Source organism: Acidovorax sp. SUPP1855, assembly GCF_030158955.1.
Classification (GTDB): domain Bacteria; phylum Pseudomonadota; class Gammaproteobacteria; order Burkholderiales; family Burkholderiaceae_C; genus Paracidovorax.
This window is the reverse complement of the sequence record NZ_BQXI01000005.1, coordinates 1-114,070: the sequence shown is the minus strand read 5'-3', so window position 1 is coordinate 114,070 and position 114,070 is coordinate 1. Positions and strand designations below refer to the sequence as shown.

Genomic DNA, 114,070 nt, shown 5'->3' with positions numbered 1-114,070 from the left:
AGCTACGCCGAGATGAAGACCTTCGCCGACGACGTGCGCCAGCAGCTGCTGCGCGTGCCCGACGTGGCCAAGGTCGAGCAGTTCGGCGTGCAGGACGAAAAGCTCTACATCGAAATCTCGCAAAAGCGCCTGGCGCAGCTGGGCCTGGACATGAACCAGGTGCTGTCGCAACTGGGCCAGCAGAACGCGGTGGAAAGCGGCGGCATCATCCAGACGCCGCAGGACCAGGTCCAGGTGCGCGTGGCCGGGCAGTTCGGTGCGGTCGAAGACCTGCGCGCCATGCCGATCCGCGGCGCCTCGGGCGCGCAGCTGCGCCTGGGCGACATCGCCGACATCCACCGCGGCTACGTGGAGCCGCCGGCCGTGAAGGTGCGCCACCAGGGCCAGGAAGTGATCGCGCTCGGCGTGTCGATGGCCAAGGGCGGCGACATCATCCGCCTGGGCGAAGCCCTGAAGACCGCCACGCAGAAGATCGAAAAAACCCTGCCGGCGGGCGTGCGGTTCGTGAACGTGCAGGACCAGCCCAAGTCGGTGTCCTCGTCGGTCAACGAGTTCGTGAAGGTGCTGATCGAAGCCGTGGTGATCGTGCTGGCCGTGAGCTTCCTGGCGCTGGGTCTGCACAAGCGCCCGGGCCGCCATCCGCTGTGGAAGCGCTGGACGCTGGACGTCCGCCCTGGCCTGGTGGTGGGCATCACCATTCCGCTGGTGTTGGCCGTCACGTTCCTGGCCATGTGGTACTGGAACATCGGGCTGCACAAGATCTCTCTGGGCTCGCTCATCATCGCGCTGGGCCTGCTCGTGGACGACGCCATCATTGCCGTCGAAATGATGGTGCGCAAGATGGAGGAGGGCTACGACAAGGTGCGTGCGGCCACCTTCGCCTACGAGATCACCGCCATGCCGATGCTGACCGGCACGCTGATCACGGCGGCGGGCTTCCTGCCGATCGGCATCGCCAAGTCGGTGACGGGGGAATACACCTTCGCGATCTTCGCCGTCACGGTGATCGCGCTGGTTCTGTCGTGGCTGGTCTCGGTGTACTTCGTGCCGTACCTGGGCACGCTGCTGCTCAAGAAGCCGCCGCACGTGCACACCGGCCCGGACGGCCAGCCGCACGAGGCGTTCGACAGCGGGTTCTACAACGTCTTTCGCCGCTGCGTGGACTGGTGCGTGCGCTACCGCTGGATCACCATCGGGCTCACGGTGGCCACCTTCGCGCTCGGCATCGTCGGCATGGGCCGCGTGCAGCAGCAGTTCTTCCCGGATTCGAGCCGGCCTGAAATCCTGATGGACATCTGGTTCCCGGAAGGCACCTCGTTCGAGGCCAACGAAGAGGTCACGCGCCGCGTCGAGCAGCGCCTGCGGGCCGAGGCGGGCGTGTCCACCGTCAGCGTGTGGGTGGGCTCGGGCGTGCCGCGCTTTTATCTGCCGCTGGACCAGGTCTTTCCGCAGACCAACGTGTCGCAGTTCATCGTGATCCCGCAGGACCTGCACGTGCGCGAGTCGCTGCGCGTCGGGTTGCCCGAGATCATGGCGCGCGAGTTTCCCGAGGTGCGGGCGCGCGTGAAGCTGCTGCCCAACGGGCCGCCCGTGCCTTACCCGGTGCAGTTCCGCGTGGTGGGCACCGATCCCGCCGTGCTGCGCGCCCGGGCCGACGAGGTCAAGGCCATCCTGCGCGACCACCCGCAGATGCGCGGCGTGAACGACAACTGGAACGAGTCCGTCAAGGTCATGCGCCTGGAAGTGGACCAGGACAAGGCCCGCGCCCTGGGCGTGACCAGCCAGTCCATCGCCCAGGCCGCGCGCACCGTGTTCACCGGCACCACCGTGGGCCAGTACCGCGAAGGCGACAAGCTGATCGACATCGTGTTCCGCCAGCCACCGGACGAGCGCAAGGCCATCACCGACGTGGCCAATGCCTACCTGCCCACGGCCTCGGGCAAGTCGATTCCGCTCACGCAGATCGCGCGGCCGGTCTTCACCTGGGAGCCGGGCGTGATGTGGCGCGAGAACCGCGACTACGCCATCACGGTGCAGGGCGATGTCATCGAAGGCCTGCAGGGCGCGACCGTCACCGAGGCGCTGGTGCCCGGCCTGAGGCAGCTGGAGGCGAAGTGGCATGCGGCCGGCCAAGGCGGCTACCGCATCGAGGTGGCGGGCGCCGTGGAGGAAAGCTCCAAGGGCTCGGCCTCCATCGCCGCGGGCGTGCCGATCATGCTGTTCATCACGTTCACCCTGCTCATGCTCCAGCTGCACAGCTTCAGCCGCGCAGTGCTGGTGTTCCTCACCGGACCGCTGGGCATCGCCGGGGTGGCGGGGGCGTTGCTGTTGCTGGGACGGCCGTTCGGGTTCGTGGCGCTGCTGGGGGTGATCGCGCTCATGGGCATGATCCAGCGCAACTCCGTCATCCTGATCGACCAGATCGAGCAGGACCGCGCGCGGGGCGTGCCCGCGTGGGACGCCATCGTGGAGTCGGCCGTGCGCCGGTTGCGCCCCATCGTGCTCACGGCCGCCGCCGCGGTGCTGGCCATGATCCCGCTGTCGCGCAGCGTGTTCTGGGGCCCGATGGCCGTGGCCATCATGGGCGGCCTGATCGTGGCGACGGTGCTCACGCTGCTGGCGCTGCCGGCCATGTACGCGGCCTGGTTCCGCGTGAAAGAGCCCGATCCGCACGCGCCGAAACCGGCGTGATCGGAGACGGTCCGCCGACAAGGTAAAATCGAAGGTTGACCAATTTCACACAGGTGGCCGGCCCTGCCGGTCGCCTGTTTTGTCTGTAAGTTTGCGCGGGTGGCGAAATTGGTAGACGCACCAGGTTTAGGTCCTGACGCCAGCAATGGTGTGGGGGTTCGAGTCCCCCCCCGCGCACCACGGTGCGGCTGCAAAAGCAGCCGTCACGGTCCCCATATTCATAGAGGAAGAGCCATGGCCGTTACTGTTGAAACCCTTGAAAAGCTCGAGCGCAAGATCACGCTGAGCTTGCCCCTCACCGCGATCCAGTCCGAGGTCGACTCGCGCCTCAAGCGCCTGGCCCGCACCGTGAAGATGGACGGCTTCCGTCCCGGCAAGGTGCCGATGAACGTTGTGGCCCAGCGCTATGGCTACTCGGTCCAGTACGAAGTGCTGAACGACAAGGTCGGCGAGGCGTTCGCCCAGGCCGCCAACGAAGCCAACCTGCGCGTGGCTGGCCAGCCCCGCATCACCGAAAAAGACGGCGCGCCGGAAGGCCAGGTCACCTTCGACGCCATTTTCGAAGTGTTCCCTGAGGTCAAGATCGCCGATCTGGCCGGCGCCGAAGTCGAAAAGCTGTCCGCCGAAGTGACCGACGCCGCCATCGACAAGACCATCGACATCCTGCGCAAGCAGCGCCGCAGCTTCGCCCAGCGCGCGCAAGCCGCTGCCGCTGAAGACGGCGACCGCGTGACGGTCGACTTCGAAGGCAAGATCGACGGCGAAACCTTCTCTGGCGGCAAGGCCGAAGACTTCCAGTTCCTGGTCGGCGAAGGCCAGATGCTCAAGGAATTCGAAGACGCCGTGCGTGGCATGAAGTCCGGCGAAAGCAAGACCTTCCCGTTGGCCTTCCCCGAGGACTACCACGGCAAGGACGTGGCCGGCAAGACGGCTGACTTCATGGTCACCGTGAAGAAGATCGAAGCCGCCCACCTGCCCGAAGTGAACGAGCAGCTCGCCAAGTCCCTCGGCATCGCCGACGGCACGGTCGACGGCCTGCGCGCCGACATCAAGAAAAACCTGGAGCGCGAAGTCAAGTTCCGCCTGCTGGCCCGCAACAAGCAGGCCGTGATGGACGCCTTGGTGTCCAAGGCCGAGCTGGACCTGCCCAACGCCAGCGTGCAGGCCGAAATCGCCCGCCTGCTGGAAGGCGCCCGTGCCGACCTGAAGCAACGCGGCATCAAGGACGCCGACAAGGCCGAAATCCCGGAAGACGTGTTCCGTCCCCAGGCCGAGCGCCGCGTGCGCCTGGGCCTCGTGGTGGCCGAACTGGTGCGTGCCAATGAACTGCACGCCAAGCCCGAGCAACTGAAGGCCCACGTGGACGAACTGGCCGCCAGCTACGAAAAGCCGGAAGACGTCGTGCGCTGGTACTTCGGCGACCGTCAGCGTCTGGCCGAAGTCGAGGCCGTCGTCATCGAAAACAACGTGACCGACTTCGTGATGGGCAAGGCCAAGGTGACGGACAAGTCCGTTTCCTTCGACGAACTGATGGGCCAGGGCTGATGCGCTGCTGCCGCCGGACCGCCCGATTGCGGTTTCTGGCGGCTGGATGACATCGGGGGCTTGTGCTTGCGTGCACAAGCCCCAATTCATTTCTGGGTACAGTATCCGCATGACAGGAGAAAACATGAGTGCACTGGAAACACAAGCCTTGGGCATGGTCCCCATGGTCATCGAGCAGTCGGGGCGCGGCGAACGCTCCTACGACATCTATTCGCGGCTGCTGAAAGAGCGCATTATTTTTTTGGTGGGCGAGGTCAATGACCAGACCGCCAACCTCGTGGTGGCCCAGTTGCTGTTCCTCGAAAGCGAGAACCCCGACAAGGACATCTCGTTCTATATCAACTCCCCGGGCGGCAGCGTCACGGCCGGCATGGCGATCTACGACACCATGCAGTTCATCAAGCCCGATGTGTCGACCATGTGCGTGGGCTTTGCCGCCAGCATGGGCGCCTTCCTGCTGGCCGCCGGAGCCAAGGGCAAGCGGTTTTCCCTGCCGAACTCCAAGATCATGATCCACCAGGTGCTGGGCGGGGCCCGTGGCCAGGCGACGGACATCGAAATCCACGCACGCGACATTCTGCGTACCAAGGACCAGATGAACCGCATCCTGGCGGAACGCACCGGACAGCCCCTGGACAAGGTCAAGAACGACACCGAGCGCGACTACTTCCTCACGGCCGATGAAGCCAAGGAATACGGTCTGGTCGATCAGGTGATCGCCAAGCGCCCCTGATCGCTCCGCAAGGGAATACGCGGCGTTTTCCCCAGGGAAGACGCCGTTTTTTATTTCGTTATCATCCCGACAACGTTCCGCAACACGAGGCATTGCCCCCATGGCCGAGAAAAAAGGCTCTTCCAGCGAAAAAACCCTTTACTGCTCCTTCTGCGGCAAAAGCCAGCACGAGGTAAAGAAGCTGATCGCCGGTCCGTCGGTTTTTATCTGCGACGAGTGCATCGACCTGTGCAATGAAATCATTCGGGACGAGCTTCCAGCAGCCGACGGCACGCGCGAATCGCGCGGCGACCTTCCCACCCCCGCGGAGATCAAGGCGAATCTGGACAGCTACGTCATCGGACAGGACTTCGCCAAGCGCACGCTGGCCGTGGCCGTATACAACCACTACAAGCGTTTGCGCCACAAGGACAAGGCCGGCAAGGACGAAGTGGAACTGTCCAAGAGCAACATCCTGCTGATCGGGCCCACCGGTTCGGGCAAGACGCTGCTGGCCCAGACGCTGGCCCGCATGCTGGACGTGCCTTTCGTGATGGCGGACGCCACCACCCTGACCGAGGCCGGCTACGTGGGTGAAGACGTCGAGAACATCGTGCAAAAGCTCCTGCAAAGCTGCAACTACGAGGTGGAGCGGGCCCAGCGCGGCATCGTCTACATCGACGAGATCGACAAAATTTCCCGCAAGTCGGATAACCCGTCCATCACGCGGGACGTGTCGGGTGAAGGGGTTCAGCAGGCGCTGCTCAAGCTCATCGAAGGCACCATGGCCAGCGTGCCCCCGCAGGGTGGCCGCAAGCATCCCAACCAGGACTTCCTGCAGATCGACACGACGAACATCCTGTTCATCTGCGGCGGCGCGTTCGCGGGCCTGGAGAAGGTGATCGAGAACCGCACGGAGGCCTCGGGCATCGGTTTTGGTGCGTCGGTCAAGAGCAAGAAGCAACGGTCCCTGACCGAGGTGTTCACCGAGATCGAGCCGGAAGATCTGATCAAGTTCGGTCTCATTCCCGAACTGGTGGGCCGCATGCCCGTCGTGACGGCCCTGGCCGAGCTCAGCGAGGATGCGCTGGTCCAGATCCTGACCGAGCCCAAGAACGCACTGGTCAAGCAGTACAACAAGCTGCTGTCCATGGAGGGCGTGGACCTGGAGATCCGCCCTGCGGCGCTCAAGGCCATTGCCCGCAAGGCGCTCGCCCGCAAGACCGGCGCGCGCGGCCTGCGGTCGATTCTGGAGCAATCGCTGATCAGCACCATGTTCGACCTGCCCAATGCCACCAATGTGGAAAAAGTGGTGGTGGACGAGTCCACCATCGAGGAAAACAAGGCGCCCCTGCTCGTTTACCGAGAGGCCGCCAAGAAAGCCTGAGGCGCGGCCCGCCGGTAACGCAGCAGCCGCCTGCAGTCCTCTTCGCCTGCAACCCATCGCCTTCGCTTCATCGGCGATCGTGGTGGGTTGAAAAATCTCGCTGTTGGACCATATTCCAAGCAGCTTCATGAGGATTTCCATGTCCGGACACACCCCACTGCCTGCCACCCCCATCGACCTGCCGTTGCTGCCGTTGCGCGACGTCGTTGTCTTCCCCCACATGGTGATCCCGCTGTTCGTGGGACGCCCCAAGAGCATCAAGGCGCTGGAACTGGCCATGGATGCCGACCGGCGGATCATGCTGGTCGCCCAGAAAACCGCCGCCAAGGACGAGCCCCTCGTCTCGGACATGTTCGACGTGGGTTGCGTTTCCACGATCCTGCAGATGCTGAAATTGCCCGATGGCACCGTCAAGGTGCTGGTCGAGGGGCAGCAGCGCGCGCTCGTTTCCGCCATCCAGGATAACGAAACCCATTTCACCGCGACTGTGGCTCCCGTCGAAGCGCAGGAGGACGAGAGCAAGCCCAGCGAGATCGAGGCCTTGCGCCGGGCCGTGATGCAGCAGTTCGATCAGTACGTCAAGCTGAACAAGAAGATCCCGCCGGAAATCCTCACCTCGATCTCTGCCATCGATGATCCAGGGCGTCTGGCGGACACCATTGCCGCCCACCTGCCGCTCAAGCTGGAAAACAAGCAGGTCGTGCTCGACCTGTCGGATGTGAAGCTGCGCCTCGAAAACCTTTTCGAGCAGTTGGATCGCGAAGTGGATATCCTCAATGTCGACAAGAAGATCCGTGGCCGCGTGAAGCGCCAGATGGAGAAGAACCAGCGCGATTTCTATCTGAACGAGCAGGTCAAGGCCATTCAGAAGGAACTGGGCGAGGGCGAGGAAGGCGCGGACATCGAGGAGATCGAAAAGAAGATCAAGCTCGCAAAGATGCCCGCTGACGCGCGCAAGAAGGCGGACAGCGAGCTCAAGAAGCTCAAGCTCATGTCGCCCATGTCGGCCGAAGCCACGGTGGTGCGCAACTACATCGAAGTGCTCACCGGGTTGCCGTGGAGCAAAAAGACCAAGATCAAGCACGACCTTGCCAATGCCGAGGGCGTGCTCAATGAAGACCACTACGGCCTCGACAAGGTCAAGGACCGCATCCTGGAATACCTCGCGGTGCAGCAGCGCGTGGACAAGGTCAAGGCCCCCATTCTGTGCCTGGTGGGGCCACCCGGTGTTGGCAAGACCTCGCTCGGGCAGTCGATTGCCAAGGCGACCGGGCGTAAATACGTGCGCATGGCGTTGGGCGGTATGCGTGACGAAGCGGAGATCCGCGGTCACCGCCGGACCTATATCGGCGCCATGCCCGGCAAGGTGCTGCAGAGCCTGAATAAGGTCGGTACGCGCAATCCGCTGTTCCTGCTGGACGAAATCGACAAGCTGGGTACGGATTTCCGGGGTGACCCTTCGAGCGCCCTGCTGGAAGTGCTCGATCCCGAGCAGAACCACAAGTTCGGCGACCACTACGTCGAAGTCGATTTCGATTTGAGCGACGTGATGTTTGTCGCCACCTCCAATTCGATGAACATCCCGCCGGCGCTGCTGGACCGGATGGAAGTGATCCGCCTGTCGGGTTACACCGAAGACGAGAAAACCAACATCGCCATGAAGTACCTGCTGCCCAAGCAGATGGGCAACAACGGCGTCAAAGACGAGGAACTGCAAGTCACCGAGTCGGCGGTGCGGGACGTGGTTCGCTACTACACGCGCGAAGCAGGGGTGCGTTCGCTGGAGCGTGAGTTGTCCAAGATCTGCCGCAAGGTCGTCAAGGGACTGCAGCTCAAGCAACTGACGCCGCAAGTCGTGGTGACCGCGGACAACCTCCCCGATTATCTTGGCGTGCGCAAGTACACCTATGGCCGTGCGGAGCAGCAGAACCAGGTGGGGCAGGTGGTGGGCTTGGCATGGACCGAAGTGGGGGGCGATCTGCTCACCATCGAAGCGGCCACCATGCCCGGCAAGGGCGTGATCACGCGCACCGGCTCGCTGGGCGATGTCATGAAGGAATCGGTGGAAGCGGCACGAACCGTGGTGCGCAGTCGCTCCCGCATGCTCGGCATTAAGGACGAGGCCTTCGAAAAGCGCGACATCCACATCCACGTGCCCGACGGTGCGACGCCCAAGGACGGGCCCAGCGCCGGCGCGGCCATGACGACCGCTTTCGTTTCGGCGCTGACCGGCATCCCCGTGCGAGGCGATGTGGCGATGACCGGAGAAATCACCTTGCGAGGCGAGGTAACGGCCATCGGTGGGCTGAAGGAAAAATTGCTGGCTGCATTGCGCGGTGGCATCAAGACCGTCTTGATCCCTGAAGAGAACGTCAAGGACCTGCAGGAGATTCCCGAGAACGTGAAGAGCGGGCTGGAAATCGTGCCGGTGAAGTGGATCGACAAGGTGCTGGAAGTGGCGCTTGAGCGCAAACCGATCGCGCTCACCGATGAGGAAATCGCTGCGGCAGTGCCTGCGCCTGAAGAAAAAACTTCCACTACTGCAGGCTCTGTGAAGCATTGATGGAAATTTGTCGAAAGCCTCCAAAAATTGCGCTACAATTCATCCCATCGATGCAAACGTTGTACAATGTGAGGCTTCGGTAAATGCGGGAATAGCTCAGTTGGTAGAGCGCAACCTTGCCAAGGTTGAGGTCGAGAGTTCGAGACTCTTTTCCCGCTCCAATTTCCAAAAAAAGGGGAAGCACAGCTTCCCCTTTTTGCCAAGGGAAGCAGGTTTGGCGCGGTAGCAAAGCGGTTATGCACCGGATTGCAAATCCGTGTAGGTCGGTTCGACTCCGGCCCGCGCCTCCAGCACTGATCGCGAAAGCGGATTTGATGCACGGAACAAGAACATTCGGTTGTTCTGGTTGAGTGGTTAAAAGTGGTGCTATAATTTGAGTCTTGCTAGGTTGGTGAAAATCAATCCGGCGACATGCGGGAATAGCTCAGTTGGTAGAGCGCAACCTTGCCAAGGTTGAGGTCGAGAGTTCGAGACTCTTTTCCCGCTCCAATTTATGATCTACAGACTTCCACTAACGTCTGTAAGTCGTTGAAAACAGGGGCTTTTGCCCCTTTTTTCATTCCAGTGACGTCCATTGAATTCCGCCTGCATCCAGGACTTTTAAGTCCATTTTTAAGTCCATCAATACGGACGCGGCGCAGACCGGATTGTTGCTGGAGGAGCGAGGCCAAAGAGACAAGCATGTAGCCCTGACGCGAAGCTCAGGAGATAGCATGGCACTCTCGGATATGGCCGTCCGCAACGCAAAGCCGAACGGCAAACCCTACACACTCAGCGATATCGACGGGCTTTGCCTCGCAGTCTCTCCGACCGGGGGCAAGGCATGGCACTACCGTTACTACTGGGTCGGCAAGCAAAAACGCATGTCGCTCGGAACCTACCCGGAAGTGGGGCTGCGAGAAGCCCGTGCATTGCGCGACGCAGCCCGTGCCCTGCTGGCCAAGGGGATCAATCCCCGCTCGGATCGAAAGCAAAAGCGCCAAGCCGTGCGCCTGGCGGACGAGAACACCTTCAAAGCTGTCTTCGACAAGTGGGTCATCCATCGTTCTTTGAGCCTCAAGGAAGGCCGTCAAACGACGCTCTCGCAGATCAAACGGGTTTTCGACAACGATGTTCTGCCCACCCTCGGAAAAACGCCCATCTACGAAATCCAGCGGCCTGACCTGTTGGAGGTCGTTGCCAAGATCGAGCGGCGCAAGGCCCTGAGCGTTGCCGAGAAAGTGCGCACATGGCTGCGCCAGTTGTTTCGCTACGCCCTGATCGTCGTGCCCGGACTGCAACAGAACCCGGCGTTCGATCTGGATGTCGTGGCCATGCCGCAGCCTCCGGTTCGCCATAACCCGTTCCTGCGCATGGCCGAGTTGCCCGCGATGCTGCAGCGTCTGCGCAAATACCACGGCAGACTGCAAACCCAGCTCGGACTGCGATTGCTGATGCTGACCGGGGTGCGGACGGGGGAATTGCGCTTGGCGACCCCGGACCAGTTCCACCTCGATCAGGGTCTGTGGATCATCCCGCCCGAGGTCGTGAAGCAATTGCAGTTGGAGATGCGCAAGGAGGGCAAGCGTCCCGCCGACATTCCCCCTTACATCGTGCCGTTGTCCGTGCAGGCCATGGAGATCGTCCGACACATGCTGGCGAAATTCAAGCCCGCGCAAAAGTACCTGTTCTGCCACTACAGCGACCTGAAAAAACGCATCAGCGAAAACACGCTGAATGCCGCACTCAAGCGCATGGGCTACACCGACCAACTGACCGGCCACGGTATCCGGGGAACCATTTCCACGGCCCTGCACGAAATCGGTTACCCGAAGGTTTGGATCGATGCCCAGCTTTCCCACACCGACCCCGATCAGGTGAGTGCCGCCTACAACCATGCGGAATATGTGGAGCAACGTCGGCACATGATGCAGGACTGGGCGGACCGGCTCGATCTGTTCGAGCAGCATCAGGTCGAAGCGGGCAGCATGCGCCTGACCCTGCATCTGGAGGGCGTCCCGGAAGTTGTGCATGAACGCTCGCACCACGATGCGCGCGGGGCGATCGCACCAACGCCGGTACGGCTGGTGAGCAGTACGCCTCAGACTGCGCCAACCGTGCCGGACACGGTGCGCCGCTTGTCGGCCATCGCGGGCCCGCGGGAGCAGTCCGTGTTGTCCGACGCCCAGCGCCAGCGCAACGAGATGGTGGACATCTTCAATGCGCCGCATGTCCTGTCCGCTGCGGAGTTCGCCAAAATGGCGGGCAAGTCCCGCCGCTGGATCAGCTACGAAATCAGCAACAAGAAGATCCTCGCGTTGAGCATGGGCAACCTGGGCCAGCGGGTTCCCGATTGGCATTTCGACCCGCTCAAACACAGGCTCATCCAGGCGGTTCTCAAGCATGCCGGTGATGCCGACCCCTGGGAGATTTACCGGGTGCTTTCACAGCCGCACGACCTGTTGGATGGGCTGGCCCCCGTTCAGGCCGTGACACCGCAAAACTTCCATGAAGCCGTCATGGCCGTGTGCTTCACTTTGAAGGAGAAAGCGCCCAACGCGCAATGGTCGGCTTAGGTGACGGACTTTCCCGCCAATTCCTTGCGGGCGCTGCCATCCGGTGGCGCTTCGCTCACGGGATTGGACAGATAGGGGTTGTCGGGCGGCACGTCCTCGAACAACCGCTTCGGCTCCGTCAGCATGTAGCCATGCAAGCGCCGGGACTTGCGTGGCCCCGTGACCTCGCAAGTCCAGATGTTCAGGCCGCTGTCCTGCTTGCGATGGAGCTGCAGTTTCTCGAAGCGTTTTTGCACCCACAGCCAATCGGCCACCTGGTCCTGCTTGGCCAGGACTGCGACGTGCGGGTGCTCCTGCGCATAGCGCTGGAAAACGCCCGGGCTGACAAGGTAAGCGGTGCCAGCGACCGTGTGCACCAAGGCCCTGGCATCATTGATGATGAGCGTGCGTCGCTCGATGTGCCGACGCAGCCAGTCCATGAAGTCCTCGCCCGATGGTGCCTGTACGGCTGTTCCTGGGGTGCGTGACGGCTCGGGGCTGCTGTCCGTGGGCGGGTTCCTTGGGGTCGGTTGCGACAGTGCTTTCGCTGCTTCGGTTGCAACGGGTTCGACTGCCGGGGTTTCCATCAAGGCCAGGAGCGCATCCACGCCGTCGCCTGGGGGCAGCACAGGCGAGTTTTTCGTCAGGGATGACGCTGCAGCAATTGATGGCGATGGACCGGAGACGGGAACGGCGTGCGAGTTTTCCGGTTCTGCGGTTGGCGTTTCCTGGCACGATGCCGGTTCGTCCAGCACCACCTCTACCGAGCCCGCGAACGGCTCGGGTCGTTCGTGACCCTCCCAGATCAGCGCCGGCGCAAGCCGCAGGAGCGTGAAGGCATGAGACCACCCCGCGTCGCTGGTCACCGTCGCTTTCCAGATGGCTTTGCCATCCGCGGTGGGCTGCAGCATGCCGTGGTCCTGGAGGACGTTGAAGACGGCGGTGTTGTTGGCCGGAATGCCATCGATGCCCTGTGACAGCAAGTGCGCGCGCAGCTTGTCCGACACGGTTTTGCTGACGAGCCATAACGCCTCCTGCGTCAGCCACCCGTCCGAAGCCTGGGGCTGGTTCAGCCGGAGTTCTTCCTTGAGCAGGTAACGCAGGCCGTCCAGGAGCTTGCGCTGCAGGGCGTGTTTGGGTGCGGCCATCGCCTTGCCGGGATCGCCGCCCAGTTCCTGGGCGACCGAAGCGCGATCGGCCTGCGTCACGATTTCCCCCAGCACGCCGGCATGCTCGTACTGGCCCGCCAGCACATACAGCAGCGCGGCCCACAGGGTCGGATATCCGCTGAGCCAGTCAAGGATTTCGCGGTCCAGCAACTGGCGATAGAGCAGGCCCGCCGCGGCGGTGTGCAGTCGGTATTCCCGGTCCTTGCGATACCGGAAGCGGTAGGGCTTGCGCAAAGGACCATGCCAGGGATGCCAGGCGCTGCCGTCCGCATGCTCGACGTCCAGATCGACGGCGATCTTGCCGATGTCATGCAGCAGGGCCGCGTAGGCGGTGGCGGCCGTCCAGGCTTCGGCCTGTGCTGCCTGGTCCTCGGGTGTCGCACCCGCTGGCATCAGGTGCGACTGCCGCAGCTTGAGCGCGTAGGCGACGATCTCCAGGCCATGATCGAGCATGCCGCCGGGGTACGCGTGGTGATGGCTTTCCGACGCGGGGAACTGCTGGACCAGCTCGGCATAGCGCTCCAGGGGGCCCTGGTACAGCGTGGTGAACTGCTTTCGTGAGAGTGAGGTGCGCTGCCAGATGTGTTCCAGCAGCTTTTGCCGGCGCGGGGTGGCGAGCAGCGACGCGGCGGGCTCGGGGCGGGTCAGCCCTTTTCCTTTTGGCGCAGCGTCCTGGTGCAGGGCCTGCGCGGGTGGCGGAGGGCGTTTTCGTTGGAACAGCGCGAACATGCGATCCCTGGAGTTGGGGGTGGCGGATGGGCCTTTTCCTTTTGCAGGTAGGGCCATTCCCCTTCGGCCCCATTCCCTTGCCTTTTGCCCTCATCCTTTTGGTATATCGCGTCGTCCCGTGCAAATCTTTGAAGAAAGCGGCGTGCAGTCAACCCACGAACTGGTCTCGAACACGTCAGCCGGTTGCGTTCATTTCAATCAACGACTAAATTGCAGTCATTGACTAACGAGGTGATGCAATGATGACAACGATGACCATTCGGAACATTGATGAGCAGCTCAAGGGACGGCTCCGTATCCAGGCCGCCATCCATGGCCGCTCCATGGAGGAAGAAGCCCGGGACATCCTGCGTGCCGCTCTGTCCAAAGAGCCGGAACGCGCGCCTTCGCTGGTGCAAGCCATCAGGGCACGTGTGGAGGGTCTCGGAGGTGTGGAAATAGAATTGCCAGCACGTGAAGCCATCCGCGTGCCGCCAGAGTTCGGCGCATGATCGTTCTCGATACCAACGTCCTGTCGGAGACTCTGCGGGCGGCTCCGGAAGATGTGCCTATGGCCTGGCTCGACCGGCAGCGCCGCTCTGCACTCTTCACGACCACCATATCGCGTGCAGAACTACTCTATGGTGTGCATGTATTGCCGGATGGGCAACGAAAGACGGCTTTGTTGGAGGCCGTCAAAGGAATTTTCGTCACGGACATGGCTGGGCAGATCCTCGGCTTCGACGACGATGCCGCTGATGCCTATGCGGAAATCTCTGCATCACGCAAGGCGGCAGGAAAGCCTATCAGCCAGTTTGACGCCATGATCGCGGCAATCACAAAATCGCGGGGAGCCAGTTTGGCGACACGCAACGTCAAGGACTTCCTGGACTGTGGCATCCAGGTGATCAATCCGTGGGGAAGCTGACGGTTCGGACGGCGAAGGAGGATGACCATGACCACGCAGTCACACACTTTTGGATGGACCTACCGGCTGGGCAGAGGTGCGTCTCATGCCTGGCGCAGCTATGCCCGCAAAGAGCATGGGGCAGCAATATGGTTGGTTGAACATGGCATGCCGGCCGGTGGCACCAGGGCGGTGGTTTGGATGCTGAGGTTACTGACGGTTGGCGGCATCGCCTACCTATCCTTCTGGCTCGCTTTGCTGCTTGGATGTATCGTTGCGTTCGCTTGGACCGCAAGTGTGGGTGGTTTCGATAGTGATGAAAGAACCGAGTGGCGCACGGGCGTTGACGGTTTCGGTTTGTACAGGGGAGACATTCGCATCGACATCGGCGATCCCTATGAAGAGAATTAATCGCCTCTACGGTTACTTCAAAGAGATAGCTCCTGCCGCTTTCGCTCCCGCGCCTTTGGCTCCATCGGTCGCCATCGTCATCATCTGAACAAAGTTTCCAGCCCTGACGCCAGCCCAACCTAATGCTGCTACCCAAACCCCCGGCAGCACGACGAACATCGTCGCCATCACGAAGTTCAGCAGCATGTCGCCGAACGCATTGTCCAGCCCCATCGCGAGATTGAAGTTCTTCATCGGGCGGTTCCACCCCCAGCCCCAGCCATAGAGCGCATCCAGGATCGTGCTGTCGATCCACCGGGCCAGCTGGAACCAGAAATCCACGAAGTACAGCGCGAAGAACACGCAACTGCTCGTCATCAGCACCTTGAGGTCGTAGGTGCCGATCACCAGCACCATCGGCATGCAGATCACCAGCGCCATCTTGAGCAGCGACAGCACCATGGGCAGGGCCTGGCGCAGCACATCCATCGCCGGGAAGAAGCCCGGCGCACCCAGGGCGAGCCCCACGTTGCCCGCCCCGCGCGCCAGATCGTTGAAGAACGTCTTGTCGATCTGCCCGCCATAGTCCGTGTACACCTCCCCCTGGTTCAGCTTCTGCTGGCGGGGTGCCGCAATCGCCCGGATCACCGAATCGTCCAGCTCGCTGCGGGGCACGAACCCCGCATAGTTGGCCAGCCGCGTGAGCAGGCTCGGGCTCACCTGGGCCAGGAGCCGCGCCCGCAGACCCCTCTCACTATCCGACCACCACTGGCGGCACGTCGGGTAGCCCCCGCCGCTGGCGACTTCGGCCAGGCCCGCATCCCGCTCGGCCTCGTAGGGCCATCCCTCGCGCGGCGTGCGCGACCGATAGCGGTCGTAATACCCCGCCGTGTCCACGAAGAACCGCGAACCGATCCAGGTCACCTCGTTGCCCTGCGCCGCGTCCAGATCGGGCCGCTGCATGAACAACCGCGCCCGCGCCGGCCCGTAGCAATCCTTCGAGAAATCCGCCACCTCCTGGGCCAGCACCGGATCGTCGATGCGCGTGGCATCCACTTCCATCCGCATCTGCCGCAAATCCGTGCCGCAGGGAATCGCCGCCACCGCCGCGCCCGTCACCGCCTTGCTCATCGAATGCAGGAAGAACCACCACACCGGCACCTTCGCCGACTGCTCGTTCAGCGTCGTGAACGACTGGCTCCAGCCCGTCTGTGCAGGCGTGGGCACCGTCGTCTGGCACTGGGTCGAGCGCGACGCGTCGAAGCGGATCGTGGACAGATCCACATCGATGAACGGGATGCCCCCGAACAGCACCACCACGATCGCCACGAACACCCGGTTCTCGATCCGCAGGGCGCTCAACACCCCCTTGTTGCCCTCGTCGGCCCCTTCGGAGCGTGCTTTGAGCCACTCCTGGATCACGATGGTCAGGAACGGGATCGCGAACACGCCGCTGGCGACCAGCACGTTCCAGATACCGTTGTGGACCAGCCAGCCCACCAGCGTCAGGTAATACTCCAGATAGTCCGTCGTGTAGAGCGTCATGGGCCGATCCCTCCGGTGTCAGCGTGCCTGCAGCAGCAGGCTGCATTCCAGTGCCACCAGCGCCATGGCCGCGGCGATTTCGGCACGCAGGAACCGCTGGTGCGCGTTGCCGTCCGGCTCGCGGGCGCACAGACGCCTGCGCATCCACACCCATCCCCAGCCGGTCACCGCATACAGCGCCAGCCGCCATGCGAAAAACCACACCGCCTGCTCCTGGAGCCAGCGGTCCCACTGGTTGATGCTGCCGAGCATCCGGATGCCCACCAGATTGGCGACGACGGCGACCGCGATCACTGCCGCCGCCCACAGCAGCGCCACTGCGGCCCGCCGACCCGGCAGCCAGCGCAGTCGCAGCCAGGCGGGCATCATGGCGTGCCCCCACGCGGGGGTGGCTGTTGCAGTTGATCGAGCCGGTTGCGCGTCGGGTCGCCCTGATAGATGCCGCGCGATCCCGCCGCACGCGTGCCGTGGCGCTGGATGATGGCCATGGGCGCGTTGTTCGCGAGCTCGCGGCGCAACTCCAGTTCCGTCTTGAGATTGCGGATCTCGCGGTCCAAAAGGTCGCTGTCCTGGCCTACCGCCTGCTGGGCCAGTTCGTTGGCGGCCACGTTGGGCTCCATCCGCCCGGTCAGCAACGTGCGCTGGAGCAGCAACGCCTTCTCCAGCACGCTCGCCAAGGCCACTTCGGAGGCCAGTCGCCGGGCCAGAACGTCCTGGTCCGGTTCGTCGCGCAGCGCCTCGATCACCCCCCGCGTCACGGGCAGCGAGCCGCTGCTCGCGGCTTGCAGGTTCTCGAAGCTCGTCGGCTGGCGACCGGCAATCAATTCCTGCAGCACCTGCAGCTTGGTGTCGTATTCCTCCTGAATGAGGGGCGTCAGGCCGACGCCGGGCACGGTCTGGGTCTTGGTGCAGCTGTCGCAAGTGCGCTGTTCCTGCTCGCCCAGCACCCGGGTGGCCCATTCGACCGCCGCTTGCGGAGACGACCAGGTCTCGCAGGCCAGCCGGTTGCCACAGCCAGCGGCATCGATGGGCGAGGTGTCCTCGACCCCGCGCCCGTTCACCAGGTTGTAGCCCGCGCGCGTCACGTCCGCGACCACCCGGATCGGAGCCTGGCCGGCACCGCCGGCATTGCGCCCGCCCACCCAGGGCACGCCGTCCTTGCCCCGATGGCGTTCCGCCTCGTCGATGGCCGAAACCGCATCGGTGCTGGCCACGGCCTTCTTGAGGGCCATGCCTTCGGCCAGCTGGCCCCAGCCCAACTGGCCGCCCGCCATGTCCGCCATCCGGTTCGCGATCCCGCGGCACGTCGCCTTCGAGCGGTCGAAATCCAGCCGCGCCTGCAGCACCCCGTTGGTCAGCAGGTTGTACAGGCCCGGATCGGCGCGCTGGATGATCAGCGCCGGCAGCGACGCCACCGCGCTGGTGGCGTTCTGGATCACCGACGACATGATGGTCTGGAACCCGTTGGTGACCCCATTGAGCTGGTTCTGGATCGTGGTCGCGATGTTCATGTCGCCGCAAATGAGATTGCTGTTCCAGCCGATCCCGACCCCGATCGAGCGCATCTGGGCGGCACTGGTCATGGACACTGCGCGCCCCCCGCCGATGCTGTAGAGCACATCGTCCCCGATCACGCTGCCCTGGCGCTGCAAGCCGTACTCGCCAGCCTTATCGGCGCTCTGAGCCACCGCGCCGACATGGAGAGAGGCCACCGCCATCGCTATGACCAGGGCGAACGTGCGCGTCGAATGAGAAACCGTCATGGCCGCAAGCCTCCACCGTTGAAATCCACGCTGCCCAGGAACACCTGGCCCCGCCGCTGGCAGCAGCTATAGGGGCGCCACAGCGCCCAGGCGTAGTCGCCACGCGGGGCCTGCACCCGGGTATTCGAGTGAGGGAACACCTCACAGGTGGGCGACAGGACAGGGGTCAGTTCCTGCCACTTGCCCGTGGAGGCATTGCCTTCGATGAGCTCACCGGCAGGCCAGTAACCGGCGCGCGGCGTGGAGAGCATCGGCTGATAGACATGCGGCTGCCCGCGCCGCGTGACGACATCGCCGGCCCGCTGGGCCACCACGGATCCGCTCTTGTGGTCGTCCGTCTGGTGCAGGAAACCGCCCCGCGGATAGACCGCACCCCATAGATTGAGGGTGGTGCGAGCGCCGATCTCCCGCATGCCGGGGATCAGTGCTTCAGGATAGACCGCTTCGGGCACGTTGTAGCGCCAGGCCACGGTATCGAGCGTGCTGATCAGATAGGGCATGAAGGCCGTGCCCGCGCCCTCGCAGCTAACACCGGAGGCACTGGCAAAACGGCCGAACAGCGATCCGCCCGGATGGCCGATCACATCGGCGTTCTTGAATTTGGAGAGATTGTTCTCGTTGCTCTGGTTGGTCGTGCCGTCGCCGCCCGCGACTGCGGTGGGATTGGGCATGCCCATCGCACGCACCTCGACCCACGGGTTCTCGCCCGTGTTGGCATAGCTCGACACGACGGCATCCGGCACGTAGTGACGGACCTTCACCGAGGTGCGCACCGAGCAGCCCGACTTCGAGCAGCGCAGCCAGTAGCAGATGCCCACCACCCGGTACTCCAGGCAATCCGGTGACAGGGCGGACGAGGCGATGGTGGCGGTGTCCAGTGCCAAGGCGGTCGAAGCCATGCCCAGGAGGGCGGCAGCGATCCCGGCGCGCCATGCAGGTCGGTGTTTCATGGGTGGGCCTTTCGGTAGGCCGCGATGCGGGCGGACGCCTTCGCCACATCGGGCTCGCCATAGACGACGTAGCGCCGGTCCACGACCACGGCGGGCAGGGTGGTGATCCCCAGGCTCCAGGCATCGGCCACGCCCTGGTAGGCCGCTGCCAGTTCCCGCTGCAACGCCTCGCCACCTCGGTCCAGGCGTTCTCGCGCAATGGTCTGCGCACGTTCTGGATTGGCCGGCAGTTGGGCACCGATGCGGGATTCGATCTGGCTGGCCGCATCAAGGTGGACCACGGCCACCTCCGGGGAAACGCCGATCAAAGGCATCGACTGCAGCGTGAAGACCTTCACCTCTGCGGCCTGGGTGAAGGTCGATGCCAAGGCACCGGCCAGAGCGATGGCCGCCGTGAGCAACGGACCTCCCCGCAGGTTTGAACTTGGCCGAACAAAAACACTGGGCATGGTGAACTCCCGCACAACGGATGCCTCGGATGGCACCGTGCAGTTCACTGCGAATCGGCGGCGGGGTCAGCCAACAATCGGGAGTCCGAGGCAACCGGATTGCCGCTGCCCATCAAATCCAGGGCCGACAGCAGCGCGTCGCCCTCGACCTGTCCCTGCAGCAGCAAAGACTGCCCGCTGAGGGTGTCGGTCACCTGCACGGTCGGGGTGGCGACCACGCCCTCGCGCGCCCCTGCCGCCGCTTGCGCCTGAACGGCGGCGCGGCCCCGGCCGCTGTCCAGGCAGTCCTGAACGTCAGGCGTGGTGCCGGGATAGCGCAGGCCGTCCTCCAGACCCCGGCCGCCGCCACGGGTGTTGCGGTAAATCCACGCCACAGCGTCCCAATAGCCGCTGTGGCCATGGGCCTGTCCCACGCATTCGACCAACGCGGCCAGGTTCGATGCCGCCGGTTCGTGTGTCGGCAAGGGAAGGTGGTGCCATTGCAGGCGGGTGTCGGGATGCCGGTCGATCCAGTCCTTCAGTGCCGGATAGTAGGTCTTGCAAAACGGGCATTCGAGGTCCGCATAGAGGGTGAGCGCGAACCGCGCCTGCATGGGCCCATGCACCCAGGGGCCGCCGCTGGCCTCCATCGGGTCGTCACCGCGCGCGTCTTCCGCAACCCGGTGCTCGTCAGAGCCGCCACGGTGAAGCCCGATGTAGAGCGTCAAGGAGGCCAGCAGCGTTCCGGCCACAAGGGCGAGGGCGGGGCGGCGATAGCGAGCAAAGCGGGGGTGCGGCATGGTGCGTTCCGATCTTCCCGGCGCGGAGATCGCGCCCGAAAACCCAGTCAAACACACGGTCCCCCCACCATGTACCAACAAAGCGAACTGGCGGGTCTCCCGATTGGCGGGCCTTGCGCTATCGGGTCCGGTCCTGTGGCGGGGGCGGGTTCAGCACCCATTGCCGACGTTGCTCCAGCGCAAGCCGCATGGCCTCCTCCTCGCCATGGCGCCCCACGGAAAAGCACTTGCGCCGAACCTTGCCGTCGGACGTCGAATACTCCGCGACCCAGTATTCGCCGGTCCACACCCCGCCGCGGCGCATCGTCCGCGTCCACCGATAGCGGTACACGCGGCGTTCGGGGGAATGCGGTGGCGGCAACCGCTCACTGCGGTCCTTGCGAAGGCGGGGAATGGCCGAACGATCCATGTCGGGGAGTTCATGGCCTCGGCGAGGTTCACCGTCAGGATGGCGAACCATCCACCCATCCACGGTTTGGAGCATCTGGTGCCTGGCCTCGATCGCCAGCTCCTTGGCACGCTCCTCGCCGAACTTCTTCACTGCAAAGGATCGGCGCTGTGATTTGCCGTTGGACAGATACACCGTGGCCGACCAGCGACCCCCTGCCGGCTCAACACTCCGAGACACGCCTGGTACTCCGGAGGTGTTGTTCTTGCGGACGATGGCGCTGAACTCTCGCCGGCTCAAGGGGCGGATGGTCCGCAGCAATTCATCGCGGTACGCAAGTGCCGCCGCCTTGGCGTCTTCCACGCCGCCGTGATCGGCAACCGCGAACTCGCCCTGAAAGCGCCGGCCCTGCCGCACCAGCATGACGGACCAGCGCACCAGCATACCCTTGTAGAACCTGGGCGTGAGGGCATAGACCTTTGGGTAAGCAGCTTGCGTCATGGGTGAGAAATCGCAGGAATCGCATGCGCTGACCCGCACGCGCGTCTTGGAGGATGCATGTTGTTCGACAGCGCTGGACAGGGCATCGCCGTGAACCATCCCAGGCCCACTGCGTGAACGCGGCACCTCACTCGCTGGCGATCCGCAGCGACTGGATGGTGCGTGACCAGAGGTCGTGATCGGCCTGTAGCACGTCGCGCACTTGCAGCGGCGACAGGGAGGCATGCACCATGCCCAGTCCCTTGAGCCGCTCGGCCACTTCTGGCAGCGCGATGACGCGATGGATCTCCTGGTTGAGCAGGGCGCGGCGGCTGGCCTCCAGCCCGCGCGGTGCGAAAGCGCCATACCAGTTGGTTACCTCGAACCCCTTGAGCGTTTCCGAAACACTGGGAAGGTCCGGCAGCAACTCCGAACGGGTCTTCTCGGTCACGGCAACGAGGCGCACCTTGCCCGCCTGGGCGTGGGGCAGCAGCAGCGAGGCCCCGCCTGCATACAACTGGCATTCGTCCTGAACCAATGCCGCCACGGCAGGGCCACCGCCTTTGTAAGGCACATGAACGATGTCCAGACCGGCGGTCTTCGCCAGCAGTGCGACCGTGAGATGGTTGTGGGTGCCAATGCCCCCGGTCGAATAGTTGACCTTGCCAGGATTGGCGCGGATGTAGGCCAGCAGTTCCGGGAAGGTGCGCACCGGCATGCTGGCCGAGATGGCCACCGCATTGATCGCATAGGCCAGCAAGGCCACCGTGTCGAAATCGTTCATGGGATCGAACGACAGGTTCTTGTAGATGCTGCCGTTCATCGCATGCGTGGACATGGCACCGATTTCGAGGGTGTAGCCATCGGCGGGTGAGCGGGCGACCAGGGCCGCTCCCACATTACCGCCAGCGCCGGGCACATTCTCGACGACCAAGGCCTGCCCGCTGACGGGAAACATGTGCTTGGAAAGCAGGCGCGCCAGAATGTCAGTGGAGCCACCGGCCGGAAACGGGGAAATCAAACGAACCGGCTTGTTTGGAAATTCTTCCTTCGCGGCGGCGGCAAAGGGTAATCCGGAATTTGCAAGACAGAGCGCCAGCGCAACGCGGCGCGAAATGGCATGGGGCCTCGGATTCATTCTCTCCATATCACCTCCCTAATTTTATTGAGAACATCCCAATGAAATTTTAAAGGAGTGAGTTTTTGGAGATTGTCAAAGATTCCGGAAAATTGTTGCAATTTGTGCGAAGTTGCTGATGTGGGCTGCCCCTATGCAGATTTTTTTTGACCTTACGCGTGAAGGTGCGTCGCTGCGCGGCAGTCGTGTGGGAACCTCTCAAACCCCGATTCCAGCCCTTCGGTGCCCTTATAAATCAATGAGCGACGACGATCAAACTTGCAAATTCGGAGGTTTTGAGAGGTTCCCGTGTGCGTTGGTTATGTCTGGTTTTTTGTAAATCACATAACCTCAAAGAGATGAAATTTAATATTTCCATTCTCATTGAAGTCTGTTGGATATTCCCCCCTCATTGTGACGTCTGTTTTTCTTTCCGATCGAAAAATGTCCATTTCGTAACCCCAGCCTCCCGTATCAAGTTTATATATCCTTAAGGGAGCGCTCTCATTCTCTTCATCGTCGTCGTCTTCTTCTATTGAGAAGTCGCAAGTTGTAGGCGGGGGGGAAAGGTCTTTATAGCAATCTTTGGTAGATATTTTTAGTTGCTCAAAGCCTTCTTCTATTAACTCATCACTGAGGTTGAAATGTTTTTTAAGAAGATTTTTATTTCCTTCAAAAAAAGACTTCCCAAGTAAAATTACTTCGGATTTTGCTTTTTCCAAATTGATTTTCATGGTTGTCGATTTCCGGGAATGGTTGTGACTGTTGATGGGTTAAGCCCAAGGCTTAATAAGTGGTTGTCGGCCTCCATCATGGCGCATTTTGATTGCTCTTCAGTAAGTCCTGAACGGCGCATATTTTTATACCCAATACAGCGCTTAAAACCAGGCTTCGGGAGGCTAAGTTTTCTATTGTTAATTATAAAACTCTTAGATCGTAAAGCTTAACTGTGGAGGTCTTGCTGGATGGATCTATTCTTATGCGAAATATAGCTGTCGCATCTGTTTTTTGATGGTTGGCCCACAAATCGATATCAGCCAAAATATCGAACTCATTCCATCCTTTTCTCGTTTCTGATTTACTTATCTCATCTTCTGGTGGTGGATCGAAGTTTTTTAATGAGTTTCGTGGATTTGAAAGATAGTCTTCTATAAAATCTTCGATTCCTGGTCGTGATTCTTTGTCATCGAGTAATTCGGCTTCTTCTAAACTGGCAATGTCATTTTGACAAATTTGCTGAATTATTCTTTTTATTTGATCTTTTGCATTTGGTATTTCTTTGATGATCATTATCTGTTTCCAGGAATTCTAGTGGTTGTAGAGCCGTTAACACCGAGGCCGTTGAAATGAGGGTCAACATGCATCATGAATAAGCATTTTGATTCCTGTTCTGAAAGTCCTGCTCTGCGAATTGCCTTATATCCTATTCGCCTCTCAGCCGCATAGGTGCCCCCACCGGCTTGACGTTGGACTTGCGTGGCAATGTAATGCTCTGAGCCTATTGTTGTTGATCTTCCTCCCAATTGAACAGCGGGAGCCTTGCTCCTACTATATCCCGGTATGTTTTGGGCGGCCGCATTTTGTATTATATGGTGTGAGTCCGGAGGTACGGCTGCGTATGTCCCATATTCACGACCATTGCCTTGCATTTGCGCCAAGATATTTCTGCACACACAAGGGCATGGTTTAAATGGGGCTAGCCCTAGAGGATCAACATATTTTGAACTGCTGGGTGCGTAAGAATAAGTATTGGCGTTGCCAAATAGTCCAATAGGATCTTGGCTAGCAAACCTGCCCACAGCCGGATCGTAATACCTGAAGCGGTTGTAATGCAGCCCGGTTTCCTCATCGAACTGCTGCCCTTGGAACCGGAAGGGTTGCTCGATGGGCGGCGGGGAAGATGAACGGGCACTGGCACCCTCGCTCCAGTCCACTCCCGGCCCGTTGCCCATGCGGCGGCGGGTGGGGCCGTCATCGGTCCCCGTTCTCGCCACGGGCCGCAGCGTAGCCTCCCCCCAGACCTTGTAGTCCGCCGCCCAGGCGATGCGCCCCTGGGCATCCGTCAACTCCAGCGGCGCGCCGATCTGGTCGCACTGATACCAGTAGGTCTGGCGGTCGTCCTGCGTCCCTTGCACCGTCGCCAGCGGCACGAAGCTGGATGGCTCGTACACGAACAGCGCCCCGTTACCGCCCCGTTCCTTGAGCACCATCAGATCGCCATCCCACAGGAAGTGCGTAGTACCGAAGGCGTCCGCCTTGGTGACGCGCCGCCCCAGGGCGTCATAGGCATACCGCGTGGTCTGCGTCACGCCATGGCGCGTGGTGCTGGCCTCCACCAACTGATGATCGGCATTCCAGCGCAACTGGACCACCTCATGGTGCCCCGCCTTCTGGTTGCCCCGCGTGCGCTTGATGACATTGCCATGCACGTCGTACTCGAAGTGCAGGTCCTGGTAGAAGCGCAGCCGGTTGTCCCCCACCACGCCCAGGCCCCCGCGGCCATCGGCGGCATGGTGCCGCCCCACCTGCGCCTCACTGCCATCCAGCAGATTGCCCGCTGGATCGAAGGCGAACAGCTCGCGCGGCTGGTGGCTGCCGGCACCCGGCAGGGCGGCCAGGATGCGGCCCGTGGGGTCGTAGCGGAAGTCCTGTCGCCCGCGCAGCGTGTCGCCCCGCGCCACCAGCTGGCCCGAGAGATCGTAGGCATAGACCCGCTCCAGCACCGTCCCCGCCCGGCTGTTTTGCACGTTGCCGCTGGGTCGGTAACCGGCCCGGTGGTGCACCAGCCGTCCCGCAGGGTCGTACTCGTATTGGCTGGAGACCGCCCCCTGGCTGCGTTCCACTTCGCGGTGCAGCGAGTCGCGCTCCATGTCGGCGATGACCTGGTGCGCGCCTTCCTGTCCGGGCAGCGCGATGTTGATCTGGTGCAGATGGCCGGAGCCATAGAACAGCCAGTTCAGCGTGCGCCCATCGGGCAGCAGCTGGCCACCTGCGTGGTCGCGCCTTCGCCGCCGCTGAAGGTGTGCGTGCCCATGGACTGGAAAGGAAAAGGGGAAAAAGCGGAAGGAGGGAAGAAAAGAGTGGGAAGGCGGGTGAGGGTGTTTTAGAGCCGCTGCCCAAGTGGAATATGTCTTGGATGCTATCGATTCAGGAGCGAAGGCGGATTGATGGAATCACGCACACCAAGGAAAAGGATGAAAGTTGCCAGATGCCCTAGTGCTGATTGGCTCGGTTGCTATTGAATGCATAGCGGATGGCTGCTGGGCTGACAAGGGCGAAGCGCAAGGTGGATGGCGGGACGGGGCTGGCATGCTCGATACCGACCAACACAGCAGCGCTTCCGTTGAGCATCTCTTCTATCTTGGTCGCGCTATATAGAGTTATTTTTTCTCCAAGTGATCTGATCTCGGCTAGCGTGTATTTGATCTATTTTCCATGATGATCCTTCTTGCAGAAGAGTATATCGAATGACAGAGCCCAGCAGCGCTCCGTTATTTGACTTGCAAATTACATAAGATTTACGCCCTTCCTCTTTTGTGTCAATTATGGACTGATCATAAACAGGTGGATGCCCAACTCTCATAGTGATCAATGCCGACTGTCCTAGAGCAAGGATTGCCTTTTTTGTAAGAAAGCAATTTATTATTCCCTCAAGAACTCCCCTTGCTCTTCCATCCTCCAGCAATTGTTCATTTTCCAAATTATTCCGATATTCCGTTGTTCTGATTTTTGAATAATGCTCAGTCTCCCACTTAAGAAGTTCGGATAGGTATGCATTTATGGTTTGTTCAGGTGTCATTAATATGCTCCACTATTTGCAGCAACACGGGTTTTTGAACACTTGCGCCATGGTTTTGCCATTGATTCTTGCTTGATATAGTATCGAGTCTGGCCTAGTCGATCCGTTATTGTATTGCGGAACAACTCTAACAATTACATTGTCGCCTCCCCTTACTGAATCGGCCAGAAATCCCTCAAAATCACGGAACTGACCTCGATTTATTCCCGGGGTTTGAGGAAAAACCCCGTTAACGCCCCCATCACCACCGAGTTGATTACCAATTGCGTGGCCTGCGTCGTCATTTGGGCAGCCAAATGCACGTGCTCTAGCCCGGGATGATGCATTGGTTGCTGATCCGGTTCCTAAGTCTTCTGGTCTTATTTTTGCGGTTGCACTTTTCAACGTTCCATCGGGGTTATGTTTGTAGTTGGCTAACGCATTTTTCCCGAAGAGTCCCAAAGGATCAAGCCAACTAATTGGATTGGGTGCGTAAATTGACAGATGGCTACCGCCTTGCAACCCAATCGGATCTTGGCTCACAAACCTGCCCACAGCCGGATCGTAATACCGGAAACGGTTGTAATGCAGCCCGGTTTCCTCATCGAACTGCTGGCCCTGGAAACGGAAGGGTTGCTCGATGGGCGGCGGAGCGGACGAACGGGCGCTGGCACCGTCGCTCCAATCCACCCCCGGCCCATTCCCCATGCGGCGGCGGGTGGGGCCGTCATCGGTCCCCGTCCTTGCCACGGGCCGCAATGTGGCCTCTCCCCAGACCTTGTAATCCGCCGCCCAGGCGATTTGCCCCTGCGCATCCGTCAACTCCAGCGGCGCGCCGATCTGGTCGCACTGATACCAGTAGGTCTGGCGGTCGTCCTGCGTCCCTTGCACCGTCGCCAGCGGCACGAAGCTGGATGGCTCGTACACGAACAGCGCCTCCTTGCCTCCCCGCTGGCTGTGCACCAACTGATCGCCGTCCCACAGGAAGTGCGTGGTGCCGAAGGCGTCCGCCTTGGTGACGCGCCGCCCCAGGGCGTCATAGGCATATCGCGTGGTCTGAGTGACCCCATGGCGCGTGGTGCTGGCCTCCACCAGTTGGTGATCGGCATTCCAGCGCAGCTGGACCACCTCATGGTGCCCCGCTTTTTGATTACCCCGCGTGCGCTTCGTCACATTGCCGTGCACGTCGTACTCGAAGTGCAGGTCCTGGTAGAAGCGCAGGCGGTTGTCCCCCACCACGCCCAGGCCCCCGCGGCCATCGGCGGCATGGTGCCGCCCCACCTGCGCCTCATTGCCATCCAGCAGATTGCCCGCCGGATCGAAGGCGAATAGCTCCCGCGGCTGGTGGCTGCCGGCCCCCGGCAGGGCGGCCAGGATGCGGCCCGTGGGGTCGTAGCGGAAGTCCTGTCGCCCGCGCAGCGTGTCGCCCCGCGCCACCAGCTGGCCCGAGAGATCGTAGGCATAGACCCGCTCCAGCACCGTCCTCGCCCGGCTGTTTTGCACGTTGCCGCTGGGTCGGTAACCGGCCCGGTGGTGCACCAGCCGCCCGGCCGGGTCGTACTCGTATTGGCTGGAGACCGCCCCCTGGCTGCGTTCCACTTCGCGGTGCAGCGAGTCGCGCTCCATGTCGGCGATGACCTGGTGCGCGCCTTCCTGTCCGGGCAGCGCGATGTTGATCTGGTGCAGATGGCCGGAGCCATAGAACAGCCAGTTCAGCGTGCGCCCATCGGGCAGCAGCGTCTGCGTGCGGTTGCCCAGCGGGTCGTACTGGTGGCGCAAGCTGCGCTGCATGTCCTGACGGCCAATGGTTGGGGCGCGGCCCGGTCGCGCTGGCAGACCGGGACCGCCCTGGCCGATGAGCGTCTGCGTCTCGCTCAGGAGTTGTCCCACGGGGTCGTAGGCGAAGGCCAGGTGGGCCGCGCCATTGTTCGCCTGCGTGAGTCGCCCCAGCGCGTCGTAGCGATAGATCGTTTCATCGACCGCTGCTGTGCCATCCGAGCCCGCTGATCGCTTGGCCAGCAGGCGGCCCAGCGCATCGCGCTCGAAGTGCGTGACCTTGCCCGGCCCGGCATCGGTTCCGCCCGCCTCGATCAGATGGGTGAGTTCGCTCGCCGCGTTGTACACGTAGCGCTGCCAGCGACCGTCGAATCCGATCTCGTCGGTGAGCTGGTCGCGCAGGTTGTAGCGGAAGGTGGTCTGCGCGCGGTTCTCGTTATCCAGGGCGATCAGGCGACCCGCGCGGTCGTAGTGGTAGGCAAGGGTGCGGCCGGCCGCGTCGGTGCGGGTCAGGGGACGGCCTACGCCGTCGTAGGTGTAGCGGGTGATGGCCCCCAGCGGATCGGCATAGGCCAGCAGATGGCCTTCGCCGTTCCACTCGTATCGGTGGATCGCGGTCACGGGGGCGGCCCCCACGCCCGTGCCGGGCGCTGCCGCCTGAGCGGCCACCGGCTCCACCACGCGCACCAGCCGCCCCGCGCTGTCGTACTGGTAGTAGGTGCTGTGCCCCAGCGCGTCCGTGCGCAGCACCGGCAGGCCCCGCGCCTCGTAGCCGAAGCGTGTCGTGCGGCCCGAGCAATCGGTATAGGCCACCAGATTGCCCGCCTCGTCCCAGCGCAATTGCTTGGTGCCGCCCTGGGCGTCGGTCACCTCGACCGGCCGGCCCAGGCCGTCGTACTGGTAGGCCGTGGTCTGCCCTAGCGGGTCGGTCATCCGCACCAGATTGCCCTGCGCGTCGTAGGCACGCCGCCACTCGAAGCCCATGGCATCGCGCAGCGTGGTCACCCGGTCCATCGCGTCGTATTCCAGCGCCGTGGACTGCCCCAGCGCATTGACGAGTTGCACCACGTTGCCGCGTGCGTCATGGCGCAGCGTGGTGCGCCGGCCCAGCGGGTCGATGCTGCCCCGTGGGGTGCCGGTGGCATCGAACGGCGTTGCCTCGCGCAACTCCTCGGGCGTGCCCTCGGCGGTGACGGTGGCCACGATGTTGAAGCGCGCATCCCAGTGGTACGCCGTCACGCGGCCCAGCCCGTCGGTGTGGCGGGTGATGCGCTCGTGGGGCAGATACGTGAAGCGGTCGTCGTCCTGGCCGGGGATGGGGGCATCGGCGCACCATGAACGCAGCACGCGGCCGTGCGGGCCTTCCGCGTCGTACTGGGCGAAGTAGCGGTGGCCGCTGGCCTTGCGGTAGCCCACCAGTACGCCCGAGCGCCAGGCGTACTGGCGGTACGGCTGGGTGCCGTGCTGCGTGGCGACCAACTGGCCCTGCGCGTCGTAGTCGTAGGACGCCAGCAACTGGCTGCCGGTGTGGCCCGGCACCCGCAACTCCACCGTGGACAGGCGCGCACCGCGCAGGGGATCGTCGGGTGACGGTGCCCCGGTGGCCGGGGTCCAGGTCAGGCGCAACTGCCGTCCTGCGGAATCGGACAGGCCGACGAGGCGCGGTCGTGCGAAGGGGGAGGCGAAGGGCGAAGAGAAACTCCCTGCGCTCGCAGCGCCATCGGCCATGGCCTGTTCGCGGGCCTGCCGTGCGCTCCAGGTCAGCACCTCGCCCGTGCCTGCATCGGCGTCACCCGCCACCCAGTGCAGCGCCACGGCATTGCCGTTCGCATCCTGCAAGCGTGCCAGGGGCAAGCGCCACTGCTCGGGCGCCTGCTGGCGGTAGTGGTGCTCCAGTCCGCCCTTGTGCGCGATCACCCACAGGCCGTCCTCCGGGTGGCGCACGGTGAACTTCTCATACGGGTCGAACCATTCGCCGCCCAGGGCGACGTGGGGCAACGGCACATGGCGGCCCGCCTCGTCGAGCAGCACCATGCCGTCGGCCGACAGGCGCAGCTCCTGCGCCATCGGATGGCTCCAGCCGCGGCCCCAGGGGCCGTCCTCGGCGAGCCCCGAGCGGTAGCGGCGGCGCCAGACCAGGGCGAGCTCAGGGGAAGGGCCGGGCAGGGTGAAGTCGGTCTCGTCCATGAGTTTTTGGCCGCTGGAGAGGATGACCGGCCCGCCGATGGCGCACAACTCGCACCCGCCCTTGCCGTTGGGATCCTGGCGGTTGCTGTGTTCCTTGGTCTCGTGCGTGTCGTTCTTGCCCTGGCTCTTGGTGCTGGTCTTGAACTTCTTGCCCGCCAGGGCGGCCAGCAGCGCGAGGCCCCCGTGCAGCAGCCATTTGGCAAACTGCTTGCGCGCCGCCTCCTTCTGCGGCTCGGTCATATGGGAACTCCAGGTGTCCATCATGGCCTTGAGTTCCTGCGCGGCGGCGACGCCCGCCTCGCCCATCGCGAGCGCCCGGTCAGCCACCACGGCGCCCCCCATCACCTGCCCGATCACGGGAATGCCCTGGGCCGCGGACGCCGCCATCGACAGGGCCAGTCCGGTGTAGGTGGACGGGTCCTGCAGCAACTCCATGGCCTGTTCGATCTCCTCCTTGGCGGCGTCCGTGAAGTGAGCCGCGGTCATGCCGCCCAGCACGTCGGTGGTGTTGTGAATCAATTGCTGGGTCTCGGGCGCCAGCTGGCTCAGGATGGAATTGGTGAGGGTGATCACGCCGTTGACCACCATCTCGCCGCCTTCGTGCACCACGGATTTGACGTAGGTGACGTGCTCGTTCACCCGGTCACGGACATTGGTGAACCAGCCCACGATGGTGCTGGCGGGATCGTGCTGGCCCTGGTCCATGGCGCCGTAGCGGTTAGACATGTCGGTGCCGTGTTCATGGATGGTGCCCAGCGGGATCTGGATGGCCTTGCTGTTGTTGCGGTGCCAGGCGGTGCCCTGCTTGCCGCTGGGCTTGAGCTTGACGTAGGTCCAAGGATCGAACGTCCAGCCGTCGGCCACCTGCGTGATCGCGCCTTCGCCCCCGCTGAATATGTGCGTGCCCATGGTGTTTACCTCCCTTGGCCGTCAGCCGTTTTTTTCGTTCTGGAGAAAGCGCGCGGAATAGGTCGTTGCCACCGCGCCCGTGTCATGTCCGTGCGCCGGGGTACGACGGTGTGGGGTCGCCGCAGTACCAATGGTGCGTTCCAGTGCCACGGCCGCTGCTGCGGTGCCCTCGTCCAGCGCCCACGACAGGATGGAGTTGGGCGGTCGCGCATCGTGGCGCAGGCGCTGTGCGGCAAGGGCCCAATGCACCGGGCCCGTAGCGGCACCGACCTGGCCGATCACGGCTGCGGGCTCCCAGTCGATGGGGTCCCACCCTGGCCCCATCCGGGCCCGGGTGGGGATCTGCGCCATCGCGCGCCAGGTGGACCCATCGAAATCCGAGACGGTGTAGCCCACGTTGTCTGCTTGCCAGCGCGCATGGGCCAGGGCAGAGCGCAGGGCGTGTTGCAGCGCCTCGGGCTCCGGGGCCTGCTGGGGAAGTCGGTGCGCGGTGGCATTCGTTGCCAGCGCGGGCGGGTGCAGCACCAGCCCGCGCCCGTTGGCGTCCCGCGTGTCCGGAGCGGCCTGCAGCCAGAGGGCAGCGGCGGCTTCGCTGGCGATGCAGCCGTCGGCATGGCGGTCCGTGAGCAACGCACTGCGGGCATAGGCCGCTTGCAGGGTCGCGGTATCGAGCAGGCTGTCCACGGCCATCAGCAGCGCCGTGCCGCATGCCGGATCGCAAGGGCCGAGGGCCTGCAGTGCGGCAAAACCTGCCGTGTGCCCGCCGCGAACGAAGCGGCACGGCACGGCACCGAGCGTTGCGCTGGCCGCAGGGCCGGCCCAGCGCCCGAATTCGGCCAGGGCCTGTTGCCAGAGGTTGGTGCTTTCGCCGTCGCTCATGCGCTCGGGCAAGGCGAGCGCCATGCGGGCGGGAGCGGCCCACTCCGCATCGTGTCCCGGCTGTGCCATCGAAGACACCACATCGGCCAAGGCGGCACCGAGCAGCCGGGCGAGGCGGGAAGCACCCGCTGTGCCCGATGTGATCTCCGGGCACGGTGCGGTCGTGATGGCATGCGGGCCGACGCCGGGGTGCGCTGCTTTCCGGAACCGTTTTTGCAGGCCCACCCAGGACGCGGCGGACTGCCAGGCACTGGTGCCGGCCGAGGTGACGGCTCCAGCGTGTGCGATGTGCCAAACGCCTGGTGCGGCGGGTGCGGTCGAAAGTGGTGGCATCTCGATGGATCAGGGAAAGGGGGATTGGGCGCTGGGTGTGCGGGCATGTGCCACGACGTGCATCACGCCGATCCGCTCCAGTGCGGGCGGCACGATCACGGCGCGCCAAAGCAGCGAGGCGCGCTGCGTTGCGGTGTCCACCAGCAGCGTGTCCCAAAGCAGTTCCTGGGGCGGGAGCAGCGTGCCGCCTGCGGTCTCTGCCTGCACGGTCAGGGCCAGTTGCGGCCACTTGAAATACAGCGGACCCTCTTCCGACATGCCGTGCAGGGCCAGGCAATGGCCCGGGCGGGGGCTTTCGCGCAGTTGCAGCGCATCGGGCGCAGCGTTGTGCTGGCGCGGGTCGAAGTCCTCGGGCAGTTCGGGCGCGCGGGTCGATGCCCAAGTGTCGCCGAAGGTGCCCTGCAAGTTGCGGCGCGGGACGTGGTGGGGCGGCACATGGCCGAGGGCGATGGGTTCGAGGGTGTCGTCCCAGGCGGTGATGGCGCGGTTCAGCGGTTCTATCCACGGCAGCGATGCGCCTTTGGCGGCTGCGGCGCTGCGGTAGTAGCCCATGCCCTCCGGGTTGGGCTCGAAGGCATGCACCTGGCCGGTTTGTGGGTCTTTCTCCTGCCCGCCGAAGGCAAAGGGGCGCAGGAGCGGGATGCGCGATGCGGTGGCGTCGTTCGAGGCCCGCAGCCTGCCGATCAATCCAAGTTCGGGCAGCCAGGTGCGTGGAGCGAACGCGCGCAGTTCGATCAGGCGCCGCGATCCACTGGTGCCGAGGTAGTCCACTGCGGCATCGATCCATGGTCGCGGGCAGCCGTCCGGCGCAACGGCCCAGCCGTTCACGATCAGGTCAAAGCAGGGCTTGGGCGGCACGTACTCGGTCTCCAGGCAGGTCCAGAGTTCATGCCGGCGTGCTGCGATGGCAGCAGCCTGGGTGGCTTCCAGGGGGAGGCTGCCGAGCGTCTGGCGCACGCCCTCGCGGGAGATGGAGGCCTGGTCCCTTGCTGCGGCAAGTTGGGGCGGCAGGCCCGCTGCCTCAGCCAGTTGCCACGTTCCCTTGACGATCAGCAAAGCTGCGTTGCGCCGTTCGGCGTCCTGGTGCGGAAAGACTTCAGTGCGAAACGGCGTGTGGTTGAGGATCGGGCAAGTCATGGTGGTGGCGGATCGGCTTGCAGGCTGGCCACCAACTGCACGGTCTCCACCGCGGCCATCTGCCGGGCGGCGAGGTCTTCGTGGGACAGCGTAAACGGACGGTGGGTGGTCGCCGCATGCTCCACGTAGAGCCAGCTGCGCAGCGCATGCCCGACGTCGAAGGCTTGCGTCAGGCGATGGGTCTGCGTGATCGGCTGGCCCGAGCGGATGCGGATGGCATCGAGCGCCCACAGGCGATCCTTGAGTGCAGGATCTGTCCAGTGGGTGATTTGGTCCGGCTCCAGCCCCGTGCAGCCGTTGGCCGCGAACACTTTGCAGGCGAGGGCGCGCAAGGCGCGTTGGCGCTCGTCGGAGGTGCCCTGGGAGTTCACCAGCTCGCCCGGTACGTGGCCGAACACCAGCCGAAGCACGTCGCGCTCGCCCGGCTCCACGGGCCGCTCCTGCCGTTCGATGAAATCGAGTACCGGCAGCAGCCCTTCGATGCGTCCCGCAAGGGCCGCGACCCGCAGCGCCGTGTCGTTGGGCACCCGGAGCCCTTGCAGGACGGCACCCAGCGCCGCTTCGGGTTCGCGCGCGGCCCACAGCGCCAGCGCTGCGTCGGCCGCGGCGGCCCAGCCCACGGGGTGCGATTGCTCGGTGGGGCCGTCTGCGGCGGTGATCCGGTCGATGTAGTGCCGCAGCTCAGGCTGCAGCCGGTGCCCGCCCATCACGCCCAAGGCCTGCAGCGTGGTGATCTGCCGGGCGAGGTCCTGGCCCTGCAGCACGGCTATCCAGCGCTCTTCGGCTCGGGGCGGCACCTGCCCCATGCGCGCGCAGGCCAGAAGGCAGGCGTCCTGGTCCGCTCCGCGCACCGCTGCCGCATGGACCGCGGCAATGTGCTCCGGCAATGCGAGCCGCCCCGCCAGTTCCACGCCGCAGGCCAGCAGCTGGGCGTCGTCCGACGCCAGAAGGTGGCCGCAGGTATCCTGTGCGGCATAGAACCACAGGGCATCCCGAACGCAGACGGGTTGCGCTGCATGCAGGCGGGCGATGAGGTCCAGGCGCGTCGCCACATCGGTTTGGTGCTGCTCTGCCAGCGCAACGCGCACGAACGCGGCACCTGCGATTTCCTCGGGCTGGGCCTTGCCGTCGAGAATCGCCGCCGGGTCCAGGCAGGCGGTGCCGTAGTAGCGGCCGACGGCGATGAGCGCGTCCAGGCGCTGATCGACGGCCTTCAGGGCGCGCAACGTATGCCCACCGCGCAACATGCCCGAGCGCCGGCCGTAGGCTCGGACGGCGATCCCCATCTGCCGGGTCAGCATGCCGGGCAATGGCGGCGGTGTGGAAGGTCGAATGCGAGAAATCATGGGCCGGAAAGGAAGGGCGGTAGCGGTCCTGCCACGCGATGACGGTCTGCCTCGCACCGCGAACGCAGTGGCGGCCACGGCGCGGCGCAGAAAGGTCAGTTCAACTCGATGGAGCCGCCTTCGACGCGATGGGTTTCGACCGCCGCCGATGTGATCTGGTGGCCCCGGATTTCGACCGATCCATCCTGCGAGAACTGCATGCGCGCATCGGCGCAGCGCAGCAGCACGCTGCTGACCGCGCTCAACTCGAGCTGGGTCACTTCCAGCGACAGCGCCCCGGTTGCCCGGTCGAATTGCCAGGGCGCAGCGGCGGGCGCGCCAGGGCAGGGCCAGGCCGCGACGATCAGCGCTGGCAAGGGGGTGTCCCCCGGCACCGCCGATTGAAGGTCCGCAGGCAGGGCCGCCAGTACGTACTGGCCTTCGATCACCCCTGGCATCTGGGATGCCAGTGCCGCACGATGTTCCTGCCCTCGGTACTGCAGGGTCACGGTCCCATCTGTCTCCTGTCGCAGGACTTGCGCTGGCAGGAAGGACAATGCGGAATCGGTGGGCGAGGCGACCAAGGATGAGGCATTTCGGAGCATGCGGGGATCAGTTTTCATGGATGCCCCCGGAAAGGGTGGTCACGTCGCTGGAGCCGATGAGGCGGATGCTGCTGCCGTTGGCGGTGATGGTGCCGTCGGCCTGGAGGGTGATCGAACTGGCACCGACTTTCAGCGTGATCGTCTCCGCATCCATGGTGATGCTGGAGCCGCCACCACCGCCACCTTCTCCACCGCCCGAGGAGGACGGTGCGGTCACGTTCTTGGTCAGGCCCGCGCCCCCGCCCCCACTGGCATCTCCGCCGCCACCCCCTACGTTGAGGCTGTACTTGGTGCCGACCACCGTGGTCTGGTTGGTGCCCACCTTGACGTCCTGGTCGCTGCCCACCGTGGTGCTTTGGTTCTTGCCCACGATGGTGGCCATGATCGCGCCGACATTGAGGTTATAGACCACGCCCACGTTTTCCATGCGGCCGATGCCCACGTTCTGCATGGAGGCGATTCCGATGGTTTCGGTCTTGAACTTGCCGACCTTGATCGACCAGTTGTTGCCGATCTTGTCCTTCTCATTGCGACCGATGGTTTTTGTCCGGTTCTTGCCGATGCTCACCGTCTCGTCAATACCGACGTCCTCGCGGCGGTTGTCCCCGATGCTGATCTTCTCGTCGTGGTCCACCCGCTCGGTGCGGTTGTTGTGGACCGTGATGTCCTCATTGCGGTCCACCGTTTCCGTCCGGTCGCGGTGGATGACGTTGGTCTCGTCCCGGTCGATGGTTTTTTGCCGATCCCGACCCACCCAATGGGTCTCATCGTTCTCGACCTCCACCAACTGGTCCTTCTGCGCATGCAGCCACAGCTGCTCGGCCCCGGCCTTGTCCTCGAAGCGGATGGCGTTGGCATCGCCCGCTCCATCTTTCATGCCCGCTCCGAAGGCTCCGCCCTTGCTCGACTTGGTCTTGATGCCCGATTGCGTGGCGTTGCCCGGCAGCGCCCACGGCGGCATGTTGTCGGCGTTGTACACGCAGCCGGTGATGATCGGGTAGTCCGGATCACCATTCAAAAAATCTACGATGACTTCTTGGTTGATCCGCGGAATGAAGACGGCCCCGAAGCCCGAGCCCGCCCAACTGCTGGACACCCGCACCCAGCAACTGGAGTTCTCGTTCATCGCGCCGATGCGATCCCAGTGGAATTGCACCTTCACTCGGCCGTACTGGTCGGGCCAGATCTCTTCGCCGGGCGGGCCAACGACCACGGCGGTCTGCGGGCCGGTGGTCCTGGGTTTGGGGGTGGTGCGCGCGGGGGTGTACGGCAGGCTGGTAGGCTGGGCCTGCAAGGTGAACTTCTGGAACGAGCCTTCTTCCTGCGGTGTGCCCTTGGGACCAGGCGCGGCGGCGCTGACCTGGGGGTTTTCCTTGAAGTGGTATTCGATGCCCGTCAGCAGGTACTGCTGGTTCTGGTCTTCCCGCGGGTAGTTCTCCAGCGTGAAGGTGTAGCCAGGGGCGAGCGCCCGGTGACGCGACTGGCCTTTGACGGTGCTTTGGCCGGTGAGGCTCGATTGCAGGCGCACGCGGGCATAGGCCTCGCCGTCGCCGAACTGGGTGTAGCCGCCCGGCCATTCGTAGACTTCGTGGGCGTCGTGCGCGTGGCCCGGCGGGGTCTGGCGCATGTTGGACAGGTCGGCACGGGGTTTCTGGAAGTCGTAGTCGTCGTTGTAGTGACGCCCGGAGTGGATGGCCTGGTGCAGTTCCCAGGCGTGGATGTTTTCCTTGTCGGCGACCGCGGCCTTCTCAGGGGGATAAAACGGGATGACCGCCGCCCCCGGCAGCGGGCTGTGCGAGGCGACGATGTCGTCGGCCAGGATCAGCGTGTGCTGGCCGGCGGCATGCTCGAAGTAGTAGTACGCCCCTTCATGCTCCAGCAGCCGGGACACGAAGTCGCAATCGCTCTCGCCGTATTGCACGCAATAGTCCCAGCTGCGGTAGCTGCGGGTGAGCTTCTTTTGCAGGGGGTAGCCGTATTTCCCCAAGACCTCTTCGACGATCTCCGGGACGGTCTTGTTCTGGAATATTTTGAAATCGGTCTTGCGGGTCGCCAGCCACAGCCAGGGCTGCAGGCGCAGCCGGTAGGAGTACGAGCGGTGGTCCTCCCCTTGCATCCCGAAGCGGGTGACGATGCCGTCCAGGTAGCGCCGGCCGCCACCTTGCGTTTCCACCACGACCGTGGCGTTCTTGCCCAGCAGCGCCTTCGGGTCGATGCTTTTGCTGTCGCTGAGCAGGTCCAGGTCAAGACAGAACAGTTGGCTGATGGCTTCCTTGCCCTGCAACTGCCGGAACTGCAGTTGCTCTCCCAGGGGCGTTTGGATCGTGACGCGGCGGGTCATTGGTATGCGGACCCGCAATGGGGCCTGGTGGCGTTGAAACGGCGGCGATCATATCCCGTCAGATGGAATATCGAGCCATTTCTCCCTTGCACCAGACCTGTCTAAATGCGTCTAAGCGTAACTATTCCGCCAGTTTGATACGTATTGCCACAATTGACCCGATGTCGGTGGTCGATCGGGCGGGACGTTGAGTGCGGCGGTGCGCCTTGTCGGGGCGCTGCATGGGCTCTGCCATCCGCCAGTTTCAGTCCAGCGCATCGAACGCCAAGGGCTCGATTCCGCGCGCGCGGTCGATCTTCTCAGCCACTTTGAAGGCGGCCTCCAGTTCGCTGATACCGAACTCCTGCATCAGTTGGAAGCGTTCGGCTTTTTCCTCCGGCTCGGTCATCGCCAAGGCAAGGTACAGGCTGGGCGGCACGGCACGGAACAGCAGTTCCATCGATTTGGACAGGATCACGCCCTCGGTGAACTTGCCCGCCTCCTTGCGCGCCGACAGCATCAGGGCCTTCTGGGAGGCGTTCAACTCCCGAAACCGTGCGATCTTCTCCACCTCGTCGGGCGGCATGGACAGGCAGATCCACCACTCGATCATGTTGAGCATTGGTTCCGCCGCCTTGGGCAAATCGTCCAGGTTTTGCGTCGCCAGCCAGTACCAGGCGCCGAGCTTGCGCCACATCTTGGTGATCTTCACCACATAGGGTGCCAGCAGCGGGTTCTTTGTGATGGCGTGCCCCTCGTCGGTCACGTTGATGATCGGCCGACCCAGGAACTGGTCGCGCTCGGCAATGTTGTTCACCGTGTTGATGAGCGAGATGTAGGCGATCGACAGCTGAGCGTTGTAGCCTTCGCGGGCGAAGGTGGCGAGGTCCACGATGGTGATGTCGGCCTCGGGCCACGGCGTGCCTGGCCGGTCGAACATTTCGCCATCCACGCCCTGGCAGAACATGTCCATGGCATCGGCCATCTCCAGCAATCGCGAGCGTCGGCTTTCCGGCAAGGTGCTGTCACGGCTGCGCTCGCGCAGCGCATCGCGCACGTCGCGCGTCAAAACGGTGCGCCGCTCACTGGTACAGCGCTGCGCCGCATCCAGAATGCATTGGCGGATCAGGCTGCGGTCGGCGCGCGTCATGCGGGCCTCCTCCTTGTCCTCGCCCCCCGTGATCATCAGGCGGGCGGTGATCTCCAGTTCGCCCAGGACGTCGCGTTGTTCGTCGTGATCCGAGGCATGGCCCCGTTCTTCCCTGTCCTCGTCCAGTGCATCGGCGTCCAGGGTCTGCACCTGGCTGGGCGTATCGACCAGGCGCCAGGCATCGGCAAACGGAGCCAGGCTCACGCCCGAGCCCGGAGACAGCTTGACGCGATGCACCGTCAACCCGAGCCGCTTGGCAAAGTCGCCGAACAGGCCGAAGCTGTTGCCCGCTTCCACGATGAACAGCCGTGGCCGGTAGATCGCGGTGACCTGGTTGAGAATGTTGTTCAGCGTGGCGCTCTTGCCCGAGCCGGTCGGGCCGAACAGGAACAGGTGCGCGTTCATCTGCCGATCCAGGCGATTCAACGGATCGAACGTCACGGTCCCGCCGCCACGATTGAAGAAGGTGATGCCGGGGTGGCCCGTCCCTTGGCTGCGGCCCCACACGGGTGCCAGGTTCGCCGCGTGCTGTGCGAACATCAGCTGCGTGTACCACTGGCGCTGATCCTTGGCCGGGTCATAGACGCACGGCAGCCAGCGCAGATAGCTGTTGAGCGGTGCCACCTCGTCCTCTTCGCGCACCGGCTGCAGGCCCGCGTTGAGCAGCACGTTGCCCAGGTGCACCCCGCGCGCGTCGAGTTCGGCCACATCGCGTCCCCGAAGGTAAAACGCCATGGAGGCCCGGTAGAGCTTGTGCGAGCTGCCGATCAGGCCGCGCGCCTGCCGCACGTCCTTGAGCGTCTGCTCCGACGCGAGCGTCTCGCCGACCGCCTTGCGGGCGATCTGGTTGAGATGGGATTCCAGAATGTCCTGCGGCGTCACGACCAACGTCAGGCACATCACGGTGTCCTCAGGCATCTGGTCCATCAGCGCGTTGATGGCATCGCCGCCCTTGCGGGTCTCCCCGGTGACGTGGCCCGTCGCGGGCGGCAGGCGAAGCCGGTCCAGCACGATGGTCCGGTGCGGCATTGCGTCGAAATACCAAAGACCGTTGTCGGCATCCGATCGCGGCTGGCCGAAGAAGAGGCGTTGCGCGAAATCCGTGCCGCTCGCCATTTCGATCTCGCCGGGATCGGTGGATTCGGGATAGGCCGCCAAGCGGTAAAAGCGCTCGCGGTCCTCGGCGCTCGGCCCCAGCATGGGCGGGCAAGGGTTGAACCAGCGCAGCAGCCATGCATGGATGTCCGCAGCGGCCAGGCGGCGCGATTGCACGCCGGCATTGGACAGGCCACCGACCAATCGCTCGCAGATCACGTTCAGCGCCTGCTCCGGTGACTGACCCCTGCGGGCCGCGGTCTGGTGGACACGCCGATAGGCGACGAGACGCACGCGGCGGGTCTGCCCGCGCCAGGGCAGGCGCGTGACCGTGTGGTCCTCGAACAAGCCCCCCGGCTTGGCCACCGCCCGCAGATGATGGGCCAGGAACCGCAGGTAGAACGCGCTGAACGCGGTTCCCTGCGCACGCGGCTGCACGTAGTTCTCCAAGGTCTGCAGGTAGTGGTTCCAGTCCGCCTCGTCCTGCACGTAGAACTGCACCACCCACGGCGATTCGTCGAGTTCATCGAAACTGTCCTGAAGCGCGTTTTCCACGGCATCGCGCGCCTGCATCAGCCAGTCGGCCTCGCGGCCTTCCGTGCCGATCGGCTGCAGCTCGAAGAACGCGGCCACCGAGGTGCCATCCTCCAGCAGCATGCATCGGGAGTCGGGCAGGTACTCGGCCCAGGGCAGCATGGCGGCAAACGATGGGGTCACGTCGTAGAGCGCCTGCTCGTCGGCGACCGTCGCAGGGCGCGTTGCCCGGCCGCGCGGCTTGCCCGGCTCGGCGATGCCCTGCGCCGCCAACGCAGCGACGTGGCGCTCCCAGGCATCGGGCGGCGGCGCGTCCGCGCCAGCGTCGGGTGTGGCGTTGCGGTGGCGCTGGAAGGGCCAGCGCATCAATAGTCCTCGGTCCGTTCTCCGGGCATCGCGTACTGCACCCGCTGGTACAGCGGGAACACGGTGGTGTAGCCCGGAATCGGCACGGGATCGGTGCCCGCCAGATGGGAGAACACGTACATCGCCAGGTCGGGATTGGGCAGGCGGTGGAACTGCCGATCGATCTCGTTGCGCGCCGTGCGGGTGTAGCTCGCCTGGCCCGCGGGCGCTGCCTTCACGTCCGCCTCGGTGAGCGGGCGGCGAAGCGACTGCCGGGCGTCGAGCAACGGCCCGGCCTGTCGGCCTGCGCCCGCGCTGCCGCCGGTTTCCGCGTTCCAGACGTCGAGCATGGTCTGGTCGTCGTGGGGAAGGAGTTTTTCCTTGCTGGTCGAGCAGCCCGCCAGCGCGAGGGCGCGAGCAGCGCCGCCATGCCGTTAATCCAGGTCCTGCGCATGCAAGGCTCCTCCAAGGCGATGATCGACCTTGCGGCCCTTCGGGTCGTAGTCGATGGTGAGGGGTTGTTCGAGGTGCACCGCCACCTTCGCGCCGGGCCGGACATAGACGGCGGCGAAGGCCTGGCCATAGAGATTGTTCACCCACTGCGACATGTCCTGCACGCCGCCGGCGAGGATGCGGCCCATCGCCTCGTTGCCGGAGATGCCGACCGTGCCCAGCGAGCCGTTGTTGTTGGCGACGACCGCGACACTGCCATTGTCGGATTTGATCAAGGAGGCGACACCGGCGCCCGCTGCGGTGATGAGCGATTGCGTCCCCAGATACTGCTGGGCGTTGCTGCGCCGTTCGCCGCTGACGCAGGGGATGCCGTAGGGATCGCTGATCCAGCCCAGGCCTTCCCGTGTCCCATTGCCGTTGTCATTTCCATTGCCTTCACCCGTGCCGTTCTGCTGCCCATTGCCGGACCCGCGCCCGCGATCCTGTGGCACGGTGCGGATGGTGCCATCGGCGAAGACGAAGGTGACCGAGCGGATCTGGCCGCGCACGCATGAAAGGGTCCAATCGCCGGAGGCCGTGCCGCTCACCACGGCCCCTGCGACGTCGGGAATGTCGATGCCGTTGGCCGTCAGGTTGTCCGGCCCGATCAGCACCTTGAAGGGATAGGGGTCGTTGACGGTGCCATCCACCGGCACACGCCCGATCAACGCGGTCATCGCGATGGAGCCCATCAGGGTGGCGTTGGTCGGCACGGTATAGACGGGCTTCGCGGTGGAGACTTCTGGCGCCTGTCCGCTAACGTCCGTGGTGTGATCGGCGGACGCCCCGTTGGCCTTGTCCATCCCGAACCGGGTGGGGAAACTGAAATTTTGATCGGACACGCCGCTCTTTTTGTCGCGGCGCGCATCGTCGGGTTCGATCCAGCGCATGCCTTGCGCGCCGGGCGCGCCCTTGGCATCCGGCTCCAGTCCGAGACCCACTGGAAGGTCGGCATCGCCGCTTTTTCCGGCCAGCCCCTCGATCTGGCGCTGCACCTCCTGCAGCAGGCCTTGCGCCTGCTGGCGCTCGCCTGCGACCTGATCGCGGTCGGTGCGCAACTGGTTGCGCTCGGCGTCCAGCGCGCTCTGGATGCGCCGGTCGATCGCGCCCTCGCGCTGGCGCAGCCGCTCGTTCTCGGCCTGCTGGGTCTTGTTGTCCGCCAGGGCACCCTGCAGTTCGGTGCGCAATTGCTTGACCTGGCCGACCAGGGTCGCCACGGTGTCGCGCGGCGTATCGGCATCGATGCCCAGGGTCTTGGCCTCCTCGGCGGTCAGCCGGGTGCCGGGCGGGCGGGGCGACGACGCGCTGCCGCCGGAGAACAGCTGGATGCCCGCGAACACCAGCACCAGCGCCAGCGGGACCATCAACCACTTGAGCAGGCCATTACTTTTCATGGGAGGCTCCCTGCGGGCGCTGGGCCGGTTTCGGAAGGTTGGCGGCGGCATCGATCCGGCCGATGGCCGGCAGCAGCGATTGCGCAAGGCCATGCCCCTTCGTCACCAGATAGACGACCGAGGTGTCGTCCGGCTGGCCGGCAGGCCCCAGTGTCCCGTGCTGAAAGGTGGCCGTCACGAAGTCGCCCACCAAGTCCCTTGGGTCCAGGCTGAACGTGCGCGGGGAGCCATTGCTCAGTTGCACGGCCGTGACCCACAGGTCATCGAGCCGCCAGGCCGCCAGGGCCCGTGCCCGCACCGGGACGGTCGGCAAGAGGGTCTCCAGCGCCAGGTGGCGCGGGAGGTTCACGCGCGTGATGCCGCTCAAGGGCTCGACGGTGCGCAAGGGGGCATAGAGATTCTGCGCGGCGTACCGGGTCAGAACGACGGGGATCGGCGTCTCCGGCGTGCGGGGCGATGATCCCGGCCCTTCGGTGGCATCCTCGACGGTTGCCGCAGGTTTTGCATCGCCGTAGCGCACGGCGGCGGCATCGGCCTCGACGATGCGGACCGGCTCCAAGGCCGGCTGGCCAACCCCGGCCGTTTCGGCGGCGACATCCAGCAGGATGAGCGCGCCGGTATCGGCGTCCTGCAATTGCAGCCGGGTGGGTTCGATCGGTTCGCTGGCACGCAGATAGATCGCGCCGCCCGCGCTTTGCACCCGCAACCGTCCTTCCAGCGATGCCGGCACGCCCACGCGGACATTGCGGTCGATGAAGACGACACGCTCCTGATCGACATGCAGCGGCACCGCCAGGGGAAGCCGCTCCCAGCGCAGGATTTCCAGCGCCTGCGCCGGGGAGGCCAGATAGGCCGCGGTCAGCAGCAGGCCGATGGACCAACGGTTGTGTCTCATGGTGTCTCTCCCAAGGCGCCACCGAGCACCCCCGAGGGCCGGCCAGGGGCGGGCGCAGGTTCGGGCGTAGCGATGCGTTGTGGCGGTGTGCTGTAGCAATCCAGCGCCAGCCCGAACGGGTTGCGTTCGGGATCGATGTCCGAGCGCGCGACCTTGAGCGGGTAGCGCACCAGCGCGCGCTTGACCTGTTCCGCCCCGAAATACTCGTCGGCCGTCACATCCAGCGTGACGAGCCAGTCCCGTTCGGACACGGTTCTGACACGCAGCGCGGGATCGCTGCCATAGCCGCGCCCCGGAATCTCGTAGATACCGCGCACGCGCTGGCGCAACTCGCCCGCCGCGCGGCGCAGTTCGTAGTCGTGCAAAAGGAAGTCCTGGCAGGCCGGCGTGAGGTAGGGCGACAGCGCACGGATGTTGCGTGCATAGTCCTCGTCGCCATTGGTCGGCCAACGCTGGAGCTGCTGCCAGATGTAGAACGTGAACGCGTACACGCTCTCCGGGGGAACCTCCCACCATTTGCGGGTGCTGCCCGACCGGAGGTCCGGTGGCACATGGATGGTCAGGTTGCGCGGCGAGCTCCACCAGCCCGCGCCCATCACCAGGGCGATGAGCAGCAGCGCGCCAGCACCCAGGCGCAGGGTCTGGATGTGTGCGCGCAACTGCGTGATTTCGTTCTTGAACCGGCTCACGTCGTGGTCCTCCGGGTGCACCACCAGCCCGAGCGGACCACCAGGCCATCTCCCCCGAACAGCCAGGCCAGTGCCGGCTGGTGGCGTGCGATCCACCACTGCATCTGCCGGTACAGCCAGGTATCGGGCCGACCGCGCTTGTGACGACGCAGGACACCGCCGCCGACGAACACGCCGACCGCGATGGCCAGCACGATGGCGGTGGGCACGACGGCGATCGAGGCGGCGAGGAGGGCCAGCGGCACCCCCATCGCAAACCCCGCCGCCCCCGACATTCCGGCGCAGACCCACAGCTCGTCGGCCGTGAGGCCCCGGACCACCACGGGATGGCGGTTGAGCCGGTGCGGGAGGAATGCGACCGTGCCATCGGGCCGGACATCGTGCTCGGCCATGCCCATGCCCTCACAGAATCCCGGTGGCCTTGGTGAGCAGCCAGATGCCGACCACCAAAAGCACCGCACCGACCGCCACGCTCAATCCGAACTGGCCCCAGGTCTTGCGGCCGTTGTGGATCTCGGCGTAGGTGCCGTAGGCGTGGTAGCAGACACCGATGAACATGGAGGCGACGACGAGCAGCGCCACCAGCATCACGATGTCGTAGGCGTAGTTGCGCAGGGTTTCCATGATGCCGCTGCCCGCGCCGCGGGTGGGGTCCTCCAGCGTGGGCAACCCCTGGGCCTGCGCGAGTGAGGACAGCAGCAGCGCGGGAATACTGGCCCGCGCCGAAAGGCGCACGGGCCAGCGGAGGAGGGAACGATGGGAGGGGACCGGATGCATGGTGTCCTGCCTTTGCGTCAAGAGAGAAGGAAGAAAGTCAGCACGAGGTACATCGCGACGAAACGCATCGCGACACCGAGGAACTGACGCTGGGAAATTCGTTGCTCCGACCAACCGACATAGGCCGTGCGCAATGCCCACACGCCCCACAGCAGCAGGACGGCGAACACGGCCCCGACCAGCAGCCCGAGGGATGCGGAGGCATCGAAACCGCCATTGGCCTGGAATGCGGACAGTTGCTGGGCCGTCATCGCTCGCGCTCCTGCCCGGCGTCCTGGCGGTAGTCGCCGGAGAGGGCAGCCGGGTCGCGCGGCTGGGCGCGCTGCGGGCTGAGGTAATCGCGGATGCCGGCACGCACCCGCTGCAGATCGGCGTTCAGGCGCGTGTAATCGAAGTGGTATCGGGCAGGAACGTCGGGCGCGACGGTGGAGGATTGCCCGACGAGGCGATCGATCAGGTCCAACTGGCGAACGATAGCGGCGAGGCGCTCGCGCTCGATCGCCGCGTCATCGGTTGCGGCGGCTTGGTGTGCCGTGGGCACCAGGCTGGCGAACAGGACCGCCGCGAAAGCGGGTCGCCATGCCAGCGCCGATCTGTGGGTTCGATCCATCGTGCCATCCCGTCTGATGCGAATGGCTGGATGCTGCGGCGTGGTGGGAAAAAAGTCCGCAATCTATCGGAATTTTGGGACCACCACTTTGTTGAGCGACTATTCCAAAGGGCCGTTACCTCCTCGCATGACGCATTTGAAATGTGCTTGTTGAGGGATGGTTAAAAGCCAGGGCTTAGAGCGGCTAACAAACCTCTCGACGAACCGCAAGCAGATGATGGAGCAGGCGAGCTTGTGTAAGGCCATACACGATGACGCTGCTCAGCCGTGCGAGTTCCCAGTTTTGTTAGCGACTCTTAAGGGGCAAGCCCATCGACATCGACCTGTGTCGGCATACGAATAAAGCCTGACAGGTTCCGTGCGGCGTTTCGTCCATCAAGTATCCTTCTCATTGAGATCAACAGCGCATGCGTGACGCTACGAACTGCCGCCTGTACTGCAGAAGCCAAGCCCACCCTTTCCGAATGCGATGGGCCTTGCCCGTTTGATCACTATTCCAACAACATGGTCCTGCTCGGGCCGCTTACCCTGGCTTAGGAAGCGAACAAGAGCAGGCATTCGGTGGAACAGTCCGGCGAGACTGGCTGCCATGAGGGAGGCGACATGACGAGATGGAAGCGCGAGTTCGAGCAACACCCGTTCAAGCAAGTGTGGGCTGACCTAATGGTTGAGGCTGGAAAGCTGGAGGTTGACGACACAACTGTCGTGGAAGCCGTAGAGGAAGCGGCCCGCTTGAAGAAAGCCTTGGCATTCATCGACAAGATCATCAGCCATGTTGATCTGGAGTTGATCCCCCGGTCAGTGTGGAGCAATTGCGAAAGCCAGGCCCAGGTTTGCTTTAGCCAGATCCGCAGTTTTTCAACGAGCAGGGGCGTAAATCATCTGGTGGCCGCTAACGAGAATGCCGACAACCTGCTGTCCTACGTAAGACCGTACATGGTGGCGCCAGAGCAAGCACTGGAAGCCATTGGAGTTGCTGTCAAGGCATTCTCTGATCAGGTGGTCAGCTACACGCGGTCATTTCAGGAACGAGGCTCGCACGCTCAAGCTGTGCTGGCCGCGGCGGAAGGTGATGCCCGGGCGCGGCTGAACAATATTGAAGCGATGGAGCAGAAGGCTCAAAAGTTCGATGCCTACCTCTTCGAAGGCATCGATGGCAACGTTTCCATGGAGACCTTCGTCGAGCGTTTGTCTGAGAAAATTCAGAGTCGCCTTCAGGAAATCGACGCCTTGCACCTCAAGCTCATTCATGGGCCGGATTCGACATCCGCTCAGATTGCTGCGGCCGACAAGCAAATTCGCAACATCCACGACCAGCTTGACTCCATGCTGAAGGGAGTCAAAGCCGAATGCAGCGAACTGGGAGGATTCCATGATCGGATCTTCGGTACAAAGGCGAGCATGGATGATGATCGTCGTGAGGGAGGCCTAAAAGCGGAACTGGATGACCGCATCGCTCAACTGACCAAGTTTGAAGCAGAGCATCGCACCAGACACCAAGCAATGTTTGACAAGATCGACTCATTGCTGCCAGGGGCAGCCAGCGCGGGCTTGGCCACTGCCTACAAGTCCATGAGGGACAGTTTCCAAAAGCCGATCTCAAGGTACACGCAGGCTTTCTATGCTGCGCTGGGACTTTTGTTTCTTGGTGGCCTGTTCATCGTTTCCGATTCCATCAGCATCATTCCGCTGGAAATCAAGCTTGTTCAAGCTCGTGACTGGCAGGACGTGTTACGCACCATGCTCACGCGCCTTCCTATCATCGTACCGGTGGTTTGGGTGGCAATCTTCTCGGCCACGCGTCGGAGTCAGTACGAGCGACTGCAACAGGAATACGCACACAAAGAGGCACTGGCATCGTCATACGAGAGCTACAAGAAGCAGTTGCAAGACCTACAAGTCGACGCGGAGCAATTGCAACAGGTGCTGATCGCAAAGGCAGTCGACGCGATCGCGTACAACGCTTCCGTGACGTTGGACGGCAAGCACATGGAGAAGCCTCCCGCACTGCAATTGCTGGAGAAGCTGAGCCTCGACGACGTCAAGAAGATAATGGATATCGTGCGTTCAAAGGCTACGGCCGATGGCGTGAAATAGAGGCTGCGGCGTCGTCTACCGTGCGGAAAAATCGAAAGCCACATACAACCCGAAATGCAGCCAGGATTAAGCGCTCAACTTCGAAGAGGGCGGCCGTCGATAAACGCCGATTGGTCTATTTCCGTCTTCGACGCGGATGGCTCTCAGATCTCCCTAATTCCATCGAGAGCGCTTGCCCGTGGCGGCATTGGCTACGTCTTCGAACGTTTTGCATGCCTCGACTACGAGCGCCGAGGTTATGTGGTCGAACAGCGATCATCACTGGGCTACCTGGATCGAGGCATCGACCTCGTCGCCGATGCTCCAGGAGAGCGCATTTTCGTACAGTGCAAATTCACTTTGCAGTCCCTCGGACCGAAGAAGATTGAGCAGCTCTTGTATGCCGCATCATCGTTTATCCAGCAGAACCTGATCGACGGAGCAAACTACTTCGACCTCGTCGTGCCAGCCCTCGAGATCGCCTTCCCACGGAACCGCCGTAACGGAGGCCGCAACGCTGCGTACGAAGCTTTTTCGGCTCGAAACCGCCTGCAGCGCAGTGTGGTGTTGCGCGTCGTCGAGGTTCCGATTGAACTGCCCGATGTTTTAGTGTCCGGTGACGGCGTGTAGCTGCTTCGTGCAGAGTTTGAGCTGGTGGTGTCTCCCTGAGAGTCGCTAACAAAAACCGGGAACTTGCACGGCTGAGCAGCGTCATCGTGTACATGAAACGAGCCTTGATCAGCCAAAAAACTCTGGCAAAAACTCAAGCCACTGGTACTACAGCCGAAACCCTCGCCCAGATTAACGTGCTTAATATGGAATACCAATGCCAAGTTTCTCAATTGATTTAGCCGCGGAGCGCATCGTCGAAAAACGATCTCAGAAAAATTTCGAGGAAGTTGTCCGATGCTTTGCCACAGGCTGCTATCGCAGCAGCATGGTGATGCTTTGGACGGTAGTCGTCTGCGATCTTGTCTATAAATTGCAAAACTTGCGTGACATGCATGGTGATGTGCAAGCGGACAAGCTGCTGAAGGACGTTGAAAAAAAGCAGCTTGATAATCCGTCCAATCCGGAGTGGGAGCTCTATCTCCTGAATGAGGTCGTTGCGCGTACCAAGTTGCTGGAAGCGGCCGAGCATATTCAGTTGCAAGGATTGCAGAAACTCCGCCACCTATCGGCGCATCCCGTTCTCACTGGAAGCGACCTTTTGTTTCAGCCGACCAAGGAGACGGCGCGTGCCAACATTCGCACCGCGCTGGAAGCAGTGCTTCTCAAACCGCCGTTGTTTTCTAAGAAAATAGTACCCGCTTTGGTGGCGGATATTGCTATCAACAAGGCGCTTCTGATTTCAACCGGCAAGCTGAAGTCCTATCTGGAGGCCCGTTACTTCCCGAACATGCCCGAGGCGGTGGAGCTGGAATTGTTTCGGTCACTCTGGAAATTCTGCTTCAAGCTCAGGAATGTTGAGACTGACGCACATCGCGATATCAATGTTGTGGCGCTGGGTGTGATTTACGAGCGCAATCCCGCCATGTTCCGCGCGGCGATGGACGGCGATCGGATTTATTTCAGCAATGTTGGACCAGATCCAGAACTGCTCGAAGCGTTGACCCATTTCCTGGCGGAGCACCAGGCACTATACGGATCACTTAATTCTGCCGCCCATATTCTCCTGCAAGGGCAGGCTGCGGGAGACATCAACCTCAGAATCAAGTCTTGGTTTCAGCACCCCCGCTTCGCTGCGCATCTTGCCGCATTGCATTCCGAAACCGCCGATGCATTCGATGATGTCACCGAACAAAGCTGGGCACTGCTTCTGGATGAATCAGCAAGCGAAGGTGTGCTGCAAACTGCATGCGAAATAGCGATAAAAAACTATGGCGCTTGCGTCAATTATGATGATGCGGACAAACGGTTTGGGCGCTTCATCGCGCCAATTCTTGGCAAGGTTGATGCAACCAGGATGATAGCGCTGCTGAAAGAAATCGACAAAAATTCGCAGATATATGATCGGCGTCGCGCCAAAATTGATCACAGGGAAGTGGTGGCTGCTGCGTCGAATTTGTCCGTTGATACCAGTCCTTATAAGAACTTCTTGGCGAACGTTTGATTGGCGTGTCGTAAACTGCCACCAAAAAAATCGATGTCGTTACGCCGCCAGCAGGTTCTATAAATATTTCTTGAAGCTGCCCACCGCGATGTTTACCGCCAATCCCAACAGCATCGCGCTGGGCAGCAGGATCAGCAGCGGGCTGACGCTCACGGGCAAGGCCAGATAGACCACCCATGGCCATACGGCGAGCGGCATCACCGCAGCCTTCGCCCGGTGATAGACAAAACCGGACTCCCGGCCTGCACCGAAGCGCCGGATATCGCGGCGCACCAAGCCATCCACCAGCCCGACGAAGGCCGCCATCAGAAAGAGCGGCAGGCTGAGCACCAGGACGAGCAGTCTAACTATGAACACCAGCAGCATGAAACCGCTGGCAATCAAATAGCGCTCCGTCCAGACATACACCTGGCTGATGTAGAAGCGGAAATCCCGGTGGCTGCCGCGGCTGGGCGCGCTGGCCTGCGCCGACGCATCGCGCATCCAGTCCACCAGACCGCTTCGCACGAAGGTCCATTCGTAGCCCTGCTCGACCAGCCATCGGCCCGTGCGTCCCGGTTCCTCCACCAGCGCGCTGCGCGTGAAATGCCCCGACAACTGGGCCAGTTCGTCGTTCAGCATGTTCGATGCGTGCCGCCAGCCTTCTTCCGGCCAGAACAGGTGCATGCCGACGCATTCGATGGCGATGCACAGCAGCAGCGAGCCGCAGAGGACCCCGACGAAGCGAAACGGCAGCGTGATGATCTGGGCGACCAATCCTTGCTGCTGGTCCTGCTGGCGCCGGGCGGTCGCGGCCGGATCGCTCATGGTGCCGCCACGCTCTCTTGTGCCTCGTCCGCGGCCATGTGGCGAAAGCCGTCCAGCAGATCGGCGGGCAGGGGCGTGTCCTGCAATCCTGCAAATCCCTGGTGTTCCCACCAGTCGCCGGCCTCCACGTAGTGCTGGCGCATGTATCCGGCCAGTTGCTGGAGGTCCTTGGGCATCGCTTCGTCGGGATCGGGCGCTGGCAACGGCATGCGGATCTTCCAGAGATTGCCACCTTCCAGCAACGCAAAAGCCTGGCCCTTCGGGAGGCCGACCACATGCGCCGGCTCGATCAGCGGCACGCTGGAGGTGGTGATACGGTCCTGCGTGTTGCTGGTGAACGCCGTCTTGCCATGGATGTCTGAGCTGTCCGTGGCACCGCTCATGACGGACGTGGCGTAAACCTCCACCTTGGGCAACTGCTTCGTGAGCAGTTCGGCGGTGGCCGTCTCGCGCACCCGCAGCATGAACAGGTTGTTGAAGTTGCCCACCACCTGGCCGGCCTTGGCACTGTTGCCGATGCGTGCCTCGATGTCGGAGAGCGTCTGCGTGTAGGCGGTGACCTGGATGCCCGCACCACCACCCTTGTTGACCATCGGGATGAACTCGTCGCCCATGAGTTCGTTGAACTCGTCCGCATGCACGTTGATCGGAATCTTCGCGTTCGCGGATGCACCGGGCAGTCCATCGTCCACGCCGAACTTGTACAGATGCCCTGCGACCGACACCAGGTCGGAGAACATCGAATTGCCGACGGCGGCGGCGACCTCCGCATCGGACAGTGCATCCAGGCCCACATAGACCACGGCGCGCTTGCGGATGATCTGCATCCAGTCGAAGATCGGCCGCGGGTCGGCCAGGTCCGAATAGTCGGGGGCCAGCAACTGCGCGATCTTGCCGGTGGTGAGTTTTTCCAGCAGCGGCAGCAGGCTGGCCACGATCTTGTCGAAATACGTGCGGTCGTAGCGCACGGCGCTGCGCAGGCCGTCGAGTACCGGGTCGTAGGTCCGCACCTGGGACAGGTACTGCTCCAGCGCCACGACACGTTTTTCCCGACCGATCATGTTGCGCGGGATGTTCTTCTCGTTCAACTTCGCTTCGAGCTGGACGATGATTTCCCAGGCCTTCGGCTCGTTCCGGGCGAAGTAGTGCTGGGCATACTCGATGAACAGCGCATCGATGTTCACGACGTGCCGCTGGATCAGCAGGTAGTCGGGGCGCTGGCCCAGTTCCACCAGCGCACGCGCGATGATGTTGACGAACCGCCAGGCGAATTCGCGGAAGGCAGCGCTGTTGCCCTCGCCGGACAACTGCCCGGCGATGCGGGTCGCCACCTCCGAGATCCGCCCGAAGCGGCCCACGGCGTTGTAGCGCGCGCTGATGTCGGGCCAGCCGAGATGGAACACATAGAACTCGCCCTCGCGGCCTGCGCGTTGGGCCTCGACATACATGCGCTTGAGCAGATCGGCATCGCCCTTGGGATCGAAGACGATGACGACCTCGAAATCCCCGTGGGCATTGCGCCGGCGGATGTCCTGCGTGATGAACAGTTCGGCCAGGCGCGTCTTGCCGACCCGCGTGGTGCCCAGCACCAGCGAATGGCCGACCCGTTCACCCAGCGGCAGGGTCACGTCGGTTTCCTGCGGCTCGATCCCGTGCAAGCGCGGCATGCCGCCCACGGGCGGCAACGGGCGCGCGGGATTGAGCGGGTGATCCCATGCGGTCAGGCGTCCGATGGCCGACAGCGGAAACGGCGCGAACTCCAGGCGCGCCTCCACGCGCCGGCCCAGGCGGTACAGGGCCGTGGGCTCGACGTAGCGGCGAAACTCCGGCCTATAGGTCTGCATCAGGCGGTGGGTGTGCCGCTGGTCCCAGCGAAACCCCCGGCCGATGAAGAGCCGCTGCGAACTCACCGGAACCGCACGGCTGGTCATGACGTAGCGGGGAAGGCGGCGGATGTTGCGGCGGTAACGCAGGATCGCCAGGGCGTCGCGCAGGCGGATCGCGCCGAAGGCGAGAAAGGCCATTGCGGAACCAGCGCCCAGCCGCGGACTCAGCGCCAGCGCCCAAGGGGCCATCGCGCACAGCAGCGCGGTGCCCGCGCAGACCACGACGGTGTAGAGCTCCACCGCGGGCCGGAGCAGGACTTCGACCGCATGGGGCTGGGCCATGACGACGGACTCACTGCTCGATGCCGGTCGCGGTGATCAGCACGGGATAGTGGCGCAGGCCGAGACGCCCGGCAAGATCGTCCCCGGATGCGGGGGAAAGTGTCAGACCTTGGGCCTCCCGACGCAAAGCGGCCAGGGCCCCCGCCGATTCAACGTTGACCACCAGACCCGTCGCATTCATCTCGCGCAGGGCTGCGCCGCGTTCGGCCAGCCAGGCCCGCGAGCGGTCGTCGTCGCCGATCACGAACATCGGCATGAGCCCTGGCGCCTGGATCACACGGCGTGGCTCGGTGCCCGGCGACAGGCGCTGCGAACGCACCGGCAGCATGTCGGCTTCGGAAAACAGCCGGGCCGGTGCGGCGGGCACGGCCGCGCTGGATGGTGAAGGCGAAGCCTGCTGCTTGGGCGGCGGGCTCAATGCTTCGTAGTAGGGCAGGGCCGAAGCGCCGCCCCGGTCCTCCACCACGGTCAATGGGGACTGGGCGAGAACCGGCCACGCACTGCAACACAACAGGCAGGCCAATCCCGACCGGGCGGTGTATGAGTGTTTCATCGGAGGCTCCTTGTCGCGTTTATGGGTCGCTGCGCTCGCAAAGCGCCAGATCGGATTGGCAGCCGCCCCCGCCCTGGTCATCGAAGAACATGTCGTACTGCCGACCGCCACGGCTGGTGCGGCTCCACTGCACCACGGTGCGGATGCCGGCGTAGGTGCCGGGCCGCTCCACGTCCATGGGGTCTTTCACGGCGGGAAAAAACGTCGCGGCCCGGCGCTTGTTCGCTGCGGCCACGATGGCCTCCCATCGCTCGATGCGGTCGATGTGTGTTGGAAACCGCTCGGCAATGGATCGAAGCTCGCCCTTGCGGCAGTTGACGCAGGGCATGCAGCCCACACGACCCATGCCGTGGGCGTAGAGCGGGTTGGGCTCCAGCCCGTGGCGGCGGTGCAGCGCCCACACGTCATCGACCGACCAACGGAAAATCGGGCGCCACACCATGCATCCGGTCTCATGGCGGTTCCAGCGCGGTTGCTGGGCCCGGTGGGCGCTCTCCTGTGCGCGGATGCCCAGCCACTGCAGGACCGGGCCGTTGCGCAGCATCGGGAACACCACTTGCAGAGTGATGGGCTGCGCTTTCAGCTCGAAGGTGCAGAACTGCGCCATCCGGCTCGGAAACCGTCCTTTGGAGATGCAAAGGTCGAGAAACGGGATGCCGGTGGGCTCATGCAATGCCGCGGCTTCCCGGACGATGTGATCGGCCACGCCCATGCGGGGCCATTCCCGCAGCACGAACGCGCGGTGCCGTGCCAGTTGCGCCGTGAAGTCGGCGCGCACGATCTCGATTTCCGGGCCACCCGTGCGCGCGGCGAGTTGCTGGATGAATGTGTAGGTCCACTCATGCTCGTTGCCCGTGTCGGCGAACACGGCGCGAAACGCGCGGCCCGATTCGAGCGCCAGCAGGTAGGTGGCAGTGCTGTCCTTGCCACCCGAAACGTTGACCAGATGCTGGATGCGGGAGCCGTGGCGGCGGATCATCGGGGCGTCCTTTCCTGCCATCGCGCGCCGTGGTGCCAGCCCGCCAGGGCCGCCTGGGCTTGGGAGGGACCCAGGACGCGCGCCAGGTGCTTGCCAACGCTTCGGCGGTAGCGGGCGGCAGGCGCACCACCGGCCGGGCGGTGATAGCGGCCCATCGCCATCAGCCAGTCCTCGCCGGGGTCGTATTGCTCGCGCAGGATCTCGGCAGCGATCGCCAGATTGCGGTAGGGGTCGAGCAGATCGCAGGGCCGGTCGTAGCGGTGCTTCTGGTAGCCGAGGTTGATCTGCCCCAGGCCCGCGTCCACGCGCGTGGACGGCACCTCCCGCAGCGCCCTTTGAAGACCGGCGCAGGCGTCGCCGCGATTGTGGAACCGCCGGGCGTCGCCCGCCACGTTCAGGGTCCAGGGCCAGGGCACCACCCGTCCGCCGCGTTGCCACCCGCTTTCCTGCAACGCGACCGCGTACAGGACCGCAGAGGGAATGTCGGCGCGCCGGGCGGCGATCTGGTAGGCGGGAGGCGGCATCTCCTGCGCCTGCGCCGCAGCGCTGGCAGCCCCCCAACTGGCGAGCAGGATCACCATGGCAGCGAGCCGGTTCATTGGCGCTGCCATTGGCCGTCCACCTGTCGCACGACGGCGGGCAGATCGCCCGGCAGTCCCAGCGACAGCCAGCGGCCCGTATCGTGATTGAGGGTGATCGTGCCGGAGCGGACCTTGCCCGGATCGATGCGGGCCTGGCGGGCCCATTCGCGGATGCGGCCATCCTCGGCGCGGCTTCCCACCATGTAGAGGTCAAAGGGCGTCCCGGCCGATTGCAGTTGCTGCACCAGGGGCAAGCAGGGCGCGCAATCGCCCTTGACGAAAACCGCCAGGCGGGCCGCAGTGCCTGAGGTGCCAGGATGGGGGTTGGCACCGGGCAGGCTGACCCGCTGCGCCCCGGGATGCCGGCGCTGCCAGGCGGCATCGTAGGCGCGCTGATAGACCAGCATCTTCTCCACGCGGCGCGCTTCCGCCTCGACCTGCAACTCGGCATAGCGGCGGCGCTCTTCTTCCGAGCGGGCCTCGATGCCGAGCGCCGACAGGGGGTCCAGGTGCGGAGAGTAGGTGCCCAGCGGGCCTTGCATCACCTCCCGAAAACGCGCCCAGTCCTCCACGCCAAGACCCCAGGTGCGGGCCTGCTGCTCCTCGCTGAGCGCGGTGGCGGCAGGTTGCTCCCGGTTGGGCACCACGGGAGAGGACCGCAGGCGGGCATCCTGCGAAAACACCGGCAGCACGCTGCCTGCCGACAGCCCGATGGCCAACGCGATGCGGGTGGTCCAGCGTTTCATTGCATCCTCCTATGGCACGGCCAGGCGACGGACTTCGCCCTGGTGTTCCCACACCGCCGTGCGGTTCTCGATGGCCTCCAGCCGCCAGCCGGACTCGACGTCACCAGGCCGCAGCACACGGGCCTGCGACGGCGCGGAGGCGTTCTGCGGCAGGATGGTCAGGAAGCGTTCGCCGCCACGCACCTCGCTGCCGATGACCTGGAAAGGTGGCACGGATGCCTTGGGCGGTGGGGGCGGTGCGCCAGGCGACGGGGGTGGCTGCATCGCCGCACGCGCGCTGGTGTTCAGGCGCTCTTCCAATTGTTCGATGCGGCTTTGCAGCGGTGACAGGTCGGGTGCCGGCGGACGCTCTGCGATGGCCTGATCGACCTCTGCCAGCCGCTGTGCGATGGCGCTGCGCGCCTCCTCGAAATCGGCCTGCGTCATTGCGGGTGGCTGCTGTTGGACGCTCTCGATCTGCTGCGCCAGTTCCGCCAGACGGTTTTCCAGGGAGGCGATCTGAGAGGCCCGTGGGCCTGCGCTGGTCCGCTCGGAAAGACGGGACAAGGCAACGTGATCGATCACGGCGATCACGCTGGTGAGGACGAGCGCCGTGATGGCGGCGGCGCGCAGGAGCATCGAGCGGCTGGGCGGGCGCAGTGTGGGGAGTTTCATGACCGAGCCCCCTGGCGGGCCGTGGGGGCCTTGGCCGACATGCCCGTGCGGTCGGGTGTTTTCGATGCCTTCTCGCCAGCAGGCGCGGGCGGGGACCCGGCACGGGAAAAGCACACGCTGCGGGCAGCATCGTCCACCCGAAGTTCCCAGGTGGGACCCGCGAGTGTCAGCAGGGCGTCGCGCAGCAGCACAGGTCCCAGCCGGTAGTGCGCGGCCGGCAATGGCAGCGTGTCGAAAGCCGTGACCTCTCCCGCCTGGCACAGTCGATAGCCCGAGTGCAGCAGCACATGGCGCAGGCCATCCCCGACCGTGGCCTGGCGCGCATCGGGCACCGACACCTCGATCACCTGTTGCAGCAAGTCCTTCTGCGCGGATTCCGGGGCAAGCTCGACCAGCGTATAGCGCCCCTGGCGCACCACTGGCACGAAGCCGGGCGGTGGCTTGGGTGCTGGCGTTGCAGCGTGCGATGGGGACCGGGTGTTCAGCGGCGTGGCAGATGCAGCGGACGTGGTGGGTGGTGGTGCCTTGGCACAGCCGCCGATCAGGGCCGCGGCGAGCCACAGGCCGCAGCCTGCGAAGAAACGTGGGGAGGGATGAATGGATCGCATGGTGGCGGTTCTCTGGAACATCGAACCCGCACGATTGCCCAACGGGCCGGGTGGATCAGCAAACAAAAGGCACCGGCCAGCACCCGGTTTGGCAGGGCGAGGGCGCGGTGCCCAAAAAAGAAGCCGGCAGCCCCGGGAAGGGCTGCCGGCTTAGGAGCGGATCAAGCGGCAACGAGTTGCCTTGCCAGCGCGACCTCGATCGAGTCGCCGTCCTGGTTCAGCGCATCCAACCCGGATTCCGGCACGTCGCCTGACGTGCTTTGCGAAACCAGGATCTTCCTCGCCATCAATGCCAGGCAAGTCATTTGCGACGTGGCCGCATAGCCCAGGTAAATCACTTTCACCGGCAGGTCCTGGCCGATGCGCCAGGAGCGCCGCGCAGCCTGCTGCAGGGTGTACACGTTCCACCCCGACTGCATGAACACGATCGTGGGGAACTCCAGCAGATCAAGGCCCGTCTTGACCAGCTCGGCGTTGGTGAGAAGCACGTCGATGCCCCGGTCCAACTGCTCGGCGATCCAGTCCTCGCGCCGGGAGGTGTCCACGCTCGCGCGCAGCACCGCGACTTTCAGACCTTCCTGCTCCAGCAGCGACTTGAGCCGGGACGTGGTATCCCGCGTGCCGGTATAGACGGTATAGGCCAGCACCTTGCGATGGGCGGCTTTCTCTGCCTTGCAGATGTCGATCAGTTCGCGCTCTTTCGGCATGACCTGTCGGTCGCTGAACTGCGATGGCGTGCACGCGAGGGTTTCCCGCGTGCGTGGGTGCGTCACGACCTCGGAACGAAAGCATGTGTCCGGCCAGGCCAGCAGCACGTTGAGGACCACCCCCAGCAGCGTCGTGTCGCGTTTTCTCAGCGCCGCCTTCAGTTCGGCCGTCAAGCGGCCCGCGAGTTCGCGGTAAGCGCTTGCCTGGTCGGTCTGCATGGCGACCTCGCGGAACTCCTCCTCGTAGGGCGGCAGGACGTTGCCGCCGATGTCGCGCAACTTGAGGAACACCGTGAACGGCAGGACGCATCGCAGGATGCCCTTGGGTCCGAACCCCGGGGCCTTGACCGTGCGCACCGACACCTTGCTGCCGCGCGCCGTCTTGTGGGACGTGCCCGTGCTCTCGGAATAGATGTCCTTGAGCACGCCATGGTCCCGCATGAAGGCGAGGGCCGCAGATGCCATGCTGCCGGTCTTGGAGGGCCGGTAGCCGTCTTCGATCATGCGTGCGGGCAACGTCCGGAACAGCAGCGCGAACAGGTCGTCCGCGTAGCCGCCCATCAGCGTCCCGGTGAGAAGCAGGGCCTTGCGCGCCTTGGAGGCGAGCACGCCCATGGCCTGACCCTGGGCAGAGCCGGGCGACTTGTACTCATGGCCTTCGTCCACCACCAGAAGGTCGAAGAACCCTTGGGGAAGATAGCGCTTGATGAATTCCGAAGGCTGGTATCCGCCTTCGCCGAAACCGAACTCCATCGAGGCCATCGCGCGTTCCATGCGATGGGCCTGCCGGTCGGAAAACACCAACTGGCCTTTCTCGTCCATCAGGTTGATGAACTCGAACAGGTTGTCACCCAGCAGCGAGACCAGGAACGCCTCGCCGAACGTCTTCATCAGACGCTGCGCCGTGGCTTGCCCGATGGTCGGTATCCGCTTGAGGGCCTTGATGACGGCCGACGACTGGTCGGTGGCGGACAGCGATCGCGGTCGCATCAGCGTCCACAGCGCGGATGCGCAATGGCCGCACTTGCGGCGCGATTCCTCGGCCTGCAGTTCGGCCGTCGAGATGGGTTCGCCATCGAGGTCGGTGATGGCCGTCCCGCAATGGGGGCAGGCCCCCACCGGCCCATTGAGCGTGCGGCGTTGGACGAAGGAGGGCCTCCAGTGAAAGCCCATCCGCATCCGCACGCGCCCGAGGACGAAGAACTCCTGAGCCTGCGCCGGCACGCCGAGCTGCTCGCGCAATTTGAGCAGCTTGACCAGGGTATCGGGCCCGTTGAGCACCCACACCCTGGCACCGGGAACGGTTTCGAGGATTTCGCGGCGCCACTTATAGACCAGGTGGGGCGGCGACAGGACCAGGGTGCGGCGGTAGCCTTCGGCGTTCATGACCGCCGCGGTGGCGATGGCCATGAGCGTCTTGCCGGTGCCCATCTCCGCATTGATGATCGCGGCACGCTCGCCACGGTCCAGCAGCAGCTCGGTCACCGCGTGGACGACCTCGGCCTGTGCGGGAAACGGAGCGCGTTTGAGGCGCGACAGCGCCATCTGCCGGGCGGGACGGGGTTGCCCCGCATAGACCGGCGGATTCGCGCGATTGAGGGAGTCCAGCAGCTCGTCGCCGAATTCGCCAACAAAGTCGGTGAGGCTGATGGTCAGAGGAGTCGATGGCGTTGCGAACAGGTCGTCCTGCGCGGTGCCATCGGTGAGGGTATCGGTGTCGAGATCGAGGGACATGGTGATGCTCCAAAAGAAAAAGGGCATGCACCGGCCCGCAGGGCGATGGACATGCCCGTTGGGTGAGAAGGAAATCCGGCGGCTTGTCAGCCGCCGAAAGGATCAGTATTCGCTGGGCAGCAGCAGCGTGGTGACGCTGCGATCCCATTCGGTGATGATCCAGAGCGTCAGGATCGGTGACAGCTCATAGGATGAAAACAGGCGGTCCTGGCCCGTGCGCAGCGCGGTGTCGTTGGATTGCCAGTCGCTGTCGCTGAGATCGCCCCAGTCGGTATTGAGATGCCGGCGAAGGCAAACCAGGGGATCGATCCGGCCCTGCTGGACCAGATCGTTCACGCCTTGGGTCATGATCAGTTGCCCGGCCTGAAACTGCGTTGAAGACAAGAGTGCGAGTGCCATGGTGGCTCCTTTCGAGAGGGCGGGGCCACGGCATCCCCGAAGGGGTGCGTGACCCCTTCGGGTGGTTGGGGAAGACGGAAAAGCCGTCAGAGAAGCGGGTTCTCTTCGGGAAGCTGGATGACGGTGAGGCTGCGATCGCCGTTGGTGACCACCACCAACGACAGTCGGCGTGTCACCGCATAGCGCGAAGTCAGAAGGCCGCCGGACTGGAATGCGGCGTCGTTGGCACGGCGCCCTTCATCGTCCATTTCGCCCCAGTCGCCGCGCAGATGGCGGTGCAGGTAGCGATGCGGATCGACAAGTCCCTTGCTGTCGAGCCACTGCACCTTGTCGCTGAGTTTCAGGGTGCCGGTGGAAAACAGAGGGTGGGAAGGCTGCGCTGCGCGCATGCCGGTGAAAAGCCGCAGTGGCATGGTGAACTCCTTTCGGTGGGCAGGGATGAAGGCCGGACGAGCGCCCTTTAGCGGGCGGATCGTTCCGGTGAACGAAGGCGGCGATGAGCCGCTTTGGGGAACAGGGGAGAACGTCAGCAGATGGTGAGCACCTCGCCCCGTGTCGGAGAGCCAGGTGTCATGTCCCATGCGCGGATGACGGGGACGAACTTGTCGGTGAGGATGCGTGTCTCGGCGATGGAGCCGTCGTCACGTTCGGTGTATTCCACGGCGGAGGTTTTCTCCTTGTGGGTATCGCCCTTGACCACCATGACCTTGCCGCTGGGTGAGCGCACGACGCCGGAGATGGCACCTGCGGCCAGGGCCAGGGCCAGATGCCATTGGGACAAGGCGCGTGCTGGAGGCCGAAGCGATTGCTGCGATGCGCCCAGGTGCGTATCCAGAGACGGCCACAGCCCTTGCAGGCGATGGACCTCCCGCGCGAATTGCTCGGGCTCCATGGACACCCTGCAGAAATGTTCCGGCTCGGCTGTCGCCGATGGAACGGTGTATGGCAGGAACGGCCATTCGAGGGGCAGTTCCTCCGCTGAGACATCGCCCGCGCCGATCTGCAGAAGCCGTTGGCGTGCGGGCCGGGCCGCATCGGCCAACAGATCGCGTTGGCGCACGCGGGTGCCGAAGATCACCACTTGCTTGTACTGCGTCTCCACCGCACGGTAGATGCACAGCCCGGTGAAATGGCGTGTGAGCCAGCCCACCAGTTCGGCATCGAGCACATGGCTCGGAATGATGAACACCAGCACGCCGCCGTATTGGAGCAGCGGCAGGGACCGTTGATAGAACAGCTTTTCCAGCCGGGCGCGGCCCTGTCCCTGATAGCCGATGTCGCCATCGGCGCTCCTGGACAGATCCCCGTAGGGCGGATTGAGCCACAACAGCCCGAAGCTCTGCCGGCTCACCAGCGTATCCATGAGATCGCTGTGCAGGCAGTGATCGACGAGACCCCTGGCATGGCTGGCGCGCTCGCCATCGAACTCGACGGCATAGGCGGACACCTGGCTCCGGCCCAGGGCATGTGCGGCTTCGGCGATGGCGACGCCTTCGCCCGCACAGGGATCGATGATGCTCATTCGAGCGGCGGCCGGTGCCAGCGCCTTCAGCGCTCGCTCCAGCGTGGGTTCATCCGTCGGGAAATACCCGTTCTTGGCAAAATTCCGGGCGAGCCGGGGGAACATGAGCGCCATGGAAACCTCCTTTGGCAGATGGGGAACAGGCAGAGGGCGGGCGCGGTGCGCGGGCCGGGGAGGATGGGCGATTCAGGCGACACGCCGAAGCGCTTCGCCGCTGGCCAGTTCGTGGCGGGTGGCACCGAGGGTGCCGTTGCGGATCAGATCGCCCAGTCCCTTGGTGAGTGCCGGAACATCGATCGAGAGCCGGTAGCCCTCCAGCGGTCCGAGGGCCATGGGAAGGCGTGAGAGCATGGATTGCGCGAGCAGCATGTCCAGCACGGTGTCGCGCCAGTGGTCGAGCAGCGGCAAGGGGCAGGTGTCCTGCACCAGGGTCCACAGCCGTTGGAATGGCTGATCCGCATCCCGGCGCAGGAGCGCCAGGGCGCTGGCGTTGGCCTTGTCGGGCTTCACGCAGCGCTGATCGAACAGCCACAGATTGACCATCGAGCCGAACAGCGTCCGCCGGAACACGCGCGTGGAGCGCTTGTCCAGGCGATCGACGTTGCCGACGAACACGGGAACGGACCCGTTTTGATCGGTCAGGATGTGGAATTGATCCAATCCGTCTTCATCGCGTCCCAGTGTGAGCCGGGCGATGAACTGCTGGATCGCGGTATCGCGGGCCCACACGGACAGGAAGACGAGGTGGCCGCTTTCGTCCCCGACATAGCCATCGACCATGAGGTCGGGGCATTCGTCGATGCGCAGAAGCGGTGACGAAGAGGGGCGTTCGGGCATGGGTGGCGTCCTTTTGGAAAAGCGGGACAGCCACCGAACCCGTGGGGCAGGTGCTGTCCCAGGGGGTGGAAGAATGCGGCGATCCGAAGCGGATGGCCGGGTGTGCGATCAGGTCTTGAGATGCCAGTCCTGCGACATCGGCTGGAACTGGTAGCCCAAGGCATCGAGGCGGTCGCGTTGCTGCCGCATGACACGGCGATCGACGGTCGCATCGAGCTTGACGATCGGGCCCAGAGGCCAGAGCGTTCCGAACAGTGCCGCATCGTCTTCCTCCGCGTTTGCGCCCGAGGACGGTGCATCCGCCGGCTCGCTGCCGAACGGCGTGGTGTCGATCAGCGGGTCCGGACGCTTGCGCGCCTTCGGCGTGGCTGTCGCCTTCGGATCGGACTTCGGGGCCTGCGGCTCCTCGTCAATGGGATCGACCTCCTGGGGACCCAGTTGCTGGGCTTCGTCCCGGCTCAGCCGATCGATGTTGGAGACGGTCATCCCGCCCAGATAGGCGCGGATCTCGACGACCAGGCGACCGTTGGCGTAGTACGTGGCGGGGCGGATCTCCACGAGCGTGAATTCGCCCTCGTACTTGCCTTCGTCGTATTGATCGAGTTCGGCGTTCTTCACGACGAACTCCCCGATGGAAGTGGTAAGGCGCCCGACGTTGAAATCGCCGTTGCGCCCGTGGATGGTCTTGATGGCCAGCTGACCGGCAAGAATGATCATGGAAGGCTCCTGATGAATGGGTCACCCGGCACCACGGCCCCGCAGGGGAACTGCGGTGCCAGGGGGGCGGATGGAATCCAGGCAAGGCCCCGGTGCGAGGGGTCTGGCCGTTCAGAAGGGGCGGTCCTCCTCCATGGCGGGGGCCTGAGTTCCTTCGGCCTGATCCACCGAAGTGGAGGTTGTCGCAGGCGTTTCGGCTTCCGTCGTTTGAGGGGGCGCTTCTTCCCGAGCCGGCTCCGAGGGCGGTTGCGCGGTGTCCCGTCGGGAATCTTCGGTCTCGGCCTTGTACTTGAGGACCCCGTCGATCTTGATCCAGCTGATGAACAGCAGACGGGCCTTGAGGCTGACGCAGGGCTTTCCTGCGTTCTCGCCACTCTTGATGTGGAAGATGTCGCTCCACAGGTCGCCCAAGCGGAATCCGACGAGCACTTTGCGTTTCGCCTTGACGGCGTCATCACAACGGCGAACCAGATGCTGGGCGTCCGATCCGACCACCTTGGTGTCGAAACGCACGTAGGAAATGTCATCGCCGGGGCCGCTGAGCGCCGCGATGTCGCAAGCGAGGAACGCCTCGGCATGCTTGGGTTTGACGTCGCGGATGCGATTGAGGTAGCCCAGGCCCGTGATGTGCAGGTCGAAGTACGACTTTGAATTGGAATCGGTCATGGTGAATCTCCAGACTTGAGGACAGGATGGCAGAGACACGCCTGCCCCAAGGGGAGGTGTGATCCCCGTGTGGGTGGTGGGTGGCATCACCGCCGAAACCTTCGGCGGACGTTCGCGCTGGGATGCCGGTGCGAACTGGTGCGATCACACGGTCGAAGCCGTGTCGTAGCCTCAAAGACCATGGCTACCTGGGCATGTCGCTGACCGGGGTCAGCGGGACATGGGGCGATCGTGGCGTTGGCCGGTGCGCTCTGCCACTGGAAAGCGGCACTGGCACGGCTCCCGTTTCTTGGGCGCGTTTTGGCGGCGATGGGGTGGGGCAACTCCAAGCGATGTGCGGGCAACGCTGCATCGGGTTCGCAGCGCAAGAAAAAGCCCTCGGGTGAGGGCTTGGGGATCATGGGGTGGAGGGGCGCTCGTCGGCGTCGGCCGTGATGGGCTGCAGCGTGATGTGCGTGGCTGTGGCCGACAAGGCCAGGTCGTCCTGGCTGTTGGCGATGCGCGCGAACACCGTGCTGTCCCTGTCGAAATATTCGGCGAAGTCGTCGCCGCCGAGTTCGGTGCGGGCCCGCTCCCACCACGCATCGAACGGGTCGAGGTCGGGGTTGCAGCCGACCGCGAAAGCCAGCAGCTTTCGGTGGCCCTGCGGCGTTTGCTCGCCGTTCTCCGCCAGGAAGTACACACCGTGGTCCTTGACAAGGACGATACGGCATCGATGGGTTGCGGCCTCGGCCAGGATGGGTCGCAGGTCTTCACCTTTGAATCGCAGCATGGGGGTTGTCTCCAGGGGGTGAAAAGAAACCTCCCGCCGCGAGGGCGGGAAGTCGTTGGGGAGGCGGGAATACCGTCCGGTGGATCAATGCCGGGCCCGCTTGCGCGCACCGGGCAGGATGTCCACCTGGATGCGGCGCCAGGCACCGTCGTCGATCAGTCGCTCCAGCGTTTCTCCGAGCGTGTCGAAGAACACCGAGTCCACCCGCTGAACGATTTCTTCATCGCGGTGCAGATCCACGGCATAGAGGTCATCGGCCCGCTCATAGAGCACCGTGACCCGGCCTTGGAACTTGGCGTTGTCCACGCTGAAACTGATCGCAGGCGGCGTTCGGATGATGTCGGCGTCCAGCGGATCGACCCAGCGGAAATCCCGGGCTCCGGCGTCCACCAGCAAATGCGTGATGCGTCGAAAGCCATCGGGCGCGGGCAGCGCTTCCATTTGATGCACCAGTTCCTGCAGTTGGGGGCAACGGGGTTGCGGGATCGGCAACTTGGCGGGTGCCGATCCGAGGACGTGGGTTTGCACGGTGTAGGGCATGCCGTCGGACGTGAACTCGGTTCGCTCCTCGGGGGTGTCCGCGCGCAGACCGTCGAACCGATGGCGTGCATAGGGCCGCACATGCACCTTGATGCCTTCATCCGGCACCTGTGTCACAAGGTGGCGATCCAGTACCGCGAACTCCGCTCGTCCTGTCTTGACGACGATGGCCTCGGCGGTCGTGGCGATCACCGTGCCTTCGAAGGGCTTGGGATCGATGGAAAAGCCCAGTCCGGACGTCTGTGGCTGGTCGTCATGGATGCGGAATTTGAAAGACCGGATGTTGCGCGGAACATGGCCTGCGACCAGGGAGGGCAGTTGCGCACGGATGGCTTGATGATCCATTGGGGAACTCCTTGAGGAAAACCAAGGGTCGCCCTTCCCGCAAGGGAGGTGATCCCTTGTGGGTTGAGTGAAATGGCGCGGAGCGCCTGGGGACGGTGACAACCTGTGCGGAAACCGCACCGCAGCCTTCAGGGTCTTGGCTGCCTGGGATGCTTGCCGGCAACGCCAGCGAACACGGTGGCAGCTTGGCCGAGGCCACGCGCTTTGGCCCGCCTCAATGCGATCGGAGTTCTGTCCCCAAACACCACGCCTGGCACACCAGCGCGGTGGTCCCGGTCACATCATTGGCGGTCCAGATGCCGGCGTCGCGTTCGCACCCATGGAAGGGCCAGCGTCGCCCAGGCCCCGTACAGCGTTGCGGTGGCCCCGATGCACAGCCATTGGTCCCATGGCGAGGGCACCGCCAGGCTCAGCAGGTAAGCGGCCAGCAGCAGGGCGCCTGCGGCCCCGATCCAACGCCAGCGGGGCCGGATCATGCCGGCGATCGCGAGTTCGCCGAGGCTGGCGTTCGTGAAGTCTTCCCGCGTAGCCTGCGCATGGAGCCGCTGGCGCAGCAGGTCCAGGTCAATCGGTTGATGGTTGTTATCAGGTCGAAGCCGAAGCATCGCCCGTGCGGCGGCGTCCGGTGCGGGCAGATCGGCAGGCCATGCCGCTGGGTGCGCGACCCCGTAGGCGACCAGCAGGCGCTCGGTGAGGTGGGCCAGCGGCAGGGCCTGTGCCCACCGCCGGTCCAGTACGCACCAATGTTCGATCCGATCAACGACCCGCAAGCGGTAGAGCGCCAGCCTGTGGGCATCGGGGTAGTCCAGCGGGGTGATTCTGGCGGGCATGTCGGTGGCACCGCGCGAGCGCAGGAATTGGACCCGGTTCTTGCCTTCATGGGCAAAGAACAATCCCAGCGGCACCACCGCGAAGACGATGGCGAGGTCGGGGTCGCCATCGTGGGAGCGTGCATCGTCCAGCAGATGGCGTGTCAGCTCTTCAGCCGATGGATTGGCTTTATAGGGTTCGCGCCAGCGCCAGGATTCCCCCAGCAGCCGGTCGATCGGAACCCGTGCGCGTTCGCGGTCCTCAGCTTTTGTGTGGTCCAGGAACGGCACGACCGCGTGGACGAACCCCGATACGCTGATGGCCGACGCCGCCGCGTTGGCCAGTTGCGCGGGAAGCAAGGGCGACAGGACCGGCGAGCGGAGGGCGGCATCCAGATCGTCCTTGGCCGAGACCAGCGAGCGAACCGCCCGGTGCAGTGGGGTGTCGTCACGCTGCAAGCGTTGTGCCGGTGGGTAGGGCTGGGACATGGGGCGGGATCGGGCTGTTTTCTTGAAGGGACGGGATGCATCAAGGCGGAGAGCCGGCAGTATGGCGATCCCGATGGCAATCGCAACGCTCCGCCAAAAAAAAGAGCCCCGTGAGGGGCTTGGGAAGGTGTCAGGTGTCGTGGACGGCGAGGCCATCGAGGCGGCGCGCATCGGCGTCGAAGACCAGCATGCGCACATCGGCCTGACCGGCAAGGTGGAGTACGTCCGCCAGCGAGGGGGGCATGCCTTGTGCGATGTGTTCCTGCCGCAGTTGGTGCGCGCTCAGGCCGAAAATGGAATGCAGGTTGGCATCGGTCCATGGGGTGGCGATCAGTTTGATCCCGATCGCCGGGCTGCCGGGAATGCGAAATGCTGCGATGATCGAATCGCGGGACTCGCGGGAGTCCGCGAGCGCTTCGAGATGCCGGTAGGCCGCCTCGCTGAGGTGCGCGCAGCTGATTTCCCAGCACCGGCTGTACAAGCCGGTCTCGAACGTCAGGCGACGCATCACCTCGCGCGCCGCTTCCAAAGAGTAGGCATCGCCCACGTGAACGGGTTGGCCGAAGTCGTCGCCGACGACCGAATAGGTCACGAAACGCACGATGCCTTCCAGTGCGGGCCATGCCCGCTCCACGTCGGTCGTGTTGCCTTGCAAGACGATGGCGAAATCGCGGCCCACACGACAGCGGGATTGAATGACCTGCTCATCGGTCAGATGCACCTGGCTGGGATGAAGGGGTCTCCAAATGGGAGGATGGTCATCGCTGCAAGTAATGCACAGGATGCGGCTGACGCGCAGGTTCTGGTAACCGCGCAGGAAGGGATTGTCTTGGGGGGCCATGGTTGCTCCTTGTGAAGAAAAAAGACGAGGACACGGCCCCATCCGGGACGCGTGTCCCGAAGGGATGAAGATGAAAGGAAGGATGGCGGCGCGGGGGCTCACCAGCCGGAGTAGTTCAGCGCCAGATCGGTGATGACCTTGCGCCGCTCCAGATCGAGGCCGCCCAGGTCGGCAAAGCCCAGAAAGCCGGAGCGCTTGAGCATCGCACCGCCCTCACGGGCGTTGTAGAAGCTCACCATCGCCGAGAGGAAAATCTTCTCGCCGCCGCTGAGAACGCCAAGGGCGTCGTTGACCACCAACAACCGGGGCTTCAAGTCCCATTTGCTGTGGGCGCGCAACCACCCTTCATGGGTGCCATCGCCGAACCATTCGGTGCCCGCGATCTGTGCGCCACGCTTCCAGGCCCGAAAAAATGCTTCGGGTGCCTGGATGAAGTGGGCATCCTCCAGTGAGATGTAATCTGTGGCATCGGGGGCCAGTGGCAAGGACATGGAAATTCTCCTGTGGTCGGGGAAGGTTCATGGATGGGTGCGCTGTTGCCAACGGCCCGTCTTGAGGGCCGTCGTGGCCGCGTCGTAGGACCGGAAGTACCCGGACGACTCTCTGGACACGTTGCCGTCCGCATCGCCCGTGCCGATGTAGTGGCCGGCGGCGCTGTGGCGCACCTCCAGTGGGAGGCGCTTGTTCACATAGGTCAAAGCCAGATACCCGATGGACTGGGCTTTGGCCTGGGCGATGCTCAAGGTCTGGTCGAGCAATGCTTGGGACATGGGTTTCTCCTTGAAAGAGCGGAAAGCGCCACGTTCCTGCGGGCGTGAAACTTCCGCGGGGGGTGGAACAAAGCATCTGCGCCGGGACGGCGCTCGTCCGCAGGACGATGCGGGGCGGACTGGAGGGTCTGGGTGGCAGAGCCACCGAGCAGCCTTGAAGACCCGAACTGCCTGGGCATGGCACCGACGACGGTCGGCAACGCATGCGGCAATGTGCGGCGGGGCGCATCGAATCGCGACGGGCAATGGGAAACGGCGGCACACCGTTTTCTGGCGTGGTGCCGGGGTGCATCACGCGAGCCCTTCAGTGCCCCGATTCATGGGCCGATTGCCCGGTTCGCCAAAAACCAGGTCGAAAAAAAGCCCCGCGATGGCGGGGCTAAGGGGGGAGGGATATTGGGTGTGTCGAGGGCTTAGGCGAACCGCAGGCGCAGGATGGGAGGGTGCTCCCGGTGTTCCGCTTGCCAAAGATCGTAGGCCGCCTGTTCGGCCAGATACTGGCGTGCGCTGCCGAGGCCGGCGAGTTCGAGGCGGTGGGCCAGGTCGGCGGAAATCGCCGCGTGCCCGTTCAGGACCGTGGACAGTTGGCCGCGCGAGTAGCCGATGTGCCGGGCCAGCGCCGAAACGCTCATTTTGATGGCCGGCATCACGTCTTCGCGCAGGGCTTCTCCCGGATGGGGAGGGTTGTGCATGGGCATCAGGGCCTCCTAGTGATAATCAAGATAATCGACGAGCTCCACATCGGAGTCGATGAAACGGAAAACGACGCGCCAGTTGCCCGACACGTTGACCGCCCAGAAGCCGTTGAGCCTCCCTTTCAAGGGATGCAGCCGGTTGCCGGGGCGATCCATATCGTTGGGAGCGCGAGCGACTTCCAGGGAGGCGAGCAGGCGTTGCAGGCGTTGGACGTGATCGGCGCGAACACCGGACGCATCACCACGCTGGTACAAGATCCGCAGTCCCTTGTGCTGGAAACTCCGGATCATGATGCACGGAGTGTAAGGCTTGGCCTTACGGTTTTCAAGTGCGAAAAGATCGAACGCATGGAAATCTCCTGTTCATGAAAACGGGCCCGCAAGGGGCCTGGCAGATGAAAAGCATCGACACCTGAGAGGTGTTCGTCCGCGGAGGCGATGCGAGAGCGGACAGGTTCGGTCGGCGCGTGGAAACCGCGGCGCAGTCTGGGAGACCGGAACTGCTGGCATGGGCTGAAAGCATCAGCGACAAATGGGTGCAGCATGGGCATGCGGCGCGTCCCCGTCCCACTGGAATGCGAACAGGGTCCGTACCCGTTTCAGGCAAGAAGAACGCCCCCGAAGGGGCGTTGTGAAAAAAGGCCGGATCAGGCGTCGATCGCCTGCAGCCGTCCATCGGGACCGAACCGCAGATGCACCGTTGCTCCGGCCAAGCCAGGATTGGGTTGGTATCGCAGCGATGGCGGTAGTACGGCGTTGACGATCCGGGCGGGGCCTTGTGTGCTGCCTGCCGTGATGAACGCGAGAATGGTCTGCGCGTCGGTTGCTTCGGCCGCTTCGTCGTGGTGCCCATCGAAAACATAGTCGGACACCAGTCGGGTGACCGGGCCGGCCTGTTCCGTCAGGACCAGCTTGCCGTCCTTGCGCACGGCGTTGACCGCATACGGCTCGGGCTCGCCGTTGAGGCGGACATTCAGCGCACGGACCAGCACCAGCTCGATCTCGTCCTCGTAGAGCGTGGCCTGGATGTCTTCGTGCAGGACCGCGTCCTGATAGACCCGAACCTGCTCGGAGGAGATCGACCTGATCCGCTGGAACAACCAGTGCCCCGCATCGAGGCGGCGTTCTTCCAGCAAAAGACCTCCACGGGCGCAGACATAGACTTCTGCGGCGTGTTCCTCGTCGCCCTCGGGATGAATGCGCCAGACGCCTTCCGTGTCCAGACTGTCCAGGTGCGCAAGACCGCTGAGGTGCTTGCTCTGCCCGAAGCGTTGGTAGCCCGGCGGATGGGCGTCCCAGTCACGAAACCATGCCCGAGGGGCAAAGGGAACGTCATTGAGAAGATCGGCATGGGACGAGGCCAGACACGCCTCCCAATACAGGACGGCGAACTCGCTTTCGGAAAGCCGCTTCTTGGCTTCGATCAGCGCCGCCCGATAGGCCGGGTCGATCGTTGCCTGGATGCACCCATGGTCGTTTCCTTCACCGCAAGGGTGCCACGGATCGGGAGGACGGATGGTCGATCCATCGTGCAAAAGCACGGCCTGGTAGCGAGGGGTGGACGGCGCAGGGCCGATGGGCAAGCCGTTGCGAAAGCACTGCCATTCGTGCGGCGGGGCGTCCAGATCGAGGAGCACACGGCCGATCGGCGTTTCACGCCAGGCCAGCGATGGATGGGCCAGAGGCCGTGGTATCTCCACGCCGTTGAAGATCACGCGAACCGGAAACGCCTGGCACAAATGCCTCAGATGAGACCGCACCCATTGCGGCAGATCCATGTCCGGGCGGGGAGACTCCACCCCATCGAGGCGAAACTCGTTGCCGATCCGGGGAGCGGCGGCATGAACGGCAATCGGTTCGCCCCGGATGATGGCGTCCGTCGGCGTGCTGAACCCTTGCTGGCCGCAATGGACCGACAAATGCGTGGCGAAATACAGCGCGGACCACACGCCCGTGAGGGGAGCATTGCTGCGTTCCCGCACTTCGCGTTCGCCGATGGGATCGGGCAGATCGAGCAGCGCTTGCATGTCTTCGATGCTTTTGCCGTCGTCGCAGAGGGTGATCGAGGCGTTGTCGGCCACGATGCGGATGAGGCCGGCACCCGCGCTCCGCGCGGTCTGGAGCAAAGCGCCGAGGTCCGATGCCTGATGGAGTTGCTGGCGCAGGGCCGCGATGAGGAAATCCTGATGGTTGTGAAGACGAATGGTGCCCATGGGGCCTCCTGATGGTGGGTGCGCAGCGACGGCGCAGGGATGGGTGGGGTTGCGCAGCGCGCGGGGCGGTGACCGAACAGGTCGCGCGCCCGGCATGGCTGTGGTAAGCAGGCGCTGCGCGAGGACGAAATGCATCGACGCCGAAAGGGCGTGCGTCCGCGGTCGTGATGCGGTGCGGACTGGATGGGTTCCGTGGAAAATCCACGTCGCAGCCTTGAGAACCCGGGCTGCTGGCATGTCGCTGAGGTCATCAGCCGACGCGCGCCGGCACCTTGACCATCGCCGCCCCTGCCGTCATTCGACAAACGGTGCCAGCGGGCAGCCCGTTAGATAGGCAAGGCTTCGTGGAGTCGCTGGCCCAGCCACGCCATGCAGGGAACGGCCATGGAGTTCCCGATGGCCTTGTAGCGCGGTGCATCCGCAGCCGGTTTGCCCCGGTACGGCACCAGCGTGTAGTCGTCGGGCAGCCCCTGCAGCCGCTCGCACTCGATCGGCATGAGGCGGCGCACGCGCCATGACGACCAGTCCAGCCAGCCACCTTCGGGCGGCTCCAGCGTGCACTGGAAATACGCCTCGATGTTCGGCATCACGACGTGGCCGAGGTCGCCTCCACCGCGGCTGGAGCGCAAGGTCGGAAACAGATCACTCCCCAAGTCGGCGATGGCACCCGCCGTGTGTCCGGCTGGAATCGTGATGCTGGCGATCACGGGCCGGCCCTGGCCCGGAGCGCCGCCGCCGGTCGAGAGCGTGCCCGCGATCTGGCCATGTCCCGATTCCAGCCGCACCTCGCTGCGGCTGTTTTGCGCAAACGCCAGGGCTTGCGGCGCACAGGCGACCACGATGGGAACGCCTTTGCCCGTTCCGTCTTCGCCACAGCCCTTGCCCCGGTTGGCCGTATCGAGCGTGTGGCTGATGCTGCCGGCCACGGATTGCGCCGCGAAGGTTTCCACCTCGAAATCGCATTTGTGGCCGCGGGCGGTCAGGCATGCCGCCTTGTCGATCGGGCCCCGCAAATGTCCGCCACCGAAGCAGACGGTCATCGATACCTTGCCATAGGCGCTGTTCAGTTCGTGGTCGAATCGGCCTGCGCCTTCAGCACCCATTGCAGCAGCGGTGGCAGATTCTTGCCGCGCCGGTCTGCCCGGCGAAGGATGCCCAGGCAGGCCACCGGACTCAAAAAGTACCGCGGCGGGATCGAACCCGGTACGACCACTTGCGACAAGAAACACGCGCTTGCGGCGTTGGGCCACGCCGAAATATTGTGCGTCGAGCACCCGCCACGCGATGCGGCGGCGGGGTCCAGACACACAACCTGCGTGCGTCCATCGGCCCCCTGCCGGCTGCAGCGGGCAGCTCTCGCCGGCCAAGGCGCCCAGAAGGCATCCGAAGGCATTGGAACGGTCGGACAGGACGCCGGGGACGTTTTCCCAGACGATGACCGCGGGTTGCCGGCGTTGCGCCTGGCGGGCTTGGTCGATGGCATTGGCGAGCTCCGTGTATTTGAGGGTGAGGGCGCCGCGCGGGTCCGCGAGACCTTGGCGTGATCCGGCGATGCTGAATGCCTGGCATGGCGTGCCGCCGACGAGGATGTCGGGGGCCGCAACGGTGCCCGCCACCACCCGGGCGGCGATCCGCGCCATGTCCCCGAGGTTGGGAACGCCAGGGTGCCGGTGCGTCAGAACGGCCATCGGGAACGGATCGATCTCCGAGAACCAGGCGGGGTGCCAGCCGAGCGGTTGCCATGCGAGGCTTGCCGCCTCGATGCCGCTGCACACGCTGCCGTATTCGATGGGGGGATGTGTCATGGGGTGGTCTCCTTGAGTGGGCACAGCGATTGCGCCGCTGGTACGGCGGTCCGGTGCACTGCTTGCGGTCGGGATCGAGGCGACAGAGGTGCCGCGGGCGTGGTGCCGCGGCGAGAGAAGAGGAAACCACCCGTGGGCTGCTGCAGGGCGTGGCCATCGGTAGAGCCTGCCGTTGCGTCAGCGATCGCACCCGACCCGTTTCGTGGCTGGGGTCGGAACCGTTCGGCGCACATCCGCGCACAAAGGGAGCCCGTTTTTTTCGCCGGCGGGCACCGGCATCGAACACCGTCGATCCCGAAGGGTCTCCGGGCACCTCATGCGCGAGGCGCCAGGAGACCCTTCGGGTGCAACGTAGAGAAAGCGGAACAGAGGTCCGCGGGGAGCGGGGTCGATAAAGACGCCTTCCTCTCACCCGGCCACACGAACGGCCGGGGAGGCACATGCCATTGCAGAAGGCGAGGGCATGTTTGGTGTGCCCCGCCAGTGATGCGGGGCCACGCCCAACGGCCGCAGGGAACGCGGGCCGGGGCACGACGTGACGGCTTCAGGACGCTTTGGAACGGGGGCCGCGCTGGCGCGGGGCAGAAGGCTTGCCGCCGGGCGAAACCAGCGCTGCCGTGCCTTTGCATTCGGGATACCGGCTGCAGGACCAGAATGCACCGGACTTGCCGTTGCGTTGCCGCGTGGGACTGCCGCAGAGAGGACAGGCGGGACCTTGGGGTACGGGGAGGGACAGGCTCGCGCTGCGGTACTGCTCCACCAGTTGCGCCACCCACGCCGATTGCCGGTCGATGAAGGCGTCCAGGGTCAGCTGCCCCGTCTCGATCATGTCCAGCGCCTGCTCCCAGACCGCGGTGGTGCCGGGATCGGCGATGGCCGAGGGCACGGCATCGATCAGTGTGAAAGCGGCATCGGATGCGCGGATGGAACGGCCCTTCTTGAGGAGATAGTTTCGGCCGAGCAGGCCGTTGATGATGCTGGCACGGGTTGCTTCGGTGCCGATTCCCGTGGTCTCTTTCAGCTTCTGCTTGAGGCGCGGATCGGTCACCAGCCTGGCAACCCCTTTCATCGCCTTGACCAGTTCGCCCTGCGTGTAGGGCTTGGGAGGCAGCGTCTTGAGCGCCTTCACATCGACCTGTTCGATGCTGCAACGGCTTGCCTGCGCGAGCGGTGGCAAGACCTGGCTGCGCGGTCCCTGTGCATCGTCCGCGTCCTCGGCCCCGTTCGCCGCATGGCCGGGCAGCGCGATCCGCCAGCCGGGAACGACGATCTGTTTGCCGGTCGCCTGCAAGGGTTGGCTGCCTGCGGACAACCGGGCGGTCGTCCTGTCGAATTCGTGGTGGGGCAGGAACTGCGCCAGGAAATGGGAGCGGATCAGGCCATAGACCGCGCGTTCCTTGTCCGACATGGCGGCAAGTTTCGCTGGCTCCAACGTGGGAATGATGCCGTGGTGGGCCGTGACCTTGCTGTCGTTCCATGCGCGTGAGCGCTGGGTGCGGTCGAGGCGTTCGATCAATGGCCGCAGGCCGGGATCGGTCGCCAGCACCGCGTCGAGCACCGCCGGAACTTCCGGGAGCATGCTCTCCGGAAGGTAGCCGGAATCGGAGCGGGGATAGGTGGTGGCCTTGTGCGTTTCGTACAGAGCCTGTGCGATGTCGAGGGTGTCCTGCACGTCCAGGCCCAACTGGCGCGAGCAGACCTCCTGAAGTGTTCCCAGGTCGAACGGCAGCGGTGGCGCTTCGCTCACTCGCTCGGTCTCCAGCGAGACCACCAGCGCCCCAAGGTTCTGCCGGATGCGGTCGGCGGCTTCCCTGGCCAAGGATGGCCGCAGGCACCGTCCCGCAGCATCGGTACTGCCATCGGGCGGCACCCAGTGCGCGGCGAACGACTGGCCGGCATGCGACAGTTGGACTTCGACGGCCCAGTAGGGCACGGAAACGAAACCCGCGATCTCGCGATCCCGGTCCACCACCAGGCGCAACGTCGGCGTTTGAACGCGGCCGACCGACAGCACGCCCTGGTAGCCGGCCTGTTGGCCGAGCAGGGTGAACAGGCGGCTCAAATTCATTCCGATCAGCCAGTCCGCACGCGATCGCGCCAGGGCCGCATGGTACAGCGGCAGCGTTTCGCCAGAGGGCTTGAGCGCGCCCAGTGCCTTGCGGATGGATGCGTCATTCAGGGCCGACAGCCACAGCCTCTGGATGGGACCCCGGTAGCCGCACAGATCGATGATTTCGCGGGCGATCATCTCGCCCTCCCGGTCGGCGTCCGTGGCAATGACCAGATCGGTGGCCCGTGCGATCAATTGCTGGACCGCCTTGTATTGCTTGGCCGTGGATGCCTTGACCTCGCTGCGCCAGCGCGTTGGAACAATCGGAAGCTGCTCGATGGACCAGCGTTTGTACTGATCGTCGTAGGCTTCGGGCGGTGCGGCCTCCAGCAGATGGCCGATGCACCAGGTCACGGTGTCGCGGGGACCGATGTAGCAGCCATCGCCGCGCCGGGTGGCACCCAGTACCCGGGCGATGTCTCTGGCCTGCGAGTGCTTTTCGCAAAGATACAAAGCCATGGAGCCTCCCGGAAATGGCGTGGCGTTCGTTGAATAGGACACCAGCATGTCCACACTGGCTGTCGCTGGCAGCAAAGAAGCGGAAGCCGACCGCGCTCCGCTTGTTGGACGGCTGCGGCAGGGGGAGCGTGTTGGGTTCGCCGATGGTCGGATAGATAAGCTGGCGCATCTGTCCGGACGACCTCCGCTGGCGCAGGCCGCGATCGTTGAGGCATCGCCGACGTCTGGCGCATGGAGGGCGGATAACGGTTGCGGCAGCCGCCCTCGCAGACCCCGTTCAATCGGCCTGCGGTTCCGTCTCGTGTCCCGATGGCCGGGCGCTGAGGGTCACCGACTCGATGCGGTAGGGCAGGATGCCTACCGTTCGGGCGTTGATGCGATAGGTCGTGCGCGGATTGTTGTCCTCATCGGTCCAGTCGTTGCGTTCCTCACGCCCGTTGACGGCGATGCGCATGCCTTTCTGGAACAGGTGAACCCAGCGTTCGGCATCGCGGTGCCACCATTCGACCGGCCTCCAGAAACCGCCACGGTCCTCGTAGCCGTCCTTGCCCGGAATCGGGTTGTCGAAATACACGTTCAGGCGCAGGACACGGCGCGGTTCCTCGTTGCCGTTGGGGTATTCGTCGTATTCGGGCGCAGAGCCGATATTGCCTTCACCATGGAAATGCGTGCTCATGGGTGTGACTCCTCGGGGTGGGCGACTGCGCGAATGCGCCGCTGATAGATCGTGTCGGCGTGGGCCACCTTGTTGGCGCAGTCGGTGGCCTGCCGCGCGATGCTGTGGGTGAGGCTGACCTGCATGTTCAGCACGATGCGCTGAACCTCGATGGCGTACAGGTCATCGATCAGCGCGGCAGGCATCGCGGGATCGGCAAGCAGTCCCTCCCACAACGCAACCCCCATGCGGGAGCGATCGACGTTGCGCCAGCGCAGGAACGTCGTACCGGCCCCGGTGTTCTGCGGGGCCAGATGGGCGGCCAGCCGATCGAACGGAAAGCCTTGCGCCTGTGGCAGCAAACGGCGCTCGGCCAGTGCAACGAGGTTGTCGCGCAGACCACTGCAATGGCTGGCCCAGTCCTCCAGCGCCCCCTTACCTTTAAAGGGTCTTAAAAGGCCTTTTAGGTAGGCCGCATGTTCCAGCGACTGGAAGGCGGGCTGTTCCAGTGGCACAAACCGATGCAGCGCGCTCATGCCGGCTCCTCTCCGTCGTTGTCGGAGGGGGCATCCTCGTCCTGCGGCGTCGCGTCGGTGCCGGTGGGCGCTGCATCGGTATCCATGATGGGTGCCTCTTCCGGTTCACGGGAGCGCGTGGTGGCAGACGCCGGCGCGGACCGGCGCACGGGCGGTGGGGCGAAGCGCGAGCGGCGCGAGCCGTCCAGAATGTCCTGCGGCAGATCGCCGAATTTTTCCCGCGCCACGCGCGCGGCGGCGTTGCCGGTGGAGAAGTCGTTGCGGGTCGTCCCGGAGTATCGGTATTGCTGTGCCAGCGAAAACAGGCTGCGCAAGGCGTGGGCGCCCTCGTTGAGCCAGCGTTCCAATGTCCCGCGATCGATCAGCGCGGTGTGGTGGGCCAGGATCAGGCGGCGTGCCAGATCGTCGTAGTCCGCCAGCAGATAGACCGCCATGAAGCCCAACTGCGAGGCGACGAACAGCGGCAGCTTGACGGGCTGGACGTTGAGGTTCTCGCCCAGGCTCAGGGCGGGTGGAACATCGGCCAATGCACGGTCCACCTGTTCGCGCAGGGTTTGCAACTGTTCCTTGGTGGCGTTGAGCTTGTCCTCGATCCGAAGCATCCACCAGTCGGAGTAAGGATCGTCCTGTTCCGATCCACGCTTCAACTTGTTCATGATGCCGACGAAGCCGTTGAGGCCGATGATGCCGGGCTTGCCTTCCGCGGCGGCCCGGCCATGCCAGATGCGCGAGGCGTGGTGGGTGTGCAACGTCAGCGACATCGCACTGCGCAGCGACCCCAGGTTCAACTGCAATGGTTCCGTTTCGTTGGCCATGGTGGCAACCCTCGTTGGTGGAGACGAGGTTTCAGCATCTGCGAGCGCGGGAAGGCCGTCAGTGATCAAACCGCACCCCTCGAACGCCTGTTTGTGCGCGCCTGCACACGGGCGACGGCCTCCCGAGCGTCATTGATCCGCCAGCCAGGAAGGCTGCATGTCGCGCTATACCCTGGGTATAGGCGAGCCTGGCCTTCGGTGGACGCCGGCACAGGCGCGTGGAGCGCAAAAGGTCTCGGGTGCGCGCCGCTCGATCAGTCCGCCGATGTGGGCACATGCCCAGCCGTCGATGAAGGGTGGCGCGCCGGGTTATACCCGGGGTATAGCCCAGCATGGAACCCCGTGGACGATCCAGCGTGCGATTGCGAACCTCAAGACCGCACCGCGTCACGGCATCCGCAGCAGCGCTCGGATCTTGGCGATGTGCGCCCGTGCCACCTCCGGGTCTGCCGGGCGGGACGGGGCCGGCTCGGCCGCGGTGGGAGCGGTGGGGGCGGGAGGTGCCTTCGATGCGGCCCAGGCTTTGAAGTCCCCGCGCAACGCGCGCTGGATGAGGGCAAAGAGATAACCTGCGGGATTGCGCACCGTGCTTTCGCGGCAGCGTGCATCCCACTCCTCCAGAACGGCCTGGTGCAACGCGGGATCGACCGACTGCAGGGCGGCGAGCGCCCCGTTCTGCTGTTCCGACTTCAGGGCCTTGAACCGCTCGGGCAGGAGCAGGGCACCTCGCGTGCGGGGTACTGTACGTATTTCTTTTTCTATTTCTTCTTTACGTACAGTACGGTCCTCGTTCGGATTCCGAAGCGTGCCGGTTTGGCGGGCTTTTTGACCCACTTCGGAATCCGAACCCGGTGGTTTCCGATTCCGAAGAAGGCCGCTCGACCCGTCTTCGGAATCGTGACTGTCCCCAGCCTGTGGATAACCGATCGTCTCCCCCCACCCCTGGGCGGCGAGGCGTTGGGTCAGCACCTGCAGACGGCTCGGCAGTATCCGCCCGTTGAGCATTGGGTCCTCGGCCATCTCCTTGAGCGTGTGCACGCCGACCCGCTGGATGGACTTGCTGGCGTGATCGAGCGCATGGCTGACCAGCCCCAGGTAGTCGGGGTCGAGCTGGATGCCTTCATAGGGCGTGAGCGGTTCGTCGTGAAGGACGTAGAGATTGCCCAGCATTCGCCCGGTCCTGGCATCGCGCCGCCGCCGGACCAGGCTGACCCAGCGGGTCAGGCGCAAGAGGGTCAGCGCGCGTGCAACGGTCTCATGCGATGCCTTGGCAGCGCAGGGCATGGAGGCCAGGTAAGGGCACAGTTGGTCATAGGTCGGAAAGGCCGTGATGCCATCGTCGTTGAGCAGCAGGCGAAACACCTGCCAGGCATTGCGCTCCAGGGGCGTGAGACGCCGGTCCAGCAGCAGCGCCCTCGGCACGCTGTCATGGCGATTGCCGCTGAAAATGAAGCCATCGGATGGGGGCAGGGCTGGCGCGGCTTTTTCCGGCGGGGTTGCGGGTTCGACTTGCATCCGCTGCAGCGCCTGGTCGAGCAGTTCTCCCAGCAGGACCGGCCCGCCTGGTCTGCGCGGTGCTGTCATGTTCAAACCAGCCCTTCATCGATCCATCCGCGAATGGCGCTCCAGATCACCGAGACCGGCACCCCCGTGGATTCCGAAAAATCCGCCGCGATGGCGAGCATGGCCGTGTCGTTGTTCAGCGCGATGCCCCGCTCCTTGATGAGGTCCGACCAGGATTCCCACAGCTGTGCGTCCTGCTGTTCCGTCAGAACCGGATACCGACCCTTGCGCTTGGGCAAGCCGATCACCGATCTGCGCAGCGCGACCTCCTGATGCGTCAATCCGTAGAACTTGCTGATCATCTCGGTACTGGCACCCAGGCGCAGCATCCGGTCCACCGCCTCGATCTCCTTGGCCACGTCGTTCACCTGATGCAGCAGGCGGCGCAGCACATCGCGGTTGACCTCGACCGAACACCAGGACACCGTTGCATTCGCCAGCACGCTCGCCATGGCCGGGTGCTTCAGGGCATCAAGGTCCTGGTCATCGAAGCCCATGGATTTGGCTTTGCGCAGCTGGCCGTTGCGAAGGTCGTGCAGGGCCTGTGCAATCACGGCCTGGTTCAGCGGATGCGGACCGGACATCGCGGCCCGTCCTACGGGGACGGCATGGCGCTGTCGCCATGCAGGGAGGCTTCGATGTCCAGCAGCCGCCGCGCCAGGCGCACCAGCCGAAACAGTTTCACCAGGCCGTTGTCGCTCAATCGCGGAAACTGTACCTTGAGGCCCGGCCCCTGCAGCAGGGGGCCGAGATGGTTTGCCAGATGCACCGTGTCGATGTGCGGGGCAACAAACCGTGCGTGCTCAAACGGTGCGCTCAGGGCATGCAGGAGCGAGAGGATCGTGCGCGGGAAGGGCGCACTGGCGCGCGCGCCGATCGATTCGCTGTCCTGGGCGCAATGGAAGCCGATACCGTCTTCGCTGGGAAGGATTTCAGCGGACAGTTCCGCCTCGTCGGCGATTTCCAGCGCCAGTTGCGCGATGAGGGTTCTCAGCCGTTCCGGCGTGTCCAGGCCCGGATCGATGTACCAGATGTCGCTCACCGGATAGAGGCCACCCGCCTGCACCGGAATGGCTTGGAGCACATTGCTCTCGAAGTCCGGCGGTGCCTCGCCAAGGTGGTCGGCCACCAGGCGCTGGATGGACTGCAATCGATCGGACGTCGGTGCCGGGGAAACCACATGCCCACGCACCCGCGCTGCATGATCGTCCACCTCGTCGAAAGCGCCGTTGCGCGCTTGAACTGTGAGCGGTTCCGGTGGCGATACCGCCTCGGAAGGGTCGGTCGATGGTTCCGTGCGGGGCGCAGGCAGCGCTGCGATGGGAGATGTCGCAGGCGATGGGCGTGGGGGAGGGGGCAGCTCGGGCGGGGCCGGCATCGCGGGGATGGCCGGCACGCTGCCCGGTTCACTGCTGAGCAACTGCCAGCGCTTGTCCGAGGCCGTGATATCGAAGGCGAGCGTATCGTACTTCTCGCCCAGCAGATCGGCCATCTGTCCCACCAGTTCGTCCTGCACGCGCTGCACGTTGAACTGGCCTGGGCTCGCGTCGAAGACCGACAGCACATCCTGGAACAGCGTCGGAAAATCCAGGTCGAGCCGGCTCGATGCTGCACGCGCCTCCCAAATCTTTGTTCCCGTCCTGCGCAGCGCCGTGAGTTGTTCGACCTGGTGCCGACCGAGACCGCCGTACAGGACATTCGGAATGGCAGGCAGCAGGTATTGAATCGCCTCCTGCATGCGGCTGATGTGGGGTTGGGGAACCGGATAGCCATCTGATTTCAGCCGCCGCGCCAGTTCCGATTGCGACAGCGGCTTGCCATCCTCTTCTTCATAGAGCTCCCGAACCTTCTCGATGCCGAGCGCCCGCTCGATGAAAGACAGGCCGCCATGGAGTTCATTTTCCGCGAGGTGGCCGGTCAGCGCGACGATCTCGCCGCGCTGGGGCCAGGGGCGAAAGAGGCAACCGATGCGAAAGAACCGCTCGTCCTTGGTCTGCGCCCACAACTCCCGCAGGACTGCCAACCGGGTATTGCCACCATTGCGGATGATGTAGTGGGTCGCGCCAGGTCGGCGGGTGATCGGCGGCGGTGTGTCCAGACCACGCTCGCGGATCGACGCCAGGATGTCGTCGTACAGCGGATTGCGCGTGATCCGGGGATCGAGCTCGTAGGGGCGCAACTCGTCCAGTGTCACGATCATCGGCGTATCGGCGATCGGGTCCGTCAGCGCGTCTGCCACAGGCCCGGTGCGGGTGAAACGGTCCTGCAGCAACCGCGATGCCATGTCCTGTGGGGAAATCTCAGCCATGGGGTGCCTCGTGTCTGCCGGTATCGCGCGATGTGTCTGCCTGGCGCTGCGCGCGGCGCAGCCGGGCGTGTGCATTGCTAGCGGAGCGGTGATCGCTCGGGGTCGAGCTGGTGAAGATGGGAGCCAGCCCGGCTTTGAAAAACCGGAGATGCCCCCCGGCGGTGCGTGTGACTTCCCACCCCTCCTTCAGCGCAAACTCGATGAGAGGCAGCAATCGTTTGTGGCCGCGGGCAAGCTCATGGGCGTTTGGCATGGGCAAATCTCCCGCCGGGCTTGCCGTTCACCGCGGCAAAACGTTCGTTCCACTGGGGGCACAACTCCGAAGCCAGGGCGCGGACGATCTCGAATGCCGCTGGGGTGAGGCGTCCCTGGGGGCGGCGATATTCCACCCGATGGGCGGGCAATCCGCGTGTGGCGGCGCGCGGAACCGCCTCGATGGCAGGCACCTCTGTTTCGAGGACATGGACGCCGGGATGTTCTCCGAACACCAGGCGCAGCGTCTGCTGGATCAGCCGGGCATTGGCCGAAACCGCAGGCACCCGATTGATCAGCAGGTGCAGTGGTGGCACGGGGATGCCAAGATGACGGTATGGGGCGATATCTTCGATGAGCTGCAGCGTCCCGCGCCGCAACTCTCGGGCTGCGAGCACTTCCGGCGTCACGGGTGAGACCACGCATTCCGACGCGAGCACCGCCATCTCCAGGAGGACGCTTCGGGCCCCCTGGGTGTCTATCAGCACCACGTCGTAGTGGGGCCGAAATACCGGGAGCAGATGGCGCAACCGCAGCCGTCCATCCGGAGCATTCAAAAGCAGCGTATTCAGTTGCCGATGCTCGTCGTTGGACAAAACCACATGCAGGCGTTCGATCGCGGTGTGCGAGACCAGCCGCGTGAGGTCGCGCTCGTTGAAAGCCAGTAACTCGTAAATGCCAGACGGGGCACGGCTGGTGAGCTCGTAGTACGACGAGAGGGTGGGTTGCATGTCCAGGTCCAGCAACAGCACGCGCAAACCCGCGTCCGCGATGAACCCGCCGAGATTGGCGGCAACGGTGGTTTTCCCGACGCCGCCCTTGGTCGAAATCACCGAAATCACCTGCATGTCGGTTCGCTCCGCTTCAAAACGAATGGGAACCGGGTCATGCGCGGTCATTGAGGCGGTCGATGATCCACTGGTCGATCTCCGTGGAATCCCAGCCCACGGCACGCACGCCAAGCCGGACGGATTTCGGAAACTTGCCATCCTTCATCAGGTTGTACAGGTGCGCGCGTTTGAAACCCGTCTTGGCTTCCACCTCCGCTCGGCGAAGGATTTTGCGCCCGGTATCCGGCGGGCTGCTCTGTTCGGACATTGCGATCACTCCTTGATGCTCAGTGGCACTTCTTGGGCGTGATCGGAATTAAATGGATGCCATTGCCGAAAATCAGTAAACAATGCGGTTGCAACGGATACCGCATTCATTCCGTCGCGATCAGAAACGTGATTACCAGCCAGTTCGCTCGTCATTCAACTCTCACGGTTTGGGTCAGGGCGCTACATATTAAGTAGCGATCGCGCGCGAATGAAGAGCTTGGTATTGCCTGTCAGGATGCCAGGCGCTTGAGCACCATGTTCTGCCGCAAAACGTCGCCCGAGCGACTTAAAATGTCTGCGCTTTACACAAAAAGTTGTTCTCAAGGCGGCTTGCCGCTGCTGGCAGAAAAACAGCGCAATCCTTTAATCGTTTTGAAATCAACGGAATATGGCACCTGCCATGCAAGCAGGTGACTTTTTTTGTCATCAGGCCGATGGAAAATGCAGGGGATATGTCATGAAAATTTCATGTTGACCATTAATCGCTCGGCGTGGCCATTCCGATTTCTCTTGCGCGCTGGATAAATCGAGTCGTTTCCGGTGAGGTGTTTTCATCGGAGATAACGATGAAGGTGGGGACATCCGGGATTTCGTCCACCATGGGCCGGACAATGACGTTCGGATGGTCATACAGGGCGGCTTGGGACTGCATGCCGATGCCCACCCCGTATCCTGCCGCGACGAGCATCATCATGGCCTCATGGCACGCAGCATGTTCTGCGACGGTCGGTGATGCGAGATCGTGATCGGTGATCCAGCGCTGTATGACTTTGTAGCCACCCGCCCATCGTTCCGGGTGGCACATGATCAGTGGGTAACGGACCACTTCCCGCATGGAAACTTTGTCCTGTGACAGGATCGGGTGATGTTTGGGGATCGCTATTGCTGGGCGCTCCTTCCACACCATGTGTTTGAGGTAGCCATCAACGGGTTCCTCATCCATGGTGAAGCCCATGTCGATCTGGTCATATCGAAGCGCAATCTGCATTTCGTTAACGGTCAGTTCGGTAATGCGAACTTCCGTGCTGGGTTCTTCTTCCCGGTTTTGTGAAAGAAGTCGTGTCAGACGCGGCTGGGCGAGACTGTCGGTAATGCCTACCCGCAAACGACCCTTGAATCCGAGGGATGCCGCTGCAACGCGGGTTTTAGCGCTTTCTATGTATTCGATTATACGGCGGGCCTCCTCCCGAAATACCTCTCCGCACCAGGTGAGGGTGATCCGGCCCTTTGTTCTGTTCAGCAACTGCACGCCCAATTGCTCTTCCAGATCCTTGATTGCCCGCGATAACGGTGATGGCTCGATATTCGCTCTGGCAGCGGCGCGAACGAAACTCTGCTCCTGGGCAACGATCAGGAAATATTGCAAGTGACGTATTCTCATGATGAAACCTCCTTTGGTTGTTCGAGTAGTGCCCCTTTAGGGGGCGCGAAATTATTCGCGCTCGAATCAGCCTTGCGGATGCTGCATCTGAAATGGGCGATTGAAGGACAACCGCCGCGCGTGAACGGCGCATAGATCTAAGCACCAAAATTTCAAGCAGCAGATTAGGGAGAGGCTGCAGAATTGGCGTGGAATGAGAATGCTCATTTCACCCAGTCATTTCAGGCGAATATTTATGTGAGCCCATTGTGCTAACGTGGTCTCTCGTGCCCTCGTTTCTGCTGTGCTACTCTCCGTGAAGTTCAGTTTCGTAGGGTAAACTCTTTCGGTAATAAGGCCTCAAGCTAACTTATATTTTTGTATGACCGTTGGTTGTATCCACTTTGAATTTCAATAAGCTATCTTTTATGAATAATTTTTTGCAAAGGATTTGCAATTATGAAGCCGCGCGACCTGCATACAATTCACAATCTTATTGTGACGAACTACACGATCGTTCAGCAACCGAGTGGAAGCTACTTGCACAAATTTACACCCGCAACAACGGCGACTGTGTACCAATTTGAAGGAGCATCAACGCCAAGGGTCGTGGATGGGAAACATTACAATATCGGTTTCAGGCCGGATCGAAATGGACTGAATATTGTTGATACGGCGTTTATTTCCGAGATTTCCGAGGTGGACCCAGCGATTAGCCATGCGGTGGCGCAGAAAGTATCTGCTGAAAATTACGCGATTGAAAAAGCCAATAATGACCGGCGAGTAACGCCCAAGGGTAAAGTGACTGGCTACTATTGGGGGAAGAAGTACGCTTGGCGTGTTTTCGGCTTGGCCATAAGTCAGAATGCCTTTGATGAGTATCTCAAAGAGATAGGCCATCCAACAGTGCCTTGCACGACTTATGAGCCAGACAAGCCATTCGGGAACACCCAATCTATCGCATATGCCGAAGAAGGCCTTGAGGGCGCGATGAAAAATCTGATAACTCTCGCGACGAAAAAAGGCTCTTACTACACGTCTCCGCTTTATTCCAAAAAATTTGCAATCAAAGGAATCAATGCAATTACGGACAAGAAGGCCTGAGCGGTCGCTTGCTCACGCATGACGCTCGCGTGAGAACACGGCAGTTGCCGAAAAGATGATCCCGCGCAAGGCAGCTTTTGATTTCAGAATTTCTTCTGCGGTGCCATTGCCGCGTCATTGAAGATCGATATGAAATCAACTCCTAAAGCGATTGCCCAGAAGCCCCGAGATTCTGCAATTCGTACAGACGCTCCCCGTCCCGGACTCGGAGAAGGCTTGTGTCCCGGAAACGCGGGCGGTTGGCCAGCAGGCCCCGACAAGGGGCCGTCCGGGAAGAAGAGAAGCGTCAATCGGCCGCGTCAACAGTGACTCTCAAGCGCCGCGCTCTGCGCGCGGCGTGCCGCGATGGTGATCGCACCACTCATCGAAGGATCTTTGCACGTGCGTCGCAGGTTCTTGCCAAAGAAGCGATGCGAAAAAGCCCACTGGTTGAGACGGTGGGCTGTGACATACATCCTTACCAGTGCATCACAGATTTTGTTTGCCGCCAAGACTGGCCTGTAGATGTGCCCTCTTGCGGGCACCAAGTCTAGTGACCACTAAAGCCATCTTCTCGTGCCCAATGGGGCCAACAGCATTCCCGCCGCTGTCTTTGAGCTTGGCCTGCTTATGTCTTCTTGCCTGGAAAGAGGGCTTCGATCTTTAAATATTCGTCTTCACTCAATATTCTTGCGCTCATAGCGGTTAGTTTTCGCCCCCAGGCATTCGTGACTTTTTGAACCTTGGCCAATTTCAATGGAGCACTCGCCGGGTGGAGGCTCTTTAGGTAAATAAGGGCATGTGCCGGGCCCCTTTCCACGTGAACGATTGCAGCCGTTGCGTTGACCTTACAGGTGCTGTCATCGCCCCTTTTTTTGGAGGCGTAAGCCTGGATGACACGGTCACCGGGCTTTGCTTCCTTTGCGACCCGCAACCTCATTGGCCAGCTAATCGGTTCTAGCTCGGAGGTCTCGACCTCAGGTGCCAATTTCTTCGCGACGTGAAGTCCCTTAACCCGCTGGAGCGCTAGGTCATCCCTAAGCTTTTCAGAAATTGGGCCGGTCGATAGCCACCAAGCCACCGACGTACCCTCGATTTTTACTGGCGGCCTTGGCGTGCTCGGCCCTCCCTGTTCGTGTAGTACAGGGATCTCGGCCAGAACCTCCAGTTGAGCAGTAGTTAGCAATGCCTCCGGTGTCGCGAGTTGGGCAACAAAAGACAGCACTTGCGCGTGCAGGCCGCTGTCTTGGCTCAAAACTGCGGCCTCCACTAACCTGTTCTTGGAGTTCAAAGATGCATTGGCTGACCCGACCAGAACGCTACTACCAATACAGGCGACTTTCGCATGCAGCGCAGGCTGGCTGTAGATCTTCACACCTTTCTTATGAAGCTTGAGTAGCAGATAGCCGCTGCTTTTTCCTGAAGAAATCGAATCAACTGATGCGTCGCACACCAGGATGTCTCCTTTTTTGAGGTGCAGGAGATCCCGGCTGTAGTAGGCAATCGCCGCCAAGCTGACGGTACGTGGGCGTTGCAATGATTTCACCTCATCCCAGAGCGTTTCACTGATCAGTCGGCTGTTGCTCTCATCCATATCGGTCTTTCGGCTTGGTGACATTCAGGGCAGTTGTTGGGCCTTTGCGGTCGTTGATCGAGGATATCTGCTGCGCGTGTTCATGGCGCTGGACTGAACGGTCATCATCACTGGAGGGAACCTCTCACAACCCGGGCTGGTAGGCGCCCCCAGCCCAGTCGCGCAGATTTCAGCGCCTTGAATGCGCAATAACGCCCGCGCAGTGGCCTGCCGAAATCACCGGGCTCGGACTCCATCTCGTGCCATGGGAATCCTTCTGCCTTCATTTCCCATTCCACCGATGGCAGGAAGAGGCCACTGAACACCATGGGAGCGGGGCGTCCACGACCGAGCGTCAATGTCATTGTTGGCTTTCGGTGGTTGTCTATGGACTAGATTTGATCATCCATGTCACGCAGATGTCGCTGGCCTCATGACCCTTCCACCATCCTGAAGGCTACGACCTTTCGGCTCTTTCAGGCAATGTGTTTGCCTATGGGGGGAAACAAGTCTATAATAGTGTCCATCCCAAAGCCCGGGATATGAGAAAGTTGTTAGAAATCAAGCGGTTAGAGGCTAGGTTCTAGTCCCTTCACCCGCTCCAATTTTTATGCTGTGGACTTCCAGCGAAGTCCACAGCACCTTGATCCCACAGTGGTTTCTGTCTGTGGAGCATCCAGCAAAGTCTGCTGAAATCCACCCCCAGCCACGCACTTTTAGTACATAAATTAGTACTGAAAATCCGGGCGCTGGGTTGTCCGGTTTTCGGCTGTGCTGCTTCCATCGACGTCGGTACACCTCTCCTCATCCTGAAGGAGAGTTCGATGGCTTTGACAGATACTGCGGTGCGGCAGGCCAGGACAACTGGCAAGGACTACACCCTCAACGACGCGCACGGCTTGCTGCTCTTCGTGAGTGCCAAGGGCAAGAAGAAGTGGCACTTCCGTTTCTCATGGCTGGGCCAGCAGTCTCGCATCGCCATCGGCCCGTACCCAGAGATCAGCCTCAAGGAGGCGAGGGGCCGCCGGGATGAACTCCGAGCGCAGCTTGCCAATGGGGTCGATCCCCGCGCCCATCTTCGCCAGGCCGAAGAAAAGGCGCAGGCTGCAGCGACGCATACCTTCCAGGCAGTGTTTCAGTCATGGCGGGACTTCAAGGCATTGAGCCTGAAGGCTGGCCGGCAAAGCACGCTGTCGCAGATCAATCGCATCTTCGATAAGGACGTGCTCCCTTGGCTCGGCGCGGTCTCCATCTTTGACGTGACGCCGGCACACCTGCTGGAAGTGTTGCGCAAGATCGAGCGCCGCCATGCGCTGACCACTGCGGAGAAGGTGCGCACGTGGTTCAACCAGATGTTCCGCTACGCGATGGTGGAGAAGGGCCTGCCTGCGAACCCTGCCAGCGATCTGGACATCGTGGCCGTGCCCAAGCCGCCGGTGAGCCATAACCCGTTCCTGCGCATGGAGGAACTGCCCGCGTTCCTGCGGACATTGCGTAAGTACCGTGGCTTCAAGACCACGCGCCAGGGCATTCAATTGCTGTTCCTGACCGGCGTTCGAACAGGCGAGTTGCGCGCGGCGGTGCCCGAGCAGTTCGATCTGGAACGAGGCCTCTGGACTATCCCCGCAGTGATCGTCAAGCAACTGCAGTTGAAGATGCGCAAGGAAGGCAAGACCGTGCCGCCCTATGTGGTGCCACTCTCGACTCAGGCCATTGCCATCGTCCGCGAACTGCTCGACGCGCAGGCACGGCGGCCAGCGCAGCGATATCTGCTGCCCAATCGTGACGACCTCAAGGAGCCTATCAGCGAGAACACGCTCAATGGCGCGCTGCGTCGCATGGGCTACGAAGAGCAGCTGACCGGTCATGGCATCCGGGGCACCATCTCCACCGCACTGAATGAGCTCGGCTACCGTGTGGAGTGGATTGATTCACAACTGTCGCACGCCGACCCCAACCAGATTCGTGCCGCTTACAACCATGCGGCCTACGTGGAGCAGCGCCGTCTGATGATGCAGGACTGGGCCAACCGACTGGATCGTTGGGAGGCCGGGGAACAGGTCGAGGAAGCGGGCGCATCGCCCGTGGCCCCAGAGAGCCTGGAAGTGATCGAGGCCTATCTCAAGGCGCTTGCCTCGGGACAGTTGCGGCCCAAGGACGATGCGCTGCAGCTGTTAGGCCAACTCTTTGCCCGGGCCGGTGACAGTGGGAATGCTGCCGTGCGGGCGAGGGCATGAGCAAGCGAATGCGGTCCAGAAAGCAACTTGAAGTCACCGCGCCAATTGGCTGCTGCTCTGTGCGGGAGAGGTTCTGCCTGGGATTGACTGAGTGCCCGGTTTGCAGTGTGCCGCAATGACATGCTTGCAGATCCAAAACTTGCGCCATTAGAGATGGACTTGGCTTTGGGCCTACAGCCGTCATGTCGGTGGCGAAAGCGCACGCCAATGGCTCCAGTGGGCTGTTCTCATCATCTCTTTCAAGGGTAAGATTCGCCTCTGCGCCGTTGCATGGTCGGCGTGCTGCCCATCCCCAGGGCCCATCGGGCCACAGCGAAGTGGAATCAACCTGCGTTTTTTTCTGCCCTTGGTTCAGCTCTTTGCGAGCACTGGGGAAGGTGGATGGGCGTCTCCAGTGCAAACCGCATTGAGGACATAACCATGACCGATTCAATCCTTGTAGAGCACAAGCTCAACACTATTCATCGCCAAGCGAAACGCTTCGCGGCAAGGCTCAAGCTTCCAATCACCGTGGCCAAGGACATCTTGGCCAAGTCTTGTTACCGCTGCTCCGCGTGGACTGACTTGGTGAACCGGCTGAAGCGCCGAACGCTGGACAAAAGTATCCAACTCTTGGCATCTCTGCCGAGTTCCAGCGAGGCGCTGTCGTATTTCTTTGAGCAGCGTCGCGATCTAGCAAGGTCGATGAGTCAGCACTTGCTGACCAACACCAATTTGGCGGGGATGCTCGGCCACTTGCAAGAGATTTTTGCTGTGGGCGCTGGTCCGATTTTGCTTGGAGATGTGTTGCCGACGCTCAATGCGTCGGAATGGCGGCCGGCAAACATCGGCCCCGACCCTTGGGCTGTGGTCGAGTCCGCGGTCGTCGTCAATGGAACCTGCCTACGGTTGATCGGCACGCGAACCTATCTGCCGAGGTTCTACGATTTCGGCTCTGAGAGAGGCGAGTATGCTGAACCCGTAGGAAAGCTTCGCATCGTATGGAAAGAACCAGCCGCTTGGTACCAAGCCGCCCTCGACTATCTGAATGACCCAAACGCAATAGATGTACTGCTTCCTATCATTGAGCTCACCGAAGAGATGGCTCGGCATCAGGATTGGTTTGAAACAGCGCTAGCGACGAGTAGCTATATGGAAGAATATGGTCTTGGTGACGATGATCTTGTGCCAGTGTTCGTCGAAGGGCAAAACTGCTACGTCGTGTTTGGCTATCCAGTCAATTCAAGCCCAAAGCAGGTAAACCTCACCACCATCGAACTTGCTTCGGCAGATCACAACTTTAGCCAGGTCGTCGAGCTGCATGGGAGTCCAGTCTGCCTCGAATGGATCTCGTATGACCCCAAGACCCGGATGCATCCGGGCGAGTTTGGCGAATATTTTGAAAAGCTGAAGCTGGCGATTTTAGGAGACGATGAGTTGTACTCAACGCTTCGAAAAGATGGTCAGTCCGGCATTTTGTTTGTTCGTCCCGCGACCGATTTCGATATTCGGCATGAGCTGAAGATGGAGTTCACTCATTTGGGGGATGAGATTGCATTTGTGTTGAAGACAACGAATCTGGCGCTTTGCCGCGATCTTTTGGGGAAAGTGGCGTCCAGAGAGTTGATGGTTTATTCCTCGGGCGGGAAGCGGCGCTACTTTTCTCTGCTGCTGGTCTCCAAGCATGACGGACCACCCGAGTTGAGTCTTGCATTCGAGTCGGAAAGTCCCGGCAGGGAAAGCATGTCGAATCTTGTGCACTCATTTTTTGTCAGTGAGGAAAAAGATGGGTGGGAGATTCTTTTGGAAATTGCGCCTGAATTAATCAACTTGACCGATAGAATTGGTGTTAGGGCGCTAGGTGCGGCGATAAACCATGGATTAATCCAGCGACTTCCTGTCGACTTTATGGGTAATCTTAGTAAGCCTCCTGCTCGGTGTGACAAGATCCCGCAGGTGCCGGATGATGTTATCGAACAGCTTGAGCGGCCATTAAATAGCGACGGCGTGGTGACATTGCGATCTGCAGATTACTCGCGCGACAATTTCTAAGGTTCTGCAGCTATTAGAAATTTTGGGCAGAAATCAACCTGCTCGCAGTAATGCAGTGAGGTCAATGAACGGATGGGCCAAGGGTCCATCCGTTCAGCGCGCTTATTTCCAATACTGCAATCACCAGCACCGAGGCGATCTCCGTGCGCCGCAGACGAGAGAATGCCTCGGTTGAGGCTTCACGCTGCCGAAGACGCCGGTGCATCCACCGCCAACCCCAGGCGGTCGCTCCATACAGAACCAACCGCCAGGCGAAAAAATAGCCGGCGTGCGCTCGCAGCCAATGGCTCCATGCTTCGATGCCGCCCAGCATTCGGATGCCCACCAAGTTCGCGCCCACGGCGATGCCGATGGCCAGCGCCATCCACATCAACGCGATGCCCAGCCGGCGGTTGAGCAGCCAGGCAAGGCGGCGCTCGCGTCTTTCTTTCACGAAGGGTTCCTCTCGCACAGCGCCAAGTCGGACGTGCATCCGTCACCAGGCGGGTCATCGAAGAACAATGCGTACTGCCGTCCTCCCCGCGCCGTGCGGCACCACTGCACCAGCCGGCGGATGCCGGAGTACCGGCCGGGCCGATCCGCATCGGTCGGGTCCTTCATGGCCGGGAAGAACGTCGCCGCGTGTCGCTTGTTCGCCGCGGCCACCACCCGCTCCCAGCGCTCAATCCGGTCGATGTGCTCCGGGAAGCGCTCGGCGATCGAGCGCAGCTCGGCCTTGCCGCAATGGATGCAGGGCATGCAGCCGACCCGCCCCATGCCCATGGAGTACAGCGGGTTAGGCGCCAGGCCATGGTCTGCGTGCTTCCTCCACACCTCCTGCACCGTCCAGTCGAAGATAGGGCGCCACAGGAAGCTGCCGGACTCGTGCCGGTTCCAGCGCGGCTGCTGCGCCCGGTGCCGACTTTCGTCGGCGCGGATGCCCAGCCACTGCAGCACCGGGCCTTGGCGCAGCATCGGAATCACGATCTGCTCGGTGATCGGCAATTCCTTGAGCTCGGACGTGCAGAACTGCGCCATCCGAGACGGAAATCGCCCCTTCGTGATGCATAGGTCCAAGTAGGGGTTTCCAGTGGGCTCATGCAACTGCGCGGCTTCGCGCACCAGCGCACCGGGAATGCCCATGCGCGGCCAATGCTCCAGCACGTACGCCCGGTGCTTGGCCATCCGGGCACGAAAATCCGCCTTCACCCATTCCACCCGCGGCCCGCCGGTGCGCTCATGCAGCCGCTGCACGTACTCGTACGTCAGTTCGTGCTCGTTGCCCGTGTCCGCGAACACCGCACGAAACGGGCGGCCGGACTCGATCGCCATCAGGTATACCGCGGTGGAGTCCTTGCCGCCGGAGACATTGACCAGGTGCTGCACGCGCAGGCTGCGTCCCCCGGCGGTCACGGCGTGCTCCGTGGCTTCTGGATCTCCTGCACGCGGTCACGCGTCGGATCGCCCTGGTAGATGCCGCGCGAGCCTGCCGCACGGGTGCTGTGGCGCTGGATCAGCGCCATCGGCGAATTGCCGGCCAGCTCGCGGCGCAGCTCCAGTTCGGTCTTGAGGTTCTGGATCTCCTGCGCCAGGGCGCCGCTCTCCTGGTCCACGGCCTTGGTCGCGAGTTCGTTGGCGGCGACGTTGGGTTCCTTGCGGCCGGTGAGCAGCGTGCGCTGCAGCAGCAACGCCTTCTCCATCACGCTCGCCAGCGCCACTTCCGAGGCCAGGCGCTTGCCCAGCAAGTCCTGGTCGGGTTCGTCGCGCAGCGCTTCGATCACGCCGCGCGTGACCGGCAGCGATGCGCTGCCCGCCGCATCCAGGTTGGCAGCCGTCGTTGGCTTGGCGCCGCTCACCAGTTCCTGCAGCGCCTTGAGCTTGGTCTCGTACTCTTCCTGGATGAGTGGGGTCAGGCCCGCGCCGGGCGTGGTCGCGGTCTTGTTGCAGGCCTGGCAGGTGCGCTGCTCGCGCTCGCCCAGCACGCGGGTCGCCCAGGTCGCGGCGGCCTGGGGCGAGGTCCAGGTCTGGCAGGTCAGCCGGCCATTGCAGTCGTTCGCGTTGATCGACGAGGTGTCGGTGACCCCGCGGCCATTGAGCAGGTTGTAGCCGGCGCGCGTCACGTCGCCCACGACCTTGATGGGGGCCTGGCCCGAGCCGCCCGCGCTGCTGCCGCCCACCCAGGGCACGCCGCTGTTGCCCTTGTTCGCCTCGGCCCGTTCGATGGCCGACACCGCATCGGTGCTGGACACGGCCTGCTTGAGTGCCATGCCCTCCGACAACTGGTCCCATCCGGTCTGCCCGCCGGCCATGTCCGCCATGCGGTTGGCGATCGCGCGGCAGGTCATCTTCGAACGGTCGAAGTCCAGGCGCGCCTGCAGGATGCCGTTGGTCAGCAGGTTGTACAGGCCCGGATCAGCGCGCTGGATGATCAGCGCCGGCAGCGACGCCACCGCGCTGGTGGCGTTCTGGATCACGTTGCTCATGATCGACTGGAAACCGTTGGTGACGCCGTTGAGCTGGTTCTGCAGCGTCGTGGTGATGCTCATGTCGCCGCACACCAGGTTGCTGTTCCAGGCCGCGCCCACGCCGATGCTCTGCATGTTGCCGACCGGTCCCATGGACACGGCCCGGCCACCGCCGATGCTGTACAGCACGTCGCTGCCGAGCACGTTGCCGCTGGCATGGATGCGGTCGGCATCCATGCGCGTCTGCGCCCACGCCACGCTGGCGGCCAGCGTCAGTGCAGCAAGGACAGCGGGCTCAAGCCGGCGCACAGCAGAAAACTGCCAATGGGAAAAACGGTGTTTCATCGGCGTGCCCTCAGAAGAAATCCACGCTGCCCAGGAACACCTGGCCGCGCCGCTGGCAGCAGCTGTAGGGGCGCCACAGCGCCCACGCGTAGTCGCCTCGCTGCGCCTGCACGTGGGTGTTTCTGTTCGGAAATACCGCGCAGCCGCTGGACAGGGTCGGGGTCAGTTCCTGCCACCTTCCGGTGGCGGCGTAGCTCTCGAGCAGCGCGCCGGCCGGCCAGTAGCCTTCATGTGGGTTGGCGAGCAGCGGCTGGTAGACGTGGGGCTGCCCTTTGCGTGTGACGACATCGCCCGCCCGCTGCGCGACCACCGCGCCCGCCAGATGGTCATCGCTCTGATGGAGGAACCCTCCACGGGGATAGACGTTGCCCCAGAGGTCAGCCGTCGAGCGCGAGCCGATCTCGCGCATGCCGGGGGTCAGGGCTTCGGGGTACGCCATCTCCGGCACGTTGTAGCGCCAGGCCAGCGTGTCGAAGGTGCTGAGCAAATAGGGGACGAACGGCGTCCCTGCGCCTTCGCAGGTGTAGCCGAACTGGCTGGCGAACTCGCTGAACGCCGCGCCGGCCGGGTGCCCAATCACGTCAGCGTTCTTGAACTTGGCCAGGTTGTTTTCGTGGTCCTCATTGGTCGTGCCATCGCCGCCGGCCTTCGCGGTGGGATTGGGCAGGCTCATGGCCCGCACTTCCACCCAGGGGTTCTCCCCCGTGTTGCTGTAGCTCGACACGACCGCGTCGGGGATGTAGTGCTGCACCTTGATCGAGGTGCGCACGGTGCAGCCGCTCCAGGTGCAGTACAGCCAGTAGCACACGCCCACGACGCGGTAGGCCAGGCAGTCCGGCGACAGCGCCGAGGCCACGATGGTGGCGGTGTTGAGCGCGAAGGAGGAGCCCGTGCTCGCGAGCAGCGCTCCCACGACCACGGCCCGAAAGCGCCGGGAGCGCATCATGGCTGCGTGCTCCGGTAGGCCGCGATGCGGGACAGTGCCCGGGAGACGTTCGGCTCGCCGTAGACCACGTAGCGGCCATCGACCATGACGGCCGGCAGCTTCGCGATGCCAGCGTTGTAGGCATCCGCCACACCCTGGTAGGCCTGTGCGATCTGTGCCGGCGCGGGAGCGCCGGGCAGGGCCTCTTTGAGGCGCCGGCGCATGATGGCTTCGGCCCGCGCGGGATCGCTCGGCAAGCCTGCGCCCAGTGCGGCCACCAGGCGGGCAGGAGCGTCGAGCTCGGTGACGGTGATGCCCGCGGGTACGGTGACGGGATGGGCGCTGTCGGTGAAGACCCGGACTTCGGCGCAGACCGTCGATGCCAATGGTAGGAGGACCAGCAGCGCCGCCACTGGCGGTGCCCGGCGGCGCAGGCGCTGGAGCAGCGAGAAAGCAGGGAACGGCACGTGTCGACTCCGGATGCGGGTGGGTGCCCCCAAGTCGAACCGAAGCCCCGATGGCAAGCCATCGACAAACGGAAGTACTGCGACCCCGCGTTGTTGGTAGGTCGAGGAAGGCGGGCGCCCGGTAGGGCGCCCGTGGGTCATAGCAAGCCGTCTTGGGCGAACGAGTAGGGCGTGCCCTTGCCAACGATGACGTGGTCGATGACGCGAACGTCGACATAGCGCAGAGCGGTGCGCAGTCGATCGGTGACCGTGCGGTCTCCTTCGCTGCAACGGGTGTTGCCGGAGGGGTGGTTGTGCGCGAGGATCAAAGCAGCGGCATTCAATTCGATAGCGCGCTTGACGACCACGCGGGGATAGACCACGGCCTCGTCGATCGAGCCGTGTGCGAGCGTCTCGAAGGCGATGACGCAATGCTTGGTGTCCAGGAACACGGCAGCAAAGACTTCATGGGTTTCGCCGCCCAGCCGGAGCCGAAGGAAATCGAATACGTCCTGCGGACTGCCGAGGTGCACGCCGCGTTGGAACATGCGATGTTCCAGCAAGGCAATGGCCCGCTGGATGAGACGGCGCTCCGGGACGGAGAAGACGGACGAGACGGTGGAGTGGGGCGGATCGATTCTGGCAAGTTGCGTAGACATGGAACCTCCGATGGAAGAAGGAGGTTCGCGGCCCCGCAAGGGACGGAATCCCCCGGGGGTTGACGATGATTGGCATCCACCGGCACAGGTGTGCCGGTCGTTCGCGGTGAGTGGACGCGATGCGGACTGGAGCGATCAGCGTGGATGGACCACGCCGCAGCCTTGAAGATCGGGGCTGCCTGGGGGAAGTCGATGGAGACCCGTCGACTGCCTGCATGCGAATGGTGACTTGTTGCCGCAGCGGGCTCCATCAGGAACGCGCTTTGCCTCGGTATATATTGATTCGCTTGATGAACCGCAATGCTCAGCGCGGCTACCGAAATATCCTGTCTTGATTGGATTTCATCTCCTCCAATGAAGAAGATGAGATGAGCGAGGAAGATCTTGCAGACTGCGCCACTGCAGTGGCGCCATGGACCCAGGCAATTCAGAAATGCTTTTGTTCATTGCGATCTTTAAAGGTCTGCCACGAACTCATCGATCCAGCTTCGCACCATTTCCGAGTAAGGCGCGGTGGGATGTGCCATCTGGCGCATCTCGCCGAATATTCTGTCCTGCAGCAGCTGCAAGCGCTGTGGGATGTCCGGGGTTGGCAATGCCATGAGCGCGGCTGCCACAGGTTCTGTCTTCAACTCTTCAATGATGTTGCCCAGCTCTATGGCCAGGCTTCCCATGAACTCCAGTTGGCGCAGCACCCTGGTGCGATCCTGGACCAGGCCCAAGCGGTTGAGTCCGTAAATCTGGATGGAGGTGGCGCCGCGCTCGCTGGGATGCCCTGGACGACCTGCCAATACAAGGCCCAACGGCGACTTGCGATCAATGTGGAAATGCAGATGGTCCCGGGGATCGTCTTGGGTTGGATCCAATAGGAGCGGCTTTTCGGTGCCTGGAAAATCCTTCTCGGATTGGGCGTGTTTGCTTCCCGTCGCCAGCGGAAAACTGTCCTTCTTCCCGGACTGGGTCAAGGCCATGGGGGTGCTTCCTAGCCCCCCGTTGGCATACAACTGCGCCAAGCTGGTGGAGCCGGAAACGATGCGCTGCTTGCGTCTTCGATTGCAATCGATGCAGCTCGGAAGCAAGTTTTCCCAGCTCATCCCCAGCCACCAGTAGCCGGGGTGTTTAGGATCCTCGCTCACCGCGCCTTTGGGCCGGTAATGCTCGATGTCCACGGGGGATGATGCCGGGTAGAAGGTTTCGCAGTAGGCGCACTTCCCGTGGAAGAGCAATGCGAGCTGTTTCTTGACCTCCTCATGCCTGTAGACGGCGAACTTGAAGGTCCCCTTGTCAGGCGAAGCATTGTTCTGGTGGTCTTGCGCCCGGTCTTTCTCGGTCTTTCCCTGCTTGTCTTTGGCGGTCAGGCAAGCTGGTGCACTGACTGTGCCCCTGTCCACTTTGCGCATCACAGCACTCCCTGTAGTGCCTGCACGATGCGTGCTTTGACGCGCTCTCTCAATCGAGCCCCTTGCTCCTTCGGGATGCTGGACCGTTGCTGCAAGTACTCGGCGACTGCCTCTTGCACGATGCGCTGGGCCTCGGAGGTTCCAATCGGCATGGCCGAAGCGATGTCCCTGTTGAATTCATCGACAGCCTTGCGCTGTTCGTCCGTCAACTCGTTGGGTGCCATGGCGAGTAGATCGGCAATGTGCGCGAGCTGGCTTTCCATCTGAGGATCGTCAGTGGAATGGAGTTGGAAGAGATCGGAGGTCAGCAGCTGTTCCACCCGGAGTTCGGAAATGGAAGGGAGTTGGGTCTGTGCCTCGACGCGCATAGACAGCCCCGCGCCTGTCAATCCGTGTTCCAAGGTGGCCCGCCGCAGTACGACCACTTCGCCATCATTCATGCCGCGAAGGCACAGCGGATCATGGGTGGTTGCGATGAACGTCACGTTGGGGAGTGCCCTTCGGAGTCCGCGCATGATGCGCATTTTCCATCGCGGATGCAGGTGGGCCTCGACCTCGTCGATCAGGACCACGCCTGTTGCTGCATCCAGGCTGTCGAAGTCTTTGTGGACCTTGGGATTCATGAGCCCGCGCATCACGTCGCATGCCATTGCCAGAACGGATCGGAAGCCCGAGGAAGCCACGTTGAGTGGGCTTTTGACCAATGGCAGGCCTTCGACAGTGGTGGCAGTCACGACGAAGCATTGCTTTCCTTCCAGGTCACGATCGATGACCTCGAATTCCCCTTCGATCGAGAGGATGTCGCGGAGCGCGCGGACCACCATCGCGAACCGCTCCTTGCTCAGCTCCAGAAGCCATCGTTCCGGATTGGGAAGCACACTGGCATCGAAAAGATTGCGAATGAATGCCGCCGGAGAGCTTTTGCGACTCTGCCGGTGCTGGTATTGCCGAAATGCGCCATATGCGAAGACGGGAACGATATCTGGAATCCCAGGCGCCTGATCGACCATTCTCTCGTGCTGAATGCGCAGTGTTCGAGTGGAGTCGTCCGAAAGGCGAATAGTCACCTTCGCATAGTTGATCGCTGGTGAGTCTGGAGCGCCGAGCAGGTAGGGTGAAAGAACAAAGTTGCGTGCCGTCAGCCCGAGTGCGTTGCGTGCAGCAGGTGTTGCCAGTGTCAGTGCAATGGCTTCCAGGATGGAACTCTTTCCGGCAGCGTTCTCGCCCAAAATCAGGGCTGATGGGCTGCGTGGGGTGTCTCGGACCGAGCGAACATCTTCCGGATCTTGAAGCTTGATGTGGATGCCTTCGATTGCTTTGAAGTTCTCGATGCTGATTTCGGAAATCGTCGCTTTGCTGGGTCGGTGCCAGCTCTCCGGGGTATCCGTTGGATTCGGCGGGCCCTCTTCGCTGAGTTCAGACCAGCAGCGGGTGAGGCGATCGTAGGCATCCCTAGTGCCCTTGAGCGCTCGAAAAACGCTCTCAATACGGCTTATCGCCAAAACTGGGCGCGTACCCCTTTTCGCGCCGAGTGAGGCCGCCAGCCGGCGCAATAGCAGATACCAAGTTCCCCCGAACTCCAGCTTTTGGAAATCGAAAACGTGGCTTGGCATGTCGCCGTAAGGCGATGAGAGCTGTTCCCGGAGCTCCTCGAAATATCGGGTGTGCCGACAGCGCCGTTCTTCGGCAAGTTCCCAAGAGTTCAGTTGAAAGTGCTCGATTGTGAAGGTCCCTCGTCGCGTGAGGCCCCAGAGCGCACCATCCTTTCCTACCCAAAGGTGGGTGTGGAAATTTCGATCCGTGCAGGGATCTAGGAGCAACGGCTTCTCCCTGGGAGGGTAGTCCGTCGCGGGCCACAGCCCATTGTTGTTGCCAGCGAACTGTTCAAACAATGCGGGGCGCGGAATCTCTGCCCGCTTGCCAAGCACCGGGAAATAGTTTGTTTCCCTGGGCCTGCACGACGAGCAGATGGCGTAGAAGTTCTGCCAAGCCAAGGCCAGCCAACTGTAGTACAGGTGAGCCTGTTCGCTGCGCTCGTAGGGGAGGGCTTCCTCGGGAGGTCTGAAGTGATATGGCGTTGTCTCGCGCTCCGCTTCGCAGAATGCACAGCGACCGTGGAAAAGTCTTGCGAGCGCGATCTTGAGGCTGGGATGTTCAAAGTTCAATTCGGAGCGATAGATCTTCGACTGACTGCGCTTTTCATCGGTGTCCGCCATGAATCTGGCGAGCGTCTCGCGCTGCAGTGTGGCCGCACTTCCCCTCAGTACTTCGGGTGTTGGCTCTGTCTCTCTTTCGATGTGCTGCATGTTTCCTCCTCCGTGTGCTTTTCTTTTGCGTCCATTTGGTGGGGATAGTGCCAACGCGACTGCAATCCGTTGTGCGGAGAAGCTCCAAGCCCGAGGCGTTACTAAATCCTTGGTGAGATCTTCAACTGGGCCAAAGGCTTTGGCGCGACATCCTGCATCGACGGTCTGTGCCCGGCACCGAGCGCGCCCAATACTTGCACTTCGTTCAGATAGTCCTTTGCAAGTTGGCGCTCATCGGCTTCATAGGAGGCGATCGTGTCCACGACGGTGTGCCACACACCGCTCTGCAGTGCAGGGCCGATGGCTTCGCTGGCGGGCTGGAGCGTGCCAAGCAGCGTTTTCAATCGTGCTTCCCGGTGTCGCCGCCATCCTTCTGCGTGTTGGGCTCCAGATGGGTGGAAGCTGTCGATCAATCGGTCTGCGGCCATGGCTCCGGCGTTTCCGAGCGCCTCGATGGTGTCGCTGGGCATGTCCAGATTCAGCCCGCCTTCGCCGTCCCGTTGGCTGATCTGGACGATACGTTCGCGAAACCCCGGATAGGGAAACATGATCTCGTCGCGCCAACTTTGCATGGTGTTGACGATGCTGCTGAAGAAGCCGATCAGCCCACTCAGTGGCGCGGTGTCGTCGGCAGGCTTCCAGTAGCGCTGCATTCCGCCACGCCGGTCTTCTGGCAGATAGACGCGGCCACTGGCGTTGTTGGCCGCCTCTGGGGTGCTGATCTGGTGGTCCGGATGCTCCGCTTTCAGATTGACTGCGAAAGTGGGGTGACCAGGCAGTAGCGAGTCGAACATGTGCAGTGGCATGTTGCTGCCGATGCCACCGTCGGAGAACCAGACCCGCTTAGCCAGGAGTGGGCGACTTTCTCGTTTGCGTTGCGCATTGTCCTTGAGGCTCCAGTCGATCGCATGCAGTGGCACCGCAGACAGAAGGAGTGGGAAGCTCAGGCTCATTCGGACCGCTACCACCACCGGCAAGTCGGCATTCCTGGGCAGAGGGCGCAGCATCTTGCCGCTGGCGCCCTGCACCTCAAGCGATTTTGCTTGGCTATCTTCTTTGTTCTCGCTGCCGCGGGAATGGGCCTGCTTCAAGGCATCCATCACCGACTTCGGAAACAGCAGACTCCACTCTTCGGGGTCGTAATAGAAGGGTGGAGTACCGTCCCGAAACGGAATGGTGTAGACCATCTGCTGGGAAATCGCAGTGGTCATGACTTCCAGATTGATGGCTCGCGGCTGGGTGGGGTCGGCATGTCCCCACAGCTGTCCGAAGGTGAGTGGGGAGGCATCAGGGGACAGGCCTGCCAGCGCATTGAGGTAGTTCGTCAGCCAGTTGGTCAAACCTTCTTGATGATTTTCCGAGGCGGCATCATCAGGTGTTCGGCCACTGCATAGACCGTAGTGATTGCCGTGCAGTCCTCGCAGGAGACTACGCGCGAAAAATCCGACAATCGCGGCGCAGACGGCGGCTTGGTACAGCAAGGTCACCGCAATCGTTCCCACCGTGTATGCACCCAGGCGAAGGACCGAGCCGTGTGCTGTTGCTACCATCAGCGCCGTAAACACCAGAAGCGGAAGTGCTGCAGCCCAGAGTAGGGCATGCACTGTCTTTCCCCGTAAAAAACTGCGGACTGACAGCGCAGTCATTCCGGTGATGAGCAGCGCCAGCCCAAGGGAAGCCGCAACGTGCTTCCACTCGCCGACGATGGGGAGGAGTGCGTCAATGAACGGGTATAGCAGCAGGCTGCCCAATAGGGCTCCGATCACCACAGAGGTCTTGTACATGCGGATGAGACCGCCAAGAACCGCCTGTACCGCTTCACGCGGATCTTTGTTCAACATACCCACCAGCACGGCGAAATGTCGTCGGACGCTTGGAGCGGGCTGGAAGAGAGTGAACAGCTTGGAGCGATGATCGGCGGTGATCTTCTCGCTCAGCAGATCGGGCAGTTTTGTCAGCGTCTCGAAGGCTTGCGGATTGCCATGGTGCACGCCGTACTGGGCAGCGGCGCAGGCGCTGGCCGCGATGGCACCTGCGGACGTGCCGCCGATATTTTTGAACTGGTACTTCGATGCAAGCCGGGCAATCAGCTTTGGATAGATCACCCCGCTGGTGATCCCGCCTTTCATCACAAGGTCGCAGTACTCCACCATGACGCTCCCCCCATGTGTGTAGTGCCAGTCCGCATACCAAGGCTCCCTGAGCCCGGCTTCGCGTGGCGAGCACTACTTTTGACCAATAGTGTTGCACCCCGTAGTGCTTTGCCAGATCGAGACTAACCCTGCCGCATGCAGCTCAGGGGAGACTGAGCGGCACACTCGATCCCCCAATATGGCCCCGCATTGGAAGGCTCTCTTGCAGGCGTCAACGGAGGATAGCCCGACCGAACACGGTAGTGAGCGTGTTGCTTGTCACGCCCCCCAAATGTCTACTTCTCGGAGTGCGTCAGCAGGTCCATCGCTGAAAGCAGTGCATCGCCTTCGATCGGCCCGGCCAATGCCATTGCCTTGCCCGTACGGCGATCCTGTAGCTGCAACGAAGGGGTCCCGCTCACCCGTGCGCGTTGCGCTTCCTCGGTTTGCCGCTGCACAACCTCCTGCGGGCGTGGACTGTCCAGGCAGGCCTGCAGCGCGGGCGTCATGCCAGGATAGGCAATGCCGGCCCGTAGACCTTGGCCTTCACCCTGCGTGTGTCCGTAAATCCACTCCACCGCCCTCCAAAAGCCGGCCTGGCCTTCGACCTCACCCGCGCACTCGGCCAGCCGCGCTTCATTCCCTGCGGCGGGTTCGTGCATTGCAAGCGGCAAGTGGTGCCACTGCAGGTTCACGTCCGGGTGCGCATCGATCCACCGTTTGAGTTGCGGAAAATACCCCTGGCAGTACGGGCACTCCAGGTCCGCATACAGCGTGACCGTGAAGCGCGCATCGGCCCGCCCATGGATCCACGGCGGTCCCGCCGGCAGCGGTGGAGCTTCGGTCGCGGTGGCCGCAGGCGTCGCGCCCTGCCTGGAATGCAGCGGCCAGACCGCCAGCGCGATCGCCGCCACCACCAGCACGATGGCCAGGATCGTTGGCCATTCCAGGCGCAGAAGGAGGGTGCGCACACGGGAGAAACGCCGCATGTCTGGTCTCCGTTTCAGCCCAGCGCATCGAGCGACAGCGGCTCGATCCCGCGCGCCCGGTCGATCTTCTCGGCCACGCGCAATGCGGCATCCAGTTCGCTGATCCCGTGCTGCTGCATCAGCGCGAAGCGCTCGGCCTTCTCCTCCGGTTCGGTCATCGCGAGCGCCAGATAGAGGCTGGGCGGCACCGCACGGAACAGCAGCTCCATCGACTTGGACAGCACCACGCCCTCGGTGAACTTGCCGGCCTCCTTGCGTGCCGACAGCATCAGCGCTTTCTGCGCCGCGTTGAGCTCGCGAAACCGCGCGATCTTCTCGACCTCGTCCGGCGGCATGGACAGGCAGATCCACCACTCGATCATGTTGAGCATGGGTTCCGCGGCGCGCGGCAGGTCGTCCAGGTTCTGCGTCGCCAGCCAGTACCAGGCGCCGAGCTTTCGCCACATCTTGGTGATCTTGACCACGTAGGGGGCCAGCAGCGGGTTCTTGGTGATGATGTGGCCCTCGTCCGTCACGTTGATGATTGGCCGGCCCAGGAATTGGTCGCGCTCGGCGAGGTTGTTGACGGTGTTGATCAGCGAGATGTAGGCGATCGACAGCTGCGCGTTGTAGCCCTCGCGCGCAAACGTGGCGAGGTCCACGATGGTGATGTCGGCCTCGGGCCAGGGCGTGCCGGGGCGGTCGAACATCTCCCCGTCCACGCCCTGGCAGAACATGTCCATCGCATCGGCCATCTCCAGCAGCCGGGTGCGCCGGCTTTCCGGCAACGTGGTGTCGCTTGCGCGCTCGCGCAGCGCATCGCGCACGTCGCGGGTCAGCACCGTGCGTGCCGATGCCGCGCAGCGGCGGGCGGCATCCAGGATGCACTGGCGGATCAGGCTGCGGTCGGCGCGCGTCATGCGCGCCTCCTCCTTGTCCTCCCCGCCGGTGATCATCAGGCGCGCGGTGATCTCCAGCTCCCCCAGCACGTCGCGCTGTTCGTCGTGCTCGGGAGCGGGGGCGCCGTGCTCGCGGTCCTCGTCCAGGGCATCGGCGTCCAGGGTCTGCACCTGGCTCGGCGTCTCGACGAGGCGCCGCGCATCGGCAAAGGGCGCAAGGCGGACGCCGGCGCCGGGAGCGAGCTTGACCCGATGCACCGTCAACCCGAGCCGCTTGGCGAAGTCGCCGAACAGGCCGAAGCTGTTGCCGGCTTCCACCACGAAGAGCCGTGGCCGGTAGATCGCCATCACCTGGTTGAGCAGGTTGTTGAGCGTGGCGCTCTTGCCCGAGCCGGTGGGCCCGAACAGGAACAGATGGGCGTTCATCTGCCGGTCCAGGCGGTTGAGCGGATCGAAGGTCACGGTGCCGCCACCGCGGTTGAAGAGCGTGATGCCCGGATGGCCCGTGCCCTGGCTGCGGCCCCACACGGGGGCCAGGTTCGCCGCGTGCTGCACGAACATCAGCTGCGTGTACCACTTGCGCGTGTCCTTGGCCGGATCGAACACGCACGGCAGCCACCGCAGGTAGGTGTTGAGCGGCGCCACCTCGTCGTCCTCGCGCACTGGCTGCAGGCCGGCGCCGAGCATCACGTTGGCCAGCTGCACGCCGCGCTCGTCCAGCTGCGCCAGGTCGCGCCCGCGCAGGTAGAAGGCGAGGGCGCCGTGGTAGAGCTTGTGGGCGCTGCCGATCAGCCCGCGTGCCTCCTGCACGTCGCGCCGCGTCTGCTCGGAGGCCAGCGTCTCGCCCACCGCCTTGCGTGCCAGGTGGTTGAGGTGGGATTCGAGCACGTCCTGCGGCGTGGCGACCAGCGTCAGGCACACCACCGTGTCCTCCGGCATCTGGTCGAACAGCGCGTTGACCGCATCGCCGCCCTTGCGCGTCTCGCCGGTGAGGTGACCCGTGCCCGGTGCGGTGCGCAGCCGGTCCATCACCACCGCACGGTGCGGCATGCCGTCGAACCACCAGAGCCCGTTGGCGACATCGGACCGCGGCGCCCCGAAGAAAAGGCGCTGCGCGAAGTCGGTGCCGCTCGCCAGTTCGATCTCGCCTTCCTCACTCTCTTCGTCGGTCGGATAGCGCGTGAGCTCGTAGAAGCGCTCCCGGTCCTGGGCCGTGTCGCCCAGCAGCGTTGGGCAGGGGTTGAACCAGCGCAGCAGCCAGGCGTGGATGTCGGCCGCGCCCAGGCGCTGCGCACGAACGCCCGCGTTCGACAGGCCGCCCTGCAGCCGGTCGCATATCGTCGCCAGGGCCTGCTCCGGGGACGGGCCACGGCGCTGGGCACTGGTGCTCGGAACACGGCGGTGCACCACCATGCGCACCCGGCGTGCCTGGCCGCGCCAGGGCAGGCGCGTCACCGCCGTGTCCTCGAACAGGCCGCCCGGTTTTGCGACCGCGCGCAGGTGGTGGGCAAGAAAGCGCTGGTAGAACGCGGTGAACGCGGTGCCCCGTGCCCGCGGCTGCAGGTAGGCGTCCAGGTCGCGCAGATAGCCCTCCCAGTCGGCTTCGTCCTGGGCATAGAGCTGCAACACCCACGGGTGATCGTCCAGTTCGTCGAACGCATCCTGCAGCGCGTTCTCCAGCGCATCGCGCGCCTGCCACAGCCAGTGCATCTCGCGCCCCTCGGTGCCGATCGGCGTCAGCTCGAAGAACGCCGCCACGGAGACCCCATCGTCCAGCAGCACGCTGCGCGATCCGGGCAGGTACTCCACCCACGGCAGCAGGTCCACGAACGAGGGGGCCACGCCGTAGAGCGCGCGCTCGTCAGCGAGTGTGGCGCGCGGCCGGCCCGGGTCGCGTGCACGGGCACCCGGCGCAGGAATGCCGTGCGCCGCCAATTTGGCGACGTGCCGCTCCCAGGCATCCGGCCCCCCGGAATCGCTCCCCGCAGGATCGCGGCGGGCCTCGGCCCCGGCGTCCTGGCGGGCCCACGGCCAGCGCGGTCGCCGCAGCATCAATAGTCCTCCACGCGCTCGCCCGGCATCGCGTATTGGATGCGCTGGTACAAGGGGAACACCGTGCTGTAGCCGGGCACGGGCACCGGATCGGTGCCCGCCAGGTGCGGGAAGACGTACATCACCAGGTCGGGATTCGGCAGCCGGTGGAACTGCCGATAGATCTCGTTCTGCGCGGTGCGGGTGTACGCCGTGTTCTCGGCCGGCATGGCCTGCCGGTCGACCTCGGTGAGCGGGCGGCGCAGCACCTGGCGCGCATCGAGCAGTTGCCGCGCGGCCGGCCCGTTGGCGCGGCCGCCACCGCCGCCCGTCTCCTGGTCCCAGACATCCCGCATGGTGCGATCGCCGTGGGAAAGCAACTCTTCCTTGTGGGTGGCGCATCCCGTGAGCAGGGCCAGGAGGAGCGCGAACAGCGCCCCCCTGGCTGCCGTGGGCTTAGTCCAGGTCCGTCGCATGCGCGCCTCCGAGGGTGTGGTTGACCTTGCGTCCCTGCGCGTCGTAATCGATCTGCAAGGGTTGTTCGAGATGGATGGCGACCTGGGCGCCGGGCGGCACGTAGACGGCGGCGAACGCCTGGCCGTAGAGTTTGTTCACCCACTGCGACATCTCCTGCACGCCAGCGCCCAGGATTCGGCCCATGGCTTCGTTGCCGGAGATGCCCACCGTGCCCAGGGCGCCATTGCCGTTGCTGACCACCGCCACGTTGCCACTGTCGCTCTTGATCAGCGAGGCGGCGCCGGCGCCAGCGGCGGTGATGAGGGCCTGCGAGCCGAGGTACTGTTGCGCGTTGCTGCGGCGTTCGCCGCTGACGCAGGGGATGCCGTGCGGATCGCTGATCCAGCCCAGGCCGCCCAGGATGGGGCCGTGGCCATCGGCGGCGTTGCCCGTGCCCGCGGTGGCTTGGGTATTACCCCCCTGGCCCTTGTCCTCGGGCACCGTCCGGATCGTGCCGTCGCGAAACACGAAGGTCACGGAGCGGATCTGGCCGCGCACGCACGACAGCGTCCAGTCGCCGGATGCCGTGCCGCTGACCACCGCGCCCGCCACCTCCGGCAGGTCGATGCCGTTGGCGGTCAGGTTGTCCGGACCGATCAGTACCTTGAAGGGGTAGGGGTCGTTCACTGTCCCGTCGATGGGAACGCGCCCGATCAGGGCCGTCATCGCGACCGACCCCATGAGCGTCGCGTTGGTGGGGACCGTGTAGACCGCCTTGGCCGAGGCCTTCGCCGACGCGCCGGCATCGGCCAAGGCCGCCGCCGAGGACGGGACCGATGGGTTGCCGGTGGTGTCGGCGGCACCGAAGCGCATCGGAAACCGGTCCGCCTTGCCGGTCGCCGCCGCACCCTTGGCGCCTTCCGGCCGCGCATCGTCGGGTTCGATCCAGCGCACCCCGCGCGAGCCGGCGGCCGTGCCGAATCCCTTGCCATCGCCCTCTTCGAGTCCGAGGCCGACCGGCAGGTCCGCATTGCCGTTCTTGCCGCCCATCTGGTCGAGCTTGTGCTGCAGGTCCTGCAGCAGCCCCTGGGTCTGCTGCTTGTCGCCGGCCACCTGGTCGCGCTCTTGCTGCAGGCGGCTGCGCTCGCTGTCGAGCGCGGCCTGGATGCGTTGGTCGATGGCGCTCTCACGCTGACGCAGGCGCTCGTTCTCGGCGCGCTGGTTCTTGTTGTCGCCCAGCGAGGTCTGCAGTTCGTTGCGCAACTGCTTGACCTGCGCCACGAGCGTGGCCACCGTGTCGCGCGGCGTGTCGCCATCGATGCCGAGTGCCTTCATCTCCTCCGGGGTGAGCTGGGCGGCCACCTCGCCCGAGGCCGCGCGATCGGTCTTGCCCCCAGAAAACACCCGGATCCCCACGAACACCAGCAGGGCGGCCATCGGGATCATCAGCCACTTGAGCAGGCCGTTACTTTGCATGGGGGTCTCCCGGGGATGGCTGCGCATCCACCTCGCTGTCGGGAGCGCGCGGCAGGTTCTGCGCGGCGTCGATGCGGCTGATGTGCGGCAGCAAGGCGTCGGCCAGGCCACGCCCGCGCGTCACCAGGTACAGCACCGTGGTATCGGTCGGATCGCCCGCCGGTCCCAGGCCCGGGTGCTGGAACGTCGCGGACACGAAGTCGCCCAGCAGGGTGCGCGGATCGAGGTCGATCCAGCGCGGCGAGGTGTTGGTCAGGCGGACCGCGGTGACCCATTGGTCTTCCATGCGCCAGGCGGCGAGCGGCTTCGCCCGCACGGGCAGGGACGGTGCCAGGGTGTCCAGGTCCAGGCCGCGGCGCAGGGTGGCCTGCGTGATCCCGCGCACGGGCTCCACGGTGCGCAAGGGCGCGTACAGGTTCTGCGCGGCGTAGCGGGTGAGCACCACCGCGATGGGGGTTTCGCGCCGGGCAATGGATGCGGCCTCCGGCGCCGATGGGGCCGTGGCATCGGCTGGCGGTTCGGTGTCGGCGGCGCCGATCGCACGATCGTGCGCGCCATAGCGCGGGGCCGGTGCCTCGCCCTCGACGATGCGCACCGGCTCCAGCGGCGCCTGTCCGTCCTTCGCCGGCTCGGCGGCGATGTCCAGCAGGATCAGCGCACCGCTGTCGGCGTCCTGCAACTGCAGGCGCGTCGGCTCGATCGCCTCGCTGGCCTTCAGGTAGATCGCGCCGCCCGCGCTCTGCACGCGCAGGCGGTCGGCGATCGCGTCCGGCACGCCGACACGCACGTTGCGGTCGATGAAGAGGACGCGCTCCTCGCCGATGCGCAGCGGCACGGCGAGCGGCAGGCGCTCCCAGCGCAGGATCTGCAGCGCGTGCGCCGCGGGCGCGCCGCCCCACAGGACGCAGGTGCCCAGCGCCAGGGGCAGGACGAAGCGCTTCATGGATGGTCTCCGGACAGCGTGGGGGTTGGGGTGGTGGGCGCGAGCGTGGAGGGCAGCGTGGCGGGGGCTGGCGCCGAGGCTGCAGGGGCGGGCGGCGCGATGCGCTGTGGTGTGCCGCTGTAGCAGTCGAGTGCGAGCCCGAACGGATTGCGCTCGGGATCGACGTCCAATCGGACGACCTTCAGCGGATAGCGCACCAGCGCCCGCTTGACCTGCTCGCCGCCGTAGTACTCGTCGGCGCTGACGTCCAGGGTGACCACCCAATCGCGCTCGGACAGCACCTTGACCCGCGCCGCGGGATCGTCGCCGTAGCCGCGGCCGGGCAATTCGTACAGGCCGCGTACGCGCTGGCGCAGCTCGCCGTTGTTGCGCCGGGTTTCATAGTCCTGCTGCAGCAGGGCCTGGCAGGCGGGCGTGAGGTAGGCGGACAGGGCGCGCAGGTTGCGCGGGTAATCGTCCTCGCCATTGGTGGGCCAGCGGTTGAGCTGCTGGTAGACGTAGAGAGCGAACGCATACACGCTCTCGGGCGGCACGTCCCACCACTTGCGCGTACTGCCCGAGCGCAGATCCGGCGGCACATGGATCGTGAGGTGGCGGGGCGCGTTCCACCAGCCCAGGCCCAGCAGAAGCGCTAACGCGAACAGCGCTGCACCGCCACGCCGCAGGGTGGTGACGTGGGCCTGCAGGTGCACCACTTCGTTCTTGAACCGGCTCATGGCGTACGGCCCCGCGGCCGGGGGCGCCGAATGCGCGACGTCCGGCGCGTGGTCCAGCCACCCGTGCGGGTCACCAGGCCGCGGCCACCGAACCGCACCGCCCAATGGGGATGGCGCAGCGCCAGCTGCCACTGCATCTGCCGGTACAGCCAGGTGTCCGGGCGCCCGCGCTTTTGCCGGCGCAGGAGGCCGCCGCCGATGAACACGCCCGCGGCGATGCCCGCCACGATCATCGTCGGCACCATGGCCACGCTGCGCGTGAGCCAGGCCAGCGGCAGGCCTGCGATCAGCCCGGCCGCGGCGGACAGACCCGCGCAGATCCAGAGCTCGTCGGCGGTGAGGCCGCGCACGACCACGGGCTGACGGTTCAGGCGGTGCGGCAGGAAGGCCACGAGGTCGTCGCGCGATGTGTCAGGGAGCGCCATTACAGGATCGCCGTGGCCTTGGTGAGCAGCCAGATGCCGACCACCAAGAGCATCGCGCCCACGGCCACGGTCAGGCCGAACTGGCCCCACGTCGCGCGGCCGGTGTGGATCTCCGAGTAGCGCGTGTAGGCGTGGTAGCAGACGCCGATGAACATCGATGCCACCACCAGCAGGGCCACCAGCAGCACGATGTCGTAGCCGTAGTTTTGTAAGGTTTTGAGGATGCCGCTGCCGGCACCGCGCGAGGGGTCTTCCATGGTGGGAAGGCCCGAGGCGCGTGCTGCCTGGGCCAGCGGCAGCAGGGTGGCCGCGAGCGCGGTGCCAGCCATGCCCGCAGCACGGCAGCGAAGGCGAGTGGAAGTGTTCATGGCGAATCCTTCGGAGTCATCAGGAAAGCAGGAAGAAGCTCAGCACCACGTACATCGCGAGGAACCGGGCGATCACGCCCAGGAACTGCCTTTGCGAAATCCGGTGCTCGGCCCAGCCGACATAGGCCGTGCGCATGGCCCACACCCCCCACAGCAGCAGGACGGCGAAGACGAAGCTCAGCACCACGGCCGAGACGGCCGAAGGTGTGAAGCCGCCGTTGGCCTGGAACGCGGCGATCTGGTCGGCGCTCGCGGTCATTGCGATCGCTCCGGCTGAGGCGCGACGCTGGTGCTCTCGCGAGCGTCCTGGCGGGTGTAGTGGCCCGCCAGAGAGGACGGATCGCGCGGCTGAGCGCGCTGGGGCGTGAGGTAACTGGCAAAGCCCGCCCGCATGCGGCGCACGTCGTCGCGCAGGCGGGTGTAGTCAAAGTGGTATCGGTCCGGCTGCACAGCCGCCGTGGCGTCCGATGCCAGGGCGATGCGGTCCACTTGGTCGAGCAGGCGCATGGCGCTCGCCAGTTGCTCGCGTTCGATGGCGGGATCGGCGTGCGCCGATGCAACGCCGCTACAGAGGAGTGCCACGGCCAGCACGCCGCACAGGGGGAGGTGGACGGGAGCGTCGTGGCTGGCCGTGGCACGCGAGGTCATGTCGGGTCTCCTAGGGCGATGGGAGACTTGATGCTGCAGGCTGCACCGGCCGCGTGCTTGCAACAATGGGGAAAGCCCAAGGACCGTTTTTTTCAGCGGCGCAGTGGCTACCAGGGCGTGCTGCTCAAGCCAGTCTGGCGAGATGCTCCTGGCCAGTGTTCTGCAGAAGGCGGTACGGTCTGTCTACCGCCTGCTCGACGGACCTATGATCGCGACCCATGAAAAAAGTCAATTCAGAGACACAGCGCAACATTTCCTCCGCTCTCCAACTCTGGCAAGCCTTCGAGTACCTCAACCCGCAAAAGCCTCCTGAGGTAAAGCGCGAAAAAAACCTTTGCAACTGGGAAATTCCTGTAGACAGCCCCTCCGACCACGACATGCCGTGGGTCGATCCAGAGAAGCGGGACGATCTCGATAAGTTGTTTATCGTGAGGGAAGACTCTACGAAGCGCTTCCTCCTGTATGCGGGTGTGCTACCCGGGGAGGTGTACACGAACGCAGCGCGAGTGATTCTGGGCACACCGGCGATTCATGACGACGAAAAACCGAGCCCAGCAAATGCAGCATCGCTCGTCTTGGCCATCGATGATGAGGGCTACGTGGCTGGTCTCCCCTTCGTCAGCTCGACGCCGTGGGCTCTTGGCAACCTTGCGGCTGCTAGCCGCAAGGGGACACGGTTCGATTTCAGGGGTTTCTTTGGCACCGATGGCGCCGAAGTTGCAACGGTTGAAGCCCTGAAGGCGCTGCTGGTGAAAAGAACTCTGCTTCCACCCCAGGCCGACAACAGCAGGGAACTGTCCACGGTCTCCTCCCTTCTGACGAGTGAGCAGGATGAGGCCAAGGCCGAGGAAATTCGCAAGACGTATCGAACCATCACTGCCGACGATGTTCGGGCAATGACGGCGCTGCTTTTCAAGAACCTGGGGTGGGCTCCGTCCAGTGAGGCGCCGTGGGTCATCAAGACGCAGAGCGTGGGCAAAAAGAGCAAGAAGGAAATGGATGACCCGCTCAACAGCTTCTACGCAGAGGAGGTGGAAACGGTTCAGAGGGCATTCTTGGCAGGGGACACTGGAGCCGCGCTCAACCAATTCCTGGCCAGCATCGAGTCGCCTGAGCGCGTGGATCTGGACGCGAAGGGCGACAAAGCGCCCTTGGTGGACGGCTTGCATCCCAGCAAGCTGCCGCTGGCCGCATGGCCCGGTAGCCACCCGCTGGTGACCGCTCAACAGTTCGCGGTGAACACGATCCATCGTGATCTCGCCAGCGCGGGCCTGTTCTCGGTCAATGGACCACCAGGGACCGGAAAGACCACCATGCTCAAGGACATTGTGGCGACCGTGGTTCAGCAGCGCGCAGATGCGCTGATGGCCTTCAATCACCCCAACGATGCCTTCAGCGAGGAACTGAAAGTCGAGGACCACAAATACAAAGTCTGGAAGCTTGATGCCTCGCTATGCGGCTACGGCATGGTGGTCGCCAGTGCCAACAATGGCGCAGTAGAGAACATCAGCCTGGAACTGCCAGGGCTGAGCGCCATTGATGAAGCGGTCAAACTGGATTATTTTTCTGAAGTCTCTGATTCGATGGGTTTGAAGAGGAAGGAGAGTCGGCCGGCGTCTCCACAGACGTGGGGATTGATATCTGCCGCCTTGGGCAACTCTACCAATCGCAACGCTTTCGCAAGCACGTTCTGGTTTCCGAACAAGGAATGTAAAAAGCTGCCCGATGGCACGCCCAATCCTCTTGCGCAGGTGTCCTTGCCTGAGTGGGTCGACAATCAAAAAGCCAGCGCTCCGTCCTGGCAAGATGCAAAGGCGCGCTATCAATCGGCCCGCCAGAGAGCGGCAGCGGAGGTCAAAAAGGCCGCTGATCTGGCGGACACCTTAGAGCGTTTGCCTCGAAGCCAGGACACGCTGGTCCAGCTGCAGGCCCAGGAGACTGAACTCCAGGGTAAGCTGGTGCAGCTTGAATCCGCAGCAAGCAAGGCGAAGCAGGCCAGCGATGCAGCGGTGGCTGCTTTGGTGGTATCGACCTCGCGCTTGGAGCATGCCCAGGCCTTGGCCGCATCCAAGGCCAAGCACGAGGAAGCCGTTGCTCTTGCCTCCGCGCACGTGACAAGCCGGCCCGTGGGGGATGTGAATGCGCTGATGATGGAGATGGCCGAAGCTGAAAGTGAAGAGAAGGCCAGCCAGCGCAATCTTGTCAATCATGACCGGTGCAGGCCAGGGCTTCTGACGCGATGGTTCTCGCGGGACAAGGTGGCCGAGTGGGAGGCGAGGCATCGGCAATTGAATGACCTCATCGAGCGAGCGCAAAAAAAGTTTCAAGACGCACAGAAGCTGATGCACTCGATCGAGCACTGGGATACGAAACTCCGTTCCCTGCACGAGCAGGAGCAGAAATGCAAAAGTGCGGTCAACGCCGCATGCCATCGCATGGAGAACGCTGGGTTTCCCCGCATCACCAGCCTCTCGGTTGTTGCGGCCGAACATGCGAAATGTCAGGGCAATGCGAGCGCCTGCAGGCACGAGTTGCAGCGAGTTACCGGCCTGTTCCAACAGCGCACATCGACGCTGGACGAACTCAGGAGCACCCAGGCGCAGTTGAGCGGCAAGATTGCGACGATGGTCAAGAAATTGGAGGCAGCTTCCTTGCGGGACTCCAGCCGAAAGGCCTGGCATCTGTTTGCGCTGTCCCGCGACGAATTCCACCAAGTCTCGCCATACCAGGACGATGGCGCCCTCTTCAACGCGCGCCGTGAGCTCTTTGTGGCAGCCATGGAACTGCACAAGGCATTTGTCGTGCACGCATGGAGCAAGCTCAAGCCGACCTTGTCGGTGTTCATTGACCTCCTGCAAGGGAAGCTCCATGGCTGGCGGGTACAGGGTGGTGTCATGCCCTTGTGGGATGCTTTTTTCGTTACCGTTCCGCTGGTCTCGACTGCGTTCGCATCGTTCCCACGCCTCTTCAAAGGCGTCAAAGGCAATGACCTTGCATGGGTTCTCATCGATGAAGCGGGCCAGGCGACTCCCCAGCAGGCCATTGGTGCGATCTGGCGTTCCAAACGGGTGGTGATTGTTGGCGATCCAATCCAACTCGAACCCGTCGTCAACATTCCTCAAGAGCTGGTGGCTCCACTCCAGGCCTATTGCGACACGTTGCCGAAGTACGTGCCACCGGATGCTTCCGTTCAAACCCTTGCTGATCGGTCAAATCGTTATGGCACCTTGATGGGCTCCAAGGAGGATGGAACCGACATCTGGCTCGGATCTCCCTTGGTGGTGCATCGTCGTTGCATCAATCCCATGTTTCAGATTGCCAATGCCATCGCGTACGAAAACAGGATGGTTTACGGGACTCGTGAAGATGCAAGCTTCGCCGCAACTCCCAGTGCTTGGCTTGATGCATCCAACGATGACGCGCAAGGACACTGGATCGAGTCCCAAGCCAAGCGAGCGCTGGAAGGCATAGAAAAGCTTACAGACGGCAAAGTTCGGGATGAAAAAGGGAAGCTCCGGATTTATGTCATCACCCTGACCCGTCCTGAATGAGGTTGACACCTTTCTGTTCATCAGAAAGGAAAGTCAAGTGGATCAATGGGTTAAGAGAACGCAGAAGGACTACACACTGGCCTTTAAGCTGGCGGTGGTGGATCAGGTAGAAAGAGGCGAGTTGACGTGCGGGCAAGCCCGGGAGCGCTACGGCATCCAGGGTGCCTCGACCGTGCTGGTTTGGTTGCGCAAGCATGGCCGCCAGGACTGGAAGGCTGCATCATCGTGCTCCAAAGGACCCGGCCCCATGCAAGAGCCATTCAAGCCGCTGTGGGCTTCCCCCGGTTTCCCGGACACATCGAATGACATGATGTGTTTAGGAGGCAAACATGCCAAGGACGAGAAGAGCATTTACGGACGAGTTCAAACGGGAAGCGGTGAAGCTGGTGAAGCAACC

The 114,070-nt window shown here is 63.4% G+C and carries 102 protein-coding genes, 4 tRNA genes and 2 pseudogenes (1 of these 108 cut by a window edge); 23 read left to right on the top strand and 85 right to left on the bottom strand.

All coding sequences use genetic code 11. The annotated features are described in order from the left end of the window. From AVMA1855_RS06250 to AVMA1855_RS06205, 10 genes are all read left to right on the top strand, one after another. Positions 1-2,691, top strand: the 3' portion of a protein-coding gene (locus AVMA1855_RS06250) for an efflux RND transporter permease subunit (RefSeq protein ID WP_284408553.1). The gene continues 477 nt to the left of window position 1, outside the view; only the last 2,691 of its 3,168 coding nucleotides appear in the window; its start codon lies off the left edge, out of view; it ends in the stop codon at positions 2,689-2,691. Positions 2,692-2,784: 93 nt separating this feature from the next. After that, positions 2,785-2,871, top strand: a tRNA-Leu gene (locus tag AVMA1855_RS06245). Positions 2,872-2,925: 54 nt separating this feature from the next. Next, positions 2,926-4,236, top strand: coding sequence for a trigger factor (gene tig / locus AVMA1855_RS06240; RefSeq protein WP_272564309.1), 1,311 nt, complete (start codon positions 2,926-2,928; stop codon positions 4,234-4,236). 124 nt (positions 4,237-4,360) lie between these two features. Continuing rightward, positions 4,361-4,969 (top strand): ATP-dependent Clp endopeptidase proteolytic subunit ClpP, encoded by a 609-nt coding sequence (gene clpP, locus AVMA1855_RS06235; protein ID WP_092740460.1) that lies wholly within the window; start codon positions 4,361-4,363, stop codon positions 4,967-4,969. Positions 4,970-5,069: 100 nt separating this feature from the next. After that, on the top strand, positions 5,070-6,335 hold the full coding sequence (clpX, locus tag AVMA1855_RS06230; RefSeq protein WP_092740458.1) for an ATP-dependent Clp protease ATP-binding subunit ClpX: 1,266 nt from the start codon (positions 5,070-5,072) through the stop codon (positions 6,333-6,335). A gap of 139 nt (positions 6,336-6,474) precedes the next feature. Further along, positions 6,475-8,898, top strand: coding sequence for an endopeptidase La (gene lon / locus AVMA1855_RS06225; protein WP_284394767.1), 2,424 nt, complete (start codon positions 6,475-6,477; stop codon positions 8,896-8,898). 85 nt (positions 8,899-8,983) lie between these two features. Then, a tRNA-Gly gene (locus tag AVMA1855_RS06220) sits at positions 8,984-9,059 on the top strand. A 55-nt stretch (positions 9,060-9,114) separates the two neighbouring features. Continuing rightward, positions 9,115-9,188 (top strand) — tRNA-Cys (locus tag AVMA1855_RS06215). Positions 9,189-9,311: 123 nt separating this feature from the next. Then, positions 9,312-9,387, top strand: a tRNA-Gly gene (locus AVMA1855_RS06210). Between the two features lie 224 nt (positions 9,388-9,611). Beyond that, complete coding sequence (locus AVMA1855_RS06205) at positions 9,612-11,453, top strand: tyrosine-type recombinase/integrase (RefSeq protein ID WP_284425029.1); 1,842 nt, start codon at positions 9,612-9,614, stop codon at positions 11,451-11,453. On the opposite strand, the gene mobH is transcribed toward AVMA1855_RS06205, so the two are convergent. Further along, on the bottom strand, positions 11,450-13,330 hold the full coding sequence (gene mobH, locus AVMA1855_RS06200; RefSeq protein ID WP_284425028.1) for a MobH family relaxase: 1,881 nt from the start codon (positions 13,328-13,330) through the stop codon (positions 11,450-11,452). The two genes, AVMA1855_RS06205 and mobH, sit on opposite strands and share 4 nt — an antisense overlap. A 242-nt stretch (positions 13,331-13,572) precedes the next feature. Here mobH and AVMA1855_RS06195 point away from each other — a divergent pair, with 242 nt between their 5' ends. Genes AVMA1855_RS06195 through AVMA1855_RS06185 form a run of 3 tightly spaced genes read left to right on the top strand, consistent with a single transcriptional unit; the run spans position 13,573 to position 14,627 of the window. Next, positions 13,573-13,821: a FitA-like ribbon-helix-helix domain-containing protein gene (locus tag AVMA1855_RS06195; protein ID WP_272548433.1), complete on the top strand. Its 249-nt coding sequence runs from the start codon at positions 13,573-13,575 to the stop codon at positions 13,819-13,821. Beyond that, positions 13,818-14,237 (top strand): type II toxin-antitoxin system VapC family toxin, encoded by a 420-nt coding sequence (locus tag AVMA1855_RS06190; RefSeq protein WP_284425027.1) that lies wholly within the window; start codon positions 13,818-13,820, stop codon positions 14,235-14,237. The genes AVMA1855_RS06195 and AVMA1855_RS06190 overlap by 4 nt, the downstream gene beginning before the upstream one ends. 27 nt (positions 14,238-14,264) lie before the next feature. Beyond that, positions 14,265-14,627: a DUF3742 family protein gene (locus tag AVMA1855_RS06185; RefSeq protein WP_284425026.1), complete on the top strand. Its 363-nt coding sequence runs from the start codon at positions 14,265-14,267 to the stop codon at positions 14,625-14,627. Positions 14,628-14,639: 12 nt separating this feature from the next. On the opposite strand, the gene AVMA1855_RS06180 is transcribed toward AVMA1855_RS06185, so the two are convergent. The 11 genes from AVMA1855_RS06180 to AVMA1855_RS06130 all read right to left on the bottom strand — a co-directional run bounded on the left by AVMA1855_RS06180 (position 14,640) and on the right by AVMA1855_RS06130 (position 24,920). After that, entirely contained in the window at positions 14,640-16,151 is a 1,512-nt protein-coding gene (locus AVMA1855_RS06180) for a conjugal transfer protein TraG N-terminal domain-containing protein (protein ID WP_284425025.1), read from the bottom strand. Between the two features lie 18 nt (positions 16,152-16,169). Then, complete coding sequence (locus AVMA1855_RS06175; RefSeq protein ID WP_284425024.1) at positions 16,170-16,520, bottom strand: hypothetical protein; 351 nt, start codon at positions 16,518-16,520, stop codon at positions 16,170-16,172. After that, positions 16,517-17,914, bottom strand: a complete 1,398-nt coding sequence (locus tag AVMA1855_RS06170; RefSeq protein ID WP_349817091.1) for an integrating conjugative element protein — start codon at positions 17,912-17,914, stop codon at positions 16,517-16,519. Before AVMA1855_RS06170 ends, AVMA1855_RS06175 begins: the two co-directional genes overlap by 4 nt. Beyond that, on the bottom strand, positions 17,911-18,864 hold the full coding sequence (locus AVMA1855_RS06165; protein ID WP_284425023.1) for a TIGR03756 family integrating conjugative element protein: 954 nt from the start codon (positions 18,862-18,864) through the stop codon (positions 17,911-17,913). The genes AVMA1855_RS06170 and AVMA1855_RS06165 overlap by 4 nt, the downstream gene beginning before the upstream one ends. Then, positions 18,861-19,313 (bottom strand): TIGR03757 family integrating conjugative element protein, encoded by a 453-nt coding sequence (locus AVMA1855_RS06160; RefSeq protein WP_284425022.1) that lies wholly within the window; start codon positions 19,311-19,313, stop codon positions 18,861-18,863. The genes AVMA1855_RS06165 and AVMA1855_RS06160 overlap by 4 nt, the downstream gene beginning before the upstream one ends. 44 nt (positions 19,314-19,357) lie before the next feature. Next, positions 19,358-20,092, bottom strand: coding sequence for a DsbA family protein (locus AVMA1855_RS06155; protein WP_284425021.1), 735 nt, complete (start codon positions 20,090-20,092; stop codon positions 19,358-19,360). Positions 20,093-20,210: 118 nt separating this feature from the next. Continuing rightward, complete coding sequence (locus AVMA1855_RS06150; RefSeq protein WP_284425020.1) at positions 20,211-20,981, bottom strand: AP2/ERF family transcription factor; 771 nt, start codon at positions 20,979-20,981, stop codon at positions 20,211-20,213. A 127-nt stretch (positions 20,982-21,108) separates the two neighbouring features. Continuing rightward, entirely contained in the window at positions 21,109-22,098 is a 990-nt protein-coding gene (locus tag AVMA1855_RS06145) for a Bug family tripartite tricarboxylate transporter substrate binding protein (protein WP_284425019.1), read from the bottom strand. 320 nt (positions 22,099-22,418) lie between these two features. Then, entirely contained in the window at positions 22,419-22,811 is a 393-nt protein-coding gene (locus AVMA1855_RS06140; protein ID WP_284425018.1) for a hypothetical protein, read from the bottom strand. A 184-nt stretch (positions 22,812-22,995) separates the two neighbouring features. After that, positions 22,996-23,367, bottom strand: a complete 372-nt coding sequence (locus tag AVMA1855_RS06135) for a hypothetical protein (protein ID WP_284425017.1) — start codon at positions 23,365-23,367, stop codon at positions 22,996-22,998. Then, on the bottom strand, positions 23,367-24,920 hold the full coding sequence (locus AVMA1855_RS06130) for an RHS repeat-associated core domain-containing protein (RefSeq protein ID WP_284425016.1): 1,554 nt from the start codon (positions 24,918-24,920) through the stop codon (positions 23,367-23,369). The genes AVMA1855_RS06135 and AVMA1855_RS06130 overlap by 1 nt, the downstream gene beginning before the upstream one ends. 6 nt (positions 24,921-24,926) lie before the next feature. On the opposite strand from AVMA1855_RS06130, the gene AVMA1855_RS06125 reads away from it, so the two are divergent. Beyond that, positions 24,927-25,184: a hypothetical protein gene (locus AVMA1855_RS06125; protein ID WP_284425015.1), complete on the top strand. Its 258-nt coding sequence runs from the start codon at positions 24,927-24,929 to the stop codon at positions 25,182-25,184. 263 nt (positions 25,185-25,447) lie between these two features. Here AVMA1855_RS06125 and AVMA1855_RS06120 read toward each other — a convergent pair whose 3' ends face one another. The 16 genes from AVMA1855_RS06120 to AVMA1855_RS06045 all read right to left on the bottom strand — a co-directional run bounded on the left by AVMA1855_RS06120 (position 25,448) and on the right by AVMA1855_RS06045 (position 45,307). Then, a complete protein-coding gene (locus AVMA1855_RS06120) occupies positions 25,448-25,876 on the bottom strand; it encodes an NTF2 fold immunity protein (RefSeq protein ID WP_284425014.1) in 429 nt (142 codons plus the stop codon). A gap of 12 nt (positions 25,877-25,888) precedes the next feature. Next, complete coding sequence (locus AVMA1855_RS06115; RefSeq protein ID WP_284425013.1) at positions 25,889-30,727, bottom strand: RHS repeat-associated core domain-containing protein; 4,839 nt, start codon at positions 30,725-30,727, stop codon at positions 25,889-25,891. 21 nt (positions 30,728-30,748) lie between these two features. Then, a complete protein-coding gene (locus AVMA1855_RS06110; RefSeq protein WP_284425012.1) occupies positions 30,749-31,939 on the bottom strand; it encodes a hypothetical protein in 1,191 nt (396 codons plus the stop codon). A 9-nt stretch (positions 31,940-31,948) separates the two neighbouring features. Beyond that, positions 31,949-33,076: a DUF2169 family type VI secretion system accessory protein gene (locus tag AVMA1855_RS06105; protein WP_284425011.1), complete on the bottom strand. Its 1,128-nt coding sequence runs from the start codon at positions 33,074-33,076 to the stop codon at positions 31,949-31,951. Continuing rightward, positions 33,073-34,422 (bottom strand): hypothetical protein, encoded by a 1,350-nt coding sequence (locus AVMA1855_RS06100; protein ID WP_284425010.1) that lies wholly within the window; start codon positions 34,420-34,422, stop codon positions 33,073-33,075. The genes AVMA1855_RS06105 and AVMA1855_RS06100 overlap by 4 nt, the downstream gene beginning before the upstream one ends. Before the next feature lie 95 nt (positions 34,423-34,517). After that, positions 34,518-34,910: a hypothetical protein gene (locus AVMA1855_RS06095; RefSeq protein ID WP_284425009.1), complete on the bottom strand. Its 393-nt coding sequence runs from the start codon at positions 34,908-34,910 to the stop codon at positions 34,518-34,520. Between the two features lie 103 nt (positions 34,911-35,013). Then, positions 35,014-37,347, bottom strand: coding sequence for a type VI secretion system Vgr family protein (locus AVMA1855_RS06090; RefSeq protein WP_284425008.1), 2,334 nt, complete (start codon positions 37,345-37,347; stop codon positions 35,014-35,016). A gap of 244 nt (positions 37,348-37,591) precedes the next feature. Beyond that, on the bottom strand, positions 37,592-40,471 hold the full coding sequence (locus AVMA1855_RS06085; protein ID WP_284425007.1) for a conjugative transfer ATPase: 2,880 nt from the start codon (positions 40,469-40,471) through the stop codon (positions 37,592-37,594). Then, positions 40,471-40,854, bottom strand: coding sequence for a TIGR03751 family conjugal transfer lipoprotein (locus tag AVMA1855_RS06080; protein WP_502870279.1), 384 nt, complete (start codon positions 40,852-40,854; stop codon positions 40,471-40,473). Before AVMA1855_RS06080 ends, AVMA1855_RS06085 begins: the two co-directional genes overlap by 1 nt. Positions 40,855-40,884: 30 nt before the next feature. After that, a complete protein-coding gene (locus AVMA1855_RS06075; RefSeq protein WP_284425006.1) occupies positions 40,885-42,336 on the bottom strand; it encodes a TIGR03752 family integrating conjugative element protein in 1,452 nt (483 codons plus the stop codon). Beyond that, positions 42,326-43,231, bottom strand: coding sequence for a TIGR03749 family integrating conjugative element protein (locus tag AVMA1855_RS06070; RefSeq protein WP_284425005.1), 906 nt, complete (start codon positions 43,229-43,231; stop codon positions 42,326-42,328). The genes AVMA1855_RS06075 and AVMA1855_RS06070 overlap by 11 nt, the downstream gene beginning before the upstream one ends. After that, complete coding sequence (locus AVMA1855_RS06065; RefSeq protein WP_284425004.1) at positions 43,228-43,920, bottom strand: PFL_4703 family integrating conjugative element protein; 693 nt, start codon at positions 43,918-43,920, stop codon at positions 43,228-43,230. Before AVMA1855_RS06065 ends, AVMA1855_RS06070 begins: the two co-directional genes overlap by 4 nt. Beyond that, complete coding sequence (locus tag AVMA1855_RS06060) at positions 43,917-44,312, bottom strand: TIGR03750 family conjugal transfer protein (RefSeq protein WP_502870273.1); 396 nt, start codon at positions 44,310-44,312, stop codon at positions 43,917-43,919. The genes AVMA1855_RS06065 and AVMA1855_RS06060 overlap by 4 nt, the downstream gene beginning before the upstream one ends. A 10-nt stretch (positions 44,313-44,322) precedes the next feature. After that, a complete protein-coding gene (locus AVMA1855_RS06055; RefSeq protein ID WP_284425002.1) occupies positions 44,323-44,697 on the bottom strand; it encodes a TIGR03745 family integrating conjugative element membrane protein in 375 nt (124 codons plus the stop codon). A 17-nt stretch (positions 44,698-44,714) separates the two neighbouring features. After that, positions 44,715-44,948: a TIGR03758 family integrating conjugative element protein gene (locus AVMA1855_RS06050; protein ID WP_284425001.1), complete on the bottom strand. Its 234-nt coding sequence runs from the start codon at positions 44,946-44,948 to the stop codon at positions 44,715-44,717. Further along, a complete protein-coding gene (locus AVMA1855_RS06045; protein ID WP_284425000.1) occupies positions 44,945-45,307 on the bottom strand; it encodes an integrative conjugative element protein, RAQPRD family in 363 nt (120 codons plus the stop codon). The genes AVMA1855_RS06050 and AVMA1855_RS06045 overlap by 4 nt, the downstream gene beginning before the upstream one ends. Positions 45,308-45,910: 603 nt before the next feature. Here AVMA1855_RS06045 and AVMA1855_RS06040 point away from each other — a divergent pair. The 3 genes from AVMA1855_RS06040 to AVMA1855_RS06030 all read left to right on the top strand — a co-directional run bounded on the left by AVMA1855_RS06040 (position 45,911) and on the right by AVMA1855_RS06030 (position 49,496). After that, positions 45,911-47,404, top strand: a complete 1,494-nt coding sequence (locus AVMA1855_RS06040; RefSeq protein WP_284424999.1) for a hypothetical protein — start codon at positions 45,911-45,913, stop codon at positions 47,402-47,404. 54 nt (positions 47,405-47,458) lie between these two features. Then, positions 47,459-48,013 carry a restriction endonuclease gene (locus AVMA1855_RS06035; protein WP_284424998.1) on the top strand — a complete coding sequence of 185 codons (555 nt, stop codon included), beginning with the start codon at positions 47,459-47,461 and terminating at the stop codon, positions 48,011-48,013. Between the two features lie 196 nt (positions 48,014-48,209). After that, the gene (locus tag AVMA1855_RS06030; protein WP_284424997.1) at positions 48,210-49,496 is read left to right on the top strand and encodes a hypothetical protein; all 1,287 of its coding nucleotides are present in this window, start codon (positions 48,210-48,212) and stop codon (positions 49,494-49,496) included. 57 nt (positions 49,497-49,553) lie between these two features. On the opposite strand, the gene AVMA1855_RS06025 is transcribed toward AVMA1855_RS06030, so the two are convergent. From AVMA1855_RS06025 to AVMA1855_RS05850, 36 genes are all read right to left on the bottom strand, one after another. After that, positions 49,554-50,303, bottom strand: a complete 750-nt coding sequence (locus AVMA1855_RS06025; RefSeq protein ID WP_272564261.1) for a TIGR03747 family integrating conjugative element membrane protein — start codon at positions 50,301-50,303, stop codon at positions 49,554-49,556. Then, the gene (gene traD / locus AVMA1855_RS06020) at positions 50,300-52,471 is read right to left on the bottom strand and encodes a type IV conjugative transfer system coupling protein TraD (RefSeq protein ID WP_284424996.1); all 2,172 of its coding nucleotides are present in this window, start codon (positions 52,469-52,471) and stop codon (positions 50,300-50,302) included. Before traD ends, AVMA1855_RS06025 begins: the two co-directional genes overlap by 4 nt. Before the next feature lie 10 nt (positions 52,472-52,481). Further along, positions 52,482-53,024 carry an integrating conjugative element protein gene (locus AVMA1855_RS06015; protein ID WP_284424995.1) on the bottom strand — a complete coding sequence of 181 codons (543 nt, stop codon included), beginning with the start codon at positions 53,022-53,024 and terminating at the stop codon, positions 52,482-52,484. A 19-nt stretch (positions 53,025-53,043) separates the two neighbouring features. Then, positions 53,044-54,003, bottom strand: coding sequence for a phosphoadenosine phosphosulfate reductase domain-containing protein (locus AVMA1855_RS06010; protein ID WP_284424994.1), 960 nt, complete (start codon positions 54,001-54,003; stop codon positions 53,044-53,046). Next, the gene (locus AVMA1855_RS06005; RefSeq protein ID WP_349817090.1) at positions 54,000-54,614 is read right to left on the bottom strand and encodes a transglycosylase SLT domain-containing protein; all 615 of its coding nucleotides are present in this window, start codon (positions 54,612-54,614) and stop codon (positions 54,000-54,002) included. Before AVMA1855_RS06005 ends, AVMA1855_RS06010 begins: the two co-directional genes overlap by 4 nt. After that, positions 54,599-55,330: a TIGR03759 family integrating conjugative element protein gene (locus AVMA1855_RS06000; RefSeq protein WP_284424993.1), complete on the bottom strand. Its 732-nt coding sequence runs from the start codon at positions 55,328-55,330 to the stop codon at positions 54,599-54,601. The genes AVMA1855_RS06005 and AVMA1855_RS06000 overlap by 16 nt, the downstream gene beginning before the upstream one ends. Before the next feature lie 9 nt (positions 55,331-55,339). After that, positions 55,340-55,984, bottom strand: a complete 645-nt coding sequence (locus AVMA1855_RS05995; RefSeq protein WP_284424992.1) for a hypothetical protein — start codon at positions 55,982-55,984, stop codon at positions 55,340-55,342. After that, a complete protein-coding gene (gene pilL2 / locus AVMA1855_RS05990; RefSeq protein WP_284424991.1) occupies positions 55,981-56,592 on the bottom strand; it encodes a PFGI-1 class ICE element type IV pilus protein PilL2 in 612 nt (203 codons plus the stop codon). The genes AVMA1855_RS05995 and pilL2 overlap by 4 nt, the downstream gene beginning before the upstream one ends. 161 nt (positions 56,593-56,753) lie before the next feature. Beyond that, on the bottom strand, positions 56,754-59,033 hold the full coding sequence (locus tag AVMA1855_RS05985) for a DEAD/DEAH box helicase family protein (protein WP_284424990.1): 2,280 nt from the start codon (positions 59,031-59,033) through the stop codon (positions 56,754-56,756). 102 nt (positions 59,034-59,135) lie between these two features. Further along, the gene (locus tag AVMA1855_RS05980) at positions 59,136-59,432 is read right to left on the bottom strand and encodes a hypothetical protein (RefSeq protein ID WP_284424989.1); all 297 of its coding nucleotides are present in this window, start codon (positions 59,430-59,432) and stop codon (positions 59,136-59,138) included. 86 nt (positions 59,433-59,518) lie between these two features. Continuing rightward, positions 59,519-59,845, bottom strand: a complete 327-nt coding sequence (locus AVMA1855_RS05975) for a methyltransferase (protein WP_272564251.1) — start codon at positions 59,843-59,845, stop codon at positions 59,519-59,521. 113 nt (positions 59,846-59,958) lie between these two features. Next, a complete protein-coding gene (locus AVMA1855_RS05970) occupies positions 59,959-61,086 on the bottom strand; it encodes a DUF6094 domain-containing protein (RefSeq protein WP_502870278.1) in 1,128 nt (375 codons plus the stop codon). 54 nt (positions 61,087-61,140) lie between these two features. After that, positions 61,141-61,791, bottom strand: coding sequence for a hypothetical protein (locus AVMA1855_RS05965; RefSeq protein ID WP_272548388.1), 651 nt, complete (start codon positions 61,789-61,791; stop codon positions 61,141-61,143). Between the two features lie 108 nt (positions 61,792-61,899). Beyond that, a complete protein-coding gene (locus AVMA1855_RS05960; RefSeq protein WP_272548387.1) occupies positions 61,900-62,508 on the bottom strand; it encodes a DUF3275 family protein in 609 nt (202 codons plus the stop codon). Between the two features lie 111 nt (positions 62,509-62,619). Beyond that, positions 62,620-63,174 carry an STY4534 family ICE replication protein gene (locus AVMA1855_RS05955; protein ID WP_284424987.1) on the bottom strand — a complete coding sequence of 185 codons (555 nt, stop codon included), beginning with the start codon at positions 63,172-63,174 and terminating at the stop codon, positions 62,620-62,622. A gap of 397 nt (positions 63,175-63,571) precedes the next feature. Further along, a complete protein-coding gene (locus tag AVMA1855_RS05950; protein ID WP_284424986.1) occupies positions 63,572-63,946 on the bottom strand; it encodes a DUF3085 domain-containing protein in 375 nt (124 codons plus the stop codon). A gap of 84 nt (positions 63,947-64,030) precedes the next feature. Beyond that, positions 64,031-64,831, bottom strand: a complete 801-nt coding sequence (locus AVMA1855_RS05945; RefSeq protein ID WP_284424985.1) for a GTPase — start codon at positions 64,829-64,831, stop codon at positions 64,031-64,033. 281 nt (positions 64,832-65,112) lie between these two features. Further along, on the bottom strand, positions 65,113-66,129 hold the full coding sequence (locus AVMA1855_RS05940; protein WP_284424984.1) for a hypothetical protein: 1,017 nt from the start codon (positions 66,127-66,129) through the stop codon (positions 65,113-65,115). A gap of 130 nt (positions 66,130-66,259) precedes the next feature. Further along, positions 66,260-66,970: a DUF5983 family protein gene (locus AVMA1855_RS05935; RefSeq protein WP_284424983.1), complete on the bottom strand. Its 711-nt coding sequence runs from the start codon at positions 66,968-66,970 to the stop codon at positions 66,260-66,262. 98 nt (positions 66,971-67,068) lie between these two features. Next, positions 67,069-67,461, bottom strand: a complete 393-nt coding sequence (locus tag AVMA1855_RS05930; protein ID WP_284424982.1) for a hypothetical protein — start codon at positions 67,459-67,461, stop codon at positions 67,069-67,071. 27 nt (positions 67,462-67,488) lie between these two features. Continuing rightward, on the bottom strand, positions 67,489-67,740 hold the full coding sequence (locus AVMA1855_RS05925; RefSeq protein WP_272548380.1) for a hypothetical protein: 252 nt from the start codon (positions 67,738-67,740) through the stop codon (positions 67,489-67,491). Between the two features lie 413 nt (positions 67,741-68,153). Beyond that, a complete protein-coding gene (locus AVMA1855_RS05920; RefSeq protein ID WP_272548379.1) occupies positions 68,154-68,438 on the bottom strand; it encodes a HigA family addiction module antitoxin in 285 nt (94 codons plus the stop codon). A gap of 9 nt (positions 68,439-68,447) precedes the next feature. Then, positions 68,448-68,726, bottom strand: a complete 279-nt coding sequence (locus AVMA1855_RS05915) for a type II toxin-antitoxin system RelE/ParE family toxin (RefSeq protein ID WP_272548378.1) — start codon at positions 68,724-68,726, stop codon at positions 68,448-68,450. A gap of 356 nt (positions 68,727-69,082) precedes the next feature. Continuing rightward, positions 69,083-70,648 carry an ATP-binding protein gene (locus tag AVMA1855_RS05910; protein WP_284424981.1) on the bottom strand — a complete coding sequence of 522 codons (1,566 nt, stop codon included), beginning with the start codon at positions 70,646-70,648 and terminating at the stop codon, positions 69,083-69,085. A 326-nt stretch (positions 70,649-70,974) separates the two neighbouring features. After that, positions 70,975-72,453 (bottom strand): DNA cytosine methyltransferase, encoded by a 1,479-nt coding sequence (locus AVMA1855_RS05905; RefSeq protein WP_284424980.1) that lies wholly within the window; start codon positions 72,451-72,453, stop codon positions 70,975-70,977. A 544-nt stretch (positions 72,454-72,997) separates the two neighbouring features. Beyond that, complete coding sequence (locus AVMA1855_RS05900) at positions 72,998-75,022, bottom strand: DNA topoisomerase III (RefSeq protein WP_284424979.1); 2,025 nt, start codon at positions 75,020-75,022, stop codon at positions 72,998-73,000. 277 nt (positions 75,023-75,299) lie between these two features. After that, positions 75,300-75,698: a single-stranded DNA-binding protein gene (locus tag AVMA1855_RS05895; RefSeq protein WP_284424978.1), complete on the bottom strand. Its 399-nt coding sequence runs from the start codon at positions 75,696-75,698 to the stop codon at positions 75,300-75,302. Further along, positions 75,695-76,213: a DUF3158 family protein gene (locus tag AVMA1855_RS05890; RefSeq protein WP_284424977.1), complete on the bottom strand. Its 519-nt coding sequence runs from the start codon at positions 76,211-76,213 to the stop codon at positions 75,695-75,697. Before AVMA1855_RS05890 ends, AVMA1855_RS05895 begins: the two co-directional genes overlap by 4 nt. Next, positions 76,210-77,028 carry a PFL_4669 family integrating conjugative element protein gene (locus AVMA1855_RS05885; RefSeq protein WP_284424976.1) on the bottom strand — a complete coding sequence of 273 codons (819 nt, stop codon included), beginning with the start codon at positions 77,026-77,028 and terminating at the stop codon, positions 76,210-76,212. Before AVMA1855_RS05885 ends, AVMA1855_RS05890 begins: the two co-directional genes overlap by 4 nt. A gap of 387 nt (positions 77,029-77,415) precedes the next feature. Next, entirely contained in the window at positions 77,416-78,612 is a 1,197-nt protein-coding gene (locus tag AVMA1855_RS05880) for an STY4528 family pathogenicity island replication protein (RefSeq protein ID WP_272548371.1), read from the bottom strand. Positions 78,613-78,614: 2 nt separating this feature from the next. Continuing rightward, positions 78,615-79,175, bottom strand: coding sequence for a DUF2857 domain-containing protein (locus AVMA1855_RS05875; protein ID WP_272548370.1), 561 nt, complete (start codon positions 79,173-79,175; stop codon positions 78,615-78,617). Between the two features lie 11 nt (positions 79,176-79,186). Then, positions 79,187-80,899 (bottom strand): ParB family protein, encoded by a 1,713-nt coding sequence (locus tag AVMA1855_RS05870; RefSeq protein WP_284424975.1) that lies wholly within the window; start codon positions 80,897-80,899, stop codon positions 79,187-79,189. Further along, a complete protein-coding gene (locus AVMA1855_RS05865) occupies positions 80,892-81,152 on the bottom strand; it encodes a type II toxin-antitoxin system HicA family toxin (RefSeq protein WP_284424974.1) in 261 nt (86 codons plus the stop codon). Before AVMA1855_RS05865 ends, AVMA1855_RS05870 begins: the two co-directional genes overlap by 8 nt. Beyond that, on the bottom strand, positions 81,136-81,999 hold the full coding sequence (locus AVMA1855_RS05860) for a ParA family protein (RefSeq protein ID WP_284425111.1): 864 nt from the start codon (positions 81,997-81,999) through the stop codon (positions 81,136-81,138). The genes AVMA1855_RS05865 and AVMA1855_RS05860 overlap by 17 nt, the downstream gene beginning before the upstream one ends. A gap of 37 nt (positions 82,000-82,036) precedes the next feature. Then, positions 82,037-82,249 (bottom strand): AlpA family transcriptional regulator, encoded by a 213-nt coding sequence (locus AVMA1855_RS05855; protein WP_284424973.1) that lies wholly within the window; start codon positions 82,247-82,249, stop codon positions 82,037-82,039. A gap of 5 nt (positions 82,250-82,254) precedes the next feature. Beyond that, the gene (locus AVMA1855_RS05850; RefSeq protein ID WP_284424972.1) at positions 82,255-82,404 is read right to left on the bottom strand and encodes a hypothetical protein; all 150 of its coding nucleotides are present in this window, start codon (positions 82,402-82,404) and stop codon (positions 82,255-82,257) included. Positions 82,405-82,497: 93 nt separating this feature from the next. Between AVMA1855_RS05850 and AVMA1855_RS05845 the strand changes: the two genes are divergently transcribed. Continuing rightward, positions 82,498-82,665: a hypothetical protein gene (locus AVMA1855_RS05845; RefSeq protein WP_272548364.1), complete on the top strand. Its 168-nt coding sequence runs from the start codon at positions 82,498-82,500 to the stop codon at positions 82,663-82,665. A gap of 64 nt (positions 82,666-82,729) precedes the next feature. Here AVMA1855_RS05845 and AVMA1855_RS05840 read toward each other — a convergent pair whose 3' ends face one another. After that, positions 82,730-83,632, bottom strand: a complete 903-nt coding sequence (locus AVMA1855_RS05840; protein WP_284424971.1) for a LysR family transcriptional regulator — start codon at positions 83,630-83,632, stop codon at positions 82,730-82,732. Positions 83,633-84,070: 438 nt separating this feature from the next. On the opposite strand from AVMA1855_RS05840, the gene AVMA1855_RS05835 reads away from it, so the two are divergent. Next, positions 84,071-84,715 (top strand): hypothetical protein, encoded by a 645-nt coding sequence (locus AVMA1855_RS05835; protein WP_284424970.1) that lies wholly within the window; start codon positions 84,071-84,073, stop codon positions 84,713-84,715. 607 nt (positions 84,716-85,322) lie between these two features. Here AVMA1855_RS05835 and AVMA1855_RS05830 read toward each other — a convergent pair. Continuing rightward, positions 85,323-86,288 carry a phospholipase D family protein gene (locus tag AVMA1855_RS05830; RefSeq protein ID WP_284424969.1) on the bottom strand — a complete coding sequence of 322 codons (966 nt, stop codon included), beginning with the start codon at positions 86,286-86,288 and terminating at the stop codon, positions 85,323-85,325. Between the two features lie 803 nt (positions 86,289-87,091). On the opposite strand from AVMA1855_RS05830, the pseudogene AVMA1855_RS05825 reads away from it, so the two are divergent. After that, positions 87,092-88,345: pseudogene (locus AVMA1855_RS05825) on the top strand (tyrosine-type recombinase/integrase); the annotation flags it as partial. Between the two features lie 579 nt (positions 88,346-88,924). After that, positions 88,925-90,535 carry a hypothetical protein gene (locus AVMA1855_RS05820; protein ID WP_284424968.1) on the top strand — a complete coding sequence of 537 codons (1,611 nt, stop codon included), beginning with the start codon at positions 88,925-88,927 and terminating at the stop codon, positions 90,533-90,535. A gap of 61 nt (positions 90,536-90,596) precedes the next feature. On the opposite strand, the gene AVMA1855_RS05815 is transcribed toward AVMA1855_RS05820, so the two are convergent. The 19 genes from AVMA1855_RS05815 to AVMA1855_RS05725 all read right to left on the bottom strand — a co-directional run bounded on the left by AVMA1855_RS05815 (position 90,597) and on the right by AVMA1855_RS05725 (position 110,122). Beyond that, positions 90,597-90,968, bottom strand: coding sequence for a hypothetical protein (locus tag AVMA1855_RS05815; RefSeq protein ID WP_502870272.1), 372 nt, complete (start codon positions 90,966-90,968; stop codon positions 90,597-90,599). Continuing rightward, entirely contained in the window at positions 90,965-91,927 is a 963-nt protein-coding gene (locus AVMA1855_RS05810; RefSeq protein WP_284424967.1) for a phosphoadenosine phosphosulfate reductase domain-containing protein, read from the bottom strand. The genes AVMA1855_RS05815 and AVMA1855_RS05810 overlap by 4 nt, the downstream gene beginning before the upstream one ends. Further along, positions 91,924-93,324: an integrating conjugative element protein gene (locus AVMA1855_RS05805; RefSeq protein WP_284424966.1), complete on the bottom strand. Its 1,401-nt coding sequence runs from the start codon at positions 93,322-93,324 to the stop codon at positions 91,924-91,926. Before AVMA1855_RS05805 ends, AVMA1855_RS05810 begins: the two co-directional genes overlap by 4 nt. 10 nt (positions 93,325-93,334) lie before the next feature. Further along, complete coding sequence (locus tag AVMA1855_RS05800; protein WP_502870277.1) at positions 93,335-94,267, bottom strand: TIGR03756 family integrating conjugative element protein; 933 nt, start codon at positions 94,265-94,267, stop codon at positions 93,335-93,337. Continuing rightward, complete coding sequence (locus tag AVMA1855_RS05795; RefSeq protein ID WP_284424964.1) at positions 94,267-94,716, bottom strand: TIGR03757 family integrating conjugative element protein; 450 nt, start codon at positions 94,714-94,716, stop codon at positions 94,267-94,269. The genes AVMA1855_RS05800 and AVMA1855_RS05795 overlap by 1 nt, the downstream gene beginning before the upstream one ends. A 137-nt stretch (positions 94,717-94,853) precedes the next feature. Further along, on the bottom strand, positions 94,854-95,354 hold the full coding sequence (gene radC, locus AVMA1855_RS05790) for a RadC family protein (protein ID WP_284424963.1): 501 nt from the start codon (positions 95,352-95,354) through the stop codon (positions 94,854-94,856). Positions 95,355-95,809: 455 nt separating this feature from the next. Continuing rightward, entirely contained in the window at positions 95,810-96,754 is a 945-nt protein-coding gene (locus AVMA1855_RS05785) for an HNH endonuclease family protein (protein WP_284424962.1), read from the bottom strand. After that, a complete protein-coding gene (locus tag AVMA1855_RS05780; RefSeq protein WP_284424961.1) occupies positions 96,754-99,060 on the bottom strand; it encodes an AAA family ATPase in 2,307 nt (768 codons plus the stop codon). Before AVMA1855_RS05780 ends, AVMA1855_RS05785 begins: the two co-directional genes overlap by 1 nt. Positions 99,061-99,161: 101 nt before the next feature. After that, positions 99,162-101,213, bottom strand: coding sequence for a patatin-like phospholipase domain-containing protein (locus tag AVMA1855_RS05775; protein WP_284424960.1), 2,052 nt, complete (start codon positions 101,211-101,213; stop codon positions 99,162-99,164). 275 nt (positions 101,214-101,488) lie between these two features. Next, on the bottom strand, positions 101,489-102,181 hold the full coding sequence (locus tag AVMA1855_RS05770) for a DsbA family protein (protein WP_284424959.1): 693 nt from the start codon (positions 102,179-102,181) through the stop codon (positions 101,489-101,491). Positions 102,182-102,195: 14 nt separating this feature from the next. Beyond that, positions 102,196-105,111: a conjugative transfer ATPase gene (locus AVMA1855_RS05765; RefSeq protein ID WP_284424958.1), complete on the bottom strand. Its 2,916-nt coding sequence runs from the start codon at positions 105,109-105,111 to the stop codon at positions 102,196-102,198. Beyond that, a complete protein-coding gene (locus tag AVMA1855_RS05760) occupies positions 105,111-105,566 on the bottom strand; it encodes a TIGR03751 family conjugal transfer lipoprotein (protein WP_284424957.1) in 456 nt (151 codons plus the stop codon). The genes AVMA1855_RS05765 and AVMA1855_RS05760 overlap by 1 nt, the downstream gene beginning before the upstream one ends. Then, positions 105,547-107,022 (bottom strand): TIGR03752 family integrating conjugative element protein, encoded by a 1,476-nt coding sequence (locus AVMA1855_RS05755; RefSeq protein ID WP_284424956.1) that lies wholly within the window; start codon positions 107,020-107,022, stop codon positions 105,547-105,549. The genes AVMA1855_RS05760 and AVMA1855_RS05755 overlap by 20 nt, the downstream gene beginning before the upstream one ends. Further along, positions 107,012-107,965, bottom strand: coding sequence for a TIGR03749 family integrating conjugative element protein (locus AVMA1855_RS05750; RefSeq protein WP_284424955.1), 954 nt, complete (start codon positions 107,963-107,965; stop codon positions 107,012-107,014). Before AVMA1855_RS05750 ends, AVMA1855_RS05755 begins: the two co-directional genes overlap by 11 nt. Continuing rightward, positions 107,962-108,681 carry a PFL_4703 family integrating conjugative element protein gene (locus tag AVMA1855_RS05745; RefSeq protein ID WP_284424954.1) on the bottom strand — a complete coding sequence of 240 codons (720 nt, stop codon included), beginning with the start codon at positions 108,679-108,681 and terminating at the stop codon, positions 107,962-107,964. The genes AVMA1855_RS05750 and AVMA1855_RS05745 overlap by 4 nt, the downstream gene beginning before the upstream one ends. Further along, complete coding sequence (locus tag AVMA1855_RS05740; protein WP_284424953.1) at positions 108,678-109,106, bottom strand: TIGR03750 family conjugal transfer protein; 429 nt, start codon at positions 109,104-109,106, stop codon at positions 108,678-108,680. Before AVMA1855_RS05740 ends, AVMA1855_RS05745 begins: the two co-directional genes overlap by 4 nt. Next, the gene (locus tag AVMA1855_RS05735; RefSeq protein ID WP_502868864.1) at positions 109,106-109,474 is read right to left on the bottom strand and encodes a TIGR03745 family integrating conjugative element membrane protein; all 369 of its coding nucleotides are present in this window, start codon (positions 109,472-109,474) and stop codon (positions 109,106-109,108) included. The genes AVMA1855_RS05740 and AVMA1855_RS05735 overlap by 1 nt, the downstream gene beginning before the upstream one ends. Positions 109,475-109,493: 19 nt before the next feature. Further along, complete coding sequence (locus AVMA1855_RS05730) at positions 109,494-109,733, bottom strand: TIGR03758 family integrating conjugative element protein (RefSeq protein WP_284424952.1); 240 nt, start codon at positions 109,731-109,733, stop codon at positions 109,494-109,496. Next, entirely contained in the window at positions 109,730-110,122 is a 393-nt protein-coding gene (locus AVMA1855_RS05725) for an integrative conjugative element protein, RAQPRD family (RefSeq protein ID WP_284424951.1), read from the bottom strand. The genes AVMA1855_RS05730 and AVMA1855_RS05725 overlap by 4 nt, the downstream gene beginning before the upstream one ends. Positions 110,123-110,340: 218 nt before the next feature. Here AVMA1855_RS05725 and AVMA1855_RS05720 point away from each other — a divergent pair, with 218 nt between their 5' ends. Together AVMA1855_RS05720 and AVMA1855_RS05715 are read left to right on the top strand one after the other, a co-directional pair. Continuing rightward, the gene (locus AVMA1855_RS05720) at positions 110,341-113,673 is read left to right on the top strand and encodes an AAA domain-containing protein (protein WP_284424950.1); all 3,333 of its coding nucleotides are present in this window, start codon (positions 110,341-110,343) and stop codon (positions 113,671-113,673) included. 37 nt (positions 113,674-113,710) lie between these two features. Beyond that, positions 113,711-114,070: pseudogene (locus tag AVMA1855_RS05715) on the top strand (hypothetical protein); the annotation flags it as partial.

Coding starts and splice junctions, on each gene's coding strand:
- tig (WP_272564309.1), top strand. CDS start 2,926: ATGGCCGTTACTGTTGAAACCCTTGAAAAGCTCGAGCGCAAGATCACG.
- clpP (WP_092740460.1), top strand. CDS start 4,361: ATGAGTGCACTGGAAACACAAGCCTTGGGCATGGTCCCCATGGTCATC.
- clpX (WP_092740458.1), top strand. CDS start 5,070: ATGGCCGAGAAAAAAGGCTCTTCCAGCGAAAAAACCCTTTACTGCTCC.
- lon (WP_284394767.1), top strand. CDS start 6,475: ATGTCCGGACACACCCCACTGCCTGCCACCCCCATCGACCTGCCGTTG.
- AVMA1855_RS06205 (WP_284425029.1), top strand. CDS start 9,612: ATGGCACTCTCGGATATGGCCGTCCGCAACGCAAAGCCGAACGGCAAA.
- mobH (WP_284425028.1), bottom strand. CDS start 13,330: ATGTTCGCGCTGTTCCAACGAAAACGCCCTCCGCCACCCGCGCAGGCC.
- AVMA1855_RS06195 (WP_272548433.1), top strand. CDS start 13,573: ATGACAACGATGACCATTCGGAACATTGATGAGCAGCTCAAGGGACGG.
- AVMA1855_RS06190 (WP_284425027.1), top strand. CDS start 13,818: ATGATCGTTCTCGATACCAACGTCCTGTCGGAGACTCTGCGGGCGGCT.
- AVMA1855_RS06185 (WP_284425026.1), top strand. CDS start 14,265: ATGACCACGCAGTCACACACTTTTGGATGGACCTACCGGCTGGGCAGA.
- AVMA1855_RS06180 (WP_284425025.1), bottom strand. CDS start 16,151: ATGACGCTCTACACGACGGACTATCTGGAGTATTACCTGACGCTGGTG.
- AVMA1855_RS06175 (WP_284425024.1), bottom strand. CDS start 16,520: ATGATGCCCGCCTGGCTGCGACTGCGCTGGCTGCCGGGTCGGCGGGCC.
- AVMA1855_RS06170 (WP_349817091.1), bottom strand. CDS start 17,914: ATGACGGTTTCTCATTCGACGCGCACGTTCGCCCTGGTCATAGCGATG.
- AVMA1855_RS06165 (WP_284425023.1), bottom strand. CDS start 18,864: ATGAAACACCGACCTGCATGGCGCGCCGGGATCGCTGCCGCCCTCCTG.
- AVMA1855_RS06160 (WP_284425022.1), bottom strand. CDS start 19,313: ATGCCCAGTGTTTTTGTTCGGCCAAGTTCAAACCTGCGGGGAGGTCCG.
- AVMA1855_RS06155 (WP_284425021.1), bottom strand. CDS start 20,092: ATGCCGCACCCCCGCTTTGCTCGCTATCGCCGCCCCGCCCTCGCCCTT.
- AVMA1855_RS06150 (WP_284425020.1), bottom strand. CDS start 20,981: ATGACGCAAGCTGCTTACCCAAAGGTCTATGCCCTCACGCCCAGGTTC.
- AVMA1855_RS06145 (WP_284425019.1), bottom strand. CDS start 22,098: ATGAATCCGAGGCCCCATGCCATTTCGCGCCGCGTTGCGCTGGCGCTC.
- AVMA1855_RS06140 (WP_284425018.1), bottom strand. CDS start 22,811: ATGAAAATCAATTTGGAAAAAGCAAAATCCGAAGTAATTTTACTTGGG.
- AVMA1855_RS06135 (WP_284425017.1), bottom strand. CDS start 23,367: ATGATCATCAAAGAAATACCAAATGCAAAAGATCAAATAAAAAGAATA.
- AVMA1855_RS06120 (WP_284425014.1), bottom strand. CDS start 25,876: ATGACACCTGAACAAACCATAAATGCATACCTATCCGAACTTCTTAAG.
- AVMA1855_RS06115 (WP_284425013.1), bottom strand. CDS start 30,727: ATGGGCACGCACATATTCAGCGGGGGCGAAGGCGCGATCACGCAGGTG.
- AVMA1855_RS06110 (WP_284425012.1), bottom strand. CDS start 31,939: ATGCCACCACTTTCGACCGCACCCGCCGCACCAGGCGTTTGGCACATC.
- AVMA1855_RS06105 (WP_284425011.1), bottom strand. CDS start 33,076: ATGACTTGCCCGATCCTCAACCACACGCCGTTTCGCACTGAAGTCTTT.
- AVMA1855_RS06100 (WP_284425010.1), bottom strand. CDS start 34,422: ATGATTTCTCGCATTCGACCTTCCACACCGCCGCCATTGCCCGGCATG.
- AVMA1855_RS06090 (WP_284425008.1), bottom strand. CDS start 37,347: ATGACCCGCCGCGTCACGATCCAAACGCCCCTGGGAGAGCAACTGCAG.
- AVMA1855_RS06085 (WP_284425007.1), bottom strand. CDS start 40,471: ATGCGCTGGCCCTTCCAGCGCCACCGCAACGCCACACCCGACGCTGGC.
- AVMA1855_RS06075 (WP_284425006.1), bottom strand. CDS start 42,336: ATGAAAAGTAATGGCCTGCTCAAGTGGTTGATGGTCCCGCTGGCGCTG.
- AVMA1855_RS06070 (WP_284425005.1), bottom strand. CDS start 43,231: ATGAGACACAACCGTTGGTCCATCGGCCTGCTGCTGACCGCGGCCTAT.
- AVMA1855_RS06060 (WP_502870273.1), bottom strand. CDS start 44,312: ATGGCCGAGCACGATGTCCGGCCCGATGGCACGGTCGCATTCCTCCCG.
- AVMA1855_RS06055 (WP_284425002.1), bottom strand. CDS start 44,697: ATGCATCCGGTCCCCTCCCATCGTTCCCTCCTCCGCTGGCCCGTGCGC.
- AVMA1855_RS06050 (WP_284425001.1), bottom strand. CDS start 44,948: ATGACGGCCCAGCAACTGTCCGCATTCCAGGCCAATGGCGGTTTCGAT.
- AVMA1855_RS06045 (WP_284425000.1), bottom strand. CDS start 45,307: ATGGATCGAACCCACAGATCGGCGCTGGCATGGCGACCCGCTTTCGCG.
- AVMA1855_RS06040 (WP_284424999.1), top strand. CDS start 45,911: ATGACGAGATGGAAGCGCGAGTTCGAGCAACACCCGTTCAAGCAAGTG.
- AVMA1855_RS06035 (WP_284424998.1), top strand. CDS start 47,459: ATGCAGCCAGGATTAAGCGCTCAACTTCGAAGAGGGCGGCCGTCGATA.
- AVMA1855_RS06030 (WP_284424997.1), top strand. CDS start 48,210: ATGCCAAGTTTCTCAATTGATTTAGCCGCGGAGCGCATCGTCGAAAAA.
- AVMA1855_RS06025 (WP_272564261.1), bottom strand. CDS start 50,303: ATGAGCGATCCGGCCGCGACCGCCCGGCGCCAGCAGGACCAGCAGCAA.
- traD (WP_284424996.1), bottom strand. CDS start 52,471: ATGGCCCAGCCCCATGCGGTCGAAGTCCTGCTCCGGCCCGCGGTGGAG.
- AVMA1855_RS06015 (WP_284424995.1), bottom strand. CDS start 53,024: ATGAAACACTCATACACCGCCCGGTCGGGATTGGCCTGCCTGTTGTGT.
- AVMA1855_RS06010 (WP_284424994.1), bottom strand. CDS start 54,003: ATGATCCGCCGCCACGGCTCCCGCATCCAGCATCTGGTCAACGTTTCG.
- AVMA1855_RS06005 (WP_349817090.1), bottom strand. CDS start 54,614: ATGGCAGCGCCAATGAACCGGCTCGCTGCCATGGTGATCCTGCTCGCC.
- AVMA1855_RS06000 (WP_284424993.1), bottom strand. CDS start 55,330: ATGAAACGCTGGACCACCCGCATCGCGTTGGCCATCGGGCTGTCGGCA.
- AVMA1855_RS05995 (WP_284424992.1), bottom strand. CDS start 55,984: ATGAAACTCCCCACACTGCGCCCGCCCAGCCGCTCGATGCTCCTGCGC.
- pilL2 (WP_284424991.1), bottom strand. CDS start 56,592: ATGCGATCCATTCATCCCTCCCCACGTTTCTTCGCAGGCTGCGGCCTG.
- AVMA1855_RS05985 (WP_284424990.1), bottom strand. CDS start 59,033: ATGTCCCTCGATCTCGACACCGATACCCTCACCGATGGCACCGCGCAG.
- AVMA1855_RS05980 (WP_284424989.1), bottom strand. CDS start 59,432: ATGGCACTCGCACTCTTGTCTTCAACGCAGTTTCAGGCCGGGCAACTG.
- AVMA1855_RS05975 (WP_272564251.1), bottom strand. CDS start 59,845: ATGCCACTGCGGCTTTTCACCGGCATGCGCGCAGCGCAGCCTTCCCAC.
- AVMA1855_RS05965 (WP_272548388.1), bottom strand. CDS start 61,791: ATGCCCGAACGCCCCTCTTCGTCACCGCTTCTGCGCATCGACGAATGC.
- AVMA1855_RS05960 (WP_272548387.1), bottom strand. CDS start 62,508: ATGATCATTCTTGCCGGTCAGCTGGCCATCAAGACCATCCACGGGCGC.
- AVMA1855_RS05955 (WP_284424987.1), bottom strand. CDS start 63,174: ATGACCGATTCCAATTCAAAGTCGTACTTCGACCTGCACATCACGGGC.
- AVMA1855_RS05950 (WP_284424986.1), bottom strand. CDS start 63,946: ATGCTGCGATTCAAAGGTGAAGACCTGCGACCCATCCTGGCCGAGGCC.
- AVMA1855_RS05945 (WP_284424985.1), bottom strand. CDS start 64,831: ATGGATCATCAAGCCATCCGTGCGCAACTGCCCTCCCTGGTCGCAGGC.
- AVMA1855_RS05940 (WP_284424984.1), bottom strand. CDS start 66,129: ATGTCCCAGCCCTACCCACCGGCACAACGCTTGCAGCGTGACGACACC.
- AVMA1855_RS05935 (WP_284424983.1), bottom strand. CDS start 66,970: ATGGCCCCCCAAGACAATCCCTTCCTGCGCGGTTACCAGAACCTGCGC.
- AVMA1855_RS05930 (WP_284424982.1), bottom strand. CDS start 67,461: ATGTCCTTGCCACTGGCCCCCGATGCCACAGATTACATCTCACTGGAG.
- AVMA1855_RS05925 (WP_272548380.1), bottom strand. CDS start 67,740: ATGTCCCAAGCATTGCTCGACCAGACCTTGAGCATCGCCCAGGCCAAA.
- AVMA1855_RS05920 (WP_272548379.1), bottom strand. CDS start 68,438: ATGCCCATGCACAACCCTCCCCATCCGGGAGAAGCCCTGCGCGAAGAC.
- AVMA1855_RS05915 (WP_272548378.1), bottom strand. CDS start 68,726: ATGATCCGGAGTTTCCAGCACAAGGGACTGCGGATCTTGTACCAGCGT.
- AVMA1855_RS05910 (WP_284424981.1), bottom strand. CDS start 70,648: ATGGGCACCATTCGTCTTCACAACCATCAGGATTTCCTCATCGCGGCC.
- AVMA1855_RS05905 (WP_284424980.1), bottom strand. CDS start 72,453: ATGACACATCCCCCCATCGAATACGGCAGCGTGTGCAGCGGCATCGAG.
- AVMA1855_RS05900 (WP_284424979.1), bottom strand. CDS start 75,022: ATGGCTTTGTATCTTTGCGAAAAGCACTCGCAGGCCAGAGACATCGCC.
- AVMA1855_RS05895 (WP_284424978.1), bottom strand. CDS start 75,698: ATGAGCACGCATTTCCATGGTGAAGGCAATATCGGCTCTGCGCCCGAA.
- AVMA1855_RS05890 (WP_284424977.1), bottom strand. CDS start 76,213: ATGAGCGCGCTGCATCGGTTTGTGCCACTGGAACAGCCCGCCTTCCAG.
- AVMA1855_RS05885 (WP_284424976.1), bottom strand. CDS start 77,028: ATGGCCAACGAAACGGAACCATTGCAGTTGAACCTGGGGTCGCTGCGC.
- AVMA1855_RS05880 (WP_272548371.1), bottom strand. CDS start 78,612: ATGACAGCACCGCGCAGACCAGGCGGGCCGGTCCTGCTGGGAGAACTG.
- AVMA1855_RS05875 (WP_272548370.1), bottom strand. CDS start 79,175: ATGTCCGGTCCGCATCCGCTGAACCAGGCCGTGATTGCACAGGCCCTG.
- AVMA1855_RS05870 (WP_284424975.1), bottom strand. CDS start 80,899: ATGGCTGAGATTTCCCCACAGGACATGGCATCGCGGTTGCTGCAGGAC.
- AVMA1855_RS05865 (WP_284424974.1), bottom strand. CDS start 81,152: ATGCCAAACGCCCATGAGCTTGCCCGCGGCCACAAACGATTGCTGCCT.
- AVMA1855_RS05860 (WP_284425111.1), bottom strand. CDS start 81,999: ATGCAGGTGATTTCGGTGATTTCGACCAAGGGCGGCGTCGGGAAAACC.
- AVMA1855_RS05855 (WP_284424973.1), bottom strand. CDS start 82,249: ATGTCCGAACAGAGCAGCCCGCCGGATACCGGGCGCAAAATCCTTCGC.
- AVMA1855_RS05850 (WP_284424972.1), bottom strand. CDS start 82,404: ATGACGAGCGAACTGGCTGGTAATCACGTTTCTGATCGCGACGGAATG.
- AVMA1855_RS05840 (WP_284424971.1), bottom strand. CDS start 83,632: ATGAGAATACGTCACTTGCAATATTTCCTGATCGTTGCCCAGGAGCAG.
- AVMA1855_RS05835 (WP_284424970.1), top strand. CDS start 84,071: ATGAAGCCGCGCGACCTGCATACAATTCACAATCTTATTGTGACGAAC.
- AVMA1855_RS05830 (WP_284424969.1), bottom strand. CDS start 86,288: ATGGATGAGAGCAACAGCCGACTGATCAGTGAAACGCTCTGGGATGAG.
- AVMA1855_RS05820 (WP_284424968.1), top strand. CDS start 88,925: ATGACCGATTCAATCCTTGTAGAGCACAAGCTCAACACTATTCATCGC.
- AVMA1855_RS05805 (WP_284424966.1), bottom strand. CDS start 93,324: ATGAAACACCGTTTTTCCCATTGGCAGTTTTCTGCTGTGCGCCGGCTT.
- AVMA1855_RS05800 (WP_502870277.1), bottom strand. CDS start 94,267: ATGCGCTCCCGGCGCTTTCGGGCCGTGGTCGTGGGAGCGCTGCTCGCG.
- radC (WP_284424963.1), bottom strand. CDS start 95,354: ATGTCTACGCAACTTGCCAGAATCGATCCGCCCCACTCCACCGTCTCG.
- AVMA1855_RS05785 (WP_284424962.1), bottom strand. CDS start 96,754: ATGCGCAAAGTGGACAGGGGCACAGTCAGTGCACCAGCTTGCCTGACC.
- AVMA1855_RS05780 (WP_284424961.1), bottom strand. CDS start 99,060: ATGCAGCACATCGAAAGAGAGACAGAGCCAACACCCGAAGTACTGAGG.
- AVMA1855_RS05775 (WP_284424960.1), bottom strand. CDS start 101,213: ATGGTGGAGTACTGCGACCTTGTGATGAAAGGCGGGATCACCAGCGGG.
- AVMA1855_RS05770 (WP_284424959.1), bottom strand. CDS start 102,181: ATGCGGCGTTTCTCCCGTGTGCGCACCCTCCTTCTGCGCCTGGAATGG.
- AVMA1855_RS05765 (WP_284424958.1), bottom strand. CDS start 105,111: ATGCTGCGGCGACCGCGCTGGCCGTGGGCCCGCCAGGACGCCGGGGCC.
- AVMA1855_RS05760 (WP_284424957.1), bottom strand. CDS start 105,566: ATGCGACGGACCTGGACTAAGCCCACGGCAGCCAGGGGGGCGCTGTTC.
- AVMA1855_RS05755 (WP_284424956.1), bottom strand. CDS start 107,022: ATGCAAAGTAACGGCCTGCTCAAGTGGCTGATGATCCCGATGGCCGCC.
- AVMA1855_RS05750 (WP_284424955.1), bottom strand. CDS start 107,965: ATGAAGCGCTTCGTCCTGCCCCTGGCGCTGGGCACCTGCGTCCTGTGG.
- AVMA1855_RS05745 (WP_284424954.1), bottom strand. CDS start 108,681: ATGAGCCGGTTCAAGAACGAAGTGGTGCACCTGCAGGCCCACGTCACC.
- AVMA1855_RS05740 (WP_284424953.1), bottom strand. CDS start 109,106: ATGGCGCTCCCTGACACATCGCGCGACGACCTCGTGGCCTTCCTGCCG.
- AVMA1855_RS05735 (WP_502868864.1), bottom strand. CDS start 109,474: ATGAACACTTCCACTCGCCTTCGCTGCCGTGCTGCGGGCATGGCTGGC.
- AVMA1855_RS05730 (WP_284424952.1), bottom strand. CDS start 109,733: ATGACCGCGAGCGCCGACCAGATCGCCGCGTTCCAGGCCAACGGCGGC.
- AVMA1855_RS05725 (WP_284424951.1), bottom strand. CDS start 110,122: ATGACCTCGCGTGCCACGGCCAGCCACGACGCTCCCGTCCACCTCCCC.
- AVMA1855_RS05720 (WP_284424950.1), top strand. CDS start 110,341: ATGAAAAAAGTCAATTCAGAGACACAGCGCAACATTTCCTCCGCTCTC.